The following is a 115,343-nucleotide window of genomic DNA, read 5'->3' on the forward strand; positions in this document are numbered from 1 at the left end:
ATGACGGCCTCTTTCAATGTTCCACCGCGATACTTGCCGAACAGATCGTTATTGCCTGCATCTGCCCACACTTCAACTTCCTGCCCATTCACAGACATCTCCTGGAGCTGCACGACTCGTTTACCAGGCAGACCTAGTGAAAAATCAAACTCAGAGTTAATGGTAGTTAATCCCTGGATCGGTGAGCCTTCATGGTCAACCAGACACAGCTCACCGCTGACATCCAGCAAGAGGACTGCATTCTGATGTCGTTCGCCTGCCCGTAGACGGCCCGCAAAGCGGAACCAGGCACAGTCCCATAAATCCCCCCATTGTTCTCCTTGCGTAAGAGTCACTTTTGTACCGGACATCCGTTCCTCGTATGATACGGGCTCTGGGGTAACCCATGCCGTCACTTCCAACTCGGCAATCGGCTCATATATGGCTTCCCGAAGTTTGTTTAACATCTGTTTTAACCGTTCAGGCCTTATCGGTTCGTATGGCATGCTAGTGTACTCCTCTCTGTTACATCAATCAGGTTATATAAAATCAGGAAGTCCAGCGGACAGAAACCTCTGCGTTGTTCTCATCACCATGTTCGTACTGAAGAAGAACGGTCTTTGAATCCGGGTCCCATTCCCACACAGCGGGTGCCGTCCGCTCTTGAACAACATACTGGGCAGATAAGGGTCTGGCCCTGCAGTACAGCCTTGCCGTTGCCTTCATATTGGCAGGACCTCTCGCAATGAATCGAAAACCTGCGGCAGACAGTGACAGACCTTCTATTCGGGAGGAAGCAGCAATAACAGATACTTCTCCATCTGTTGGACGGCCTGCTTCAATATCGTAAAGCAGGGCTTGCTCTCCCGGTTTTAGAGCCACTTGACTCAGAACGGAGAGCTGTGAATCAAACAAATCCACCATCAGACCTGAAATGTCCACCTGCTCTTCGCTGACCGACTCATCCAGAATCGATACGATTAGATAAGGACCTCGTCTAATTTTGAAATATGGCTTCGATTTCCACTCTAGTTCTGGTCCGTGGAGGGTCTCCATCGTTTCTTTGACGGATTGGCGCAACCGATCAGCCCCTGCCTTGGATAAAGTGAAGTCAGCCGGATGTTCATTCAGCCAGCAAACGATCCCTTTTCCAACCTTATTGATCCCTTCCCTCTTATCTTTCAGACCTAGCTGCTCAAACAAATGTGCTCGAGGAGAGTTATGCGCCGGATCTGACTGCCCTTCCTTGCGGTCAGGGTTCCACCATGCACGAATATTGTGATACGGATCACTGTCGTCGCCAACGTAGATTAACGCTCCGCCATCCTGCACCCACTGTGCAAGGGCATAGTGAATGTCCGGATATTCCGGTTTGATGAATTCATAGCTTAGTATGAGCACACGATAACTTGCCAAGTAACCCGGATACCGCCTTACATTATCCAGTTGAAGGGGTCTCACGGGAATCCCGTGTTTCAATAAAGGCAGTGTAAGTCCATAAAAAGGAGAGAAATCGAGCAGTTCGGTATCGCCATCCTCCTGAAATCCTTCAGGGTCTGTTCCATCGTATTTACCGGCGTGGAGGACATTGGGATCTGACTTCATTCGTTGATACATCGCCGAGTCTGCAATGAAAACGCCCACTTGTAATGGTTCCTCGGCTGTTTCAACCACATCCTGATCCATGTTACCAAGGGTGTGCATGACTTGAAGTAAAGTTGTGGTATAGTCTGACGGAATTTGTTCCTTGCCAGTGCCATCCTCGGATGGGTAAGTACCTTGAAAGATTCGTCGAGGCCAAGGTGAGACTTCATAATGGGCCACCCCGGGATGCAAGAGTGAGGCAACCACAGTCTTTAAATAGTTCTGTCGGTAATCGGCCCAGGAATAATTCGGGTTATCTTCGATCGGATCATGCAGGAACCACATCCGTCTGTCCGTACCACGAACCAGTTCTTGCATTACGCCATATTCAAGGTAAGCGGTTTCAAATGTACGTTCTTTACGCTTGCCTTCATACACATTAGGGGTTCGGGATGTCCCGGTCCAGATCTGTGCAATGTATCCATCGATGGAAGGCAGCTCTAAAAGCTGAGATTGTGGGCTGACAATTCGCCACTGTGTGTAATTAATCAGACTATGGGTCGGAACATAAAAGCGAAGAACACGACTATAACGTTTTAACGCGTAGTCCTTCATCTCGGCACATAATCGGTCCAGGACGCGTGTATATAAATACGCTTTTAATTTGGATGCTCGAAATTGTGCGTCTGGCGAAGCATGGGGCGGAATCCAGGGTTCTTTGTAATACAACTGCCATTCCCGTTTAAAAGCTTCCGAATATCCTCCGTTCACCCAGAATTCGGGCTCCTCCAGATGGATAGCCTCTACACCGGCGTCAACAGCGATACGTATTCGCTCCGCTATGTAATAGCCAAAGGAAATGGTAGGCACCATGTATGGAATGACCGGTTTGTCCCCGTGAAGAATCATGTCCCCCTGACGGTCCGTTTGAGCTTCATCCCAATGCGTTGCGCCATCGATCTCGCCATCAAGATAGTTGTTGTAGTTCCCCCACGCAACTCCTGTCATCAGATGAACGATATACCCTTTTTCTTTCCACTTCTGAATACGTTCCTGCATCGACTCGTCAATCCCATAAACCATTACAAAGTCAGTCTGCAAATCATAGTTGGCATGATAAGGAGCGGCTTCTTGAAATCCGGTACGCTCTTCCTTTCGATCTCGTGCCACATTCTTAGCCTCCCCTGCTCGTATTTCATTTGGGTTGCAATGTATGACTATCCATCATTTTCTAGACTATAATATATGATATGAATATATTCAATATGTTTTTTATATAAACATAAAAAAACCTTTCCCGTTTCTGACGGAAAAGGTTTTCTTTTTGTGAAATTCAGGCTTGAGGAACCGTTCCGGTGGTTTGACGTATGACCAGTTCGGGTTCAATCAGAATTTTGCTGTAGCTTTTCACTTCCCCATGACCGCGCAATACTTCAAGTAACTTAACAGCTGCCTGATACCCCATATTGCGCTCAAACTGCTTCACATGGGTAAATATGCTGAATTCCTCCACGATGGATGTTGGGTCATCGAAGCTTACAATCGATACATCTTCAGGCACCCTAAGCCCTGCTTGCTTGGCCATTTGATAGATTTGTACACCCAGTCTACCGTTAAGCGAAACATATGCCGTGACCATTCGGTTTTGGATATATCGGTACAAGGGGTGCGCCTCCGCATCCTTCAGTTCGCTTAGCGGTTGGAAATCCGTAATCATATGCGCAGGATTGATTAAAGCCCCTTTGCCTTTTAAAGCCTCAATATAACCTTCAATCCGCTCCTGAACCGTGACCGTCTGCAGGGGAGAATCCGAGCAAATGGCGATATCCCGGTGTCCAAGCTCCCACAGATGCTCCACGGCTAGTCGCGTGCCCCGCCTACCATCTGCCGCAATATAATGCGTCTCCACCCCTGGCAAATAGCGATCCATCAGTACAAAAGGAAAACCCGAGAGCTTCATACCGAGGATCTCCTCGTTGTAGTTCTCCTCATCTACAGGAAAGATTAACAGACCCTCTGCCCCAAGTGCCTTCATCTCCTTGATGACATCTTTCTCTTTATCCAGCTTGCCATGGGTAAACATGATCATGCTGCGATATCCTTCCTCGCGCAGTGCTTGCTCAATTCCCTCAACGAGTCTAATGGCAAAATAATCATGAATTGAGGGCATAATGATGCCAACCATTCCACTAGAAAGTATCCCTTCTCTGCCCTTCATCGTGGCAGCTTGCGTTGATGTCACAGAAGCACTATCGGCTTCTTCTGCAACAAAACTGCCTTTCCCCGGCACACGCGCAATTAATTTTTCATTTGCTAATCCGGTCAGCGCATTGGCAACCGTAATTTTACTGACCTGAAACTGATCCATCAGTTCCTTCTCTGTCGGTATGCGATCACCGGGTTTCATATTTTCTGATGTTATGACATGTCTGATATAGTCCTGGATTTGTTGATACAACGGAATTCGATCGTTTGTACTCATTTTGATCACATCACCAATTCATTCATAATATTTGAGATATATAATATATCCTTTCACATACAAGTGCAATAAACAAGCTGGGCTTATCTGCAGTTGTAAAGATCATTCTCCTGATATCACCCCATTTATTATGCCTGATTTCCAGGAATGATGGGAACTTTTGTCGAAACCCTTGTAAAATTATATATGAATATATTTAATATATATTGGATAGAGATGTGTTGATCGGCTTTCGGCCGCAAAAGGAGGATGGGTATTACGAAGGCACACGCTCTAATTTCTGACTATAACAAGGAGTGAATTCGCCATGGCTCGTAGATTCACGATTCTCTGTTTAGCCTTCCTATGCGCTTTTTCATTAACAGCCGGTGCAGCTTCCGCTTCGGAAACAGATGTACAAACAGCTAAACCTGATGGTTCCAAACACCGTGAACTTCCAAGCTTCAAAAAACCGAAACACCTGGATGCAGCCGACATCTATGATGCGCCAGGTGACATCAAATTGTTGATGGGAACTTTGCAGGGAATCGTTAACAGGGAACAACCCCGAATCTATCTCATCGAATCCCAGGAAGAAGGGAAATTGACCTGGCTTAAAGATATCAACGTGCCGTACACGCTCCATCCAGATTATTGGGAGGTATTCTCTGCTTATCGCAGCGAGGTCAAAGGCATGATCGTATATGATCCCAATGTACCGGATACGATTAACGTAGCAACCACGCTCGCAGGACTGAAGAATGCTGTTGTGGCAAGCCCCGAGCTGGCAGCCAAATTGTCCAAATCACCTTACAAATTAAAGATTATGGATGATCTGCGAGGTAAATTCAATAGTCGGATGGATGCTTATACCTGGCAATATGAGAATCTGTGGAAGAAAACGAGTCATCAGATGTTAGTTGGACTTGATCCAGATACAGCGATTCGCATCCCTTCCGGAATGCCAGAATCATTTGTGACGATTGCAGAGGAAAAGCAGCAGATCCGGGATGCAAGCAACCGTGATACGTATTCTCTGGACCTCTCCTCACTTCTGGGCAAAACTTCGGTATATTTGCGATTTGATGATGCCTTCACTCAGGATGGCTGGGGACCAGCTGTGCATGAGATTACCGTTAAGGCTGATGGAAAAGAGATTGCAAAATTCGTCGCAGGAACACCGGAAGAAGAATCATTTCTTTACGACAGACAGAATTCCAAGGTTAATGAAGGTCAAGGTGGCCACCGTTTCGCCGATAATGGCAACTATTTTGTATATGAATTCAGTCCTCCTGCGGGAACTCAGAACCTGACGGCTGAGGTGGATATGTGGAACCAGTACAAAGTATCAGCGGGTAATATCCGTCCACTCTCCGCTGAGCAGCGGGAACCCTATGCCTATTTAAGAGATTATGCAGTCGCGAATAAAGCGATGGTGTTCTGGTTGGATTCCAATGTGCCTGAGCAAAAGACACTTTTCGAGAAGATCATGTCTGACGTAAAACCGGGAACTCCCTACCTCGGCTGGTTCAGCAATGATGTTGAGGGTGAGTTCAGTTCTGTTGAAATTGCTTCACGTTATGGTGTCTATGTTCTCGCCGCCGACTGGTTCAGTAACCTGACCGTTTTCTCGGGAACACAGCCTCAGCTCACTCCGGTGAAAAAATCTCCGCGACCTGCGCTGGAGAACAAAATCTATGTAACGTATACCTTCACGGAAGGTGATAATTTTCAGTATAATCAGCATCGCATGCGTGTGATGTGGGATGATCCGGCCAGGGGAAAGGTTCCGATCAACTGGACTTCGAGCCCGCTTCTCTACGAGGCAGCCCCGGCGATCCTGAATTATTATGTGAACACCGCAACACCGAATGATCTGCTGATCGCAGGGCCATCCGGTGCAGGATACTTCTATCCGGGGGCATGGCCCGACTCAAGCTTCCGACAATTCTTGCAGCAGACCGAGAAGTATATGAAAAAGACAGGTATGACGATCCCTTATGTTTTGAATCGTGCAGACAGCGAGAATGTACCTCTCACGCCATTTAAAGCAAGCGCTTACGAGCAGGATTATAAGGCGCCTGGCTTATTCATTAGCTATGAAGACAAGTATGGTATTGAGATTGTTGGCGACAGTCTGCCGGTATCCACGATTCGTGGGATAAGTACCGTGCAGGACGGATTACAAGTGCTGAATGACGCAAAAGCAAATTGGGATGGCAAGTCCCCGTTGTTCGTTTCTCTTGGATTGCTTGCATGGAGCACGACCCCATCCGATGCCTTGGCAATCACGGAAAAGCTCGGATCGGAATTTAAGGTTGTCCGTGCTGATGACTATTTCTCCTTCATTCGAGAAAGTTACCACTTGCCCGCTAGCAAGTAATAACGATACTTACAGGAAATGTGCAGACGCATAAAAGCATCGTACCCCCGTGATGTCGGGTACGATGCTTTTTTTCATGACGGAGCCGGGTGCAATTACAGACATCATAAGTCAGCAGCATATAGTTTATCTCTCGGAAAGATTATATGCTGCTCCCGCTGATTTCTAACGATTGTTATCCCGTTGACGATCCTCAATTTCAAACAGCTACTTCTTCACTGGTTTAGCTGGTTTATCTGATTTATCTGGCTTATCCACTTTGCCTGCTTCCAGCTTTGCAGCTCCTTCCAGAAGAAATACCCCGCTGAGCTGAGCGGAAAGGTCGAGCGGATTCTGGGCGGGTTTGCCCCAAGCCTGACCGAATAAACCGTTATCCCGGCTGCCCTTCAGCAGGGCATCGGCGTTGCGATAAATCGCCTTTTTCAGGCTCTTGTTATGCCCGGTTTCATACAACTCAACCATATAGCGGATCAATATGCCTTTGAACAAAGCGCCATCTCCGTCGCCGTCCTCTTTAAATATGCCCGTCTTCTCATCTGTTAAGGCCTTCAAAGAACCGGCTGCCGTTTTCTCGGCATCTCTCAGATACGCCTTCTCCCCCGTTATCCGGTAGAGATCGACACCCGCTCCGATAAACGTGCCTTGATTGTATGTGAAGATCCATGCTTCATTTACATCCAGTGTACCATCCTCACGCAGCACCAACCCATCCGCTACCAGGCCTGTTTGCGAATGAACCAGATATTGTTTCTCCCAATCGTATATCTTCTTGGCCCATTCCAGATCCCCCGTATCGCCAAAACGTTCGTACAGTCTTGTAGCCAAGATGGCGGCAGGCCCGTTGGAGCACGCATTTCGGTTATCACGCTGATCCTTTTTCCAAGCCATACCGCCAAGCTCATCTTCCCACCAGGCGGTCTTGATGTCATCCCACAACTCCAGAACATATCCCTTCATTTCTTCACTTCCTGTTGCATCATACAGACGAAGCCCGGCAAGCGCGAGCCATTCCATATCATCGTAGAATTCATTATGAAGTGAGCCGTTGCGGGCAATGATACTGCGAACGAGTTCCTCTGCGCGCTCCGTGTATGCTTTGTCTCCTGTACGTTCGTAACCGTCCACCAACGCGTCGACTGCATGAGCCTTCCACCAGTAATTCAAGGCATGCTCACCTTCAGGCGTTGAAGGATAAGCATTATTCATCATTTTGGATGCATCGTTCCAGTAGTATTCATGCAGCTTCCCTTGCGCCCACTGCGCCTGATCCGCATAACGATTCTTACCGCCGCTTGTTGCCCCCATTGTAGTGACCAGAATAATACTGAGTACCAGCGTGAGGCTCACTATTTTCCTTTTGCTCATCAGATCCCTTCCCTTCTCCAATCGACTTATAACGAACGGTTCACTCGTAAAACAGGGACATTCATGTATGCTCCAGCTCAGATTGTCCCTCTCCCCTGACAGTGTGTTCCTTCACCTCCTTTCGAACCAAGCCAAGGCGGCTAATCATGCTTGATAGCCCGAGCTATTCCTTCACAGCACCCAGAACGATACCGTGGATTAAATAACGTTGGAGAAAAGGATAAATCAGCAGAATGGGAATCATGGAGACCAAAATTTTGGCAGAGTTCAGTGTGGTGTTAGAGATTTTATTAAACTGCTGCAGCTGTTCGACCGAAAGATTCTGCATCTGATCACGTGTGAGGCTGAGCCTCTGCAGATAGGTCTGAAGTGGTATTTTGGAGCTGTCGTTGATCAGAATAATGCCGTCAAAGAAATTGTTCCAATGCCCGACAATGACAAAGAGCGTAATGGTTGCCAGACTCGGCATGGAAATGGGAATGAAGATTTTGAGCAGGATTTTAAGCGGACTGGCTCCGTCAATAAATGCGGCCTCCTCCAGCTCCTTTGGAATCCCCTTGAAGAAGTTCATCAGGAGAATAACATTAAAGACAGGAACGGCCCCCGGGAGAACCAGCGCCCAGATGCTGTTGATCAACCCCAGATTGCTAATCACCATATACCAGGGCACGATTCCTCCGCTGAAAAGCATCGTAAACACTATAATCCACATATATGTGTTTCTCGATCTGAATTGTGTAACGCTGCGAGATAACGGGTACGCCATCAGAATGGTCAAAATCATGTTGATGGCTCCCCCAAGCACTACCCGCTCGACGGAGATGAGAAAAGCTTTCCAAAACTTCGTATCATTCAGAATCTGCCCATACGATGAGAAATTCAGCTCTACTGGAAAAAAGTAGACCCGGCCTGCATTAACAGCCGTGCTGCTGCTGACCGACACCATAATAGTATTAACGATCGGAGCCAGGGACATGAACGTAATCAGGATCAACGCAATCATAATCAACAGGCGGGATAGCCTGGAGCCGAGCGATTTGGATTGAATCATGCTAACCCTCCTAGAAAATTCTGTACCCCGCATACTTCGAAGCCAGCCTGTAGGAAATCACGATCAGAACAAAGCTGATCACTGATTTCATCAGTCCAATCGCTGTTGCAAATGAATATTGCATGTTGATCAGACCCATACGGTACACAAAAGTATCGATAATATCGCCTGTTTCGTATACCAGCGGATTATACAGGTTGAACACCTGATCAAAGCCCGCATTCAGCACATTGCCAAGGCTTAGCGTCCCCAGCAAAATAATCGTCGGGAACATACCCGGCAATGTGATGTTCAGCGTTTGCTTCCAGCGACTCGCGCCGTCCATTGCGGCGGATTCGTACAATGCAGGGTTGATCGCCGTTAATGCAGCCAGATAGACAATCGTCCCGTAGCCAAATTCCTTCCAGGTATCCGTTACAATCAGCAGCGGCCTGAACCAGTCATTGCTCGCCAGAAACATAATCCGCTCCAGGCCGAGAAATTCAAGTATGTTGTTTACCATGCCATCAAAGGAAAAGATCATGGTCAACATTGTGCCCAGAACCACCCATGACATAAAATGCGGCAAATAGACGACGGTTTGAATCGTGCTTTTGAATGCCTTCAGACGCACCTCATTAAGCAGCAGAGCGAATACGATGGGTACAATTAACCCCAGAACAATCTTCCCAACCGCGATAACCAACGTATTCACGAAGATCTGCTTCGCATCCGGCAGTTGAAACATATACGTGAAATTGGAAAGCCCTGCCCATTTGGACCCGAAAATACCTTTGGCGGGAATGAACTTTTGGAATGCCATCACAACCCCGAACATCGGTACTATAGAGAAAATGAACAGCATGATCATGCCCGGCAGCAGCATAAAATGATAGGTCATTTCGTCAAAGGTTTTACGTTTCTTTTTCCTCGGGTAACGCACTTTCCGCTCTGGATTAACGGCTGTCTCCATCTGTGCCATTGTCTGTTCCACCTCCATCATGTGACTAATTGGACAGGCATTATCGGCGAAAGGCCGTGCAGAAGTCCACCATCATGCTTGGCTTCCGCACCTAAGCTCACGCAATCGTCATCTGCTGCTCATATCGTTGACTTCTTCTGTAATCTCATCGCCACCCGTATGCTTCCAAGTGTCAACAAACGTATCAAATTCATCTACAGAAGCTTCACCCATAATGATCTTGAGCATGGTTTCCTCTTCGAGCTTCTGCAGATTCGCCCACTTCAGCTTCATCGTCTCGGTTGTTCCGTAGAAGCCTGCGGGGATCACTTCCAGATTCGGGTTGTTCGCCTCTCGCTGTCCCTCGATCCGGGAGAGGTATTCGCCGTAGGTGTTTGCATCGATCGCATTGCCTTTTTCTTTGAATTCTTGATAGGCCTTGAAAGAAACCACTCGATCTTCCTGAACAGCGGAAGCATCTCCTGCCTCATCCGCCTTGATCAAATCATCGTAATAACGCTTCAGCACATCGTCATAATCCACTTGCATCGGAATTTGGGTAGGATCATTGTTCCAGCGGCTTGCATCGGTCAGCAACTCGTCGGGATGCTCTTTCTTATAATTGATTGCGTCCTCCGTTAAGGAGTAGAGGAAATCCGTTGTTAAATTGATGGATTTCATAATCGCTTCAGGATGCGCAAAGTCCTTCTTCACAACGACGATACCCCCGCCCACGGGGTCCTGCCGGGTCGTCTTGAATTTTCCATTCTCATCCACCGGTGCAGATACGGCCACCCAGACTGCTTCAGGATCTTGCTTGATAGAATCCTTGTAGTTGGTGTAGCCGATCCACCATGGGTTAAACAGCATTCCGGCCTGTCCGTTGATGACGAGGGCTTCCTTCTCTTCATTGGAACGGACAGCAAACTGTTTATCGATCAAGCCCTCTTTATACATCGTGCTTAGCTCCGTCAGCGCTTGCTTCACTTCAGGCTGAACAGACCCATATTCAACCTGACCGTCCTTCTGTATCCAGTTCATAGGAAAGGCTCCATGCGCAGCGAAGATTGGTGTAAAATTCATGGCATTGGAATCCATCACCATGCCTACCGTCTTGCCTGTTCCCGAAACGTCCTTCTCCACAAACGTTCTGGCCAGATTCCATACATCCTCGACGGTTTCCGGCAGCTTCGCGCCGACTTTATCCACCCAGTCCTTCCGGACCCACAGCAATTGGTGCTGGTTTCCGATATTCGTCATGGGCAGACCCATGATTTTGCCGTCTACCTTCACCTGATTCAGCAGCAAATCTCCGTATGAACCATAAATATTTTTAACGCCTTCGGATGCTGTCTTCTCGTACACTTCCGTCATGTCGGCAATCAGATCGTTATCCACCAGCTGATTAAATATTTCGCGGCTGACCAGCATGACATCCGGCAGGTCACCTGTGGTCATCGAGAGTGACAGCTTCTGATCCATATCATCTGTTTCCCATGCCACCTTGGCCTTGACGTTCACCCGGTCTTCTACATAGCGTGTAGCCAGATTGTCCTCAATGGTATCGCCGGAAGGCAAGTTGTTCACATGATTGGTATTCCGGCCGATCGTAAATTCCACTGGCGTCTCGTATTTACCGTATGGTTCATAATCCTGATCTGAAACTTGGGGCTGTGCACTATCGTTATTGCCCCCGGTACATCCGCTGAATACAGCCATCATCATGCTGCCAATCAGCAGCGTAGCTATCGTTCTGCGCTTGCTCATCCTGTCATCCCCTTTATCTGATTTGCTCTTGATAACCAAATTGTATGCGTTTTCAAAAATGGCGTATATGCCACATTTTTCGGATATGTATCACTTTTTTTATGACCTCCTATTTAACTTTGAAGCTCGCATCAGAGATCCTAACAAGAACCAAACAAGCGGTTGCTCCAGCAACCGCTTCAGTATTCAAGCTATGTTTTTAGTATATGTTGACACACTCATGAGGCAGGAAGGACAATGGACACTTCCGTTCCGCTGCCCGGTTCACTATGAATCACAAGCCCGTAATCCCGCCCATAATACAGCTTAATCCGGTCATTCACGTTCCGGACACCACACCCGCCATTCTCCCCCGTTAGCAAAAGAGCCGCCTGCACTGGCATCATGCCTACACCGTTATCACGAACCATCAATTTGATGCTCTCCCCAATCCGACTAACCGCAATGTGAATGCAATAATCTCTCGCATCTGCCTCCACAAAACCGTGCTTGATGGCATTTTCCACAATCGGCTGCAAAATAAAATGAATCACCTCGGTATGTAATACCTCGTCATGGATATGGTAATCCACTTCAAATCGGCCATCGTTCATAATGAGCTGCAAATCAAGGTATGCCTTAATATGCTGGATCTCAGCTTCAATCGTAGCCATATGCCTCCCCTGATTTAGTGTTGTTCTATAGAAACGGGCTAATGCAGATACCATATAACTCGTCTCGATATCCGCTTTTTTCTCGGCCCTCCATCGTATAAATGAGAGCGTATTGTACAGAAAATGAGGGTTAATCTGGCTAATCAACTTGTTATACTCACTTTCCTTCTTGGCAATTTCGGCGTGATACACCTGGGAGATCAGGCTGTTGATCCTTTTCAGCATTTTACCGATACCGTTAGTCAGTTCACCGAATTCATCTCTGGATGAACTTCGGATAATTACATCCAGATTGTTCCGCTCCACCTTGTCCACCTTGTTCTTGATATGGATAATTCGTTGCGTAAAGTTATTGGAAATGACATAAATGAGCAGGAAAGTAATGATCAGACTGAGGATGATGACAAACAGCGTAATTTGAAAAATGCCCATTGCATTTGCGTACGCATTCGTATTCAGCAGATTATAGTGAATTGTCCAGCCATTATTGGCGAGCGATCGGCTTAAACTCAGATCACCAGGATCACCAACGTTCAAACCTGCGGCCCCAACAGCACGCTCGTGGTTTTTCTGGAAAATCACATGCTGCTTCGCATCCTCAATATGAACGGCTACATGCTCCGACAGATTGTCCAGGTCTGCAAATATGCTATCATGCTGAATGGAGATCACCATAAAATTGCTGTCTTTCGGATTGCTGATCAGTTCCTGAACGAGATAGAGCTTCTCTCCATCCACAATCCAGCGCCTGCCTCGAAATCCGTCATACCAAGCCTTGCTCTTGAGATCCCCAATAGGCAAAATATTGTTGCGAATTCCCAATAACTCCCCGGATGTATAAAAGGTAATGGCTTCAATATCATCGTCCATCAGCCGGATGTTCGAGATCAGTGGTTCCAGAATGTCCCGGAAATCGAGGTACATATGATAATAATTTTCTTCGTAGTCTTTCGTAAATATTTTCGATAAATCCCGGTTAAGCACCATGAACTCACTCAGCGTATTGTACCGATTAATCTTATAATCCATAATGTTAGCCACCTGCTCCAGACTTGCTTCTGCTTCGCTCCGCAGCTCCTTCATTTGGATACGGTAGGACTGAATGAAGGAGAGCAGTCCAAGCAGAAGAATCGGAATGAGTGCAATCACCAGATGGGACAGCAGCAGCTTGTTTCTGAACTTGATATCATTGAATTTGCTCTTGATCCATCCGATCATGTAGCACCCCGCACTCTCTGAACTGTAACGGACTGACGCCGAACCTATTTCTGAACAGCTTGGCAAAATAAGAATGATTGTCGATGCCAACAGCCCCTGCAATATCATTGATTTTCATATTCGAGTGAGCCAGCAGATGGCTTGCGCGCCGCAAGCGATAATCCGTTAAATATTTCGAGAAGTTTTCCCCGGTCTCTTTTTTAAACAAAATGCTTAAATACCCTGGAGATAGATACACATCGTGAGCGGCCTCTGACAATGAGATATCTCTCTGATGATTATCCTTCACATAATCCTTCACCTGTCGGATGACCTTCGATTCCATCGATTCCGGTTCAGGACCTCCGCCATAAGGACGGATCTGCGTGATATCCTCCATCACCTGTAGAAACTCTTCCTTGACCAGCGGCTTGAGCAAATAATTCACCACACCCAGCCGAATCGCACTACGGGCATATTCGAATTCATCGTAGCCACTGCAAATGACGATCTTTACATTCTGCTGGGTCTTACGGGCTTGTTTGCTAAGCTCCAGTCCGTCCATCAGAGGCATTCTGACATCGGTGATGAGGATATCAATCGCGTTTTGAACCAGAATCCGCTCTGCTGCTTTGCCATTCTCGGCCTCCAATACGTGAAAGGGAAACCCGTAGTGAGAGATCCAATCCTTAATGCCTTCTCTTTGAACGCACTCATCGTCAACAACAAGAACATTAAACATCATGACATCTCCTTTGCATGTGAAGTGAAGGAAACTTCAGGGTGGAATATCATATTATGCATTGCTATTTCCAGTCATATGGTAGTATAGCATAGATTTTAGAAAGGGCTTTCAAAATGGTTTTCCTCTTCTTTTTAAGATATAGAGATCAGTGATTTAAACGCCAATGACATAAACACGATCGTGTAAAAAACAAAAAGAGCCGCCATATGGCGACTTTTTCCGTGGTGTTTTGTTAACGTGTACCTGTACACTTACCCTTTCACCGCACCCAGCGCAACGCTGCCTATAATTTGCTTGGAGAATATCGCAAAGACAATAATAATAGGTAAAATCGAGATCGCAACACCCAAATACAACAGTCCATAGTCCATTCCGTAATATCCTTGCACCAGTGCAACGAGTACCGGAAGCGGATATTTATCCAGGGAGAAAAACAGGACGAGCGGCGTGAGAAAGTTATTCCATGAACCGATAAAGGTAAATATGCCAAGGGCCGAAATGGCCGGTCCCAGAATGGGCAAGACAATCTGATTAAATGTGCGAAACTCCCCTGCACTATCCACACGTGCCGATTCGATGATTTCGTCGGGAATGCTGCTCTCCATGAATTGTTTGATAAAAAATACATTAAATGCATTCGCTGCTGCAGGCAAAATGATCGCTGCATAGCTGTCCAGTAAGCCTAACGTACTGAACAGACGATACATCCCGATTAGAGCGAGCTGCCCTGGCACCATCATGGTTGCAAGCAAAAATAGAAATAGCCAGTTGCGACCTTTGAATTTGAACTTGGCGAAGCCATATGCCGTCAGGGAACCGATATACAAGGATAACACCGTAGACGTCCCGGCAATGAAAAAGCTGTTGGCAAACCCGCGCCAGATATTGATTTTGGAGGCCATGTTCATATAATTATCCACCAAGAAGGGTCCGGGCAGAAACGTAAATGTCGATGCAATCGTTGCATTGTTATGCGTGGAATAGATGAGCATGAGATAAAATGGAATGATACAGATCACGGCGAGGCCAATCAAACACAGATAAATCATAACTTTGCCCAGTGTCAGACGCCTTACAGTATCATATTGCTGCAGAGTGACTTTTTGTTGTTCAACGGGTTTGACGGTTTGCATTTCATTTCCCCCTCCCTATGCACGGCTCTTGCGCTTCGTCATCATGAAGGATACGACCGATAGCAGGATAATGATGATGAACAGACAGAATGCAATGGCCGCTCCATAACCAAAACGTGTACTTTGGAATGCCACATTATACAGATACATAATACTCGTCATGGCTGCACGATCCGGACCACCCGTTCCATTCGTCAATGTAAACGGCTGATCGAAAATCTGAATGCCTCCAATAATGGACGTGATCATCTGAAACAGTATGATTGGGCGAAGCATTGGGACGATGATATGAATGAAAATATGTTTCTTTTTCGCTCCATCCATTTGAGCGGCTTCCTGCAGAGCGGGATCAATACCCTGAAGTCCTGCCAGATAGATGACCATGGAGTAACCAAAGTATTGAAAGAACAGAATGGATGAAACGATCAGTCGCATAAACCAGGGATCATTTTTCCAGTTAATCGGATCGTCGATGAGTCCAACCTGGACGAGAAAATGATTCAAACCGCCGGATTGCCAATCAAAGATCAGACTCACGAGCAGACCCAATGATGCAGCAGTAACGATATTGGGAAAGAAATAAACCGCTCTGAAAATGTCTCTTCCCTTAAGCAACTTATCATTGAGAATAAAGGCGAGGACAAGCGAAACGGTTAGCTGTGGGACTACGGAGACACCCCAGATAAAAAGGGTATTAAATAACGTTTTGTAGAAAAGAGGATCTTGTAGAACCGCAACATAATTGCCTATTCCAACAAAGTCGGGCGTTGTGATCCCGTCAAAGTTGGTAAAGCTGATATAGAGCGAATAGAGGATTGGATAAAGCCCAAAAATGGCGAAAAGAATGAAAAACGGAGCAATGAAATAGTATCCGTAATGGTCTTTGCGGATTGACTTGGCAAACATGATTTGTACCCCCAGTCATCGGATGATTAAAAGGCATTCGCTTACTTCTAAGCTAATCCACTTCCAGCTCCGGAAATCTCAATTTGACATCACGTTTTATTCGTTTTACCGCCTCTTCTTGGGTCTGAATGTCGTTATTGAGATACAACTGGAGTACATTTTTGAAGATGTCATTGTTAATAATTGAATCATACTTGGTTCGCTCATATACAGGAACCTGCTTGGCCGCTTCCGAGAAAAACTCAAAATGCTTCTGCCCTCCCAAATACGCTGAAGATACAGATCCCGCAAGCTGATCATTCACGACCCTATTACTTGTGAAATAATCCTGTTCCTTTGCAAGCTCGGACAGAAAATCATGATCAAAGTTATAAAACTCAATAAACTTCCAAGCCAAATCCTTTTTGTCACTTTTACTGTACATGGCAATATAAGTTCCACCGGCACTAAAAACGGATGGCCCCGGTGCGAGACCCCACAACCCTTCGGTATCCGGAGCGTTCGCCTTAAACGTGTATTGCAATGCCCAGGTAGCTCCCGGATAGAACATCACCTGGCCTTTTTGCATGGAAGCCGCATATCCGGCACTCCCATCATCCAACTCTGCAAGCACATGCCGCTGACGCGCTTCGCGCACAAGGTCAAGCACTTTCATGTAAGTGGGATCGATAACTAACTTCCCATCCTTAACCCAAGGAATACCATCATACGAATTCGATATCGCGTTCCAGTTGGCAAGGGCATGAACTTTATTTCCACTTTGCTGAGCGACCCTCTCTCCAATCTCAAATATTTTCTCCCAAGTATCAATCTGCGGCGCTACCTTCTCCGGGTCGTCCGTACCCAAATATTCTTTGGCCAGATCTCTTCGATAATAAATGCCTCCAGGCGTTCCCTGATAACCGATCGCTCTAATATTTCCTTGGCTATCCTTCTCATTTGCTTGCACAAAAGCATACTGCTCCGGAATCAGCTCATTGGCGTTATACGGTGCTTCCGATAAATTCTCCAGATAAGGCACATCAATCAGCTCTCTGATATTTGCATTCTCGATCATAAACACATCCGGAGCTTTGGACGTCGTCTGAAGCGCCGACTTTAACTTGGTGATATAGAAATTGCCCGGAATATTAACAAAGTTCACCTTGATGTCCGGGTACTTCTCCTCGAATTTCTCAATGGCATAGCCCGCTTCATCCGTAAAACTCCATACTGTAATCTCCTCCTGCTTGGGTTGATTCGCTCCACCCGGCTGGCAACCGGATACCATCATCACTGCGCTTACGAGTGCAATCATGGAGATATATTTAAGCTTAAAGTTCTTCATAGGCCCCCTCCTTCAAAAAGGAAACGCTTACAATTTATTAGAGTATATGGATTTTGGAGAGGGCTTTCTCCATAAATATTGTGAATCATCCTTCATATGTTGTGATATTCGTACGATGCTTTTTCCGAAATTCGGACGGAGTACAATCATTATATTTTTTGAAAAGACGATTGTAAGAGTTCACATTGTTAAATCCATGACCAATGGCAATATCCAGAATGGATTCTTCACGAAACAATAACGCCCATTCCGATTTGATAATTCGAAAATGATTCAGATATTCCATCAGCGTGATTCCCTTGACCTCTTTAAACAGTTTACATACGTGAAACTTGCTGAATTTAATGTGCTCCGCGACCTGATCCAGCTTGACGGGTTCTGCATAGTGCGCTTCCAGGTATTCACAGACCGATTCGAGGAATTCGAATTTTTTGGAAGGAGTACAGTGCCGTCCTGAGTTGAATGGTTCTGTAATGGGTTCCTTTGTACGTAACATATGAACGATGAGATCATATAATCGGGCAACCATTAACCAGCGATACCCCACCTGTTGATCATTCTCTTCATTCGCTAATGCACCTATATATTTCTCCAGATTTTTCTCCGTGGAAAGCTTGGATGGGATGATCGTGGTTTTGTTGAAAAGCTCTCCCAGTTCCTGGGTTTCTCTTTCCGTTGTGAAGCTTCCTGTTAACAATTCCAGCCGAAACAATATAATGGTTAAATGATCTGTACCCGGCAAGAAGCAGTGAACGTCCCCCGGCTTAATAAGCAGTACGTCTCCATGTTCGAGGTCAAAGATATGGCTATTCACGCCCATTCTCGCGCTTTTCCCATTGACTACAACCAATTCAACCTCTTCATGCCAGTGTGCGGCAAAATTAAATTGCTCATCTGTATGAATTACGCGGATTGGAAAACCTTCGGTCATATGACCTGTTTCAAGAAAAGTAGGTACACCCATCAAATCACCCTTTCCTCATTTTCCAGCTCAACAATTCTCTAAGTATCCTTATTATGCATCAAATGAACCTGTCCCTTCTAATGGAGTAAAAAAACAGTTGATATTGCATTGCATCAAACAAAAAAAGAAAGTCGCCTGAAATGGCGACTTCTTAAAAAGGAGTTGATGCAGATATTGTCATTTCGCTTCGAAAGACATTTTTATTAGTCTTTCTTCTACTTGATTTCGAATATCCTGATCCAAAATTCCGACTCCAAAAATCTCTGAAAACCATAGCCCATCTGTGGCTAATTTGATAATAGCAGCATTCACGGGATCAATGCCATCATTTAAAATATCTTCTTGAAGAATGTTATGTTTTTTATTGTATGCTGCAAGTAATTCCGGCTTCGAGAATAACACGGCCAAAAGCGCTGTACACAAGGCTACCGTCGTTTTGGAGTCATGGAAGGTCGTTTCAATATAAGCCCTGCTCCATTTCCCGGCTTCATCTATGCTTTCGCTTGATTTTTGCTGTAGTTCCGAGAAAAACGTATCCCCAAATTCCTCGATCATGGCTGTAACGATTGCCTCTTTATTCGGAAAATGATGAAGCAATCCCCCCTTACTTACTCCCGCATGTTTAGCTACAGCTTCCAACGTTAATTTTTCCATGCCCAGATGTTCGACAATATATGATGCTGATGCCAAAAGCTCATGACGTCTTGAATTACTTCTCAAAAGATAACCTCCTTCATATACGTTTATTTATGACTGACTTGTGTTTGATGATTTGACGGGACTTTTGGATAAGTTTAAAAGCACTACTCCCCCAATGACCAAAATGAGTCCAATTCCCGACAGAATGTTAAAAGGATCGTTCCATAAAATGACGCCAAGCAGGGCGGTTAATGCTGTTCCTGCACCTGCCCATATGGCGTATGCGGTGCTCAAAGGAATGGTTTTCAAACACATCGTCAAAAAATAAAATGACAACGACATTCCAACAACAAGTCCGATTGAAGGAAGCAGATTCGTGAATCCTTCCGACAATTTTAGCATGGTTGTACCGAAAACTTCAGTTATAATGGCAATGCCAAGTGCAAAATAACCTTTCATTGTTCATCCTCCACTCTTACTCAGCTATGAGCCAATTTCATAATCACGACCCCAGCAATGATTAAAATTAAAGCTGAGATTTTTCTGATGTTCACGCTCTCTTTATAAAATACAATTCCAACGAGTGCCGTCAGAGCAGTTCCCACACCCGACCACGTTGCATAAGCGGTCCCTAGCGGTATGGTTTTTAAAGCTAGAGAAAGACAAAAGAACGCTGTGCCCATGCCCAAAATCAGCCCTATTATCGGAAGTTTCTTTTGGAACCCATTGGATAACTTCATCATGGAACTTCCAAAAACTTCAGATACGATCGCCAAACCCAATAAAAAATACGCACCCATGCAAGCATTCCTCCTAAGTATACGTAAAAAAATTCATCCTAGTTAACTATACCGTCTGGACGGTTTATTTGCAAAGTTTTTATAGTATCTTTATGCATGCTTGCCATTATCAATGTTCTCACGCAGCTTTGATATAGCTATAGGCTATAGCTAGATATAACTTAATGGAATTACTTTATAACCCCAGATATGTGATAACTTTTTGGTAACATATTGTAGAGGAGTTTTACTTAATGGTGAGAAGCAGTGTATTGGGATATCCACGAATTGGTGTCGATCGGGAATGGAAGAAAGCTTTGGAGGCATTCTGGTCAGGCAAGCTGGAAGAAACAGAGTTTCAAGCACGATTACAGGAAATCCGCTTAGATCACTTGCGCAAGCAACAAGAAAAAGGAATTGATCTTATTCCTGTCAATGATTTCAGTTATTACGATCACATTCTAGATACAGCCGTTATGTTCGGAATTGTACCAAAACGGTTTGCATATAATGGTGGCGCTGTACCTTTGTCTGTCTACTACGGAATTGCCCGGGGAACGAAAGATGCAGCAGCAAGTGAAATGACAAAATGGTTTAACACCAACTATCACTATATCGTGCCTGAACTGGACGGAGCCTCCCCTGCACTTACCGAGAATAAGCCCCTTATTGCTTATCGTGAAGCCAAAGAGAAGCTCGGTATTGAAGGTAAACCGGTTCTTGTCGGACCGTTAACTTTCCTGAAGCTGTCCAAAGGATACGATAAATCCGAAACGAATGCTTGGCTGGACCGCCTGCTTCCGCTCTATGTACAAGTGCTTCAGGAGCTTGCAAATGAAGGCGTTCAGTGGGTACAGATTGACGAGCCAATCCTTGTTACCCAAACAACTGATGCTGACCAGCAGTTGCTGAACAAAATTTATGAGACGTTTGCAGCCGCTGTACCAGGTCTGAACATTATGCTGCAAACCTACTTTGAATCCGTAGAGAACTATAACAACATTGTTGCCCTACCAGTTCAAGGTATCGGACTTGATTTTGTACACGGGGCGACGGGCAACATTCAATCCATTCAGGCGTCCGGTTTCCCAGCGGATAAAGTTTTGGGTGCTGGGGTTATTGACGGCCGCGGGATCTGGAAAGCCTCATTACCAGGAAAACTGAAGCTGTTGGATGAACTGGCTGAACTCGTAACACCTGAGCAATTAATCGTTCAATCCTCATGCAGCTTGCTTCATGTTCCGGTAACGACAGCACGTGAAACTAAACTCACATCCGAACTTAAGAATGCTCTCGCATTTGCAGATGAAAAGTTGGACGAGATTGTTCTTTTGACGAAAGCATTGTCTTCAAGAAGCACTGAAATTATCGCTGAGATTGAAAATTCAGATCGTACGATTCAGGCTCTCCAGCAATCCGAGGAACGCAATCGTGTTGCTGTTCAAGAGGCTGTTGCATCACTCAGCGTTCAACAGCCGGAACGCTCCCGTCCGTTTGCCGAACGTCATATCGAGCAGCAGGAGAAATGGAAATTACCACTTTTCCCGACAACAACCATTGGCAGCTTCCCACAATCCGCTGAAGTGCGTAAAGCACGTCAATTGTGGCGTAAGGGTGAGTTGAACAATGAGCAGTATGCTGCCTTTATCCGGGATCAAATTGATATCTGGATCAAAATTCAGGAAGAGATCGAGATCGATGTTCTCGTACATGGTGAGTTTGAGCGTACCGACATGGTAGAGTTCTTTGGCGAAAAACTTGCAGGTTTTGCCTTCACTCAATTCGGATGGGTACAATCATACGGTTCCCGTTGTGTCAAACCACCAATTATCTTTGGAGACGTTGCATTTACCGGGGAAATGACCGTAGAAGAAACCAAATATGCACAGTCCCAGACACAGCGTCCTGTAAAAGGAATGCTCACCGGACCAATTACCATCATGAACTGGTCGTTTGTACGTGAAGACATCCCGCGCGAGCATATCGCTTATCAATTGGCGTACGCACTGAGACAAGAAGTTGAAGCACTGGAGCAAGCAGGTATTGGCATGATCCAGGTCGACGAGCCTGCGGTTCGCGAAGGATTGCCACTGAAGGAATCGGAGCAAGCCGATTATCTGGCATGGGCGGTCAAAGCATTCCGCATTTCCACTTGCACGGTTCAAGATACAACTCAAATTCACACGCATATGTGCTATTGCGAATTCCATGACATGATTGATTCCATCGAAGCGATGGATGCCGATGTTATTTCGATCGAAACATCCCGCAGTCACGGGGAACTCATTCATAGTTTTGAGTTGAACACGTATAAACTGGGCATTGGACTTGGCGTATACGATATCCATAGCCCACGTGTTCCAAGTGTAGATGAAATGACGAGCATGATCGAACGCGCCTTGCGTGTATTGGACCCTAAACTGTTCTGGATTAATCCGGATTGCGGTCTCAAAACACGTGGCCTCGAAGAAACTGTTGCTTCCTTGCGCAACATGGTTGATGCAACCAAGATTGCCCGTGAAAAGCACGTGGCAACAACGGTTTAAGTGGAGTAAATTAAGAATTCAATAATTCGTTTGTAAAAGGCGGACATTCCTACGCTAAGGAATGTCCGCCTTTTAATATCACCTTTTCGCTGTCTGCTCAGCAAAATGATGATCTACTGCATATTTAAATGTTCGAATGCAATGTTCACCTACCATGAGCTGATCCTCTCTGATCCCATGTCTTTTTGCGTGTCTTTTTATCCATAAAAGTGTGTCATAACAATCATCCAAAGCTGCTGGATAAGGAGCGTCAATGGATAATTGATAATCAAGCGCAACGACTACACAATGACTTGCTTCCGTGCTCGATCGGGAAGGCTTCTGTTATTTTTGTGGATTTTCATTACTCATCCAGCTGTCGACATGCAGGGGGCCACTATAGTCCTCCCGGTCAGTAAATTCTTTCAACTGTTTCTCTGCATCTGCTTGATTGTCGAAGGCACCCATGACGACGGTGAATTTTCCATTTTGGGTTTGCACAACGCTGCTGCCATCTGCAGAATACTGTTCAGCCAGCATGGCCAGAGCTTCGCCCTGCTCCATGTCTTCACTCCGCACGAAGAAAAGTTCATGCGCTTGCGTTGACTTCCCGTTGGAAGAAAGCTTCAACTGAATATATCCAGGTTGCTGATACTCTGACACGGAATAATCCACACCATCCCTGAGTTCAACCACAAAGCCAATCGCGGAATCATCCAAAATGATATTTTGATAGACATCTTTTACATTCTTAAGTGCTTTGATATCCTTCTCCAGCTTGTCATAATCCAGATGACGTACACCATTGAAAGTGAAGATCAGACGATTCGGCCCTTCTTTGTGATCAACAGTGTACGATGGAGCCGAGCTGATCTGTTCTCCATCCATTTGAAAATGAATGTTCAGCGTATCCGATTCTTGGCTTGTGGTAACCGAGACACCATCTGTCTGCTCCCCACCGCTACCAACTTGCAAAATCTTGACGACGGAACCGATAACAGGCACATCGGATAATGCCTTAGCTACACCGGGTACGTTAGCTGTTATCATTACCGCAGCACAAGCAGCCACCAGGGAGGAACTACGCCAGATTACCATTTTTCTTCGTTTCTGGTTTCGTGCCCGCTGGCGAGCTTGCTGAATTACTCCGGAAAGGCCGGATGGAATCTCTATCTGTTCATATCTTTCTTTCCCTGTCATGTGAAATCAACCTCTTCCTTGGTTAAATGTTTTTTGAGTTTGTTCAAGATCTTATAAAACCTGGTCTTCACCGTGCTTTCCGGTAGGGACAGTATCTCTGCCATATCCTTGAATCTCTGATCTTGGAAAAATTTCAGAACGATAAATGCCTTGTCTTCGGGATGCAGGTGATCAAGTGCTTCGTATAGATCCCATTGCTCTTCAAGCCCCATGGAACTCTCCTGTGCCGCAAAAGGTATTGTACTGTCTTCCATGTACGTGTATTTCTTCTTCCGTCTGATGTGGTCAAGGGAACAGTTGATGACGATCCGGGTCATCCAGGTTTCAAAATAATCTGGACTGTTCACTTTTTCATAAGATAGAAAACCTTTATAAGATGCCTCGGATATAATTTCCAATGCTTCTTGTTCATTTTTTACATAAGAGAACGCGAAGCGATAAAGCTTTTCTTTACATGCCTCCAGACGTTCACTGAACTGCTGTTCAGTTAGTGCTGTACTCACCTTGCTCAGTTGGTCCACCCCCGTTGCGACTGTATAGTTTGATTATTGCCGCATTTTTAGTAAAGCTTACTTTGAATGTTGTTTCGCATGTTAGACAGCGGAAAGTCTAAAAAAGTTTTAAAACAATGATTTTTTTTATCTGGGAACAAAAACGTATATCGTCCCAAACCAAAAAAAGCCGCCCATAGGCGACTTCTTTACTTTTACTTTTGAACTTGTATGGCTAAGGCTCGCACCTCAACGATGTGGCACTCTCTCGCAAACAATTTTATTTGTTCATATTGTTACGGAGCTCTTACCTACGGTGTTCACTTTTTGAAAATGGCTTATGCCTGGACGCTGCATGATGTTAAATCCGTCGCAGCCATACTCTTCAAACCATTGTTGCATCAAATCAGCCAATTGCTCATAGGTCCTGTTGATCCTTCAAAAGGTTTCTGGGTGACATAAACATCCTCCTCCTATTAACCAAAATTAATACAACCAGGTAATTATTACTCTTCATAATATCATTCGCTATAACTCCAGCCTAGAAAAACAAAGGTTCCTGTTCGAACGTACAACAACTCTTATAATTGGAATTCTATGAAAATTTTGCTATACTATTTCGTGATAGATTACCGTTCAGATGAACTGCAATTCTACTATATTTAATGAGTTGGAGGAACGCATAACATGTTACATACACGAATAGGAAAGACAGCTGCTGCCACTATTCTTGCCCTATCCTTGCTTGGCACCACTCCAAACCTTCATGATGCCTATGCCGCACCCGCCATTTCAGTCATGCTGGATGACGTTCCGTTGAAATTCGATGCAGAACCTCGGATCGACAAAGGCGTTACCTATGTTCCGTTCCGAACAGTTGGCGAAGCCCTAGGAATCAGCATTACATGGAACAGCAAGACACAAACCATAAAAGCGAATGGAAATGTGAAAGGCCAGGCGACGGAGGTCCTGCTTCAAGTGGGAAGCACCACAGCAACCGTCAATGGAGAAAAAGTCAAGCTTGCAGCTCCACCGGTTCAGCGGGAAGGCCGTGTGCTCATTCCACTCAGTTCGTTCAGTAGTCAGTTCGGTGTTGATGTGAGCTGGAACCAGTCAACTCGTACCATTTCCCTGGTTTCACCTCAACGAGAAATGCATTTGAGAGCTTTCTATGCGCTGCAATCCTATAAGGAAATCGATTTGGTGTCATCCATGAACTCCATCGCTTTTGGTTGGAGTCGCATCGATCGTGAAGGTCAATTTACGCTTCAGGGTAAGGAGTATCAGCTCCCTGCTGCTGATGGCGACGTTACACCTCAATCCATCGTTGCTAATACAGCAAATCAGAGCATTAGATCGTATCTCATGGTGTATGCTTTGGATGGAAATGGAGAACTGACCAAGGTGCTGAGTGATAGCAGCATGCGTCAGAAGTCCATTGAGGGTATAACGGCTGCAATAGCTGAAAATGGTTTTGGCGGCGTTGTTCTTGATTTTGAAGGACTGGGTTTCAAGCTGGACGCTGTAGAGCAACAGAAGCTGCTTAACAATTACGTCAAGCAATTGAAGGAATCCTTGCCTAAAGACATCGCTCTATCCTTGGCTGTCCCCCCACTAAATAGTGCCTATAAAGGTTATGATTACAAAACGCTCGCTTCGTTGGCAGACGACATCATCATTATGGCATACCAATATAATCCTGTCGGTACCAAATCGCAGGTCCCTGAGCCGAACAGTCTTGTGGATAAGGCCATTCAGCTTGCGTTAGATGCTGGCGTCTCCAAGCAAAAGCTTTTGCTCGGGATAAGCTTAAATAGTGAAACCTCATCTTCCATAGATGATAAACTGGGTCTTGCCAAGCGTTATGATCTCAAAGGAGCTGCCTTCTGGCGCCTTGGATTATTCCGTACCTACAGCAATCAGATGGAAGACGCTGTAAATGCCTCCGTTATAAAAGAGTAAAGATTTAAATTTCTGGACTCACCAGACTTTCTACACACCAAAAAAAACGAACCGGAATCTCTGATAATTGACAAGAGATTTCGGTTCGTTTGTTATACAAGGATATAATCTATGCGTTCAATGAGGAATGCTCGTTTCCGTGGGTTGCACTTAGCACCAGATCTTTTTGATAGGCGAGTACCTGATCCCAGTCCCCGTGAAAAATCGGTATCCGATAGTACCCAACTCTTTCATAAAGGGCCGCCGCCTCAGGCTGTTTCGGGCCAGTCTGCAGCTTCAGATTGGTGTACCCGAATTCGAGCGCAAGACGCTCCGCTTCGGCCAGAATGGCCTGAGCCACACCTTTGCGACGGAAATCAGAACGTGTGTACATGCGCTTAACCTCCACGGAAGTATCATCAAGGGGTCTGATGGCTCCGCAGCCTACCGGATATCCATCCAAACGCGCGACAATAAAGGCCGCTCGAGGTGTCTCCACGTCAGATGGCTGAAATCCCGCCGTCCCATCGCCGCCATATAACAATCCCAGTTCTTCGCTTAGCTCCTTGATTAAAAGTTCCGAATCCTTGCTTCGTATATCTTCAGCGGCAGCAAGCACAATCGACGACATTGCGCAAAACCCCTCTCCCTCATTGGATTTATAGGCTTTTGTGATTTATATAAATTATCACGAACAGGTCCTGAGCGTCAATTCCCCTATCGATTGAATATTTCAATAAGCATATTAACGAATAGGTTCACAGCAAAAAAGCCGCCAGATTGGCGACTTCCCCGACACTTATATGGTTACAATTAGACGAATGCATTTTGCATTTCATTTCATTCCACGACTCAGCTTACCCTTCAACCACATCGGCTCGCAAATCCGTTGCAACCTCCATCATTTGCGGAACGACAGCTTCATTAACAATGGCAACATATAGATCTCCCATATACAGACGAAATGGAATCTGCAGGTTCTCATACGTCCACATGAAGAAATCCCCATCGATGGACATGACGCTCTCAGGTCCTTGGACGGTAAGGACAGGGGAGTAGGCAAAGTCGGGCTTGGATGAAAAATACTGTTTGCATTCTTCCAAGGAGATGGATTGCTCTAAGTTATTTTCTTGCATGGATCGAGTGATTCGAAAACGTTGATTCATAAAATATGCCTCCAATCAGAATTTGTTCAGAACTCGTCCCAAAATTTCGATTCCCTTCACAATCTGCTCATCGGAAGGTGTTGAGAAATTAAGTCTGATCGCATTACAAGGTTCGTTCTCATCAACGAGGAAAGCAGTACCCGGAACGACCGCCACGCCTTCTGCAGCAGCTGTTTTGGCATAATCCAGCATCGGGATATGAGCCGGCAGATCGCACCAAAGGAACAGCCCTCCATCCGGATGAGTAAAGGTAATGGACTCGCCCACATACTCCTGCAGTTTGTCAATCATCAAGGCAGACTTCCTGCGATAAATCGCACGGATGCTGCTGATATGCTCTGCATAGTTATACTCAGTCATGAACTTGTATGCCAGAATTTGCGGCAGCATGGCTGTATGTACATCCTCTCCCTGTTTGGCAACAACCATCTTCTGAACAACCTCGGAAGGAGCCAGAACATAACCAACACGCAGACCAGCAGACAGAATCTTGGAGAAAGAGCCTACGTAAATAACCAGACCTTCATCATCCATCGATTTAATCGTCGCTACATCTTCTCCTTGAAACCGAAGTTCTCCGTACGGGTTATCTTCCAGGATCATGACACCATATTTCTTGGCAAGATCATAGATCGCTCTGCGCTTCTCCAGGCTTGTGGTAATACCTGTGGGATTTTGAAAACTCGGAATCACATAGATCAGCTTTACATTCTGCTCGGTTTGCAGAGCATGCTCCAGCTTCCCGATATCCATACCGTCTGTCTCCATCGGAACACCAACAAGCTTTGCCCCTGAAGCCCGGAAAGAGTTCAATGAACCGATAAAGCTTGGGCTTTCACAGATAATCGTATCCCCTTCATTACAGAATACTTTACAAGCGAGTTCAATTCCCTGCTGTGCTCCAGATACGATGAACAGTTCATCCGACGCTTTGCCCGTGTCAAAGCCTGAACTCAGGTGTGTAGTCAATGTATCCCGCAGCGGGACATAACCTTCGGTAATTCCATATTGCAGTGCTGTTACCGGGTCCTGTTCCAAAATCGATTGGGTGAATGTCCGAATCGCCTCAATAGGGAAAGTTTCCGGAGCGGGATTACCCGCAGAGAAAGGAATTACATTTTGACCCGAAGAAGCCTTCAGGATCTCACGAATAATGGATGGCTGCAATGCAGCAATCCGGTTGGAAAATGAATAGTTCATCTTAGAATAATCCTCCCGAATTCAAATCTGAATGTTGTCTCAATAACTACAATTAGATTCTATTATACGAGTATTTGGCAGATTTCTAAACGGTCTCGTCAAAATTAACAGAGAACAACAAAAAGAGGCCGACGTACGCCTGACATACGCCGCCCCTTTTCTATGGAATTCACATTCCTTCCATGTATTATCGATGGATCAGATTAATCTCCGATAACCGTGTTGCCTTCACCAAATAAGTTGCCAATCCTGGGACCATCCGGGCTAAACCGGGATAGAATTTGTTCGCCTTGGCAAAGGCCAGCTTCTGGATTCTCCGCGCCCTCCGGAGCAGGCGTGTGAATTCGCGATTGGCTTCCTTCGAATATTCGTACTGCCACTGCTCGAAGCTGATCTTCCCTTGAAGATACTGGTCAGTCCATTCAGCACACAGCAGCGCGGAGCGAAGGGCAATGGACATTCCATCACCACACAGGGGAGGTATCATTAGCATGGCATCACCAATATGAGGATATTGGGACCAGGGTTCAGGAACATTGGATAGATGGAGTGGTGCAATCGAGACCTGCGTCCCTTGGACCGGACTTCCCTCGGCAAGCCTCACTGCCAATCTTTCGTTGGTCAAGGATGCCGCCTGCAAAATATCCTTCACAGACTTGCCGCTCCCCCGCACCGTATCGAGTGTCAGCAATGCAGCTACATTGGCAATCCCATCTTCAATTGGTGAAATGCCGACGTACCCTCCTTTGCAAAAATACAACTCTACCCGTGGCGGAATGGTGATTCCCCGAAAGTGCGATTTGACGCCAACATATGCTGTTTTATCCCGCAGCTCGACTGGCGAGGTCATCCCGCGTGGCTTCTTCGAACCATGGGCTCCGATAACGGTTCTTGCTCTATATTGAATCTGGTCATTTCCTTGTTTGACTTCAACTTCATAGCTATAATCGTCAAACCGCTGAATGTTGGTTATCGTTGCTCTCGTAACAATTTCAACACCTGCGGCTGCGGCCTGTTCGTGTAAAAGTCGATCCAGCTCATATCGGCTGATGCCATAGGCCAATCCCGGCAAAGGCGCTTCAATTTCCCCACCTTGAGGCATAATGATCTTGGCATGATCCATGGTACTCGGTTTTAACTCTTGTTCGCCAAGGTGAATACCCAGATAATTCAGCATCTCCGTTGTTTCAGGCGACATAAATTCACCGCAGGTTTTGTGACGTGGAAATTCCTGCCGATCCAGCAGCAGTGTCTGATGCCCTTGCCTGGCAAGCTGCAGCGCAAATGTACTACCGGCAATTCCCGCTCCGATGACTATGGCATCCATTGGTTTAGACACCTAAGAACACCCGCCTTTCATTGTCCATTATGATACCAGCCTATTGATCTAACGAGTTATGCTAACGTCCTATGATGGGGAATCACAACGGAATAGCGGAATAAAGGCTTCCATTCATAGGTCATGTTGTCATGATTCAACTGCTGTTTCAAATCCCGCCAATCCCTGCCCGTGAAGCCTTTTGCAACAGACAGTGGTCCATCATGACGAATATACCGATTGCGAGAGATCATTCGAGTGGTAATCCAGACGGCTGCATAGGATACGGGATGCCTATGGATATCGTTAATGACAACACCATATTTGGAGGCGCGCAGCATATGCGAGACCATATCAATCAGTTGCTTTCCCTCGAAATGATGGACAAATTGCGAGCCAGTCACGATATCTGCTGAGGCATCTGGCAATTCCCTGACATCGATACGCCGAACCTTGATTCTGGGTTCATTTCGGAAGAGATTTCTAGCTTCCTCACATGCCTCCTCTGTCAGGTCGACCAGAGTAATTTCAAGCTTAATTCCCTTTTGGTCTGCCCAATGCAATAACTTCTGGTTTACATCACCTGAACCTGCTCCCACATCAAGAAGGGTTAGCGTAGTTGGACTGCCAATCGCTCTCCATAACTTCTCCACCCCTGCACGGGTTGGACCGGGAGCAGCAAATATTTTGTTCAGCCGTCTCAAATGTTTGAGCGCTTCGCTTAATTCTTCTCCACCCATGGAAAAATCGTCCATCAACTCGTCTTCTCTTGCCCGTACCGATAGTGTTCTAAAGAAAGACATGATCCCGCTCCTTTACAGCTATACATTGGGAGTGATTTTCTCTAATTAACCATTATCCCCTCTAACCAATCCTTATACTCGTAAGAACGGCGATATGTTATTTTACTAAGCTATCCCAGATCTCAGACTCCTTAATTCCATGGCCCTGTAGAACAAATCCATTCGATGCTGCATCACCGGATGCAAACATGAAAAAAGTCGCCAATATAGGCGACCTCATGGGTTAGCGTTATTTCTTGATCAATTTTCCCTGATCCTCATTATCGTTGGCGTTTTCTTTAAAATAGATCTCGTTTAGAATGTTCACACGGACGGTAATCTTCTGCTCCAGCATCGGAAACCATTTGGTCTTCCATTCCTTTAACCTTTTCTCCGAAAGTTGGGGACGGAATATCATTCCTATGCCCAGTACATCCGATTTGTAGGATTGGATCTTTCTCACGGTTTTATTGAACTGTTCGCTCAGCTGCTCCTGCATTTCTTTTTCAATTACGCCATTGCCTTTCCCTTCAGGACTTTCCGTAATGTCTACATCGAGAACAACATTGGTCTGAATTGACGGGCCTTTCTCCGACCACCGGGTCTGATGTTTGATATGCGCATCCTGAATAAGAACACTTGTGTTCTGTGCCACTTCAATGGTTCCCCCTGTATATTTCCCTTTGAACAAATTAAACAAAAGCGTCTCTTCCTTACTCAGCGTTCCTACCATACGGTCCTCCCGCATGACGGCTGTGCCCCTAAAGGTAAACAAGGTTCGCTCGCCGTTTTTGAGCATTGGAATGGCCATATCTTCCGTATAAGAGTTTTGGTTTTGATAGGCTTCCCATATTCGGACGATCGATTGATTGGGTGTCCATCCGGCATCCTGGCTAAAAAAGTCGTAGGAAGAAATTTCAGGTGTTGGTGAGATCTGATGATACATCGTCTTCTCATAATCACCATCAATTACCCCTACCAACCCCTTAATCGATATATCGTTTGCTCTCACCGCAAAATTGATGATGTTCTCAATCCCCTGCTCTGCGACCTGTCTGTCGATTAACAGCAACCTCAAATGTACCAATTCAATGCTTTTTTCAGAATCGGTTCTCATCAGATCGATGGCTTTACTAATTGATTTTGCCTCTTTTTCAAGAATTTGGGTTTTACCTGATGCATCCGGTATTTGGAGAATGACCTTGTATTTTTCGGTAGCGCCTTTACCCACCCCCATGACAACAGGCAGATATTGTTTGTTAATATCCTTTGTATCCCAACATCCCGGAAGCAACAAGAGCATAGCTAGGGTTACAATTAATGTGCTTGCAATACGCATGTTCATGCACCCACCTTCTTTCGCCGCCATTGCGCCGCCAGGAATACAATGATCGGAAAACCGATCACACTGTAAACGCAAAAGTAAGAATTCAGATACAGATATGTATTCAATGCGTTCATATCCGGTATCCACAGACTAACCAGGTACAAGGAGACGCATGCCAGAGAGATAATCCATAATCTGTTGATCTTCGGTATGAATAACTGTTGCACTAGGGAGACCAGAATCCAGAGTAAAACCGAAACCTTCAATACGCCCAGTGCACTTGAGGCCACCACGTAAAAGCTGGGGAGCCAGTCAAATACAACCCACTCCAAATCAATGGTATCTGATGCCATAAGCATCGGATACTGCAAGTGCACTACCGTTTCCTGCCCGAATACAAGCAGTGGAACATATACAGATCCCAAGGCAAACACAAATATAATGCCGACAGCAGCAGCAGCTTTTCCAAAGCTAATGCGTTTCTTGGAGGGAATCATGCCCAGGAATAAAAACCCGGCTGAAATAACCGTGCATACATAGAAATCCGAATTGGAGAAAAATGAAAATTCGCTATCCCAAATCGGAAATATGTAGCTAATTCTGAAATTCTGGACGCTAATCATCATGGAGAAAAAAATGAATGGCATCAAAAGGATACACAAACCGATGCTCGCTCGGATGATTATATTAAGCCCTTTCCAAACAGCATAGAAACAAAGCAAGATGAACAGAGCCCCTGTCGCTGCTGGCGGTGTTCTTTGTAGAAGTACAGCTTTAATCTCACCTGACTGGAAATACATAAGCAAAAACAACTCGATATATAGAAAGATGAGCAAAGGCAGAACGATTAGCCTCGTTCCCCATTTGCCCAATGACTCATTACAGATGTCGACTACTGTTTTTCCTGGGAACTGGGACAACGCTTTTAAGTAGAGCCACAGAACCAGCAGCTCAGCCAGAAAAAGGATTGTTATGGGAATCCAGTGCCCTTTTGAAGTCGCAGAGATGATGCGTTCAGGGAAGATAGCAAAGATCGAAGCGAGATGAAGCAGAACAAACAGAGTCAAAATCTGAGCTTTATTCATCTGAAGCTTTTCCTTTCACACTTAAACTTAAGTAAGGAACGGAGCAAGTGCTCAACGAGGCAAAATACAAGATAATCCAAATCATTGCCGCCTCAAGACCCCATATCCCAAAAAAGGAACTGATGAGCATGACAATGTATTTATACATTCGTATCCCCGTCGTATTCATGTAACCTGCCAGCACAAAATTAGCAATCGCTGAGGCAACAAGGATAATAATCAATAGATTACTGACGAGTTTAGCCTGAACTATCGCTTGTCCTAACAGAATACCGCCAATCATCGTTATCGTAGGACCAATGTTCTTGGGAAGTCGAATCGTAGCCTCAATAATCATCTCCAGCAGCAGCATAACCAGGAGCATTTCGATCAACGAAGGATACGGAACCCCTTCTCTGCTCTTGGCTACCGTTATGGCGAGTTGTATTCGCAACAATTCCGGATTCACCGAATTGAGCACGATATATAGACCCGGAAGCGTGACAGCCAAAAGTGCGCCAATTGCCCGTACGGTTCGTAAAAACACTTGAAACAGATATGGATAGTTAACGTCCAGCGTTGTTGACCACAAATCCGTTATGATCACCGGGAAAGCAAAAGCAAACGAAAACTGGTCAATCAATATGACCACTTTTCCGTTCATCAAATTCTGTACCATCTCTCCTGGCAACTCCGAAGAGATATACGTTGGTGTTAATGAGAATTTCGGATGCCCCAATATACTCATCAGGTCCCTTACCGTAGTCAATTCCTTGTCCTTATTTTGATCCAGCTTATCCCGGATAGACGCAATGACCTTGGCTTGAGCAACACCCTCCAGGTATACCATGGCAATTTTCTTGGTAGACCGCGTTCCTGTTTCTCGTTGTTCAATAACCAAATCATCGGAGATCATCTTTTTCCGCAGCAATCCGATGTTTTTATTAATATCTTCTGTAAAAGCATCGTACGCAGATTGAAAGGGATTCTCACTCTCCGGTGCACTGACAGATCGCGAAATGTCAGTATGCTCCGGTTCTATGACAGCTGCCATTCCTTCTGTGCTGAACAGAACAAGCTTTCCATGCAAAATATGATCGGATATCTCATCCATTGACATGGAGGCCTCTTCTTCAAACGGACTGAACATATTTTGAAATGATCCGTTCTCTTCGCTACTCGCCGCCTGGTTAATTGCTGACAATGTGGTTGGAAAATCGACAAGGCTCTCCATGTAATATGCTCTGAATTCCTGATCGGCGATAACCACGTTCTTGCTTAAGAAATCCGAGCTCTTTTTGAAATGTTCAGAGAGCTGCTTTTCTATATCCTGAAGATCTTTTTCATGGAATCGCTGCAAATTTTACCACCTCTTTTGAAGTAGTATGTCGTTCAGAAAAAAGTTTATTCAGAATGGCATCTTGATTTATGCAGTAGTCAGAAAGGCTTTTGTACTGGAAACCAAAATTTAATATAATGTTATCATGCACCAACGGGTGGGAGGATAAGACATGAACAAAGAAGAACAGGTCTTAGTGGGTTTCAGGGACTTATATAACAAGATCGTTCGGCTTAATAAGGATAAGATGGAAGACAGTCTTAAGGGTTATAAGCCCTCTGAAGTGCATTGCATCGAATACATTGAAAAAAATGTAGATTCCAATGTGACTAAACTTGCGGAGTCCTTTTATATGACTCGCGGTGCCATAAGTAAATTAACGAAAAAGCTCATACAAAAAGGCCTTATCGAAAGCTACCAGAAGTCGGATAACAAGAAAGAAATCTACTTTAGGCTGACGGAGCAAGGGAAAGCCATTTATCAAATTCATGAGGATCTGCATAACGAGTTTCAAGAGCGAGATAAAACCGTATTTGAACAGGTAACCGAGGAACAATTCGACAGCATGCTTCACTTCGTGGACAAGTATAATCGGCATTTGGATGCAGAGATCAAGAAGAAACTGGGTGCAGATATCAAGTCGGAATAATCCGAATGATGAAAGTAAATTAAAAGCAGCCGTGCTCGATAAAGAGCAGGCTGTTTTTTTATCGTTATTATTTTGTTGACAAGGAAACAAAGTGATTGTACGCTATTAATGTTTCCAAGGAAATAAAACCGCCACTCTGGAGAGGAGAATTTAATGTTTAAATTTCGATCACGATCACACCATAAACAGAACATCGAACAGAAAACCGAACCAACCATAGATAAACATGCTTTATTATTCGGTCTTATTTCTGTGTTTCTTTGCGGAATAGGCTTCAGTATCATAGCGCCTGTCGTCCCGTTCTTAGTACAGCCTTATATAAGCAGTCCGGGAGAACAAGCTATTGTTGTTACGCTGTTGACCTCTGTGTATGCCTTCTGCGTGTTTTTTGCATCCCCCGTACTTGGCGCTCTGAGCGACAAATATGGCCGTCGTCCATTGCTCCTGATATGCCTTTTGGGTTCTGCAATTGGGTACTTGATTTTTGGCATAGGAGGTGCTCTATGGGTACTATTTGCGGGGCGCATCATCGAGGGAATAACAGGCGGGAGTATAGGCACGATCTACGCATATTTTGCAGACATCATTCCTCCAGAACAGAGAACCAAATACTTTGGGTGGGTGAGCGCAGTTGTAGGTGTAGGTACCGTCATTGGTCCGACTGTAGGCGGATTACTGGCGAAGATTGATTATGCTGCACCCATGTATTTTGGAACATTCATCACTTTAGTGAATGTTATATATGGATTCTTTTTTATGCCTGAGAGCCTTGACAAGAAAAATAGACTGAAAGTAATTACTTTTGCAAGACTTAATCCATTCATACAGCTTGCAAACCTGCTTTCCATGAAAAATTTAAACAGGTTACTTATCTCAGCATTCTTACTTTGGATACCCAACGGATCATTACAGGCCGTTTTTTCACAATTAACAATAGATACTTTCAGTTGGAAGCCAGCACTAATTGGACTTATGTTCTCGATAATGGGTGTTCAGGACATCATCTCACAAGGCCTCATCATGCCAAAACTTTTGAAAAAACTTGGTGATAAACAGATAGCCATTCTTGGAATGATCGCGGAGATTATAGGCTACGGTTTTATTGCGCTGTCTACTTTGTTCTCCTTCTATCCTCTTTTTATCGCTGGCATGTTTATATTTGGTTTTGGCGATTCGATCTTCGGGCCTTCATTCAACGGGATGCTCTCGAAGTCTGTTGATTCCAGTGAACAAGGAAGGGTTCAGGGAGGTAGCCAATCCATACAAGCTTTAGCAAGAATGATCGGTCCTATCATTGGAGGTCAAATCTATGTATCCCTTGGTCATGCCGCACCCGCTGTCATGGGTGTAATCCTTATCGCTGCAGCAATACCCGTGTTGTATAAAAGAACGCTGGTGAATATTTAAAATGCCTATTTTTATTAGACAAGTAACTTATTGATCTGGTGGTCAAGACACCATCTGGATAGATCAAAGGGTTTCAGAACTTAGGTACACTTTCTGAAACCCTGTTATCTACATTCCGGGACGTCAACTCATTGGTTAGTCTGCTTTTCCAATCTCCAGTACATAGATGGATGAAGGACGTAATAAGTAACCACGCTGCCAATCCTCGGTCAAAACACTACGCTCTGTGCAAATGATATGATCTGGTTGAAACACGGAGTTGATATGATTGTGCGATTCGCTGGTAATCTCATATAAGGTCGCCTCTTCGCATCCATCGTAAGCTTGCAAATCCAGCTCAACCCGTACCTCCTCCAAGCTTCGGTTCACAACAAACAGGGTGACCATGCTGCGATCATCATTCGTCCCGGCTACAATGTCCAGATCGGGAAGAGCGTCCAGCTCTATAGGTGTTTTTTTGTTTGAAGCTACAGAGAATGTTCCACATTCGGTCTTCACGGGTAGAAGATGATGAATATCCCGATTCGCGTAAAGCTTTAACACTTCATAGGTCGGAGTTCCATAAATCGTGAGCTGGCGTCCACTCCATCCAGCCTGCTTGCCCCGATATTGATCAGCATAGAAATCCCCGACGCGAATGCATCCCCCTAGCCAACCATTAACCAGATCGGAGAAACTTCCGATGTGCACGCTATCACTGCAACGAATCATTTCATTCAGATTAGCCGCATTCGCCACGGCAGCGCCAAGGGTGTGTTCGTCTGGCAGTCCTTTTCGCACAGTGTTAGGATAATACATCGTGTTATACTCGGTGATCGCCAGCTTCACATGTTGATGTTTGACATCGGAATGGATGACCTCCGTTGTCTGGTGGATATAGTGGCGGGTCCACTCGGGATAACTCGCCATTGCTTTGTACCGCTCCTCAGCCGGCGTATCCTGATTCATGCCAAAGGGACCGTAGCCATGATACAGATGTAACGTTAGATAATCGATATGCTCTCCTGCCAGAGCAAGCACGGTTTTATTCCAATCCTGCTCATAATGTCCACAGGCCAGCAACACAATGGAAGCATCCACTTCCTTCATCGCCTTTGCAAACTGAACGGTCCGCTCCGCAAATTGTTCCGCAGAGCATGCACCCACTTGCCATTGCCCCCAAACCTCGTTGCCAATCTCCCAGTACTTGACGTGATAAGGCTCCGGCGATCCATTCTTCGCCCGAAGAGCCCCCATCGGCGTATCCACACTACCATTACAATATTCGATCCATTGGGCGGCTTCTTCAGGTGTACCCGAGCCATCATTCACGCAAATCAGAGGTTCTACCTGCAGCTCGTGGCAAAAGCGGATAAATTCATCCGTTCCGAAATATTTGCTGGTCCATCCTCCCCATGCCTCATTGTACATGACGGGTCTCTCCAGAACAGGGCCGATGCCATGCTCCCAGTGATAAGCACTAATGTAGTTACCTGCGAGTCTCATCATGCCTGCGTTTAGTGCTCTCGTCATCTCTACCACTTCACGTTTCACCAGCGCAATATGATCGACAGGCAATAGAGACACATGATCCAGCCAGAGCATTCCAGTAGAGACGTGGTCAATCCATCTTGGATGCTCGGCCGGAATATACACCCGAATTTCTGCATCGGGGCAAGCGCGCACGATCGTCAGCCGTCCTTCATAATCCCGCCAGTTATGGCTGTCCAATTCGACTTTTAACTGACCAAGCACTTCTTCCGTTCGTCTATCGACTGCTTCGAGCATCAAATATTGTAGTTCGATGGAAGCCCGCGCAACAACATGGACGGTGTAATCCATCGGCCCTTTCAATGCAGACCTCTGTACAATCCCCGCGTACGCTTCATCATCACTTAAGATTCGAATACGCTGAGCGCGACCCGAATGTCTGAGAGCCGGGGGTTCCATCGCATATTGAGTATTTCTTCCGTTGGTGTAAGCCTGCCAGCTCCCCGATACAGAAATTCTTGATTCAGCTTCGCTTTCAAAGTCCATATCCCTCAATGGAAATGCAAGCATCGCCTCCATATGGTCCCGAATGTCTTCCACAAAATGTCCAAACAAATAAGGGTTGACCGTGTGTTCGCTTAAGCTATTACAATTGATACTGATCCTTGCGTTTGATTTCAACATAGCTCCTCCATCATTGTGATTGATATGGATTTAACCTTTAATCGATCCAATCATGACCCCTTTAACAAAATGCCGCTGCACAAAAGGATACATCAACAGCACAGGCAAACTGGAAACGATAATCACCGCATACTTGATGCTCTCCGCGAGCAGGATTTTGTCCTCCAGTCCAATGTTACCGTCTACGGCATCGGATTGGCTGATCAGCAGAATTTCGCGTAGTACCAGTTGAAGCGGATGCAGATTTTCGTTGCGAATATAGATGAGCGCGTTAAAAAATGAATTCCAGTGTCCTACAGCGTAGAACAGCACCATCACAGCAAGAATCGGCTTCGACAGGGGCAGAATAATGCTCAGAAGCAGCCGCCAATTGGAGCACCCGTCCATGTGGGCAGCTTCCTGCAGTTCCCAGGGGATACTCGACTGGAAATACGTTCTCATCACGATCAGATTGTATGTGGCGATCGCGCCGGGTACAATCAGAGCCCACATCGTATCCACCATGCCCAAATTTTTGATCAATAGATACGTTGGAATTAATCCACCACTGAAAAACATTGTTAGCGTGATAAAAACCATGATTATATTACGCCCGGGAAGATCAGGTCTCGAAAGGGGATATGCGGCCAACACGGTCATGATAATGTTAATCACGGTGCCCACAACCGTATAAATTATCGTATTGCGATACCCCATCCAAATCTTCTCGTTATGCAAAATGTTCGTGTAGGCGTCCAAAGTCAGTCCTTTGGGCAGCAACCACACTTCTCCATTCAATACTTTCGTGGGATCACTGAACGAAGCGCTGACGATAAAAATCAACGGATACAGCACAGCGATGATAATAATTGAAGCTATGATGTATATGATTACATCGAAAATTCGTTCATTGGAACTGGCTTGTAGTGTCGCCTGCTTGGACATGGGCCTTGCCCTCCTTTACCATAAACTCGTCTCAGACGTCTTGCGCGCAATCCGATTGACCAGTAAAAGCAACACCAGATTAATGATTGAATTAAAGAGTCCGATAGCAGCTGTATAGCTGTATTCTCCCTTTAAGATCCCTGTCGTATAGACAAACGTTGAAATGACATCACTCGATTCCAGATTAAGATTGTTTTGCATCAGCAAAATTTTCTCAAATCCCACGTTCATGAAGTGACCAATATCCAAAATGAGCAAAATGATAACAACTGGAGCAATACCGGGCAGCGATATATGCCAAATACGCCGCAGTCTTGACGCTCCATCCATCTTGGCAGCTTCATACAGATGCGGGTTCACACCGCTCAAAGCTGCAATATAGATAATGGATTGCCAGCCCATGTTCTGCCATATATTCGAGCTGATAAAAATGGTCTTGAACCAACCCGCTTCCTCTAGAAAACGGATCGGTGTACCTCCGAATGCCTCAATCAGCAGATTGACCGGACCCGTATGGGGCGAGAGAAACACATTCAATATGCCAACGATAACAACCACTGAAATAAAGTGGGGAATATACGTAATATTTTGCAGCCACTTGCTGAAGGTTTTATTGCGAATTTCATTAATAATCAGTGCCAGCAGGATCGGAATCGGAAAGGCAATCAATAAGGAGAACAGGTTAATGGACAGTGTATTCCATAGTAATCTCCAGAAATAATATGAATTGAAAAATCGTTCGAAGTGACCGAAGCCTTCCCAGCTGCTGCCGAGAATCCCTCTGGCCGGATTGAAATTTTTGAACGCAATTTGCAGTCCATACAACGGAGCATAGTGAAATACCACATACCAAGTGACTGGAAGAAGCAGCATAAGGTATAGATCCAATCTTTTGCCCATTTGCCTTAAGAGGCCTGAACTCTTTTTTGAATGACTTCGTGGCATCGTAATCGTTGTATCCGTTTTGGCGCTTTTCATGGGCATCTGCTCCTCATCCATGATGTTTCAGCATTACTTCTGCATCTTGTCATAAGCATCCTGATATATCTTCTCCAGCTCCTCGATTCTCATCTTTTTGAGCGTAGACTGGAATTGCTCCCATTTGTCAAAGCCAAGCGCACCTACGATAAATTTCGTACTTTGTTCTTCGTAATATTTGTCGATATCATTTCGCAAAATATTGACTTCCTGGGCGGTTTGCTCATCAAACATTGGAGCAGCATAGCGGACTTTTGGCATGAACGGATCAAGCTTTTGCTGAGCCTCCTGCACCTGCGGTGGATTAATAAAAGAGGCAACCTGTTCGCTGATGAGATGTGGCGCGCCTCCTCCGGCATAAGGCGTAATTTTGGCCTGATTACTGATTTCCTTTAAGAAGTCCTCTGTATAGTAGGGAATACCATCCTTTATCTCGTAATGCTCGCCTTCTCTTCCAAATCTCAACAGCGTAGAACCCTCATCACTGTAGAAATAATCAATCCAACGCATCGTGACTTCAGGATATGGATTGACGGATGTGATCGCAAAGGCTCCAAAATCTCTGGCAATGGGCAAAGCCTGGCTCTGCAATCGATCACCTTGCGGACCTTCCAGTGGGGCGATACCCGTATATTGGTCTATGATCGACAAAAAGTTATTGTTTGTCTGGTCAAAGAAAAAGCCTGTATTTCCCGATCCCTGCTTGGCCAGATACTGTGCTTCCGTGTGTGTGAATATTTCCTGATCCAGAAGCTTCTCCTTATACAGCTTGTTTAAATACATCAGCATTTCTTTATTCTGGTCACTGCCCATCCAGATGCTTACTTTGTCATTTTCAATATTAATGTTATATCCGAGCTGTGAATCCAAACCGAAGGATCCGCTCATCGCGCTCACAACAGCCAATCCCACACGGGCTGTCATCGGTAGTTCATCCTGTTTACCGTTTCCATTCGGATCGCCATCACGGAAGGCAAGCAGCACGTTGAACAGTTCTTCGGTCGTCTCCGGCACTTCCAGATTCAGCTTGTCAAGCCACATCTGATTGATCCATTTCTTATCCGTCCGGGCCGCACTCAGCGTAACAATCCCCGGAATCGTATAAATGTGACCTTCCGGTGTAGTGATGCCTGCGCGAATCTCGGGGTATTCCTCCATTAATTTCTTCAAATTCGGAGCGTACTCATCGATAAGTCCTTCCAACGGAATTAACTGGCCTGCAGAACCGTAACGAATGGCTTCTAGCGGGGAAAGACCTGAACGGAACAAGGCATCAGGCAGCTCATTCGATGCAAACAGCAGATTTTTTTTCTCTTGAAAACCATCTGTCGGCGCTTCAATGAACTCCACTTTCACGTTGCTCAATTTCTCGTAATCCTGGAAAACCGGCATCTCCTTAAAAGGGCCATTTACGGGTGCAATTCGGGTAAACATCTTGAGGTTTACCGGTTGGTCCACAATTGGAAACCCGGTCGTATGAACGTCGTTTTTCGATACCTCTGATGCAGATTCGTTAGCGGTTCCACCGGAACTGCATCCAGCCAGCATCAAACTGGAAACGATCATTGTCATAATCACATTTCTTCCCCAGCGTTTACGCATAAGTTGTGCCCCCCAATTCTTATCACCAAATGTAAATTGTAAGCGTTTGCTATTGGTGTGTGCTCATTATAATTCACTAGGCATGGAAGGCAATTACAATAATATGACCCTTTACTCCACATATTTTACAAGTTTTGAGTTTTGCTCTGATCAGCATCGTTCCCCGTAAGTATGTCAGGATCCTTTATATCGTTCTTTCTTTTTCCCGGATTGCTCAAATACGCTTGCGGTGTCAAACCCGTTATTTCTTTGAACACTTTGAAAAAATAGTTGTGCGTCGTAAAACCCACTTGCATGCTTATTTCCTTAATTGAATATTGACCGCTGTCCAGCAGCTTGCACCCTTCATCAATCCGAACACGATTCAGATATTCCGAAAATGTCCGCTGCGTCTCCTCCTTGAATATTCTGCTTAAGTAGGAGGCATTCAGCCCAATGACATTTGCAGCAAGCTCTAATGTGACATAACCTGGATACTTCTCCAGGATGATATGAATGGCCTGCGTGACATGCCGAGAATAGGACCCCACCACACGATGCTGATTCAGCAAATGAAACAGGCTGGAGAAGAAGGATTGCAGGCCTTGCTCCAGCTCTCTTATGTTTTTCATTCGACCAAGCTCGCTTCTTGAAGGCAGCTTAGCTACCGCTGGATCTGTGGAAGGCAAGCAGCTCTTCCATGCTTTATCACCCATTTGCATGAGCTCGCTGACCATCATCTGAACCGTATGTGAGTGGATAGGCAGGTGGTCTATCGAAGCAAAAATAGAGGAAATCAATTGGTGCACGCCTTCCTTATCAAACCTTTCTATGGATAACAGAAGCTGTTTGTGCTCCTCAATGGTCAGGGAAAGACGCTGGCGTTGATGGAATTCATCTGAACGCTTGTCCGATGGATGTTTGTCCGAACATGGGCTTTCTTCGTGGATGATAGGACTACTGAACGTTTTCGACGAAGATCCATCGAGTGTACTTTCGGCTGAGCAGTAGCTGGATGCCAACTGGGACAGACTGGTGCATACATGTCCCACAGCGGTAACACATTGCAGATTCAGGAACAGTTCCAATGCATGCTGAATCTTCCGCAGTTGTCCATCTACCTCACGCTGTATGACGTGCTCGCTTCGTTCCTTGAAAGAAAACACGATAACAAATCGCCCTTCCTCTACGTACACCGCTGTCCGTTCATGGATATCACCCAGGCTCTGCTGCATCATATCGACGACCTGATGAATCAGACCATTGGTCTGCACGTCACTATATGACTCTGTCAGCAGCAGGAACGGAACAAGCTGTAAAGCTGCTGCTGCATATCTGGACGCATGCGGATACAGATTGTATTTCCGGGGAAAATCCTCAAACCCATACGTTGCTTTCGTCTGTCTTTTGAGCAAATACAGCAAATAATCGCGCATAACTTCGGAATTCCCTTTCTCTGCTTCTGCCTTCTCAGCGACGTGTTTCTCACGCAACCGATCTGCCTGCTGCAATTCCGATACGGCTTTATTCAAAATGTGGAGCAGCGTTGAATCGTCCAACCGATGCTTGAGCAAATAATCGATGGAGCCATTGTTCAGGCAATCCCGCACGTAGTCATAATCATCATAACTGCTAAGCATAATGGTCTTTATCCACGGAAAACGTTCCTTGATGGTCCGATTGAGCTCTACACCATTCATTTCAGGCATATCTACATCAATAATCACAATATGCGGTGGCGACTGCTCAATCATCGTTAAAGCAATTAACCCATTATGCGCCTGACCGCATAATTCGAATCCATAGTTTGCCCAGTCCAATAACGTCCATAGATTATGGCGTACCAACGGTTCATCATCGACGAGTAGTACCTGAAACATGGCTTATGTCACCTCTCGTTTGGTATTTTCCATACGTTTCTCGAGTTTGGGCAGCCGAATCTCGGCTTTGGTGTAAAACCCCGGTTCACTGCACAAATGGACGCCATAGGAGTCGCCATACATGCGAACAATTCGTTCGTGTACATTACGTACACCCATTCCACTAAAACGTGATGTTTCGCCTTTTGTGCCCGTACCTTCCAGTGAATTCTTCTGTTGCTCCTCCGTGATCCCCTTGCCGTTGTCCACCACATCAATATGGAGATGGTTTGCATCCTCATACACCCGTATCAACACGAATCCATCCTGTTCGAGTGGTCCAATACCATGAATGATTGCGTTTTCAACCAAGGGCTGCAGCATCAACTTCAATACCCGGCAATCCAGTAATGCGTCATCCTCAATCTCGGTAATCAGTCGAATCGGCTTCATATATCTGTACTTCATGATGGAGACATAGTGCTCCACATATGCCAATTCCTCCCGTAGTGTAAGAAATTCGCTTGAATTTCCGAGGACACTCCGCATGAGCTCAATCAACGATCCCGACACCTCTTCAATGTTCGGCACTCCGTTCAATCTGGCCAAATACTTGATTGTATTGAGCGAGTTGTACAAAAAATGAGGATGGATTTGTGCTTGAAGCGCGGTCAATTCAGCTTCCCGCTTTTCTTTCTCGCTGAGGCGGATTCCTTCGAGCAGTCTTTTCAATTCTTCCATCATACTGATAAAGACAAGATACAGTTGCCCTGTCTCGTCTTCGCTTTTGATCTCTTTTTTGGGTAGCGTAAAATTGCCATCCTTCACAAACATCATCAGCGATTTTAGTTTTCGAATATTCAGGGTAATTCGGGAAGAGACTTGCAGTGAAACGATCAGCACAACGACAAATACGATCATGGACACCTCTGCCAGCAGTTTGCGCAGCCTTACAGATTCGGTCAGAAGAGAATCTATTGGAGTTAAAGCTATAGTGCTCCACCCAGTATAGTCGGATTGACGACAAAGAACGATGTATTCTTTTCCATCCATATATTTCCTGACCGCGTCACCATTCCTTCCGAATTGCTGATTAATGTCCTTAATTTCCTCGTATGAAGGAGCAAGAGATGCGGTAGCTCGGGTTTCATAGACGAAGCGATTTTCCTTGTCCAGTACATAGATCATGCTATCTGTAGTCGGCCTCACGTCATATGTTTTCTGGATAAATTCATAATTCACGTCAACCATGACAACCCCAATGGGGGCACGGTCATAACGAATCTCCCGACCAATAGTGACAGCATCTGATACCCCTGTCTGTTTGAAATATGCGTGCCTTGATCCATTTTGCAGCATATAGTCCATCACTGGCGTACCCAAAATCGTTCTGTCCAGCCAAGGCCCACCCGAGAAGAACACCTTCCCGTTCAGGCCCACAACGGCGATCCGTGAAATGTAAGCCTTATAATCAATCAGGGACGATAGAAATTCATCCATCCGCTTCTGCTCCTGAAACCACTCATAACTGATCTCCTCATTCGGACTAAGCAAAGTGTCAATGACCGTGTTTTTATTAGTCACCACGACGGTATTTAGACGATCAATCTCTTCCAGCATCATGTTCAATGATTCATCCGCCTGCCTTATGCTGTCCGAAACTGACGTGATGGCATTTTGCATGATCGTCTCACGCATGCTCATATAAACAATGACCGTAATCGAAACGATGGATACAAGCGTAACGGCAATAAAAGAGATAAAAATTTTCCCCTGAATGCTGCGTTTCGGTGAAATCCATCTTTGCATTGTAGAGAGCTTCATTGTCGGAGTCTCCTTTTTCAAGATCCAATCAAAAAAAGTAAGCGTTCTCCAAACTGGACAGCAGTATGTTCAGGATCAGCTTGAGGTTCTCCGCATCATGATTGGAGGAACTTTATAATAGATTTTGAAAGCTCTTGTAAATGAATATAAATTCGGGTAACCCAATGACAAAGCAATCTCCGTAATGGTTGCATCGGTATCTTTTAGAAGCTGTTTGGCCTTATCCATTCGTATTCGCTGCATGAATTTTAACGGAGGCAGACCAACCTGACTGGTGAACATGTTGGAGAAGTACGAACGATGCACCCCCGCAAAGTCGGCGACCTGCTGCACGGAAATGCCCTCTGTTGCATGCAATTCCATGTAATCCATGCATTCATGAATCCAACTCGCCAGTTCTGTAGGCTGTGTATAGTTGGTGTCGGGAACAAGACTAGCCAACAACCCGTATACCAACCCGTGCAACTCCAGTGATACTGCAGGCTTCCACCGTTCCACACATGCCAATGCATGAATCAGACGATCAGACGTTTCTTGGACCCGAGAAGTAATCATCTGTTTGCCGAACGGGCTTTCCGGAGTCAAGCCAGCCAGCTCCAATAATGGTTTGACTTTAGCCCCATCCAATGCCAGCCAGTTCATTCGCAGCGGAGATTCCGAGGGAAGCATGTGATAGTAATAGGTTCTGCCGGGAAACAGACAAAACAGATCATTCTTCTGCAGGTCCACTCGCTTGCCATCAAACTCAAACCTGACCATGCCTTCATGCACAAAATGAAGACTGTAACACTCAATACGCTTGGGACCAACCCGGTAATTGGATTTGGCTACACTTCGTCCTGCCCGGACTGGCCAAATGTGCTCCTCTTTATCCAAATAACCCGGCTTATAGTAGATGAATTCTGCATACTCGTACTCATATTCCTGCATTTTGGCGAGTCCCCTCCTTCTCTTTTTTGTTTGATAATAACAAAATGACAACAAAAATATAACACCGGGCTATTTTTATAACTCGTTTTTTTCAATATCATCATCCTAGGAGGCGATTTCATTTGTCGAGAACACCTAACATTTTGCTAATCACCAGCGACCAGCAGCACTGGAACACGATTGGAGCTTTTCAGTCTGAAATTTCCACACCCAATCTGGATCGACTCGCCCGGCAAGGAACAACGTTCGAGCGGGCATATTGCCCGAACCCTACCTGCACTCCTAGCCGTGCTTCCATCATTACGGGCATGTATCCCAGTCAGCACGGGGCCTGGACGTTGGGCACAAAATTGCTTGAAGACCGTCATACCGTCGGGGAAAGTTTCAGTGAAGCAGGCTACCGCACCGCACTGGTGGGCAAAGCACATTTTCAGCCTTTAAAATCCACAGAAGTCTACCCGTCGGTAGAAGCCTATCCCATCCTGCAGGATTTGGAGTACTGGAGACATTTCCATGGACCATTTTACGGTTTTGACCACGTTGAGCTGACCCGTAATCATACGAATGAAGCGCATATCGGTCAGCATTACGCACTGTGGCTAGAAGAACGGGGATGTACCAACTGGAGGGATTACTTCCTTCCCCCAACAGGAACGATGGATCCTTCCGTAACGTATACGTGGCCCATTCCTGAGAAATATCACTACAACACCTGGATCGCCGAGCGAACCAATTCCCTGTTGCAGCAATATACCGATGCCGATGATCCCTTCTTTATGTGGGCCAGCTTCTTCGACCCGCATCCGGAATATCTCGTACCGGAACCGTGGGATTCGATGTATGACCCGGATGATCTTACGATCCCCTCCATAACACCCGGGGAGCATGATCGTAATCCGCCCCATTTTCAATTGACCCAAGAAGAAAATCCGAATTTTGAAGATTGGGTTGAAACCGGCTTCGGCATTCACGGCTACCGTTCGCATCATTATTATGAATATGGCGACAAGTCCCGCTTAACAGAGTATGACAAGAAAAAATTGGTCGGCGTGTATTACGGGATGATCAGCATGATGGATAAATATATTGGCAAAATTCTCAATAAGCTGGATGAGTTGGGCATTGCAGATGAGACTATCGTCGTTTTCACAACCGATCACGGTCATTTCTTCGGGCAGCATGGTCTTCAGGCCAAGGGCGGATTCCATTACGAGGATCTCATCAAAATCCCTTTTATCGTAAGATATCCAGGTGAGGTGCCTGCTGCGAGAAAATCAAATGCCATACAATCGCTGGTCGATCTGGCTCCCACCTTTTTGTCCCTTTGCAACATTGCAATTCCTCACGCCATGACGGGATTGGATCAAAAGAACGTGTGGCTTGGCATTGAGGAAGCCGTTCGGAATCACGCTCTCTGTGAATTTCGACACGAACCCACGACGATTCATCAAAAAACATATATTGAAGAGCGTTACAAGATCACCGTTTATTACAATCAAACCTATGGTGAACTTTTCGATCTTGAAAAGGACCCCGATGAACGATTCAACCTATGGAATGAACCAGAATACACCCATCTCAAGACAGAGCTGCTGCTCAAATATATCTGGGCTGAGCTTGGCAAAGAGTCCATGCCGATGCCTCGAATTCATCATGCCTGATGGAAAGGATGAGGGTAGCATCAAAAACCTGAAAGAACAATGTATGATACTGGCACAGCTTTTTTGGATTTTCTTCCGCATCGGTCCTTCCACCTTTGGAGGCGGATATGCAATGCTGCCCATTATTGAACGTGAAGTGGTGAACAAGAAAAAATGGATGCAAGAGGACGAGATCGGTGAGCTTATATCGCTTGCCGGCTCGGCTCCTGGAGGTGTTGGCGTAAATGCCGCTGCGATGATCGGACATCGCCAGGCAGGCATCGCGGGAGCTGTTTCAGCCGTCATCGGCGTGACATGTCCCACGTTTTTGATTGTGATTCTGATTAGCGTGTTCGCCATTATATTTCGTAACCAACCCAAAGTTGACGCCGCTTTAAAAGGAATGAACGGTGGCATTATTGCCCTAATCAGTATGGCAGCTTATCGGACGGCCAGGTATTCCATCTTAGATACCACAACAACGATAGCTGCTATTGTGACCGTAGCTGTGCTGTTGTTTGCAGGTATCCATCCCCTCTATCTTATTGTGTCGGGATTGATAAGCGGTATGGCCGTAATTCGGATCAAAAAGCGGTTAGGGCTTCAAGTGAAAATGGAAAAAGAATCTGTAACAGGAAGCTACCCGGAACTGGAATATTACATTTAAGAAAGACGAATCGGAGCGATCGACATGTACTGGGACCTGTTCATGATGTTTATACGTGTAGGCCTCGTTTCGTTTGGTGGCGGTTATGCGGTTATCCCGATCATTCAGCACGAGGTCACGGAAAAAGGTTGGCTGACAAGTTCAGAATTCCAGCAAACCGTAGCGCTGGCCGGCATGGCGCCCGGCTCGATTGCAACCAATGCGGCAACGTTGATTGGCTATAAAACGGCAGGTTATATCGGAGCCGCGGTCTCTACGGCGGGTATGATTTTGCCTTCATTAGTTGTCATTGTGTTACTCTCTTCCCTATTTTATCGGGTGCATGACAATTCATGGGTCAAGTCATCTTTATACGGCTTGCGTCCAGTAACGACGGGACTCATCATTTATGCTGCCATTCATTTTGGTTATCCAGATGAAGATACAGGCATAAGCTGGGTATGGATTGCAACACTGCTCATTAGCGGAGTATGTTTGTTTCTCCTGTTCAAGTACAAGCTTCATCCCCTGCTGGTTCTTATTGTTGCCGGAGCCGCTGGCATTATTTTATTCTAAAGTCAGCATGGCGACCAAGGAAGATTCTCCGCCGACAAAGGTAGGTTGCTACCCTTTTTTTCAAACAGGTCACTCCCTTCAATGGTTTTAAAAGGAGCAGCGCGATCACAGCAATAGCTGTCCTGGCTGCTCCCCTTCATTTTATTTTACGATTGACGCAGGTATAATCTGCTCGTTTCCTCCCAGATCTCTCCGGGCTCCAGACTAAATAATCCAGCTTCTTCGGCCTGCATATCCAGATTAGGTGCATTCACAAGATTGATCTGGGGTTCAGGACAGAAAAAGCCTTCTTCCGCATTGTTGTTCCAGATCATCCATTGTTTATAGGAGGTTCCCACATCGTAGATCAGTGTCATTCCATGCTTCGTATCCTGAAGCTCCATCCGGTTTCTTCCGTTCTGCGGTACAGCAGTGTAATGGTTATCCATTTCTGCAAAGAACGGATATACCCCGGAGTCACGCATCAGCTCTTCCTCCTGAACCAGGGGCTGAAAACGTGTCGTTGGCAGCATACGTTGATCCAATTCCCATCTGTCTCCGATGGTCAGCTTGAGCTTGTAATCAGAAGCCGATCCTCCCGTATTAAACGGTGCGTTGATTGAGGTATGAAAAGCGATCAGGCATGGCATGCAGGAATCTCCGTGATTGCGAATCCTCACATGCTGCATAAGTCCATCACTGCTCAGCGAGTAGCGCAATGTAATCCTGAATTGAAAAGGAAAGGTCACATACACCGGATGAGTTTCATCAATGGTAATGGACACCGAGACATAGCTTTCCTTCTCGGTATGTCCATACTCATCCACAACCCAGGGCGTATTATAAAAAAATCCGTGCAAGTGATTTCCTGTTGCTTCCTCATTCACCGGGAGCTGAAGTGTCTGCCCGTTCCAGGCAAACCGCCCATCCTCATAGCGATTTGGCGGAAAAAGGACGGGGATCCCATGAATCATCGGTTTTGCTTTGAATGATTCCATTTCTTCGGATGACGGCTCATGAAGGAAGCGTAGCCCTCGCTCAAGATCACGAAACGCGACCAGATTACCTCCAATCTCCGGCAGCATCACAGCCTCACTGGAACCGAAACGAAGGTAAATGGCCTTTTCCCCTTGAAAATCGCCTTCCCAGGAATTACTTGTCTCCCTTGTGTTCAACATGCGTTCCCCTCCTTATTCGCCAGCAGACGATGGATAACGCCCTTCAATAATGGCTCTTATCTGTTCCATCGGCATCTTGGGCTGTCGATCATACGTCAACAGACCGTTAATCTCCTGTTCTACATCCGTCAGCTGTGTGTAACAAAATCCTTCGACAACTGGTGAATCCAATAACGGCTGTACTACGGCATGCAGCCGCTGGGCAAAATCCTCGTCATTTTCCGCTCCGGAGTAACCCCAGCCTTCCCATTCACTTTTCTTATACCCGATTCCACCGAATTCGGTAATTAATATAGGCTGTCCTTCATAACGGTAGCCACCCACGCTCAGATTCCGACTGCCCGGAAGGGCACTTACCGCGTTTTCACGAGTTCGATACCTTTCCTCCAGAACTTCCCTTCTCCATTCATAATCATGAATGTTATACAAGTCGGTCTGTACCATCTCCCAGCCGTCATTGGAAATGACAGGACGAGTGGAATCCAGCGATTTGGTCAAATAATACATCGACAAGGCGTGATACTGCTGCTCCTTGCTGGTCAGGATATGGGGAACGCCCCAGCTTTCATTAAGAGGAACCCAGACCACAACACAGGGATGGTTGTAATCCCTTTCCAGCGCCTCCTGCCATTCCCGTGTTACCTGGGCGATATATTGTTCCGAGAAATCGTACGCATTCGCCATCTCTCCCCATACCAGCAGCCCAAGCTGATCACACCAGTACAGGTATCTTGGATCTTCAATCTTCTGGTGTTTTCTGGCGCCGTTAAATCCCATTTCCTTCGTTAATTCCACATCACGCCGGATAGCCTCATCACTCGGCGGGGTCAGATTGCCATCCGGGAAATACCCTTGATCCAGAACAAGCTTCATATAATATGGACGGTTATTCAGAAACAGCTTGCCTTGTTCAATGGAAATCTTGCGCATGCCGAAGTAACTGTCGACCTCATCGACTGGCACACCATCCACCAACACAGTGAAATGAATGTCATACAGATTAGGATGCTCTGGTGACCACAGCCTGCCAAGGCCATGCTCGTTAAAGGTATGAAGCCCAATGGTACGGGTTTCTGTTTTGCCGCTAATTCGATATTCGTCCTCAGACAGCTGCTCTCCCTGATAAGCAATGTGTACACGCAGTCTGACATCTTGAGCATCCCAATCCCTTGGATCAGTTTCCCTTTGAAGATAAGCCGTGACTTCGATCTTATTGCGATCAATATCGGGAGTCAGGCGCACCTTCTGCAGATGAACGGGGGCAACAGCTTCAAGCCACACCGATTGCCATATTCCAGTCGTGCGGGTATAGAAAATTTGGGCAGATTGCTCCTGCCAGAACTGTTTCCCGCGCGGCAGCGTTACATCCCTGCTATAATCAATCGCTTGTACGGTCAGCACATTGTTTCCTTCCAGAAGAGCATCCGTAATATCGGCATGAAATGGCGTATGCCCGCCCTCATGCCGGACCACCAGTTTCCCGTTCACCCATACAGAGGCTTCATAGTCCACGGCTCCGAAGTGCAGCAGGAGCCGTTTACCGGGGAAGTTCTCTGGAATGTCAAAAGTCCGTTTGTACCAGACATTATCGTGAAAATCCGGATCTGCTATCCCGCTGAGCTGACTTTGAAAAGCAAACGGTACCTGGATTCGGCGGCTGAATGCTTGTTTGCCTTCATTCCAGTTTTCCGAACGTCCCTTGTTATGATCATCGAATTCAAATTCCCATTCCCCGTTCAAACTCATCCAGTCCTTCCGCACAAATTGCGGCCTTGGATAATCCTGTCGCAGCATGATGTTCAGCTCTCCTGTTCTAAGTTGATCTCTTGCATATAGTCCAGGCTTCATCCCAGATTGATTTTTCGAATCTCTTCCAGTGGTACCTTCGGTTTGCGGTCTTCCGTCAGCAGTCCGTTGATCTCTTGCTGCACATCCGTAAGCTGTGTGTAACAATAACCAGAGATATAGGGAATGGATTGAATTGCCCCGGTGATGGATCTGAAACGTTCGAGAAAAGCCTCTACCGAATCCACTTGGTTACCGTACCCCCAGCCTTTATCCGATTGAAAAGCGATTCCGCCGAATTCACTAATGATGATAGGTTGGCCTTTGTACGTATATCCTTCTGCAAAAGCAAATTTCCATCGGTTGGATGCGATCTGGTTCGTTACAATCAGATCCTTATCCTGATAACGCTCCAGAAAAGCGTCTCCCGTCTCCACATAATCATGGAGACTCAGAATGTCGGATACCGTATGCTCCCAGCCATCGTTGGTAACCACCGGACGATACGGATCAATCGCTTTTGTCAGATGATAGATGGTTTGAGTGAACTGCTGCTGCCTTACATCATGGGCAATGGTCTGTACACCCCAAGATTCATTGAAAGGAACCCAGGTAATTACGCATGGATGATTATATTGCTGAGGTACAATTTCCAGCCACTCTTTGGTGAAGCGGGTCACAGCCTCGTCATTGAATTCGAAGGTCGCCGCCATTTCTGACCAGACCAACATGCCCTTCACATCACACCAATATAAGAAGAGCGGGTCCTCCAGCTTCATATGTTTACGGATTCCGTTGTATCCCATTGCCGCAATGTAATCGATATCCTCAATCAGTGCTTCCTCAGAAGGAGGTGTTAGATGAGTCTCTGGCCAATAGCCCTGATCCAGAATCAGCCTTTGATAGAGTGGAGCGTTATTCAGCAGAATCTGCCCATTTTCAATCGATATCTTTCGCATGCCAAAATAGGACTGAACCCGGTCGCTTTCTTTCTCGTCCTCGTACAGAACAAACTCAATATCGTACAGGTTCGGTGATCCTGGTGACCACAACGACTGTTTCCACGGACCGCCAGCCTCATGTTTTACACTGGCTTCTATCGTCATCCAAGGTCTGTCTGGAGACAGGCTGATGGTTTGCACATGCTGCCCCTTAAGCTCAATGCGCGTCTCCAGACGCAAGTTGTTTCTGCCTTCAATTCCATGCAGCTGAAAGTCCAATCGAATCATATGTCGATCAATATCCGGTGTCATTTTGATCGCATCAATTCTTGCCTCATTCACATATTCCAGCCATACACTTTTCCAAATCCCGGTGCTCTGTACATAGAAGCATTCAAAATTTTGATCCACCCAGCGTTGTTTTCCGCGAGGCTGCACTGCACTCTGACTGTCCTCTATCTCAAGCACGATATTATTCTCTGAACCGTACGTAATGTATGGCGTGATGTCGAAGGAAAAGGCAGCATAACCTCCTTCATGCTCTCCAACAACTGTCCCGTTCACCCAGCATTTTGCCTTGTAGTCTACACCCTGAAAATGAAGAATCGTTCTTTTCCCTTGAGCCTCCTGCGGGATCAGCACATTTCTTCGATACCAGACCCGTGGATGAAATGTCTCGATCCCGATTCCGCTTGCTTTGGTTTCATAGGTGAAAGGAACAATGATTTGGGTCCCTTTCGGAAATTGTTCTTCATCATACCAATGCTCGCTTTCGCCTACTTTGCCATCATCGAAGGAAAAATCCCATTCCCCGTTCAGATCCAGCCACTCCTTGCGGACAAATTGTGGTCTTGGATAATGTTTGCTATAAGATTTGGTAGTCATATTGTTCTCCCCGATCTCCTCTATATTTGGCGCGTTGGCCTGAAAAAGTGTTAACCTTTAATACCAGACATGCTGATACCTTTGACAATCTGCTTCTCAAAGATGATAAATAATATAATGATAGGAACAGAAGCGACGGCATTGATAACCATTGGTTTAACATAATCCTCTGAATACTGCCCCATCAGCGTGGGAATTCCCATTGGCAGTGTAAACAGATTGTCATCCGTGATCGAAAGAAAAGGCCAGAGAAAATTGTTCCATGAACCAATAAACGTCAGGATCGCCATGGAAGCCATCGCTGGCCGGGTCAGCGGCAGTACAATGCTTGTGAAAATCCGCCAAAAGCCCCCACCGTCAATTTGCACGCTCTCCAACAGATCATTGGGAATACCGTCGAAGAAGCTTTTGAGTACAATGACTGCTACAGGCGAAGCCAACGCAGGAATGATTAATCCACTGTATGAATTCAGCAAATGAAGATCCTTGGCCACCTGATAGAGTGGAATAATGGTAGCCTCACCGGGAATCAACAGCCCGCCAAGAATGAAGAAGAAAATAAATGTACGGAAACGAAACGGTACTTTGGACAGGGCAAATCCGGCCATGGCGGCGAAAATAACAGTCAACACGGTCACAATCACCGCGACAAACAAACTGTTAACCACCCACTGTGACAGCTTTGTCGTCGTCAGAATCTCGTTATAGACGGCAAGCGAGTAAGGAGGTTTAAACCAGTCCAGCACTGTAATAATCTTCATGCCTTCTTCTTTAATGGAGACCATCAGCATCCACACAAGTGGGGCCGCAAACATAACCGCCATCAACGCAGAACCTGTGCGATACAGCCATTTCATCAGTTTTCCGCCCCTTTCCGGTTAGTCATCCAGTATTGCAGCGCAGACAGCACCAGCAGGATTACGAATAAAATGTAGGACATCGTTGCGGCATAACCCAGGTTGTTATTCTTGAATCCGGTCTGATAGATTAACTGAATAATCGGGCGTGTCTGATCCAGCGGTCCCCCGCCCGTAATGACATAAATTTGCATAAAGACTTTGTAGGAAGCGATGATCTGCAACATCGTTATGGTTTTGGTCAATGGATTTAGATATGGAAGAGTAATTCTCCAAAATATTTGATTATCACTTGCACCATCCAACCTCGCCGCTTCGTAAATCTCATCCGGAATTTCCTGCATGGCGGAAAGATACAAAATAAAGTTAAATCCGACTGTCCACCACAAGGTAATTACGGTAATAACGACCCAGGCGAGCCCGGTTTCCGTCAGCCAGAAAACCTCAGAATTTTGAGGCAATAATTGGACAAGATGCAGGACGGAATTGACCAATCCCGTATAAGGCTGAAATACGAATAAACCCAGATAAGCTGCGACAGCGACGGAGAGTACGCTTGGTATAAAGAAGATAATGCGGTAGAACTTCTGCAAAGACGATTTACGGTTGGCAATCATAGCCAGCAAAATCGCGAGTATAATCATGGTCGGTGTACTCAAGAAAACAAAAAAGGTAGAATGCCAAATCGCTTCCCAAACCTCTCTGTCCTGAAGAACTTTTCGGAAGTTATCCAGGCCAACAAAATCCATTTTCTTAATCAATGTCCATTTGTAGAAGGTCATCTCCACGCCTTTAATCATGGGCCAGATCGTAAATAAACCATAAACAATTAAGAATGGAAGCAGAAATACCAGTGCCTGCAAATCCGCTCTCATTTTTTTGATCTTCATATGCGTCTCCCCTTTGATTGGCACACAAGCCGGCGATTTCTTGTCTACAGATGATGACTACGCACGGCTTGCGTGACCCGTCTTACTTCTATTCGCTTAGAATTTTCTGAATGGCTGTCTCCATGTTGTTCATGGCATCCGCAGGGGTCATTTTGTTCATCCATACCTCATTCAAAAATTTAAAGGCAGCTTCATCACGGATTTGTGCATTCTTGGTGGAATGTTTGCTGAATTTAACTACACTTGCCACTTCGGAATAATCGCTGCGGTATGGCAGATCCTTGAATTCCTGTTTTTCCAGGACGGATGGCTTGGATGGAATATGTCCGGCTTTCGCCCAGACCTGACCATTGTCAGCAACCCAGTCGGCAAAGATCATCGCTGCTTTGCGTTTAGCCGAGTCCTCATCCTTAGTCAGCGGCAGAACAATCGTGTGAGAATCTCCCCACGTTGCTTCCTGATCGTAGAATTTCGGAATTGGCATGGCTCCAAACTCAAGTCCTTTGGTGGATTCCCAGGTTCCAGTCGTCCAGACCCCTGTCATGATAATGGCGGCTGTGCCACTTTGGAAATTTTTATAGAAGTCCGGATCATTTTTCTTGATATAACCTTCGGTATAGAGCTTCTGGATATAGTCTGCGGCTTTGATGCCTTTCTCCTTATCAATGGCTGCGGATTTCAGATCATCCGATACGACGTCGTTGCCACCCAACTGGGAGTACAGTGACCACCACAAGCGGTAAGGGTCATCATTATTATTGGACAATGCAAACGGGGTAGTTTTGGCAGGCAGCTTCTCTTTTAACGTTTGAAGGAAACTTACAAATCCGTCAGCAGATTGCTCCAGAATCGGTTTCCCGTCTTCCCCAAGCAAGCCTGCATCTTTTAAAAGTTTTTTGTTGTAGAACATGATAAAGGGATGTGTGTCAATGGGTACAGCATAATGTTGGCCTTCTACGGTAACCGCATCCAAGAGATTTTGGTTATACGTGCTCCAATCCACACCTGCATCCGTAGCCGGAGTATCCAGCTCTGTGACGACCCCCTGATTGATCAGGTCGGGCAGTCTGGAAGAATGGGAAATCCCGATATCCGGTCCATTACCGTTACCAACAGCAGTAACGAGCTTCGTATAGTACTCGCCCCAGGCCAATTTGGTATTCTTGACTTCAATGTCCGGGTGGGTTTTGTTGAATTCATCGACCAATGTCTGCATATTGGCGCCATCACCACCATCGAACAGTGTCCAGAAGGACAATGTCACTTTTCCATCACCGGAGCCACTATCCCCAGCGTCGTTACTGCCTCCGCTACATGCACTTAAAACGGTAGAGAATGAGAGTAATAATGTCAGTGCTAACCTGCCGATCTTCTTTTTCATGCGAGTATCCCCTTTACTCTAATTTGTAGATACAAACGATATAATTGTTTTGTTACATTATTACTGTATCTATAGGGGATTATATAAGGGTATTTCTCTTGTGTCAACGCTTTCAAACATATTTAATGTAATTATTAATTAAAAAAAGGCATTAGTTACATAATATCTGCAACCAAGGCCTTTCTCCCTTATAGCATTCTAATGAATAGCATAATGTACAGTCATTTTTATATTTTGGTCATAATCTCCAAATTGTCTCCCAAAGAGATTAACTCCTCCTTGATGAACAGCATCCGGTTTAATGCCAATCCGTACCCTTAACTTGTGGCTGTTCTGAAGGTTAAGCTGAGCCAGATCAACTGCTGAGATTTTCTCCATATCCAGTGTCGTTTTATTTTTGTCCACTCGCCATGTCTTTAATAACCCGTACTGTGTGGACCATTCAAACCACCAAGCCGGGTTGAGCTTTCCGCGCCGATCTCCAAAGTCACCAGGACATGTCCACATGCCAATTTCCACACCGTTAATCCATACGGAGATATCGGAAGGCCAGTTATGATCATAGTTTGGGGCTTCAGAACACATCTCCATGGACAGTTCCAGTGATTCGATTACCGCTTCTCCCGGAATTTCCAGCGGCATCAAATATTCCACATATCCTTTGCGAAACCACATAATCTGCGCGCCAACATGCTTTGGATGAAAAAAGCTGGCAGGTTCATCCTCTCGAATGATCATGCCCTCACCATTCGCCATGCCGCAGGTTGGTGATACTTCACAATCACTATAGTGACCAATAGGCATATCCACTTCGTATACCTGAATATCGCCTTTGGGAATTGCTTTCTCCAGATTAAGAGCAATATGAATATCATCGTAATTGCGGCTGCATACCTTCATGGCCCCGCGAGAGGCGGGCAGCAGTTCCGTATTAATCAGCCTCGCCGCTTCCAAAACCTTGATATTACTGGCTACTGTCGATACCGGAAGTTTGAGAGCTTCCGCGATTTCTACTATATTCAGGTTTTGGGAAATCAATAGTCTCAGGATATCCACTCGTGAGCGGGTCGATAAAGCATGCGTGACCATGACCAGCTCATCCGGATTATCAAAACTCAACTCAAGCATTCATTCACCACCTCTTATGTATTTATGGAACAACAAATGTAATCGAATAGTTTAATTCAGTCGATAATATTGTAACAAAACATTTATTTTGTATCAAATTGCTTTTTACTTCATCATTAATCTTCGTTTTCATACAATTTCTGTGTGTTTCCTATCGGAATGAAACCATAGCTCCAAACCAAAAAATCCGCCATGTTAGGCGGATTTTGGGGTGTACAGGTTCCTCTTGCCAATAAAAGCTCCAACACTTTGTGCTAAAATGCGACAGGCAAGGCTGCCAGGCTCTGTGAACTTAGCGCCAAATGCCACTCAATGTTTTCCCGAGGAATATTAAGTCGCAGATTAGGCATACGTCTTAACAATGTTGTAAAAGCGATATCTCCCTCCACACGAGCAAGTGGAGCCCCCAAGCAGGAATGAATGCCATGACCAAAAGCCAGATGACGATTAATATGACGTGTAACATCCAGATCCTCTGGCTGTTCAAACTGAAGCTCATCCCGATTGGCAGATTTCAACACGGGAATGACCATATCTCCCTTTTTAATCCGTTGTCCTGCCAGCTCGATATCCTGAGTTGCAAACCGCGGTCCAGCAATGGTTGCAGGTCCATTAAAACGCAGCAATTCCTCGACAGCAGACGGGGCCAGACTGAGATCAGCCTTGAGCTCCTCCAATTGTTCAGGATGATCCAATAACATCATTGCACCTGTTGCAATCAGATTGGATGTCGTCTCATGACCGGCAAAGATCAATAATGTAATCATGGACAGCAGTTCAGGTTCACTGAGTCGATCGCCCTCTTCTTCAATAGCAATCAATTGACTAATCAAGTCATCCGCAGGATGTTTGCGTTTCTCAGCTACCAGCTGTGCGGTATAGTCCCCGAAGGCTCGAAGATGCTCCTCTACTCCCGGATCACGCACTCCCAAACCCAAACCGTGTGCAATCGCGGAGGACCAGTTCTGGATCTGAGGGCGATCTGATTTAGGCACACCCAGCATATCGGATATCACATGGATCGGTAACGGATAGGCGTAGTCCTTGACCAAATCCATCTCACCCTGGGCTTGAACCTGATCCAGTAATTCATCAGCAATCTGCTGTACACGCGGGCGAAGACTTTCCATATATTTGGGCGTAAAGGCTTTGGAGACCAGTCGACGTAATCGCCGATGATCAGGCTCATCCACGGAGAGCATCGATTTTCCGGTGAAGAACGTCGGAGGGGCATCTGGATCTATATTGCCTACATAGGCTTTCAGGGCATTCTCATTACCGTCGATGGATTGCGGGTCTACTGTGAAGTGTGCATGATCTTTAAGTACCTGTGAAGCTTCTTCCATTCGTGTAACCAACCACTGTCCCCGATCTGTGCCACCCATTGGCAGAGACACTGGAATAACAGGACCTGTTTCACGCAACTGCTTGATAAGGGAAAACGGGTTTTCACCACTATCCCCACTAAACAGACTTAGCGCTGCTTGTTGTGAAGCATTAAGATCTAACTCACTCATTATAACCACCCTTTCGCTTCGACAATTTTATTAGGTTAAACTATTGCATATTGGAGGGACTTCCTGGCGATGACCAACCTTCACAAAAATCACGGGTACGTTATGTCTGCGAGAGCTGCTTCTACTGCTTTCTGAAACGGGAACAGTGCGTTCTCGTGCTTCGCATACTACGATACAATGATGTTCTGCATATCCATAACCAGAAGCAGAAGTGCAGCTTTGTTATGATCACTCTCCATGAGTTGCACATCCCTCTCGTTTTGATTAAGATTAAGGGGAGAACTCTCCGCTTAACCTCTTCTTGATATTAAACGGAGAGTTCTCCCCTTGTCAAATTTTGGAGGTTGAAGGATAGGAAGTGACAGACAGTGGATAAAACCAACACAACCTCTCGTTCGGAACGACGGGATGCAGCCGAGAACCGCCAACGTATTCTGAACGTGGCTTTCAGATTATTTGAGCTGCACGGCGTCGAGCGGGTCAGCATGAATCAGATCGCTTCCGAAGCGCAGATTGGAGCGGGCACTTTATACCGCAGATACCGCAATAAGAGTGAGTTATGTATGGACTTGATCAAAGATAACGCAGCGTTGTTCTTCGAGGATGTAGAGACATACCTTCAGGAGAACGCATTGCATCCCCCATTTGAGCGGTTGCGTGGTCTGCTGACGTTATTTATCCAGTTCAGAGAGAAAAATGCGGAGCTGCTCTCGGGCATCGAGAATGCGGTATATCAGGGATCAGACTCCAGAACCTCAAGTCCCCTATATGACCAATTGCACCAGCAGCTATTCGAGTTATTCGAAGAAATAGCAACAGAGACCGACGAATCACAGGCCATCAGCTTGTTCAAAACAGACATGCTCCTGACCGCCATGAGCAATGATTCCTATCTGTTTCAAAAAAACGTGCGCGGCAACTCTCCCGACCGCATTGTGGAGCAGCTCTGTTTAACGTTTCTTTAACGTATATGGGTATATGAAAATACCAAAAAGCCTAATTCATCGTCGGCAATCTGCCGCTTGAACTAGGCTTTTTTTAGCTTGAGATCTGATTTTATAATGCTTTCATATACCATGCATCACAAGCAAAATGTTCCGTTGCATTTAACGGTGCCTCTAACGGAATAAAACCGTTCTTGATATAGAACTTGTTAGCCGCGACCATGTTGCTAAGCGTTTCAAGATAACATTGTTCATAGTAGTCTTTGGCAAAATCAAGGGAAATCCGAAGCAAATCATATGAAATCCCGGTTCCTCGTGCTTCTTTCAATGCATACATCTTCTGCAATTCACAAATATGAGGAAATCCTTCCACGGGTCCGATCCCGCAACCAGCTACAATGGTTGAGTTATCCTCAACCACCCAATATTTTGAGCCTTTCCGTTGATAAAGGTGATAAAAATCGCCCAAATTTGGATCAGCCCACGCCGTTCCTGTCTTATTGGCCTCAAATTCAATCAGACAACTTCGAATCAGAGACTCTACTTCTTGATTATCTTTTTCCTCTATTTCTCTAATGAACATGCAGTAAGCCTCCACATCATGAAATAACCGACGCTCTTAACGATATAAATTATACTACGATTAAGAACGAAATGCCTTATTCACTTGATGTGATGACCATCTCTTTTCATGTGGCCTACTTACGAGATGGTTTCCATAAGACTCTTAGACAGGGTTTTGACAACCATGTCGTACGAATGGTCAATCATGACATAAATATCTTGCTCCGACAAGGAACCATCAAGAATAATGGTATTCCAATGCTTTTTGTTCATATGATACCCCGGTTGAACGGATTCATGCTGCTCTCTCAGGTTTTCTGCAATAATCGGATCACATTTTAGGTTCAAGCGAACGTTATCCGCCTTGCCCTCAAAAATGAGTGCAAACATTTTCCCTCCAATTTTGATCACAACCGTATCGGCTCCGAAGGGATAATCCTTGATGGCACCTTTTTTCTTCAAACAGTAATCAATGATCTTATTCTTCAATTCAGTACCTCTCCTTTGCGCGGAAGACAAACTTTCCCTGCCCAATTCAATGATACCGAATGTACGTTTGCATGTAAACCAGCATGTTGAATGTACCTATCACATGATAAATCATGTGATAGGCTATACATCATTCAAATTAAGTATTAGATACCCTGGCTGTCTTCACTTTCTGGACCTCGTACATATTCACGGTAGTGCTAATTAAATATTCTGGTTTCTCCTGTCCTCTTTTCTCGCGGTGACCCTTAATATGCACATCACTCTTCTCCCAATTCTTCCATGCATCTTCCGATTCCCAACGAATCAGCACCATTACTTCTTCATGTTCTTTACTCTTTTTGTTAACCATCACACTGAAATCAATCAGTCCCGGCATTTCCTCTACAGGGCTAGGGGCACTAAAACGTTCCACCAGTTTATGACTGTGACCTTTTTCAACTACCATAACGCGAGTTTGAATGAACATAAATTACGCCTCCTGATTGCCTCAAGTCACTGCAGCATACAAGACTTGTGACTTTTTTTAACTTTCACTCTATTATTCTATTCTTATTGAAAATGATTATCAATATCGCATCCGTTTTTGTATACAAAAAAAACCTCCTCCACGAAATGGAGAAGGCATTTTGCTCGTTATTTTAAAGAGCTTTATTCACTTTGCTGCTCTTTGGTTTACTGTGACTTGTACTATTGTGGTTTGGTTTACCGCTATTTGGCTTACTACTGTTTGGTTTACTGTGATTGGCTTTGCCACTCTTTTTAAACCACTCGGACTTTGGCTTGCGAGCAGGATTCGCTTTTGCCTTCACAGGTTTATCAGCTGCTGATTTATGGCCTGCAGACTTCGATGTTTGATTCGATTTTACAAAAGCAGGGACACTTGTCATCGGATAAGGATGATTTTTCACTTCAGGAATGGTTTTCTTGATTACCTTCTCGATATCCTTGAGGAACGGAAGTTCCTCCTTCTCACAAAAGGAAATAGCCATTCCGCTATGTCCAGCTCGGCCCGTACGACCAATGCGGTGGACATACGTTTCTGGAATATTAGGCAGGTTGAAGTTGATTACATGTGAAAGCTCTTCAACATCAATACCCCTTGCCGCTATATCTGTCGCTACCAGCACCCGCGTAACTCCGCTTTTGAAATTATTCAGAGCTCTTTGACGCTCATTCTGCGATTTGTTGCCATGAATGGCCTGGGCCGTAATATTCACTTTGGACAAATCACGAGTTACACGGTCTGCTCCGCGCTTCGTACGGGTGAACACCAGTGCCGAAACGATGGACTTATCCTGTAGGATATGATTCAACAGATTCTGTTTTTTTCCATTTTCCAATAAATACACAGACTGTTCAATTCGATCCACTGTGGAGGATACGGGTGTAATTTCTACTTTTACCGGATCCACCAGCAGCGTTTTTACCATTTTTGTAATTTCCGGAGGCATGGTAGCTGAGAAGAACAGCGTCTGTTTCTTACTCGGCATCTTCGCGATGATTCGCTTCACATCGTGAATGAAGCCCATATCCAACATGCGGTCTGCTTCATCAAGAACCAGTATTTGCAAATGTTTCAGATCAATACGCTTTTGATTGACCAGGTCAATCAATCTTCCGGGCGTTGCAATAATAATATCTGCACCTTGATTGAGTGCACGTTCCTGAACTTTTTGCGAAACACCACCTACGATAGCGGCACAACGAATATCGGTGTAACGGCTATAAGCCTTAATGTTATCCGAGATCTGAATCGCCAGTTCTCTTGTCGGTGTTAGAATCAATGAACGAATATGACGTGCGGCTTTGGGGCCGTTCGACTTTTCGCTTAATAATTGAATGATGGGTACAGAAAATGCTGCCGTCTTCCCTGTCCCTGTTTGCGCACAGCCAAGCAAATCTCTGCCTGCCAATACGGCTGGAATTGCCTGTTCTTGTATAGGTGTCGGGGCAGTATAATTTGCTTTGCTCAAGCCTTCCAAAATTGCGGGTATAATATTCAAGTCTTTAAATGTCATTAGGTCTCCTTAATTTACGCAACAAATATTCATTTGACGTATCTCTCATTTCAAAACGTAACACATAAGGATAACATTAAAAAACGCATCTGTATATTATCTTTTTAAAATATTCTAACAAATCTTTTTGATCACTAAGATTAACCCACTCCATCTTCACATCATTACCATTTTCTTTAGCTTCTAATAGCTTATGTTTTCATCCGTTGGATCAAGCTTATTGCTATGAGATTTATCACTATTATATAAATAATATACATATTATAATTCCAAATGACTTAAATATTTCAAACTTTTTCCATTACATAATATGGTATATTATACCTGTTCACTGGTACATATACAGGGAATAGTAAATAGAAAGGAGTTTTATATAAAGTTACAGTTATATTTAATAAAATCTCACTTTCACTTATGTTAGAAGAAATTCCTTTTTGACCACAACTAGAGATTATTAATACTCAAAAAGTAAAGTATTCTAATCCTAATTAAAAAGGAGAATTTCAAATGTTGAAAAAATTCATTGCAGCTTCCCTATTGGCCACAACGTTACTTCCAGCTTCCGGAGCTTTTGCAGCTCAAGATACCGATATCATTCCATCATCTACACCAGCAGTTGTTCAGCAGTTACCTAATTCAGATGTTAGCATAATGGCTTTGTCATCCTACTATAAAGTAAATGATTATTCTAATTTCCGGAAAACTCCGTCACCTACTGGTGTGAATATTGGCTCACATGTTTATGGCGATATGGTCTACGGTGGGACTGAAAGCGTTCTTGTAGATGGGATGACTTATCTATATGTCTACAGTTATAAATATCAGGCATGGGGATGGATACAGAATTACTATCTTGATAAAATTGTACAACCTTAAACTAAACTTTTAAATCTCAGAAAAGCGTTAAGTTCAGGAGTGAAATCTGAACTCAACGCTTTTCTTTTTTTCGTTCATCCATCCATTAACTCACCAATTTCAACCCTACCGCTGATCCGAGCACCATGGCAATAAACAGAATCCTTAACGCATTTCGGGGTTCTCCATAAAATATCATACCAAGAATGGCTCCCCCGGAAGCGCCGATTCCAGTCCATACGGCATATGCCGTCCCCATTGGAAGAGTCTTCATCGCCAGGGACAGGAACAGGAAGCTTAATCCAAAACCTGCAATCAAGAGCACCATAGAAATCAGGTTACGATCTTTGTGCAGTTTATTAATCATCAGAACCCCAATCATTTCAAAGACACCAGCTAAAACTAGAAATACCCAGTTCATGATTCATGGACCTCCTTTGTTTTTCCTTTGCTAAGCATTTTAAGACCGATTACACCCAGTAAAAGAACCCCGATGAGCACCATTTTCCCAGTTTGAACCGCTGCACCAAACAAAACAATCTCTGCCAGTACAGTCCCTGCCGTACCCAGGCCAACAAACACCGCATACACCGTTCCTACATCAAGTGAGCGGGAAGCCGCAATCATCAAGGTGAAGCTGACAATAATGGCGATCAGTGTAACCCCCCATTCCAGAAAACCACTGGCATGTTTCAATCCAATGACCCAACCGACTTCAAATAAAGCTGCAATAACGACGGACAACCAGGTTTTGTTCATCTCTGTCACACTCCTTTTCAAATATTGCTACGTGTATTATTAGTTACATGAAGCCAAAATAAAAAAGCCCGGGAAATAAACTGCATGAAGCAGTTCATCTCCCAGGCTTTTGTCCCTCCGTGACACAACCAACGGGCTGTGAGTTTTCTCTCGGACCAGACCGACACAACTGCCGCGGAACCCTAGAAAACATTTGAATATTCTAATGTGACTCCAATTATACACATTTCTTTTCGATTGGCAACCCTTGATCGTTTCTAGGGCTAGAAGGAACTTACATGCCGAATATTTTGTGTGGTACGTAGTATTCCTCCAGGCTTGCAATTTCCTGCGCATCCAGCTTCACGGTCAACGCTGCTACAGCATCCTCCAAATGATGTTCCTTCGTTGCACCCACAATTGGTGCGGTGACACCTTCTTTTTGCAATACCCATGCCAGCGCAACGGTTGCTCTGGAAACACCCCGTTTGTTTGCAATATCAGCGACAGTCTCCACTATTTTACGATCGGCATCAACCATTCCCGCAGCAAGTCGATCTCCTGCTTCGTCGTTCGATGAACGGGCTGTTTGTTCATTCCAATCCCGTGTAAGTCTTCCTTTAGCAAGGGGACTCCAGGGAATGACGCCGATTCCTTCTTCTGCGCAAAGAGGTAACATCTCTCTTTCCTCTTCTCTATACAACAAATTAAGTAAATTTTGCATGGAGACAAATGGGGTCCAGCCATTGCGTTCGGCAGTATACTGAGCCTTCATAAACTGCCAGGCGTACATCGAAGAAGCTCCAATGTATCGGACTTTACCCGCCTTAACCACATCATGAAGGGCCTCCATGGTTTCTTCAATTGGAGTACTACTGTCCCAACGATGGATCTGATACAGATCCACATAATCAGTCCCTAGTCGCTTTAAACTATTATCAATCTCATTCATAATAGCTTTTCTTGATAAACCTGCGCCGTTCGGCCCCGGCTTCATGCGGAAGTAAACCTTTGTTGCAATAACAACCTCATCACGACGAGCAAAATCCCTCAACGCACGACCCACGATTTCTTCGCTTGTACCATCCGAATAGACGTTGGCTGTATCAAAGAAGTTAATACCCAAGTCTAGCGCTTTTTGGATAAAAGGACGACTTTCTTCCTCGTTCAACGACCATGGAGCGATTCCGCGTTCAGGGACTCCATAGCTCATGCAACCAAGACATAATCTTGAAACGTCCAGTCCGGTACGACCCAGTTTTACATATTCCATAATCAAACACTCCTTTAATTGGATTTGGATGAATCTAACGTTAATTTTATCCAATATCTGAGGTACATTTCTTTGAAAATCGGATTTTCTTCCCATTTGATCTGGGACTCCAATCTCTCGATTACGATTTGCTTCACTTCGTTCGATAACCGTTTACTCAATCTTTCCACCCAGCTTTCTGGCATACTAAAATGCATCAGAGACCCGTTCTTCTCTCCAGCTCCTCTGTATATCTCGAACCCATCAGGGTAATTTTTGAAGCTGCATCATTAATGCTCTGTACATCTTCGGGTGTGAGCTCAATGTCCGCCGCACCCATATTTTCTTTGAGACGACTCGACTTGCGCGTTCCAGGAATCGGTACGATCCATGGTTTTTGGGCCAGCAGCCAAGCAAGTGCGATTTGTGCAGGGGTGGCTTGGATTTTCTCCGCCTTCTCTTTCAACAGATCGACCAGCACCTGATTGGCCTCCAACGCCTCTGGTGTGAAGCGTGGCAAAATATTACGCAAATCACCCTGATCAAACGTTGTTTTCGCGTTAAAACTTCCCGTGAGATATCCTTTACCCAAAGGACTAAAAGGAACAAAACCAATACCGAGCTCCTCAAGCGCTGGAATCAGTTCTTCTTCTGGACGTCTCCACCATAAGGAATATTCACTCTGGACAGCTGCTACCGGCTGAACGGCATGTGCACGTCGAATCGTGTTCACGCCGGCTTCCGATAGCCCCCAATGCTTCACTTTCCCTTCTCGAATCAGATCCTGCACGGCTCCGGCAACCTCTTCAATCGGCACATCCGGATCAACACGGTGCTGATAAAACAAATCAATCGCTTCGATCTTTAGCCGCTTAAGAGACTCTTCGGCAACTTTCCTGATCTGCTCAGGACGGCTATTCATCCCGCTCTGTTTGCCACCCTGAATGTCAAATCCGAACTTCGTCGCTATGACAACCTGATCGCGTACAGGAGAAAGCGCTTCGCCGACGAGTTCTTCATTGATATATGGACCATAGACTTCGGCGGTATCAAAGAAAGTTACACCGCGTTCAACAGCTTCCCGTATGACCGCGATCATCTCCGTTTTGTCCGAAGCTGGACCATACCCGTAGCTCATTCCCATACAACCAAGCCCAATTGCCGAAACTTCCAAGCCGCTATTTCCCAATGTTCGTTTTTGCATCCTACAAACTTCCTTTCTTCGTTTGATTTCATAATCTGCAACCTAATATTATTATGCCGAACTAGCAGAACGAAACGGTATATCATTTGTCTTAATTGATTGCCTGATCCTCTCACACCCACTTTTGTCTAAGGTCGTTAAGTCTTATAATGAAGCAAGAACAACTCTCAAGGAGGATTTGTATGTCCGATAACGGAGGTCAGCAACAACAGGAGCTCACCGAACTGATCAAGCGTCATTCCATTCATAATAGCTCCAAGGAAACGGAAATCCCTTCCCTGTATGTCTATCAGCATTCCAGCATTAGCGAACCTGCTTACCGGGTTTATAAGCCTTCATTTTGTGTAATCGTTCAAGGCTTGAAAGAAATCTTGCTGGCACAGGAAAGATTCGAATACGGACCCTCCAATTATCTGATTGCTTCCATGAACCTGCCGGTGATTGGTCAGATTATAAAAGCTTCCTCTGCTATGCCTTACCTGAGTCTCAAGCTTGAGTTTACACAGCATCAGATTCTTGAAGTGTTGAACGATTGTGATATTAAGGTCAAGTCCAAAGAAAACGCCAGACGCGCTCTGTTCGTTGGACAGATGGAGCCCTCCATTCAAGATGCTGTACTGCGGTTGGTTCGGCTGTTGGATACACCAGGAGAAATCCCGTTCCTTGCCCCACTCTATACGCGAGAAATTCTGTACCGGCTTCTGCAGGGACCCTATGGAGCCGAACTGGCCCAGATTGCGGTGGAGGGCAGCAGCAGCTACCGGATTCGGGAAGCCATCGAGCATATTGTTCAGCATTGGGAGCAATCGTTTCGGATTGAAGATCTTGCGGAGACAGCCAACATGAGTGTGTCCTCGTTTCACCGGCATTTTAAAGAAATCACCGCCATGAGCCCACTTCAGTTTCAGAAGCAACTTAGGCTCCAGGAGGCCCGTCGGCTGCTCATGGCTGAATCGGCTGATGCCGCTGATGTAGCATTTCGGGTTGGTTACGAGAGTGCGTCGCAATTCAGTCGGGAATACTCCCGCATGTTCGGAGCACCGCCGCGAGCGGACATCAGACGTTTGAAGGAAAAATACGATCAGGCCATGAGTGAATAAGCACATTGGCTCAAAAGTTGAGAAGCCATAGAAATGGATAGCCACAAGGCTATCCATTTTTCAATTGACAGAGAATACCGAATTCTATCTACCTTGTATTGACAGCTTGTGAGACATGGAACTATAATCCATACTAAACCAAGTTACATACCATGCTTTATAAAGGAGAGGTATCGGATGGCTAATGTTCAGACTTTCAAAGCTACCGCACATCTACAAGACGGGGTAAAAGTAATCACCAAAGTGAGACAATTTGAACTGGTCATCGATGAGCCAACAAGCCTCGGTGGTACTGACACGGGAATGAATCCTGTAGAAGCTTTACTTGCCTCCCTTGGCGCATGTCAATCCATTGTGGCCCGGGTTTATGCCTCCAAATTCGATGTCGTACTTGATGATTTCAGAGTGGAGGTTGAAGGTGATCTGGATCTTGACGGATTTTTCAACCGAACTGATGTACGCCCCGGTTATTCCGATATTCGATACACGTTCTATATTAAAACCAGTTCATCTGACGAAAAGATTGAACCGTTTGTACAATTTCTGGAAAGCAAATGTCCTGTAGGTGATACAATCTCCAATTCGGTGAATACCAAGCTCAATCGCGTTATTATAGACAATGGTATATCGTTATAACAAAACGAATTAACCAGACTCCAAGATACAAAAAGGCTGCTCCCCAACAAGTTGTACTTGCTGGAGGGCAGCCTTTCTGAAATATTGAATTTATTTTGTCAATTGAATAGCTCTTTGGATAAGTGTAGCGGCTTCGGCACGAGTCGTATTTCCTTGCGGTTTCAATGTTCCGTCTGGATAACCGTTAACGAGACCATTGGCAATGGCTGCGGCAAGTGCTGAACGTGCCCAACCGGATATTTCAGCAACATCAGAGAAGTGGATATTGCTCTCTGTATCCGCAATTTGCGCTGCACGAACGATCATCGTCGCAATTTGCTCGCGGGTCACCAATTCATCTGGAACAAAGGTATTATCACTATATCCATTAACAATACCCAGACCTGCAGCAGTGGAAATCGCGTCTTGCGCCCAATGGCTGGTGGTATCCGCAAACTCTTTATCAGAAGAGCCTTGTAAATTTAAAGCTTTAATAACAATAGTAACAAATTCGGCTCTAGTCATTTTTTTATCCGGTCTGAAGCTGTTGTCCGGATAACCTTGGATCACACCGAGTTCAACCAGATCCATAATACTGCCGGAAGCCCAATGTCCTTCGAGATCCGTGAAGTTTTTGGTTCCTTCCGGAGTTGGTGTTACCGTCTTATCGGATACCAGAACAGCAAACTTGGTAAAATGATTAATGGTTCCAGATACCGTTTCATTCGTTTGATCCACTTGCAGATGTTCAAGTGCAATCCACTTTTGAGTTTGCTCGTTGAACCAATACAATCCCACAACCGAGTTCTCAAAGTTCACCTTGTTCTTGTCGAATGGCAAGGTAACGGTCACCGGCTTGGTGAAGTCCCCGCTCTTGCTCGCCGTAATCTCATAAACATCCCCAAGCAGTTTCAATGTGGAATCCGAGAACAGATTCGAGGTTTGGTTTACTTTATTAACAGAAATTACGACGCTGCTATCCATCGCTCCGGCTGGCACATTGATTTTAACCCCGCTCAGGCTCAACGATCCACCATTCACAGTAACAGTTCCACTATTGCCAGAAGTACCTGCTTGATTATCATTTGTTCCTCCAGTTGGCGTCGAAGGCGTTGAAGGTGTCGATGGAACCGTAGTGGATTCTCCGGCTTTGACGACAGTTACACTGTAGGTCTTGCTTGATCCATTACGTGCTTTTACCGTAATTGGAATTACATTTTTCCCAACAGACAGCCCAAACGATTGGCTTATACCGTTCACATAAGGGTCACCTTTGGCAGACAAAGTCGCCTGGCTATCGGTAGCCTTCGCCGTAATACGGATGGAGTCTACGGCTTGTTCAACATTCACACTGTACGCCGTAATTGCAGGATCAAATGCTGGACTCAAGGAGCCTTGATCAACGGATAATTCTTCCAGTGTAGAAACGTCAATCAGCTTCCCGGTTCGCATATCCTCCTTCACAAGTGCAAAATCCGCTGCGACCTGATGCGAGTAATCCTCAGCCGCATTAACAATAAAATTCTGCAAATCATCCCAGATCGGTACAATATTCGTTACAAAACGTTCCTCAAACTTGTAGTTCAACTCATCGGATACCTTGTCCAGGCGCGAGCTTGCATACGCGTAAGCTTTGGCCGCATCGACCAAATACTGCTCCAGCTCTTCCTTGTTCTTGAACGGCTTATCTGTATAATCACCTTTAAAAGGTGAGACTTCCCTAATCAGGTACGAGCGATTCATTGCTTCGAGCACACCCAGATAAGAATCGGAATCGACTGCCGTTTTAAGATATGCATCTTTCGAAAGATTGGCGTCCCGAGTCTGCTCTTTCACGTCGAGCAGAATATCGTCCGTGTTGACCTCACTTGCTCCTTCGATTAGCACATTGTAGCGTTCAACCCCAATGCTACCAATACCCTGATGAATACGGCGCACAATATCCTTTATCTTAAAATAGGCATTGAATTCATCGTCAGTCAGGTTTGGGAAATTGCTTCTGACTTGCAATTTGTATGCTTCCCAAGCGGCTTGCAGGGAAGCTTTCTCCGCCTCCGTCGCGGCCTCAAACTTGTCCGAATTGCCAGCGATGTTTAATTTTCCATCAAGCGCCCGCTTGCCCAGCAATTTTTGCAATGCTTCCTCGTAAGACACTTTGGAGACTTTGTCCATAACCTCTTTCGTATATGGCGTTACATTGCTTTTGGTCAGCTTGGTGTCTTTCGGGCTGATTTTGCTATTAATATCAACCAAAGTATCCTTATAGGTCTTAAGAAAAACGCGAGATACTTCCCGGAAATCGGCATCCTGCAGATTGGCAATCGCGGCGCTGTCTTTTTCGTATTTGACTACATAAATACTTGTAACAAAACGAATCAGATCGTCATAAAAGCTGCCGATTCCGGAAGAATCCACATCGTTCAGACTGAACACCATTTGATTGGTACTGTCGTTAAAGGTCCCCACATTCTGAATATGGGCGTCGCCTTGCGTGTAAGTAAGGATGTCCTTCTGATTCCAGCCTGAAATTACTGAATCTGGAGAAGGAATAAGACCCGCAGCAAGATCATCCTTGAATAAGGAATGTGTACCGCGCAGGAAGGTGTATTCGTTCGCTCCCATGGCATCACTTCCATATTTATATTCTTTGGTGGCAGGGTCATTAAAGCCTGTATTGTCCGCTATGATGCTTTCTTCAACTTTCATTTTTCGAGTCTCATCCGCAAGAACCGGTTGACTGTATCGAAGCAGAGATACGTTAATCGCTTCCGAAGCCAGCCAGTCCCTATCTTGCACAGCGTCAGCCATTAACGTCACACGAACCACAGCCGTGTCCATGACAGCGGAAGCGGATGTACCCGAAATGGTAATCGTGATGGTATTGTCACTACTTCGGCCTTCAGCCTGGATGCTCCAGTCACCTTCGGGAAGCCCTGTCAAACTGTAAGCTTCCGGGTCCAGAACCCCATCCACGGGAACGCCGGCGCTAAGATTGAGTTGGATCGTGGTGTTCAGGCCCTTTGCACTTTCCATACGAATGTTGGACGATGAGGCGTCCAGTGCTGCTACAATCTTATTGGATGGCGTGAATTGAGCTATTGTTACGGTATTGCTTCCTTGATACACCGTTAAGGATGAGGCTGGTTTGTGAACTTGATCCCAAGCCCCAGGATGAATCTCAAATGTCAGAAGGCTATCTGAAACCACATTCCCGTTACCATCTCCAGTGATGGTGACTTCGATCTGATCTCTACTCGCACTGGCTTCAGCAGAGAATCCTACCGGGAGGCCAAGCACACTGAAATCATCGGATGTCCAGAGCCCCTGCTTAACCAAGCCTCCAAATGCATTCAACGTAACCTTGTTATGTACAGGATCTACGCTCGAAGCTGATTGCATCTCTATCGTTTGATTAGTTTCCAGAATGACATAGGCGGAAGTTGTGCTTGAATTGCGAGCCTTTGCACCTTTGACCTTCTCAAAGTCATTTCCGTTATTCTGTGTGTCCCAGTTGTTTCCGCGATTCGGAAACGCAGCTGCATTAGTGCTATTCTCCGGATTCAGTGGATCGAACACATATCGTTGCATCGTGTTTTGTTTGCCAGCTTGTGGAGCCGGACTTCCCCAATAAGCATCCGCATTATATCCAACAAAATCAACCACATGTTCCTGTAATGCGTCAGCCATCGGATCATTGGCCGTCAACAGTTGTGTCGTATTCAATAAAACCAGCTTTCCGTTGTTGTTATCTAGTTTGAATGAAGCTTCAGTGGCATCTGGCTGTGGAAGCTGCTCCCCGACATTACCATTGCTGCCAAGCGCAATCAGATAATAACCATATGCCGGAATCTGGGCAGTCGTTGTACCTAGCTGGGCTAACTTCCAGTTATTGTTTTTGGTATCAGCAAATTGTAAGGACCAGCCGTTCAGCGAAACAGGTTCTGCTGTCGGATTATATAGTTCTACAAAGTCGTTGCCGTACACGTCGAGCACGTCGTCTTTCTTGCCTCCATAAAATTGGCTGATGACCACGTTTTTCGCCAAATTACTGGTGTTAAGGTTTTCTGATGCTGCGTATCCAACTCCTGCAAATGTCCAGAATGATTGGATAACCATTACTGCCACAAGGATCATCGCTACCCAGCGTTGATTGATGTCTTTCAAGTTGTCTAACCCCTCCCCCATATAAAAGCTCAGGCAAGTATATCAACCCAATGTAAGAGGACAGTTAAACCAAAAAATCATAATATCAAAATTGTAAAACCCTTAAATATGTAAAATTAACAACGAATGTATAGGATGGATGACATTAATAAAAGCAAATGAAAAGAGCCGCGACTGCTCGCGGCTCCTAGCTTGCTGGTTGTGGGAATCTGAATCCCTGCTACCCCTTAAGAAACATTTCCATACCATTTATACGTCATAGCAGACTTGCCTGGAATAGTGACAACAAAGCTTTGGCTGCCCCATTGGATCTTCACATTTTTCGACGAACTGGAAGAGTTGTAGGCGACAACCACTTTGGAACCGTCCGGATTGCGGAAAGCTACATTTTTAACTTCAGATCCGGTGTTGCTATCAATGCGGTATGCATTTGGTACAACAAATTTACTAAAGTGACCCAGCAAATAATATTGTTTGTGATATGTGACATTATTTTCGGGAGCGTCATTACGGTTGTCCGAGTTGCGGATCGTAATCATGCCTTTATTCGTATTGTTCGGTGAAAGCAAAGCTGGACCGTCTTTCTGATCCAGGGCAGCATTCCAGAGAATAATCGATTTGGACCAGTTTCTCGTAATATTAATGAACTCATTCATCATATTATCGAAGCCTGATGAGGTTCCATTCTGCGGATCATTCCAGTTACCAAAACCACCCTCTGTGAACCAAACGTCCTTGTCTGGATGATTGTTATGAATGGAGGTCATTGTCGAGCCGTCACCGCTATCATAGTGGTGGAATGCGCTGCCTGATACGTAGCTTCCCTTGCCTGCGTTCTTCAGATTTGTAATGACCTGATTCGGGAAGTTCCAATCCAGAAAGTTATGGTCAAATGCAATAATTTTGGTGTTGATTCCGGCATTGCGGAGTGTTGGTCCAAGGTAATCACCGATAAAGCCAGTCTGATCCTGTACATCCATCCCCATGGAAGGATAGTGGGATGGCTCGTACATTGGCTCGTTTTGCAACGTTACAGCGTAGATGGGTACGCCTTCAGCCTGGTAGGCTTCGATGTATTTTTTAAAATAATTCGCATATGTGCCGTAGTGCTCCGCTTTCAGTTTGCCACCGTTCAGATTGTTGGAATATTTCATCCAGGCAGGCGCACTCCATGGGGAACCCATCACTTTAATACTGGGATTCTTAGCAATTGCCGCTTTGACCATGGGCAGGATGTAAGCCTTGTCCCGGTCAATTGTGAATTGGTTGAGTGAAGTATCATTTGGCGTATCCGCATAGGTGTAGGCTGCCCAGGCAAAATCGGAGCTGCCAATCGGCTGTCTCAATAAACTGAGCCCGATTCCTGTGTTGCCAAAAAACTTCTCCATCACTTCCGCTCGCTTGCTGTTATCCAGCTTGTAGTTCATGAGCCATGCGGAAGCATCCGTTAATGATACGCCAAATCCATCCATTTGCTGATACGTTTTGTTTTCGTTTACGGTTATGGTAACATCCGCATTGCCTGAGCTGCTGCTGAAGTTTTTGGATGCAATCTTGGTGAGCCTGGCATCCGTTCTTAGCCCTACAGCCGGTTCGGAATTGGGGTCTGAAGTTGAAATCCATACCTCCACCTGTTCACCCGCTGCATGCGCAGTCTTAGGCACATACGAACCCGTAGTTACCAGAAAAGTGGACAGTAACACTAACACGCTCTTTTTCCATATCTTCATACACATATCTCCTTTGAATGATTTAATTTGAGCTCCTAAATATTGAATTCTGCAAAATGAAATCGATTTCATTTTTCAAAGCAAGTCGTCCATTTTTCAGTTGTTGCATGTTCGTAGTACTCACACCTCCTTTTTGAAGAGTATCGGAGAAAGCAATAGATCAAATTCTTGTAAGCGTTAACAAAGATATTTATACACTTTATTGGAAGAAATTTCAACAGTAAAATTCATTTTTTTATTTTAAGTTGTAAAAAACAAGAGTCGTCTGGATTTACGCTCATTTTCGTCGCCTCCTCATTTCCCCCTGTTTGTCATCATATAATATAAAAATGACGTACTTTGGAGGTATCCGTGAATGGGGCATGTACTGAGCGAAGTTGATGAGGAAATTAGGCGGATGACGACTTCCTTGCTTCAACAGCAGCAACAAGACGGTTCCTGGCATTTTTGTTTTGAGAACGGTACGGTAATTGATGCTTATGTCATCATTCTCTTTCGGATATTGGATGTTCAGAATGAAGCACTGATCCGGCAGTTACATGATCGTATCCTTAACGAACAGCAACCGAATGGATGCTGGAGACTATACCCCGATGAAGAGGAAGGAAATTTATCTGCATCGGTTGAAGCCTACTACGCCCTGCTATACTCCGGATACAGCCAGAGTACGGACGAGCCAATCCAAAGGGCCAAACGTTATATTCAGTCCAAAGGAGGTATCGGGAAAGTGACGAGCATTTTGACCAAAGCAATACTCGCCGCTACCGGACAAATGAAATGGCCTTTATCCATCTCGATGATCCCCCTGGAGATATTAATGTTCCCTACCTATTTCCCCATCAACTATTTCGAATTTTCCGGTTATTCTAGAGTCCACCTCACCCCAATGCTCATTATGGCAGACCTGCGCTTCTCCCTCACCATACCAGATGCTCCCGATCTGTCTGATCTGACCGACTTGCGAATTGTTGCAGATGAATCAACTTCCCGAGAATATCAGGAAATGCAGGACGATATTCAAACCGCGAGAAGCAGACTCTTAGGCAATCCTCGTCACATTCACGACACTGCAAGAACCAAGGCGGAACAGTTTATGATAGAGCGGATTGAGTCTGATGGCACTTTATACAGTTATGCCAGCAGTACCATTCTGATGGTTTTTGCCTTTTTGGCCCTAAAATACGATAAGCAGCATCCCCTGATTACAAAAGCCGTAACCGGACTCGCTGCCATGCAGTGCCGTTCTTCTGAAGGTAAAACGACGATTCAAAACTCCCCATCCACTGTATGGGATACGGCTCTGATTACCTACGCATTACAGGAGGCTTCCATTACCGATGACCATAAGGCTATTCAACGTGCGGCCTCCTATTTGTTCTCCCGTCAGCAAGATAAAACAGCCGACTGGAGCATTCATAATCCGAATACAGTCCCTGGAGGATGGGGATTTTCGGAGTCGAATACGCTCAATCCAGATGTGGATGATACAACAGCAGCTTTACGGGCAATCCGAAGCATGTCCACCACGCTTCCAACTTTTCAGGAATCCTGGAATCGCGGGCTTAATTGGGTTCTGTCCATGCAAAATAAAGACGGCGGCTGGCCGGCATTCGAAAAAAATACAAACAAGGAAGTGCTCACCTGGCTCGCCATCGACGGTGCCAAATCTGCGGCTACAGACCCATCGGAGGCTGATCTAACAGGACGTACTCTGGAGTATCTCGGAAACTTTGCCGGGCTTGATACCAGGCATGAATGGATCAACCGTGGAACGAAATGGCTCATTCGAAACCAGGAGAAGGATGGCTCATGGTACGGAAGATGGGGTGTATGTTATATCTACGGTACCTGGGCCGCATTAACCGGTCTTACGGCTGTTGGGCTACCTGCAAGCCATGATACAGTGCAAAAAGGAACCCAATGGCTCTTAAGCATCCAGAATTCCGACGGTGGATGGGGAGAATCCTGCCATAGTGACCGACTTCTACGCTATATACCCTTAGGGGAAAGCACTCCCTCCCAAACTGCCTGGGCGCTTGACGCCCTTATCGCTGTTCAACCCAAACCCACACCAGAAGTGAACCAAGGCATCCTAAGGCTTATTGCATCCATACGCGAAAACGATTGGAGAACCTCTTATCCAACTGGTGCCGGTCTCCCCGGCAACTTCTATTCCCACTATCACAGCTATACATATATTTGGCCTCTACTTACGCTAAGTCACTATAGAAAAAAATATGGGACATCTTAAATCTTCCTTTTGCAGTTACTGTCTTGCCGGATTTCAGAACCGGGTCCATGTTCACCCTTTCCTCCTCTACTTAACCTAAACAAACAGGGAACTCTTAGAGCTCCCTGTTTTTGTTGAAAAAATTTATTGAATAATCAAATTAAACCCACTTTGAATCTGATTTACATTAGGATTGGCAATGTTGCTGGTTGTCAGATTATTGAATGTGGCAGAGCCATTTCCTGTATAGGTGTAAATGGCTGCACCTTTGTGCGGAGTTGTGAATCTGGATGTCTCAATTCCGTCCAGACCGGTACCATTAATATTGATGTTGTTAAACACAATGTTCTGGAAACCGCCTCCGTATCCGAATTGAACGGCACTGCGCTGCGTATTGAGAATATCGATGTTGGTAAACGTAACGTTCTTGATGGAATCGTTGGAAGCTTCAAGATCAATGGCTCCACGTTCCCCATTGTACAGATCTTTGCTTGTGCCGCTGTTAATGATCGTTGTATCAGAGAACACAATACCTGTGTTATTTTGGAAATGGTATCCAGGGAAAACCGTGTTCATCCGAATCGCCGAACCGCCAACCGTGTCAACAATCAGGTTGTTGGTTGCCTTATGTCCGCTTCCACCGAAAAATGCAATGCCTGCTGCGCGCCAGTTATTCTCAATCGTGTTGAACGAGAAGGTATTGTTCACGCCTGCAGGCGCACCGTTCACGTTGCTGGTCCATACGGCCAGACCATCATCACCATTGTTGCGAACACTGCTGTTGCGAACAGTTGAATTGCTCGTGCCTTGGGCAAAGTTGACGCCGTCCGCAAGGTTATTCCGAATACGGCTGTTCTCGATCACCAGGCCATCGGCAATGATTGCAGGTGTATGGGCGTAATCCCCTACCCAGAAACCGCATTCAAAGTGTTCGACCCATACATTGCTGAACTTTGAATCTTTGCCGAAATTGTCCATAAAACCTTTGTAGACTGCATTTTCGTTATAGCGTGAACGCAGCATGGAATTCATATAAATATTGCTGAAATCCAGCTTGCCCTGAACACGGAACGAAATCCCGCCAGAGGCTGCATTGGGGTTGGTAAACTGGATGTTGGTATGCCAGATCCCTGCACCCACAATGGTGAGGTTATTAATCATATTCGTCGGTGTGCCAATCTTCCACATATTGCTGAGATGGAAGGTGCCCTCCGGGATATATAACGTCTTGCCTGTGGAAACCGCGGATTGGACTGCTGCTTCGAATGCAGCAAGATCGTCTTTTCCATCGTTAGCAATCGCACCAAAATCACTTACAGAGACGGAGTTAGCCGGGCGCGGAATCACAGCCTGAACGGGTTCGATTTCGAGAAAATCCACACCGTACTCCAAGCTATCTCCATTGTTTTTCTGAATACGAATGGTGTCTCCAGCTTTTAGAGGCGTATCCATTTTCCAGTGCACTTCATCAAAACGGAACAACGGACGTCCCGCACTTGGCGTATCTCCCGGATGATCGCTGGAGAAGTACTGCCAGTTGTAATAAGAGGTCAGGGGAACCGTTTTGGCCTTGGAACCGTTAACATAGACGTCAAGGGCACCGTTAAGCCCCATGCCATCTGTGGAATCCGGCATCGTGAAGCGCATGGTTACACCTGCGCCTCCCTCCCCTTGTCTAACTGTCCATTGTGCATAAGAACCGTTGGAAGGAAGAGCGATATATTTCTGCCCAGATGCTTCCGAAGCCGTCAATGCCTGATCAAAAGTCGGTGCGGACTTCAGTGCGGCACTGCCGCCACGCGTAGCATCTTCCGTATCATAACGGGTATAAGGCATGCTTGCACCACGGGCAGAATATACGTTCAAACTTGTTGTAACTACGTTATTCGTTTGTTTTACCGGAGCTTCATTAGTATCCACTGCTACGGTAGTTGTCACATTGTAATTACCGGTGGCAGCAGTCCACGTTCCAGCATTGACATTGACTGAAGCTCCCGGTGCCAATGTGCCGTTATAGGAACCGTTATACGTCTGAAGCGTTGCTCCGGCAGCATTCTTGAGAACAACCGTAACTCCGTGCACACCGCCTGCGGAGGCCATGTTGCCTTGATTTTTCAGATTAACCGTAAACGTTACTGCACTGTTTGCTGTAGGGTTGCTGGGACTCCAAGAGACCGTGCCTATAAGATCAGAACTTGTGATTGGCGCAACCACCAAAGCTGAGGAGTGCGTGTAATTGTTGTTTCCTTCATTCTCTTCGATGATCTGGTTATTCTCATCCACCTTGGCGCTGAGCGTATATGATGCAGCTCCTTTATTACCTGCATTAAGCGAGACCGTTGTTGAAGCCCCTGCTTGCAGAGCAGTTACCGGTGATGAACCAGCCAGTTCGTTGTTTAAATAGAAGTTGACGCTAGAAGCTGGAGAAGCGGCAGAGCCAATGTTTTTGACGATGGCATTAAGGGTAATGGGACTGTTCTCCACTGGAGAAGACGGAGACCAGGACATGCCTGTAATCGTCAGATCAGGATTCGGTGCAGGTGTGCCAAACACTTGAAATTCAGCAATTTGCCCAGCCGGAGCGCCTGAGTTCGCCGTAATGTTCAGTTGCAGACGTTTAACCGTTGCTGATACGGGAATCGTCACAGTGTTGCCGGAAGCTGGGTTGAATGTATATGATTGTGAGGATACCAGATTGCTGAACGTTGTTGTGTCCTGATTATGTCCGAGCACTTGAATGGTCTGTGTACGCGTGCTCCAGACGGAATCCGGGTTCAGCTTCAGCACGATGGATGTAATCTTATGATTGGAACCAAGATCCAGCGTGAGTGAACTTGGATTGCTGCCTCCCTCCCAGTACGTATTGATATTGTTATCGTTTGCATTCGCAGCTACGAAGTTTAAGGTGCTGGACAATGCAGTAATCGACTTACCAATGGCAATGTTGCTTCCCTCTGTAGGGAGTGGAGGCTCCACAGGATCGGGGCCAGGTACAGTTGGTCCCTCACTGCTCGGGCCGTAGATTTCAAATGTGGACAGTTGAGCTGCCGGCCACTCGGAATTACCCGTTACGCTTAAGCGAACGTACCTTGTCTCGACAGCAGGAAAATCGACGGTAACCGAGTTCTCCCCAACGGATGGATTAAATACATAATCCGCGGAACCCTTGATGTCCGTAAAGGTTGAACCGTTCGTGCTGCCTTGCACGGTTATGGTTTGGGTTCTCTTTTCCCATGCTGTCGGAATCTTCAATACGATTTGGTCAATGTTGGTGTTGCTTCCTAGATCCACTTGAATCCATTGGGGGAAAGCGCTGTTGGTACTTTCCCAATAGGTTGCTTGGTTGTTGTCAATCACATTGGTCGGGCTGTATGTTTGGTTGTATCCGCTCGCAGTAACATTTTTGCCCTGTGCCAAGTCTGGTCCTCCGGCTGCTGATACAGAAGCTGGGGATCCGACAGTCAGAAATAAATTCGAGACTAGTAGTGTCAATACGAGTGACCATGCAATATACTTGTTGCGCATTAAATTCCTCCTCAGGTTATTAGCAAAATTGTTATTCAATAAACGAACGGTTGAATTCCAGCCTATTTCTCTGCGCCGATCATCACCCCCTTATTAAAATACTCATCCTGCTATCTTACTTGGATCTTCCATCGCTGGATTAGCTTCAGTATAAACCGCTTCCCATTCTCCTTATCGGACCCCTAGATACGCTATTCGGACTTCTAATGTTCCTTTTCGGATGTTTACGTACAACCCTGAATACTTGCGGACATAAAGTACATCGTTATCCAGACTTTCCTGTGTGTATTTCGGACTTTTCAACCATAAAAGGAAAATATTTATATTTCAGGCATGATATTCGCATGATGTTCGTCATTTCATTGGTCGTGTTCTTCTGGATCTGATGATCAGCATCTGTCGAACAACAAAAAGCACACATTGATCCACTAAGAGTCAATGCGTGCTTTTTGTTGTGTTTGGTTAAGTCATTCGGCTTGCCGAAAAGAGTGTACGTGGTGGCCTGCCTGAGTTTAAACAAACGACCTAGTTCAGACCAAAACCACAAACCAGCACGAAGCCGATTACGGATAAAACAATAGAGCCAAGCAGCCCTGCCAAGAAAGGCTTTTTGCCCAGACGGCGGAAGGTTGCAATATCCACACCTAACCCCAATCCAGCCATAGCCATCGCAAGCAGCATATAGGAAAGAACCAGGAGCCCCTCGATCACCTCTTGCGGAATAATATCCAGCGTATTTAATCCACTCATCGCCAGAAAACCGAAAATGAACCAGGGTACGGGCAATTCACGCCAACGGATTCCTTTAGCTGATTTTTGCTCTCCCCCACGCGCCTGTCGTCCACTCCACAAACCGATGATCAGCGTAATCGGCACCAGCATGGCGACCCGGGTTAGCTTCACGATAACTGCCATATCCAGTGCTGCTTGCCCTCCTGGTGCAGCCCCCGCGATGACATGGGCCACTTCATGCAGTGTAGCGCCTGTGAATACGCCATATCCATTCGCACTTAAACCCAATACCGGGTACAGTAATGTATAGGCCAGAGTGAAAATGGTGCCCAATATAGCCACCGTAGCTGCACCTACTGCGGTTTCTTCATCTTTAGCCTTGATCTGTGGCGCAATCGCGACCACGGCTGCGGCACCGCAGATGGCTGTTCCACATGCAGTCAGCAGCCCTATTCGTTTATCGATCTTTAACCACTTGCTCAGTCCGTAGACGACAAAGATCGTAATCGTAACATTGATTGCCGCTAGCGCAACCACTTTGTAGCCTGCATGGACAATATCCAGCAGGTTCAGCTTCAGCCCCAGCAGAATGATGCCGAATCGTAGCAATCGTTTTCCCGAGAAGGAGATCCCGGATTGAGCGGTCTGCGGTACGCCTCGTATGGCCCGGTACAGGATGCCAAGCAGAATGGCAATAACCAATTGACCCATGATATTCAGAAACGGCAGATAACCCAGCAGCTTGGCAATGAACGAGAGTAGTAAGGTCAGTCCAATCCCCTGCAAAAATCCCCGGTCCCTAACCACTTTTATATTTTTGACGAATCTCAACTGTGTCTGTAAGATCATAGCTCTGCACTTCCTTATTGGATAAAGTATATCCTCACTATAGAAGCAGAATGATAAGAAGTGAAATATGAATCTGCGATCTTAATCATTAAAAAAACTTATGATTGGTTGCCTATTTTATGCTAAAATGAGTTCAATAGGCTTATTTCCATGAAAATTTACTATTCAAATGAGGAATTATAATGATTACTGATGCATTAAAGGTCTTCGTTACCGTTGCGGAGCAAAGCCATTTCTCGAAGGCCGCAGAACTGTTGAACCTGTCCCAGCCGGGGGTGAGCCTGCATATCAAAAATCTGGAGAATGAGTTGGGAGCCAAGCTGCTACATCGTTCGCCAAAGCAGGTGTCTCTCACTGAAGCGGGGGCAATCCTCTACAGACATGCCAAGGTCATTCAGGCTCGCTACGATGAAGCGAGGCAGGAGATTCAGATGCTGCGGGATGAGGTGACCGGAAGTATTCAGATCGGTGCCAGCTTCACCATAGGTGAATATATTTTGCCTAAGAAGCTGGCAGAATTCGCAGCTCAATATCCGCAGGTCAACCTTCAGGTTACTATTGGCAATACCCAGGAGATTCTGTTTGCGGTCAGGGGAAATCAGCTGGATATTGGATTTGTGGAGGGTGAAGCGCAAGCCTCGTCAGATCTTGACGTTATCCCTTATATGAAGGATGAAATGATTGTTGTAGCTCCTTCCGGCCATCCCCTCTCCGGTTCCGTCGTGGTAGAGCAGCACATGCTTCAGGATCAGGTCTGGGTCCTTCGTGAGTTGGGTTCGGGAACACGCGCTTTCAGCGATCATTTTATGGAACAGACAGCGATCCGTCCCAAGCGGTCCTATGTCTTCACCAGCAGTCAGGGTGTGAAGGAAGCTGTTGCTGCCGGGCTCGGAATTGCGATGGTATCCAGATGGATCGTTCATAAGGAGCTGGCAACCGGGGAAGTCGAAGAGCTGCGAATCAGACAGCTGCATCTGGAACGCAGCTTCTCCATCATTCGCAACAAGGAGCATTCCCAATCCATGGCACTGGATGTCTTCTTACAGAAGCTTCTTTTCGTCAAAAAATAAGGATTGAAGGCTATTCGCCTTCAATCCTTATTTTTGCGTTTACCCGAGCAGATACATCCTGGCTTCATACGGACGAAGTGCGTTTTCTGAAACAACGTCCGAATAGTTACTAATTAATAATGTTTTATCCCCTGCAAATTCGCTTGGAATCTGGAATGGAACAATTTTGCCATAGAAATTGCACAGTACCAGCAGTTGTGTTCCACCGAGTGTTCGGGTGTAAGCGAAGAGGTTCGTGTCTTCCGGAAACAACAGTTCATAATCCCCATAGATGATCACTTCATGCTCTTTTCGCAGCTGAATCAGTGTTTTATAGTACCGGTAAATGGAATTCGGATCATTAATAGATTCTTCCGCATTAATCTCAGTATAATTCGGATTTACCAAAATCCATGGTTTGCCTTCCGTAAAACCTGCATTTTCGGAAGCATCCCACTGCATCGGCGTACGTGCGTTATCACGGCCTTTGGCATAAATGGATTCCATTACGTCTTCCTTCGAATATCCATTCCCAATCCGTTCCTTATACAGATTCAGCAGCTCAATATCACGGTATTCTTCAATGTCGTAACGTACATTCGTCATGCCTAATTCTTCACCCTGGTACACATATGGCGTACCCTGCATGCCATGAAGAAGAGTGGCCAGCATTTTGGCAGACTCCACACGATATTCCCCGTCATCTCCCCAACGGGACACGATCCGCGGAAGGTCATGGTTGTTCCAGAATAGGCTGTTCCAGGCTTCGCCTTTCAACTCGGTCTGCCATTTGGACAACACCTTCTTTAATTGAAGCAGATCCAGCGGCTGGAGGTCCCACTTGCCTTTCCCCGCCTGCTCATCCAGACTAATATGTTCAAATTGGAAGACCATGGATAGTTCACTGCCGTCCGGGTTGCTATAAAGTTTGGCGCTCTCGGGCGTTGCTCCCCATGTTTCTCCGACAGTTAGCAGATCACCCTTTTGGAAGGTTTCTTTACTGAGTTCACGCATGTATTGGCGCAGATTTGGCCCATTGCCTGTAATTTTGAGGTCAGGCTCCTTGCCTATCAGATCAATGACATCCAGACGGAAACCGCCTACACCTTTATCCATCCACCATTGAATCATATCGTATATCTCCTGCCGGACCTTGGGGTTTTCCCAGTTCAGATCCGGTTGCTTAACAGAGAATAGATGCAGATAATACTGCCCCAGCTCAGGGACCCATTCCCAGGCCGATCCACCGAACGTTGAACCTAAATCATTGGGTGGTGTTCCTTCCACACCATCTCTCCACACATAATAATCGTGGTACGGATTATCCTTGCTTTTACGGGCTTCCTTGAACCAGGGGTGTTCATCTGATGAGTGGTTAAGCACCAGATCCATAATAATTCGGATGTCACGCTTGCCTGCTTCCTGAATCAGCAATTCCATATCCTCAAGCGAACCAAACATCGGATCAATATCCTGGTAATCCGAAATGTCATAACCGTTGTCATCTTGCGGAGACTTGCACACCGGTGACAGCCAGATCGCACCGATGCCCAGATCCTTCAAATAATCGAGCCGGGATAAAATGCCTTTCAAATCCCCGATTCCATCACCATTACTGTCCTGAAAGCTGCGGGGATAAATTTGATATACGACAATTTCTTTCCACCATTTTTTAGTTCCCATAACGCACCACCTTTCTCTTGAACAGATCCAGATCTGCTCATCCGAATTCCGCTCCATTCACTATTATTCTTTTACCGATCCCACAACAATTCCGGTCACAAAGTATTTTTGCAGCAGCGGATAAATTAGCAGCAGCGGAATGACAGCCACTACGATTTTGGCTGCATTCAGATTTTTGTTCGAAATCTCAGTCAGATTACTGAGCTGAGCGGAGTTCGTGCCAGCTTGAAGAAGTTCGGCGATATTTACATTAAGCGACTGAATATAGGTCATCAGCGGATAATTGCTGACTTTGGTCATATAGATCAGTCCACTGAAGAAGTCATTCCACGTGCCTACGATACTGAACAGGGATACCGTCGCCAGTGCCGGAATAGACACGGGAACATACACTTTGAACAGAACCTGCAATGCGTTCGCCCCGTCAATGAAAGCCGCTTCTTCGAGCGCTTTCGGCACTGCGGCGAAAAAGTTCATCACAAGGATGACACTGAATATTGGAACAGCACCTGGCAGAACAAGCGACCAAATTGTATTGAGCATATCCAGGTTTTTGATCAGCAGATAGCTGGGAATCATCCCACCACTGAACAGCATGGCAAAAATCATGACATTCATATAAATATTTCTGCCCTTAAATTCCCTTTTCGACTTGGATAGCGGATAAGCCATCAAAACAATAAGAATCATGTTGAGCACAAGAGATAGAACCACACGTAGAACGGAAATGCCAAAGGAGCGCCAGAACTGCGCATCATCAATAATTTTCGAATAAGCTGCTGTTGTAAAATTGACGGGTAACAGACCTACGCTGTTGGCCGAGACAGCCTCGCTGCTGCTGAATGAAATCGCAACGATATTCCATAATGGAAGGAGGCATATCAAGGCCAGTAATATTACGATGGCGTAGATGACAAACCGGCCCATTCGGTCTTTCAGGCTTGCGGAATAAGACACAAGTTTCGCCTCCTTAGAATATTTTTCTGTCGGTGTATTTTTTGGCCAATTGGTTGGCAGACAATAGTAGAACAATACCAATCACTGACTTGAACAGTCCAACAGCTGTACCAAAACTATACTGTCTGCCAACGAGACCAATCCGGTATACATAGGTATCCAGAATATCGCCCGACTCATAGACAACCGGGTTGTACAGATTGTAGATTTGGTCGAAGCCTGCACTCAAAATATTGGTCAGACTCATGACCCCCATGAGCAGGATAATAGGCAGCATACCCGGCAACGTAATATGCCATACTTTTCTCCACCAGCTTGCTCCATCAATCCCTGACGCTTCGTACAAACCCGGATCAATCGAGGTAATGGCAGCCAAATAAACGATGGAACTGTAACCGAATTCCTTCCATACGTCTGTTCCAATAATCAACGGCTGGAACCAGGTGTTGCTCCCGAGAAAATTAATATTATCCAATCCGAAAAAGGCCAAAATCTGATTCACACTTCCATCCAGGCTGAACATGTTAACAACCACGGAGGCCAGAACGACCCAGGATAAAAAGTGAGGCAGATATACAATCGTCTGCACAGATTTTTTAACAAATTTAAAGCGGATCTCGTTTAATAAAATGGAAAAAATGATGGCCATCAGTGTGCCAAGCAGAATCTTGGCGATGGCAATCACCAACGTATTGCTAATCACTTGGCCGATGTCCGGCAGTTTGAACATATAAATAAAATGCTTGAGCCCAACAAATTCGGAGCCAAACATGCCTTTGGCTGGTACATAGTCCTGAAACGCCGTAATGACACCAACCATGGGAATGTAGCTGAATACCAGCAAAAATAAAATGCCCGGCAGCATCATCATATGATACATGGCACCTGTGCCCAATCGGTTTCTTGCTTTAACATTTTCCTGTTTCATGGATGAACCCCTTTCCTGAAGAAAGGCTGCTTATCGCAGCCTGTCAGCAGTGTTAGCCTTATTATTTTTGAGTTTTGGTTTCAGCTTCAATCTCCTGAATCACCTGATCGCCGCCTTGTTTCTTCCAGTTGCTAACGAACGTTTCGAAGTAATCCAGCGGTTCCGCACCCGTTATGATTTTGATGAAAGATTCCTGTTCCATTTTGGTCAGGTTAGCCCACGTCTGTTTCATGCTTGGTGTAGTTCCGGAGAACGCTGGTGTCATCCAGTTGAATTTGCCTTCCTGCGTCAGCTTGTCGATCAGCCCCACTCCGTTCATACGGGAGTGATATTTCGACCAAGCCGTTATATCGTCTGTATCCTGGTCTTTCAAGTATGTTTGGATACTGCCAATATTGTTCTTCGATTCCGTTGTCCGGACCTGATCCAGACCAATCTCGCCTTTAATTCCGCGAACAACATCGGAGTAATCATCCAGCAGCGATGTAGCCGAGTTGACTTCAATGTTAAACGGTCTGGTGGAACCGTCTACGCCGCTCTCCAAATATTTGGCTGCCTCTGGCATGGAGGTTGCCACGTCTTTGTCATTAGCCAGTTTATCGTAGAACAGGTTAATAATTTTAATGGCCAGCTCAGGGTGCTCATACCCTTTTCTCACAACGATAAATTGACCGGATGGATTGGCGTGTGCTACGTTTACTTTTCCGTCTTCATCTTCCAGCGTGTAAGCCGTGAATTTCGCGTGTTTATCCATCTGTTTGACACTGCTCAGTCCCCAGTCTGGAATGTGCCACGGTCCAAAAGCAATCCCGCTCTGGCCGTTGGTGTAAAGTGCAGTGATATCGTCAAATGTACGGGTTCCAAATTGCGGGTCAATGATGCCTCTCTTGAACCAGTCGGCCATAACGCCCAGCATCTGTTTGGTTTCCGCTGTAGTCGAACCATAAACGATGCTGCCGTCCTCGCCATTCATCCAATATTGAGGAAACGCGCCTTTGGTAGAAGCGACGCCCAGCATGGTATAGGCAGATCCGTTATAGTCTGTCGTATTCAGAGTGTTCACAAAAGGGATGCCTACCGGTTTCCCGGTTTGCCCAGGATCTTTTTTCAGGAACTCTTCTGCTGTTTTCTCTACATCTTCCAGCTTGATGGCACCGTCTCCGTCAGCATCGAGTTTGATTCCCAGCACATCCAGCCAATCCTGCCGAACCCAGACCATGGTTGGCGCGGAATCCAGCGAAGTCGCCGGAAGACCCATCAGACGTCCATCAATCGTGGCATTGTCCAGTGCACGGCCATCATAGGAGTCGTAAATCTGCTTGATATTATCCGTAGCATATTGTTTGTACACTTCCGTCATATCTTCAATCAAATCATTATCAACCAGTTCTTTGAGCTCATCCTTGGAATCCACACGCATCATGTCAGGCAGTTCCCCGGAAGCGATTGCAAGAGAAACTTGACGGCTGTAATCTTCACCGTTGGCCTCAAATTGGTCCTTAATTTGTGCGTTAAACGATTCTTTGACCAGACGGGTATACGCATTATTCTCGTATGTATCTCCTGCCGGCAATTTCGGGTTCGCCGTCGTAACACGTCCCATCGTTACCGTCACTTCGTCTTTATAGGCACTGAACGGGTCTCCAGGTGTCACCTCATATTGGCCCGCATCCTCAGCGGTCGGCGGATTGGTGGCCCCCCCACATGCTGCAAGGATGGATACCATTAAGGCGGACATGGACAGCACAGCCAGTCTTTTCGTCAACTGTTTGCTTTTTATTGACCACTTATTTCTCATCAAATTCAACTCCCCTTCGTTCTGTTTTTTTCTCTATCATGTTGTTTGCGCTTTCATTATAAAACTTGGAGAAGCCTAATCGAGATAGGGATTAAACGCTTGTTTGGATAGAGAAATGTGTACAATTTTTGCTGGGTTCAACGAGCAGCATTGAGGTTGTGAGCATTTATCTTACCAATCGACTTACATTCGTCTACCCTCTCTTCATCAGGCACGTGAAATAAAAAAACCAGCAAGCTCCTTGAACAGGAGAATGCCAGCTATGGATGGGAATTCAGAATCAGTCCTGTAGAAGTTATCGAATCGTCTAATGCTTAGCTACTTCAAGTGTGCACTGTGGGAAGCCAGCACTTCAGCAGTCACTTGGTCGCCGCCCTGTTCCTTCCACTCCTCTACAAATTGATCGAATGAATCCATCGGCGCAGCACCTAAAATAATTTTCAAAAATGTATCATGTTCCAGCTTGGACAGTTTGCCCCACAACCTCTCCACTGCTGGTGTACGCTTGTAAGTAAGACTTCGTACTTTATGGATGTTCGGATCAAAGAAGTTTCTTCCGCCGACGAGAAGAGAGTAACCTCGCATAAAGTTCTCATTGTGCTGGTCCCAATACGAAATGCCAAGTTGGTCATAAGGCTTTAGCTTGGTTTGTTTTATCGTCGAAACTGTATTTTCCAGCAGTTTATATTCGGACTTGTCCTTGAAATCGGCTGGTGTTTTGGTGCCTGCCAGAATATCCTGCACAGCTTTGGATTCATATCGGGCTTCATCTGCCGGAGCAAAGAAATTGCGACTTAGCATAAAACTCGTACCATACTTGAACTCATCACGAAGGTACAGATTGTTTATTTTAATGATCGCCTCCGGATGAGCGTATCCCTTTCGAACCACAAGGAAAGAGCTTGAAGGATTATCGACCTTCACATGATAGGCTCCGTTTGCATCCAGCGGGAGCGCGTAGGCCTGCCAGTTAGCCTTTGGATCATTCAGCCAAGCGCTTGGAAGCGGCCAGTATCCTGCAAAGAAACCTTGAAAGAACATGCCCGCCTGTCCGTTAATGACGGTTTCCTCTGGCTCTTTGCGGATGCCCAGATCTGGATCAAGGAGACCTTTGGCATACATATCACGAAGCCTGACCAAGGCGTTCCTTGTCTCTGGCAGCAGCGAGCCGTACACAGGTTTTCCATCTTTTTCGAGCCAATATCCGGGGAAAGCCCCATAAGCCGAGAAGATCGGCGTTAGATCAAAAGCAAATGCGCTGTTGTTAAAATCCTGAAATAGACCCGTGCTTGAAGCAAGCCCGATCGTATCCCGTTTCCCGTTTCCATCCGGGTCCTGCTCCACAAAAGCTTTTGCGATCGCTTCCAGTTCATCCACCGTTTTTGGTGGTTTCAATCCAAGACGATCCAGCCAGTCCTGCCTGATCCAGAGCATGCTGAAATCTTCCGCCGTGACAGACGGTACAGCCATCATTTTCCCTTCAAAGGTCACTTGTTCCCGAGCCAATCCATTCGTGCTGTCGATAATTTTCTTCATCTCGGGTGAAGCGCTGCTTGCATATGCCTCGGTCAGATCTTCAATTTCTCCTGCTTTGACCATCTCATTCAACTGAACCTGATTAACGATCATTGCATCTGGCAAATCATTGCTGGCGATAGCCAAATCAATTTTCTGACCGAAATTCTCCTTGGATACCTGCCACATGACTTCAACATCCATGTTAAGGTTTTGCTTAATCACCGTTTTCCACATATTCTTCTCTAATGTCTCTCCTTCAGAGAGATCCGTTCCTGTCGGATCGACCACATATCCCAACCGGATGGAGACCGGATGTTCATATTTGCTGAATGGCTCGGTGGCGGCAGTGTCAGATATGGTTGGCGCTTGTCCCATTGACGATTCCAGAGATTCCCGATAGTACGAAATGCTAAAAAATACTATACCTGCAATCAAGCTGACGACAACAAGACACGCAGCCATCTTCTTGATCATCTCTTTCCCTTCTTTCATCCGGATTCTCAGTTGGGTATGCGGAACCTACGCTATTTGTCCCCTCTGCCCAGCTGTCGAAATTCACTAGGCAGCAAGCCAGTCAGTTCGCGAAAAATTCGGCTGAAATATTTTTCATCCGTATAACCCACCCGCTCTGCAATCCAGAAAATCGTGTTGTTTGTGTTCAATAAATACTCTTTTGACTTCTCCATTCGTATATATCGGGAATAATCGTTAAAGGTTTTGCCCATGATGTCCTTGAAGCATTGGCTGAAATAGCTTCGGCTAATGTTGAGCTGCTGGGACAGCCCTGAAGCTGTAAAAGCCTGATCCAAATCATTCTGCATGATCATCACGGCTTTTTTTACCCCATCTATCATTTCCTGAGAATACGAAGTCTGTTCATCCGCCTTTCGAATACTCTCAGAGGTCTGCTTGATCCACTGTTCCACTTCGTACCAGGATTGAAAAGAATGGATCATGGAGATTCTCCCGAGCGTAGTCTGGGCAAAAAGATGGTTCCACTCCATGACCAGAGAGTACAGTAATCCCATCAGCTGACCTTTTTGCAGCCTTAATGATTTAAATTCTTCAACAAGCTGGTTGTAATAATGGTCGTTATGAGTCCATGGAGACAGAAACCAACTTCGTTTAATCCGATCCATGTCCTCATCCTGTGGTTCTATTGGAAAGGAGTCTTCTTCATCTAGCGAAACGGCAACCACCGGATCTTGAGGGTCATACGCATAAAATAAGGACGTTTCTGTATAGTTCATAATCCAGTTTTGGATTTGCGACCATGTCCGTTCTTGCACATCAGACAATACCAGCAGGGCTGCTTGCGGAATTTGGTCCAAGTATCCCTTCAATCTGTCGAATAGTTGATCCTCGCCATCCAGGGGTGTCGCCCACATCCAACTGTTCCGTTCCACTTCAAATCGAATCTCGTCTACATTGGATTCAAGTTCAATCGGCCAGCTCTGTCCGGACTTCCGGTCCAGTGAAACAAGTGCATACACATTACGGTAATGAACGTTGGTTTCACCGAGTAGCGGCAGCTTTCGTCTTGTATTAGCCAACTCACCAATTCGGGTATGTATCCGATTCAGGACGTGTTCAAATTGCTCCTTCTCAAGCTGAACCTTGGCTATATAGTCGATCGCTCCCAGCCTGAGTGCTTCCTGGATGTAATCAAAATCCTGATGTAGGGTAAGCACGACAATATGAAGTTCCGGGTAGTGCTGCCTTGCGGCTCGCATTAGCTCAATGCCTGACATTACCGGCATCGCAAGATCCGTTAACATCAGATCTACCGTGTTGGATTCCAGAAACTCCAGCGCCTTGGCCCCATTACTTGCTTCTCCAACAACCTCCATGCCGAACTCGTTCCATGGCATCGCGGAGCTTATTCCTTTTCGTACCAATTTATCGTCATCCACAATCAATACCTTAATCATGCCGAGATATCTTCTCCTTTGATAGGAAGTATAAGCAATATACTTGTCCCAGTTCCCAACTCACTCTCGATCACCAGTTGAGCTTGATCCCCGTACTGTGCTTTTAACATGCGGTGAACATAATTGAGCCCGATGCCCATGCCTACTTTTTTATGCTCAGGTGTACGATTATTCAGAAGCCTTTCAATCGCTTCCTCCGTCATACCTGCTCCATTATCCTGAATCATAATGTTCAACGTTTCTTTGCGAGTCACTTCAATCTGAATAAAACCTTCGTCACTCAGTCCATGGTAAAGTGAATTTTCAACCAACGGCTGTAGAATAAAACGAGGTACTGGAATTTGAAGCACTTGCTCATCAGCCGAAATACGCACATCAAATTCAAAGTCATATCGGATTTGCTGCAAGATCAAGTACTGTCTAAGCGCGTCAATTTCCTCTTCCATCGTGGAAACCTGACCTAATTTGCCTAAATTATAATACAACAGCTTATTCAGCGACTGCACCAGCTTGTCAATCTCCCCTTGTCCATTCATAACGGCCAGCCAGTGTACCGTATCCAGTGTATTCATCAAAAAATGAGGATTAATCTGATACAGCAGCTTTTCCACTTCAAGATCTGCACGAATTTTCTCCTTCAGCTGTACCTCTTTGAAAAGGTCACCGATTTGATGCTGCATATTGGAGAATTCGCCCAACAGAAAATCGAATTCGGGAATTTGCGTTCGGGTCTGACTACCTGCCGTTTGTGGATTTTGAGACATTCCATTGATTTCCGAATGGAACAGACCGAGGGGTTTATAGACCATCTTCCACAGCAGCCAAGCCAGAAATACGGTAAAGCCCAGGAAAAATAAAGCGACCAGGAATATTTGAAGCAACCACTGGTTTTTCTCCTGTTGATACTTGGCCTGTGAGATCACCGACACAACACTCCAGTTCTGAGTGGAATCCTGCCTGAACCAATGGTGACCGCGAGCTATTCCGTCCGATGCCGCATCTTTGGATAAGCTGGAGAAATTCTCCCCGACTTTCATCGCTTCCGGAATCTCACTATACACAATGTTTCCCTCTCCATCGAGAATCAGATGGGATAAATCCCCTTTGTACTGATTGTAACCCAATATATCCTGCGCAAGGTGAAATCCGGATTCAACGTAAATATAAACATCGTCCCTCTGGGGCAATTTCACCTTCCGCATAGCGGATAGAACGAGCTGATCATCAAACCGGTTCATACTGACATGAGGACCATAGTAGGTAATCCCGTATGCTTTGGATAGCACAGGCAAAGATTCTGGTGAAAAGCGATCCTTTATGGGAAAGTTGCCGAACTGTGTCGTGCCATCCTCCTGAAAATAATACAACGTCAAACCGATATTCGGATTGGTAAACGTCACGACATTTAATTCGCTCTTTAATTCATCCCGCGTTTCAATCAATTCAAATATATTGGAGGACGGTTTCAACACCTCATCCAGCTTTTTTCCTAATGTACCGCTATAGGACAATTGCTGAGTAACATGATTCAGGTTGGTGATCGAATTCTCCAGTGAGGAAGTCACCTGCTGTAAATTGCTCCGAATGCCATCATCGATTTTGTTCACAAAAATGGAATCAATGGTGTAGTAGGAAATTGCAAATATACTAATGAAGGGGATAAACGCACTGAGAAAAAACAGCAAAAAGATTCTTTTTTTGAGTGTCATTCCAACCTATTCTCCTTAACTTCATCCATTCTATGTTGAATGCATAACTCCATAATTATAGATTGATAATTCAATAAGTCAAACGCTTTCAAATTGTATTTTGTATGAACACAAGTCCTGATTAAGCCTTCGAAGGTAATACAATCATGACAAAAAGACCCTGCCGGCGTGATGCCAGCAGGGTTGTTCAGAAGATGAAAGAATTAAACAAGGAATGCTTTAGAGATGATGACCAACAAGATGAACAGAACAAGGATTGCGCCGGTGGATGTGAAACCACCGTATCCACCCAGACCTCCAACATTTCCATATCCTACTTCACTCATGTAATCTCCTCCTCTTTTGTGTTATGTCATAAGGTATTCAACTCTTTGTGTATTGACAAGGCTATTTACGTCATCATCAAAAAAAGGCTCGATCCGCCCCTTGTCACATGCTTCAGCATGAAGACTACGAAATGATGCGACCGTTTGAGATTTTATAGTGCTCCAGCACTGCAACAAAAAGTCAACATATCCAAAAAAACACGCTGTTTGGCGAAAAAATGACAATAGTCTCCTTAACGAATTACTTTGTACACTTAACTGAATTTCAAATATCCTCGATACTTAGGTTACACAAAAACAGACGAGGTGTTTCCTATGAATCCATTATCTTTAACCATCTCTTTATTAATTGTCGTACTTATTTTGTGGGGCGTTATCCAAGGCAGCAAGAAGCCATTGCACGAATCAGGTCGAAAACTATTGATTCCGATTCTTTATATCTCTACATCTTTGTTTGAGTTGTTCGATCCTACGTTGGTGCTTACATCTGGCAGAATGATCACTGCCATGGCTATTGGTGCGATTCTGTCAAGAGGTTGGGACAAAACCGCTTAATCGTATTATTAGCCTGAGCTGGTTGACTAGCCCTATCAAGCATGTTAACCTAGGCCGAGTATTAACCATGATTGTCAAACCCTCCTACTCCTATAATGATGAAAGGTAATTTAACCCATGATGATATATAGTCGTCTCGCCATCATGATGCCCCCCTTTCCCTAGCTAGGCTCATATTCTTGTTGTCATAACAGAGTATAAGCTTGTAGGAGGGCTAATATATAATGAAGAAATATGCAGTACCATCTTTGCTTTTAATGATTGTTCTTGTCGCATTTCCACAAATCAGTGAGACCATCTACACTCCATCGCTGCCAGATATCGCAGCAGCACTTGGTGTAACAAATAGTTCCGTACAATTCACGTTAAGCATCTATTTTATAGGATTTGCCTTGGGTGTTTTTTGCTGGGGCTGGCTGTCCGACTTGATCGGTCGCAGACCTGCAATGCTGGCGGGTCTCATCATATATGGGATCGGAAGCTTGATGTGCTTTTATTCGGAATCGATTCAATGGCTCCTCGTCAGCCGTCTCGTTCAGGCTTTCGGTGCCGCAACTGGATCGATTATCACCCAAACCATACTTCGAGAAAGTGTATCGGGAGATCGAAGACATGTTATGTTTGCCCAAATATCTGCTGTCATTGCCTTTACGCCGGCAGTTGGACCGCTTATTGGCGGTTGGATTGACCAGGCCCTTGGCTTCAGATGGGTATTCTTTGCGTTAGTATTGTTGAGCGTTTTGTTGTTTATATATGCTTTTCTTAAACTGCCAGAGACAACGAACGTCTCTTTACGATCCAAGGTGGCTATACTTCCGGTTGTAAAAAAGATGCTCGCTATGCCGCGTGTACTGGTGTTTGGGGTATTGATTGGTGGTATTAACGGAGTTTTATTCAGTTATTATGCCGAAGCTCCCTTCATCTTTATTGAACACTTTGATCTGTCGCCAGGCGTTTATGGTTTTCTGGGCATTATTGTGGCCTTGGCATCGGTTGTCGGGGCAATGATCTCCAAAAGATTATTAACCGTTTACGCACCGGAAAAGATTATTCGTTTGGGTTGTCTGATCATGACCAGCGGGGCTCTGCTCCTAACCCTTGGAAGCAGTATGTCTATGCTGCCCACCCTTTTGCAGATCATCTGCATGTTAACGGCTATGTTTGTTCTGTTGATTGGTGCAGGTATTGCTTTGCCTAATTGTCTAAGTCTTGCCCTTGTTCATTTTCATGATGTAATTGGCACAGCGGGTGCCATATTCAGTTTGGGCTACTACTTGCTGGTAAGCCTTACGACCTGGGGAATGGGTGCTCTCCACAACGGTTCATTGCTGATAATGCCTTTATATTTCCTGGTCATTAGCGGCGTAATGTGGTGGCTTGGCAAAAGATTTATTGTAGAAGAGTAATCCATTAGAATAATTCATTAGGATCATAAATAATACGAAGAAATGTCATGGGGCACATTTCAAAACATAGAAGCAGTCCAGTACTTTTATCGTATCTGGGCTGCTTTTTTGTCAAACAAAAGAAGTCGCCATCAGCATGGCGACTTCTTCATTGGCGGTTTACTCCGCCAAGGTACTTTCCTTTAGATATTAATGATTACACACAAGCTTTTAATTTGTTTAGGCTCTGGGAAATATCACGAATCAATGAATCCACATTTTCCCGCTGAGTTGCCCAACTGGTGCAAAAACGAACGACGCTGTGTGTATCGTCCACCTTTTCCCAGAATGTGAACGAGTAACGGTTCCGTAAGTCCTGAAGCAGGTAATCTGGCAGAATCGGAAATTGCTGATTCGTTGGTGAATCATATAGAAAAGCGATACCTTGCTCCACAAGCGAATCATGAATGAGCATAGCCATGTCCACAGCATGCTGGGATATTTCAAGATACAGGCCGTCTTCAAACAGCGTTTCAAACTGAATACCCAGCAATCTGCCTTTGGCGAGCAGACCACCTTTTTGTTTGATCATATAACGAAAATCTGGCTTCAGCTTGTCATTCAGGATGACTACCGCTTCCCCCATCAATGCTCCGATCTTGGTTCCACCAATATAGAATACATCACATAAGCGGGCGAGATCAGCGAGAGTCATATCACAATTTCGGGAAGCAAGAGCATACCCTAGGCGCGCCCCATCAATAAAGAACGGGAGACCACACTGGCGGCTTACGTCAAATAATGCTTGCAGCTCTGCCTTGCTGTACATCGTACCATTCTCGGTAGGCTGAGATATGTAAACCATTCCGGGCTGGACACAATGTTCCGGAGATCCATCATTGACATGGGCATCATAGACCGCTTTGACCTGATCCGGGGTAATTTTCCCGTCATCGCTTGGCACCGTGATCACTTTGTGACCTGTGGCTTCAATCGCTCCCGTCTCATGGACCGCAATGTGGCCCGAAGTCGCTGCAATCACACCTTGGTATGGACGTAAAGTAGAGGCAATCACCGTTGTATTCGTCTGTGTACCACCAACCAAAAAATGCACATCCGCCTGTTCATTTTCACAAGCCTGTCGAATAAGACTTCTCGCCCGATCGCAATGGGGATCTGTACCGTAACCGCTCGTTTGTTCCATGTTCGTTGAAATCAGTCTTTGCAAAATACGCTCATGCGCGCCTTCGTTATAATCACATTCAAATCGTATCATCGTCTTGTCTCTCCTGCTCTCTTGTTCAACTTATCCTGAATATTCATCATTGAAGCGTACACTTCTCTGATCTCTTCCTCATCCAAACCATGCATTAACTTTACAATCTGCTGATCCGAACGCTCATTCAATTCACTGTAAAGCTCCTGGCCTTTCTCAGTCAGACGAATCAAACTCACCCGGCTGTCAGCGGCTGAATCCACTTTCATCAACAGCCCTTCTTTGGTCAGTTTGCTCACAATTCGGCTCATGTAGCTGCGATCAATCGTCAGCGTATCCACCAGATTGTTCGCAATGCTCTCCCCTTGAATGCCAATCTCAATAATGACCCTTGCTTCGGCGAAGGAGTACCCTGTTCCCAGGATATGCTTATCAAGTACACCGAGTATATTGGTATAAAAACGGTTAAAACGCCGCATTTCCGTCAACATATCTGCATTTATTTGCTGAGAGTCGATGTGAAACCCTCCTTTTTAGTGGACATTGTCAACATTATAATAATCAGTTTAGTGGACGTTGTCAACAATATAAATCGTAATGAGCAAGTTAATGCACTTGAACGAGAAGCTTAGCAAAATACGTCTTTGCAACACACGGATCAACTGGATAAATGCTCATAATAAAAAACCGCGCAATATGCGCGGTTTTGGCGTTACAACATTATGAATGACTGTATTGCACCTGATGAAGTCGGCTGTATATGCCTCCGGCAGCGACCAGTTCCTCATGGTTACCCTGCTCTGCAATGCCATCAGCGTTCACAACGATTATCCGATCTGCATTCTTGATCGTGGTCAGTCGGTGTGCAATAACAAGCGTTGTTCTACCCACAGATAGTTCTGCCAAGGACTTCTGAATCAGCGCTTCGGTCTCGGTATCCAGAGCGGACGTCGCTTCGTCCAAGATGAGAATCGGTGGATTTTTCAGGAACATCCGAGCAATAGACAAGCGCTGTTTCTGACCTCCGGAAAGTTTGACACCACGTTCACCAATGATTGTATCGATTCCTTCTGGCAAACTAAGAAGCAGCTCTTCCAAGGAAGCACGACGGGCCGCATCCCAGATCTGCTCGTCCGTTGCCGTTAAATCGCCATAAGCGATATTTTCTTTAATTGTGCCTGAGAAGAGAAAAACATCCTGTTGAACAATACCGATATGTCTGCGCAATGATTCCAGCTGCACCTCGCGAATATCCATCCCGTCAACGGTGATCCGGCCTTCCTCTACTTCATAGAATCGTGGAAGCAGACTGCAGATCGTCGTTTTGCCTGCACCGGAAGGACCAACAAAAGCAACGGTTTCCCCTGGATTGATGGACAGACTGATATTATTCAAAATACGACGATTCTCCTCATAACCGAACGAGACATTTTCGAAGCGAATATCTCCACTCACGCTTTTTAGCTCAACGGCATTTTTCGCATCCGCGATTTCCGGCTCGGTATCAATGATTTCCAGATAACGCTTGAATCCGGCGATGCCCTTCGGGTAACTCTCAATTACAGCATTTATTTTCTCGATCGGACGGAAGAAGATGTTGGATAACAGCAGGAACGCCATGAAATCACCCATATCAATTCTGCCATCGATAAAGAACCAGGCACCGCTGATCATAACGAACACGGTAACTAAACGCATCATCATGTAGCTGACCGATATACTCTTCGCCATTGTTTTATAAGCAAGCAGCTTTGTTTTGCGGAAGTTCTCGTTATCTACGGAAAAAAGTTTTTTCTCATGCTCTTCGTTAGCAAACGATTGAACGACACGAATTCCGCCTACGTTGTCTTCAATACGGGAATTGAAATTCCCCACATCACCGAAGAGACGCCGATAGGTCTTCGTCATGCGCCCACCAAACACGATAATTACCCAAGCCATGATTGGGATAATGATAAAGGTGATTAGTGCAAGCTCCAAGTTAATGTTCGCCATGAGCCAGAAAGATCCGATTAATGTCATCACTGCGATGAACACATCCTCCGGCCCATGGTGAGCCACCTCGCCAATATCGTTAAGGTCATTGGTCAGATGACCGATCAGATGTCCCGTCTTGCGATTATCGAAGAACCGGAAGGAAAGCTTCTGCAAATGAGCGAACATCTTCGAACGCATATTGGTCTCAATATTAATACCAAGCATATGTCCCCAGTAGGTCACGACATAATTCAGGACGGTATTCAGCGCGTAGATCGATAACAGTACAACACAAGCGAGAATAATGAGCGGCCAATCTTGGCCTGGCAGCAGATCATTAATGAACTTGCTTACAGCAAGTGGAAATGCCAGCTCCAGTAAACCGGCGATGACTGCACAACCAAAATCAATTAGAAACAGTTTTTTGTAAGGACGATAATACGAGAAAAAACGACGAACCATTCTTATTCACTCTCCAGATCCTGATTAGGGCTATCTTCTTCATTTTGCAATTCAAATAGTTGGATGTACTCATCAATAACCTGATCTATGGCTTTCAGCTCACCACTAATCATTTGATGAATATTCCGGAACTCCTCCTGACCAAGCTGTCTGGCCAACGTAGCTCTGCGATTCTGCATTTGTTCCAAAAAGACTAGAATTCTCCCACGACGAAACGTTTGTGCCCCATTCCCCCGTTTTCCGTGATGTTCTCCATGCCCTCTTCCACGTCTGGAACGTTCACCCTGTTGCTCATCTTCCCCGCGGCCGCGTCTGGAACGCTCTCCATGACGCTCCGTTTTTTCATTTTCATTGATATGTCTTTCTCTCATTTGTGAAGCACCTCCACTTTTTAGTTGTATACAAATGTATACAACTCTCTTATGTATACGATTGTATACGTGCATAATCATTCTGTCAACCCGTATTTTTCCAGTTCATTCCGGGTCAATTCATTTTCAGTTCACCGTCCTAGAGTACACTAACTTACGTACCACCACAGAGATTCCAAAATTACAGATTAGACAGGAGAAGATGAGATTGACACTAAAAAAACGAACTTCATTCGCCGCCGTAAGCCTGGTGTTAACGATGTTGGTCCCAATGTCTGCTTTCGCCGCACCGGCAACCATGAGCAGCAGTAATCTTACGTATGAGACAACGAAAAAAGCAGTGATGGAGAAAGCCAAGATTCTTACCGAAACTTACGGTACAACAAGTGTGCAGTACGCACTCATGGACGAGGGAAAGATCGTGATCTCCGGACAAGCAGGCAAAAACGACCCGGAGGACCATATCCCCCTTTCTTCTAATACGATGTATGGCATCGGTTCAACCAGTAAAGTAATACTTACAGCCGCAGTGATGAAGCTGGTTGACGAAGGCAAGATTAATCTGGATCTGCCGGTTGTACACTATATCCCGGAGTTCAAAATGAAGGACAAACGTTACACCCAAATCACACCACGCATGCTGCTGAACCATTCATCCGGGATTCTTGGAACCTCAAGCAGTAGTGCAATACTGTATGGAGACAATGACACCTATGCACATGATACGTTATTGGAGCAATTGGCAGAGCAAAATCTGAAGGCTGATCCAGGAGCCTATTCGGTATATAGTAATGATGGCTTTACCTTAGCCGAAATTCTGGTCGAGAAGGTCAGCGGTATGAGCTTTAGCCATTTCATCCATCAGTATTTCACCGAGCCCTTGGGCATGAACCACACCAAAACGCCCCAGGATCTGGTTGACCCTGACCAAATGGCAGTAACCTATTCTCAGTTGCACAAGGAAGAACTTCCATTAGAGAATACAAACATGATTGGCTCTGGAGGTATTTACTCTACCGCTGAAGACTTGGTCACATTTTCACAAATCTTTACGGGAGAGGTCAAAGGCATTCTTTCTAGTAAGTCGGCAAAAGCCATGACGCAAGAAGAATACAAAAGTGGCATGTGGCCAGAGGACAGCGATTCCTCTATTTCGTACGGGTTAGGGTGGGATAGTGTGAACTTGTTCCCCTTTAGCGAATACGGCATCAAGGCAGTTACCAAAGGCGGGAATACCATTGCGTATCATTCCTCATTAATTGTTCTTCCGGAATACAACATGGCAGCCGCTGTTACCTCCTCAGGAGGTTCAAGCACAACCGACCAATTGATTGCGAGCGAATTGTTGCTCAGCGCACTTAAGGAAAAAGATATTATTAAAGAACGGAAAGCGGAAAAATCGTTTGGCGTACCTGTAAAAGCATCCATGCCGAAGAAACTAACGCAGTATGCAGGCATTTATGGCGGCGGCAGCTCGTTGCTGAAAGTGGAAGTGAATGATGAAGGGCAATTAACAACGTCCCTGCTATTGTCGCCGAACAGTACGGAACAAAAGTATACGTATACTGCAGATGGTTCTTTTGTTAACGAGCAAGGAACAGAAAAGTTGAAATTTGCCCAAGAGAATAACGGGAATACATACCTGTGGTCTCGCTCGTATCAGTCTGTGCCTGGGCTTGGACAGATCGCCTCCTCGGAGTATAAGGCAGAAAAGCTTGAACCCAATACATTACCCGAAGAAGTAACATCCGCTTGGAAGCAGCGCGAAGGCAACATTTATTATCTGGTGAATGAGAAATACACCTCAACGGTATATGACAGTGCAACGCCGATCATCCCCATTCATCTGTTTAATGAGGTACCTGGTTATGTGTATACCAATAAAATTATTGATGCAAACCTGGCCGTGAACCAACTGCAAATTCCAGGCTTGGCTGGACGGGATACGATGGAGTATGAGTTCTTCAAGAAAAACGGCGTGGAATACGTGGCAGCAGGAGGAAAGGTCTACGTCAGTCAAGAACTTGTGAGACCTCTCTATTCGGGAAAACAATCAAAGACAACGATTCAAACGAATGGTTATGCGACATGGTATTCGGTCCCGGCAGCAGCCGCAGGTAAAGTGATGACGGTGAAGATGCCTTCGAAAGGTGCTTTCACTGTATATGACCAGGCGGGTATCAGTACGAATCATACCGTGGTCAGTGGTGAGAATGAAGTTGCATTGCCTGTGAATGGTACGATTGTATTTGCCGGTGAAGCTGGTTCAAGGTTCGAAATTTCGTTAACAGATAAATAATAATGAATATGTAAAATACGCCCGTTCCCCGGTGTGCTACTGGGGGAAGGGCGTTTCGTTCTTTCTGAATTAATTCTGAAAGGTACCAAGTTTATTTTACTTCATTCATAAACTTCCTGAAGTTTTCGGCTATTTCTTTGGATCGGGTATGGTGTAAGTAATGCCCTCCTTCAAATGTCATCACTTTACCATGTACAGAATTTTTGACTTGCTCTTCATGCAAAGGTATCCATCCTTCCGTTTCGGTATCATTCGCTTGTAAAAAGAAAATGACAGGCAGATCTTTGGGGAAGGTCAAGTTTTCAGCAGCTTTGAAATTGGGACCGAAATTTTCGCCTTCATTCAAGTTGTTCGGATTAAACGTATTTTTGAGTGAAAGTATTCTAATTTGTTCTCTGGTTTCATCATCAACATCGGGTGCAATCAGTTGATCAGGGGCCAGTTTCATTAACAATCGGTAGAATCCTGATTTTTTAAGCAGTTTGTACGTTTCGGTTGGGAATGGATCATCGTTCCCCCCCTGCGTTGGGACACTGCTCTCAATGCCGACAAAGGAAGTTACTTCGTTTGGATATTTGTTCACATAATCCAGGCCGTATATCCCTGAAATGGAGTGAGCCATGAGCGTGTAACGATGAATACCAAGTTGCTGTAACGCTTCATGAATTTCACTAACCATATTTTCCGTAGTACGCTCTTTTTCAGTAATGTCACTTAATCCATAACCGAAAGGTTCAATGACAACGACTTTGTAAAATGGAGATAGCTCATCAATTAGCGGTTTGAAATCAAGGGCTGGGGCGGGTGTTCCATATCCAGGAAGCAATACCACCGTTTCTTTGCCTTTTCCTTGAATCAACACATTCATGTTTTTCCCGTCAACAACTACAAACTGGCCATAGGGTTTTATTTTCCCTTCCTCTGATTTGTTGCTAAATACATTAACGATAAAAACAGTGGCAATAAATAATGCAAAAGCGATAACTATGGCTCCGAATATTTTGAGCAAAATGATTAATATTTTTTTCATCATGATGGTTCTCTCCTGTTGAGTTTGTTGGTCATACAGCCGTTCGAAACTCCATTCATTTTACTTTTTTAATGAAATTTCAAATTGGGAGCCAGCCTCACCTGCAAATACAATACGTCCGTTTTCTGGTAACACAACTTCATTCTTACCGCTGACCACGGTGTGATTAATACAAATACCCGTCTGGTCATATACGGCAAAGCCAGCATTTGCAGGCAGCTTCACTGTCATGACTTTTCCATTCACAGTGGCTGGTACCGAAAACCATTTGGCATATCCATCTGCTTGAATGGTTGTTGTGGATTGTTTACCCGAATAGATGGGTTTCACCATTTCCTCACTGGCGTATACATAACCTGAAAATGTAAGATACTCTCCTCCGTTCTTTTTAGAGAAATGAACGTCCATCGTATCACGTCCAGCAGTACCTGGAATTTGCAAGAGATTGGCCGCTGCGTTCGCTCCAGTAATCTTGTTATTGGACATATACCCTGGATTCTCTTTATTCAACTGAATAGGCAGGATCGATGTAGCATTAAGATAGAGCATTGATGTGTATTTCTCATTCACCAGATAATATTTTTTACCATCACGCTTTTTCCATGAGGCATTAACCTCTTTGGATAACACATTGGCTTCCAGCTTCTCCGCATTATATTCTGAGAAAGCCAGCTGTCCGAGTCCTGGAACGGAGATATAAGAACGAGACCACAGGTAGGTATTCCCGTTTTTCTCCGTAACAAATTTCAATTTTTCTGAACCATCTTCATTAACAAAAGTACCATCTGCTGTATAGGTGTATTCTTGAGCCGGATTATTCGGAGCTGTCAGTGTGGATACACTCATTTGTCCTGCCTTATTTATGTTGATCCTCATAACCGAATTATTGCCGCCATACATTCCTGCATACTTGGATATTCCTTTAGGCATACTTGCCTTCACAGGTACACCAAAGGATTTTTCTGGTTTCCGTTCTTTAATAATGCCCTTTTCTTCAAGTGCGCTTAGCAATAAATCACTCGCGATGAATTGATTGGTTATGCTTGCTCCACCTGAAGAGATAACGGCTGCAGCCATGTTGTATTCCGGAAGTACCACGAATGAAGAATGATAAGATAACGTATCTCCACCTTTCATAACAGCCTTAATGCCGTACTCGTTGAATGGGAACAAGTTCACACTATCCCACCCTAACCCGTAAGACATAAGCGTATCGCTATCCTCTGGCCACATGCCTCTTTTGTACTCTTCTTGCGCCATGGCTTCTACAGACTTACTGGATAGAATGCCTTCGACCTGTCCTGTGAGGATTTGTGAAAATTTCACAAGATCTTCAGCAGTGGAATAAAGACCTCCCGTAGCAATAATATTATAATTCTCTTTTGGAAGTTGTCCCTTGTAAAAAGGAGAATAGATTCCCGCCATTTCTGCCGGATTAACCACATCCTGTGGTGTTTTGGTGTGTTTCATATCCAAAGGTTCCGTAAAATTTTGGTGTATAAAAGCCGTATAACCGATGCCGCTAACTCTTTCGACCAGAATCTCGGCTAACGTAAAGCCGTCGTTGCTGTAGACGGAGTATGCGCCGGGATTTGCCTTCAGGTTTTGACTCGCCAATTGGTCGAGAAACGTATCATGTGAATACGTGTCATTATCTCCGTATAATGTGGCATTGCTGGTTGAGGTGCCCAGAAGAGCGGAGGAATGATTCAGCAGCATACGGGGTGTAATCTGTTTGTATCGGTTATCTTTCATTTTAAAGTCAGAGATATAGTTCACAACGGGCACATCCAAATCAATCTTACCTTCGTCAACCAGCTTCATAACAGCGGCTGTCAGCACCATTTTACTGGTTGAACCAATGCCATAGATCGTGTTTGAAGTAAGAGGTACCTTGTCGTTGATATCGTTCTTGCCCGTTTGACCGGACACGACAATCTCTCCACCATCAATGAGCGCATATTGCAGACTCGTTGTACCATACGTCTCCGTCAGTAACTTGGCTTTTTCGATCACCGTTTTCTTCGTGGTCTCATACGTAAGGTTAATGCTGTTATTCATGGCAGCCGGTGCGGCCATTGCAGACATTGGGGCAAGTATCGTCAGCATGAGAGTCACAGCAGCTATAGTATTTCTCTTTCTTGCTGTCCTCACACTCATCTTCAGTTTTGTTACCTCTCTTGGTTTCATTCTTGCATCTACTCCTGTCTTCATCATTGTGTTAAGCCACCTTAACATGGGCGCTAAAGACAATATAACAAACCAAGATGTCCCCCTAATGACTACAGCATGAACGGAGAATGAACAGGCAAAAAAGTTTGCATCATCATACGCAAGGAGGTTTATACAGCGTGTCATAGCCTAGAGAAGGCATGAAATCCAATCACTCTGTGGGTGTTGTGATTGGCAAGGTGACTATGAAGGTCGTTCCTCGTCCATATTCGCTCTCCACCCGGATGTCCCCTTGATGAAGCGAGACGATCTGCTTTACAATAGCTAGTCCCATACCGCTTCCTTCATATTTCTGACTGTGGGAACGATCAGCTTTAAAGAAGCGGTCAAATATACGGTTTTGGTCTTCCGGGAGAATACCAATACCCGAATCCGATATGCGGATCGTCACGTTCTTGATATTCTGTTTGATCCTGATACTAATTCGGGCACCATCTTCGGAAAATTTGATGGCATTGCCGAAGATATTGATCCACACCTGATTTAACTGGTCATGATCGGCCGTGATTTTGGTGGGCTGCAAATCAAGATCGAACTGAATGTTACGGGCCGACCATTGGGGTTGAATAGCGACGATTACTCGTCTGATCTGTTCATCCAGACTGAGCGTGGCAAGTCGCATTTGCAATGACTGAGATTCAAGCAAACTCAGCTTTAGCAGACTATCACTTATTTTGGACATCCGTGCAGTCTCAGTGATGATAATGTCGAGATAAGAGCTTCGATCGTCATCCGGGATGTCTACCTGCTTGAGCGCTATAGCAAAACCGGAAATGGAAGTGAGGGGAGACTGAACTTCATGGGACACGTTTGCTACGAATTCCCTGCGCATCTGCTCAAGCTGCTGTAGATCGTGCATCATTTCTTCGAAGCTGCGAGCCAAAGTACCTATCTCACCCTTTTGTTTAATATTAAGCTTGACGTTGAAATCTCCAGCAGCTATAAGCCGGGTCGCTTCTGTCAATTTTTTGATCGGTCTTACCAGAAAAATAGCCGCAATTAGTATCAATAGGCTTCCTGCTAACAAGGAACAAATCAAAAAGGTTACAACAAACTTGATAAGAAATGAGGTGGAAGAGGAAGTGAGGGGCTCTACAAACATTGCTATGCTTCCCATTTCAGTTTTTATCGGCAATCCCAAGAAGATCGTATCGATTCCATTAACTTGGACCCTTTCCCCATCCAGCACTTTCTTCACTTGTTCTGTAGTCACTAGGAAAGGATGTTGTCCTTTAAGTTCTCCATAGGATTGAAACTGACCCGTTGCTTTATAGATTCGAATGTGGTAAGAGTTGAGTTGTTTCATTTCACTTATAAACATTTCTGCTTCGCGTAGAGGCAATGTCTCGTAGATGCGGACGATATCCTGGCCAAAGTCAAGCAAGGAGCCTTGTAAGTTTTCGTTTAATTTATCTTGAAATATCCAGGTTGTAGCAAGAAAAGAAAGGATTGTGCCCCCGATCACGGAGACCAGAAAGGTCAGGACTACACGTGTATAGAGGGAGCCGGTCACTCCTGCACCTCTAGCCGGTAGCCAAGTCCCCGCACCGTTTCGATACGAAAATCGGAGATATCGGCAAAACGTTCGCGTAGACGTTTAATATGCACGTCTATCGTTCGATCATCGCCAGTATAATTAATTCCCCAAACTTGATCGATTAATTGCTCCCGCGTATAGACTTGTCCCGGTAATCCAGCAAGTTTATACAATAATTCGAACTCTTTAAGCGGCAAGGTGAACGACTCTGTACCCCTCAGGATCTTATAAGTCTGCCGGTTCAGAATAACGTTTCCTAATTGGATGGTCTGCGTTAAACCTATACGGTATCGTTTCAACAGTGCCTTGACGCGAGCCATCAACTCAAGCGGATCGAATGGCTTCGTCATATAGTCATCTGTCCCGAGCTGAAATGCTTGTACTTTCTCCCAGGTCTCGTTTCTTGCCGTCAACATTAGTAACGGAAGATCCGGATTGGCTCTTCGAAGTTCCTCGCATAATGCCCAACCGTCCATGACTGGCATCATAATATCAAGAATAACCAAATCGACTGGCGTGGAGGTATAGATAGCCATGGCTTCCTTTCCGTCTACGGCGTTGATGGTTGTAAATCCGTCGTTGCGCAAAAATAAACAGACGAGTTTGCGAATGTTCGCATCGTCGTCAGCAACTAATATCGTAGGCATCGTTTCCACTCTCCTAAAAAAGAATAATTCTTCAGTTGAGCAAGAGCGAAGAATTCTAAATCATGCTACCTCATTGGTTGAAATCACTCTGTTCTACTATAAATACATCTTCTTCTTTGCATAATTCCATAAACAAGTCCCGCTGCTCCCATATATATCCTGAGTCGGCGTTGCAAGCTGCATCGCCTTCTCTCTTTGTATAATGCCCCTTTTCCGTTCTCTTTTCTATCACTATATGAACCTCAAAGATAAACTCCTTATAACACACGTACTTCTTTCTAACAGAAGTGACAAACTAATTATAGTTAAATTGAACAAAAGCAGCCGATTACTTTGATCGGCTGCCTTCTTAGTTTCGTTAAATTAACGTATCATGTTAGCTCAATCATATTAACTCTGAGATAAACATTGGTGCAAAGTGCATCCTTAGTGATATCCTCTTTGCTTGAAGCGTAATAAATACCCCCCTATACCTTCCTTTCATAAAACTAACTACGGCACAACATCTATTTTAAACTCCCCTATTTCCATGGTTTTGCAATCCTCAGGAAGCAATCACATGTGAGAATTTATGATATAGCGTTAACCTGCCCCTTAGCTTAACCGTAAGACAGTCGACTATTTAGCCGGCTGTCTACTTAAAGGGGATAATACCATTCTGCAACTTTTTTCTGTTCATGTTCTTGCTACCTTCAGCATGCTACCTTACTAGAATTCATCTATTTCAATGAAATTTCAAATGTGGAATCCACGTTACCTGCAAATACAATGCGGCCGTTTTCTGGTAAAATAACCTCATTCTTACCGCTAACCACGGTGTGATTAATACATACACCCTTTTGATCATATACGGCGAAAGCGCCATTTTCAGGCATTTTTACCGTCATGACTTTTCCTTTCACCATTGCGGGTACAGAATACCATTTGGCATAACCGTCTGCTTGAATCGTAGTTACAGATTGTTTGCCCGAATAGAGTGGTTGTACAATTTCCTCACTGGCGTATACGCTACCTAAGGCTGTAATGTACTCTACACCGTTCTTTTGAGAGAAATAAATTTCCTTTGTATCACGTCCAGCCATGCCAGGGATTTGCAGCTCTGTAACTGCTTCATTTGCTCCAATAATCTTATTATTGGACATGTACCCTGGCGTCTCTTTATTCGAGTTGATCGGAATGATTGGTGATGAATGGAGATACACCGTTGATGTATATTTCTCATTCACCACGTAATATCTTTTACCTTCACGTTTTTCCCATGAGGCGGTAATATCCTGGGATAACTCATTGGCTTCCAGCTTCTCCGCTTTATATTCTGAGAAAGCCAACTGACCAAGTCCTGGCAAGGATATATAAGATCGAGACCACAGATACGTACTTCCGTTCTTCTCCGTAACAAATTTCAACTTTTCTGTGCCTTCATCGTTAACAAAAGTACCGTCCGCTGTATATGTGTATGTTTGAGCCGGATTACTCGGAGCAGTGAGTGTGGATACAGTCATTTGTCCAGCATGATTCATTTCGATCTTCTTAACCGAATTATTGCCACCATATATACCGGCATACGCGGATATTTCTTTGGGTATATCAGCCTTCACGGGCAAGCCAAAAGATTTTTCCGGCTTTCGTTCTGTAATAATGCCCTTTTCCTCAAGTGCGCTGAGCAATAATTCACTCGCAATGAACTGATCTTTGGCACTTGTCCCTCCAGATGAAGTAACGGCTGCAGCCAGATTGTATTCCGGCAATACGATTAATGAGGAGTGATACGATATCGTATCTCCACCTTTCGTTACTGCTTTGATGCCATATTCACTGAATGGGTACAAATTCACACTATCCCACCCTAGCCCGTAAGATATAGACGTATCGCTATCCTCCGGCCACATGCCTCTTTTGTATTCTTCTTGCGCCATAGCTTCTATCGACTTACTGGAAAGAATGCCTTCCACGTCGCCCGTGAAGATTTGTGAAAATTTCACAAGATCTTCAGCGGTGGAATAAATGCCTCCAGTAGCGATGATATTATAATTCTCTTGGGGAAGCTGACCGTCAACCAAAGGAGAATAGATTCCAGCCATATCTGTTGGGTCAACGATATCCTGTGGTGTTTTGGTATGCTTCATGTCCAGAGGCTTCGTAAAATAGTGGTGTATAAAAGCCGTAAAGCTCAAGCCGCTAACACGTTCAACCATAATCTCGGCTAACGTAAAGCCGTCGTTACTATACACCGAGTATGCGCCGGGATCTGCCTTCAGGTTTTGGTTCGCCAATTGCTCCAGAAAGTTATCATGTGAATACGTATCATTATCTCCGTACAATGTGGCATTGCTGCCAGTACTGCCCAGCAGACCGGAAGAATGATTTAACAGCATGCGCGGTGTGATTTGTGTGTAGCGATGATCTTTCATTTTAAAGTCAGGGATATAGTTCACAACAGGCTTATCCAAATCAACCTTGCCTTCGTCAACCAGCTTCATCACAGCCGCTGTAAGCACCATTTTGCTAGTTGATCCTATGCCATAGATGGTATTTGAAGTAAGCGGGATCTTGTCCTTTAGATCGTTCTTGCCCGTTTGACCGGACACCACAATCTCTCCACCATCGATTAATGCATATTGCACACTGGTCGTACCGTACGTCTCGGTAAGGATCTTGGCTTTCTCCGCTACTGTTTTCTTGGTTGGTTCATACAAAAGATTGCTCCTGTTATCGGCAGCTGGTGTGGCCATTACTGACATCGGAGCTAACATCGTTAACACCAGGGTTAACGCAGCGATTGAAGTTCTTTTTCCCTTTTGTCGTCCCATTCACATCATCTCCTGATTTTAATGTTTTGGTTGATTAAAGTTCTTTTGGATCTATAAATTTCACCTCTGGATACAAGTCGCTCGGCCCCTGAATCAGATCTCCACCCGTTCCTTTCAATTGCTTATTAAAGAAATCGAGTACATATTGATTTACGATGTTTGCTCCTCTTTTACCATTGATGTCTCCTGTAATGCCCGACAGCTTAATCAACTCCGAATAGAATTGAAGATCCGTGAAATTGAAGTGCTGGGTTCCTTCTACATAAATCACATTTCCCCCGTGTTCAATAACATTTTTCATAATGTGCAGCTCATCTGAGAGAAATTTATTGACTTCATTATCCGAATTTCTATCATTTTCAAAATTGACTAACCAGTCTTTAAAACCTCCCGATCTGATGAACATAAACGGCTTGTTTATATCATCTCTGTTTTCCACTTCATTTAGTGACCCGTCCATATTGACCCCGGCCTTGATTCTATGATCTAAATACGTTGCATTAAATGCCGTTGCACCCCCAAAAGAATGCCCCATCGCGCCTATGTTATTTAAATCAATTTTCCCTTTGAATTGACTTTCAATTGCACCTGAATTCAGCTTTTCGATTTGATTGATTACAAACTCCACGTCTTTTGTCCATATATCCCCGATTTTTGTACGATCATCTATGGTTGTCATCTTTGTTGTATAGCCCGTTACACGGCCATCCGGAAAAAGGGTAGCGAAGGTGCTGTACGTATGATCGATTGTTACTACGATAAACCCATGACTGGCCAGACTCTCCGCCTGTGATGCTTGTAGAATTCTACTGGTTCCCATACCATGAGATAGCAGTACCACGGGATAAGGACTTGTGGAAGGTAATATTTCTACATTTTCATAAGAGTTGGTTTGACTATACTTCAAGTAGTCGAGCAAAAATTCGGGCAGTTTTAAAGAAGCAGAGAAGCTCTGAATATACTTTTTGAACATTTCTTTATTATTTGGAAACAGCGTGTCACGCTTGTTGTTATTCATGTTCTCAGTAGGATACCAGACTTGAACCATTAGTTCCCTCTTGTCGCTTTGATCTTCAGTTAAGACTTCGTCTCTGTTCTGGTCCGTAAAATGAAAGGTTTGAGTACCCACTTTCTCTGGACCATCCGGCTTCGGCAAATTAAAGACAGGTAAGTATACAGACAAGGCAGTAGAAGCAACCAGCAGAATGACAATTAGGGAAGATAAACTATATTTCAACAGCTTTCCTATTTTTAGATTGATCATCTTTTCGGAATGTCTGAGTAAAACAATAAGTATGAATAGAGCCGTCATGATATATACCACAAGCAACTGCCATCTATATCCCTCAACCAACAATTGAACTACGAGTATAACGCTACTTCCGATCCCCAAACCCAATCCTGTTTTCTTTGCACTTCTTTTAATAAACAATAGATCTACGAGTAAAGCGAAACAGGATAAAACTAAAAGTATTTCAAATAATCTCATTTTGAATGCCTCTCTCTTTCATCACGGACATCGTCCGAATTAGATATATTATGGAGAAGCCGCCCCGCAGGACGGTTTCTCATATTCGTTCATGCACACCTGTTAAGTTAAAGAATGTACATCTACACCATATTTACTTCGCTTCGTTCATAAAAGCTCTAACGTCTTCAGCAATTTTTTTGAATTGAGTATGGTGTAAATAATGTGAACCATCCATTGTGATAACTTTCCCATGTACGGAATCCTTTATCTGCCCTTCATGCAGCGGTATCCATCCTTCTACACCTTCATTATTCGCTTGTACAAAGAGAAGAAGTGGAAGATCTTTAGGGAAAGTTAAACCTTGAGCACCTTTAAAATTGGAATAAATATGATCCATCTCGTTTAATGACGTGGGATTATACATGTTTTTATTCGAGATCATTTTCATTTGCTCAACCGTCTGACCATCAAATGCAAGTCCCTCATAGGGGTCTGCACTCACTTTCATCATTAATCTTAAGAGACCTGTATTTCTGAGAAGAGCAAACGTTTTTAATGGGAACTTCGCATCTGTAATACTTGGTTGGGTGGAGACACTACTGTCAATACCGACAAAAGCAGTCACCTCATCCGGATATTTGTTCACATAATCAATACCGTAAATGCCTGCAATAGAGTGACCCATGAGCATGTACTGATGAATATCAAGTTGTTGCAGAGCTTCATGAACTTCACTTACGATATTCTCTGTGGTCCTTTCCTTTTCAGTTTCATCACTTAATCCATAACCGAATGGCTCAACCGCCACAACTTTGTAATATGGAGTTAATTCATCAATAAGCAACTTGAAATCAAGCGCTGGTGTTGCTGTTCCAAAACCGGGCAGAAGCACAATCGTTTCCTTGCCTTCACCTTGAATGAGCACATTCATATTTTTCCCGTCTACAGATACATGCTGACCGTAGGGCTCTATCTTTTTCGCCTCCGAATGACTACTAATCACATTCGTGATATAAACAATACCTAGAAACAAAACAATGGCGATTACGATTGCTCCTAGTATTTTAAGTATCATGTTTCGTACTTTCTTGGCCTTCGATCCATTCTTCGCTTTCTTTTCTTCTGGTTGTGTCACTCTCATCTTCTCCTGTCTTGAACTGTTGGTTAGGCTTGCTTCATTGCCATTAATGAAATCTTAACTAATGAAAATGTACTCTCCGTGACGTCAATATGAACTGAATATGAACAAGCAAATAAATTAATAATTACGGTGACGTCATTGGCGGATAAATTTCCGTGAACACATTATTGGATTTCCTTCATAAATTCCCGAAATGGAATGACCCATAAGGATATAACGCTCGATATGGAGACTCTGTAAAGCTTCATGAATTTCACTTACGATATTTGCCGTACTGCGTTCCTTTTCGGTCTGATCGCTCAATCCGTAACCAAAAGGCTCAACCACGACCACTTTATAATATGGAGTCAGCTCTGAGATAAGCGGCTTAAAATCTAGTGCTGGTACGGCTGTTTCATAACTGGGTAGAATCACGACGGTCACCATGACGACAATATGAACGGAGTATGAACTAACAAAAAAAGGCCACGTTTCACATACAAGGAAGCTTGTATGTGAAACGTGGCCTGAAAATTCGGTTAAAACATAATCCAGTGTAATATTCTGTTCTATACATTCATCTCTCCTGTATGTCTAAATATCGGTGGGTGGCGTGATTGGCAATGAAACGATAAAGGTCGTTCCCTGACCCACTTCGCTCTCCACCTCAATATCACCTTGATGAAGCGATACAATCTGTTTAACAATGGCAAGCCCCATACCACTACCGCCATACTTGCGACTATGAGAACGATCCGACTTGAAAAATCGTTCAAAAATACGCTTCTGGTCTTCGAGAGGAATTCCGATGCCCGTATCGGAGATTCGTACGGATACATTTTTGGCATCCTGCTTGATATCGACGTCAATTACGCCGCCATCCTTGGAAAATTTGATACCGTTGCTGAGAATGTTCGTCCATACCTGGTTCAACTGGTCGTGATCAGCCGTAACTTTAACGGTCTGTAAATCCAGTTCAAAATGAATATTGCGTGAAGACCATTGTGGCTGGAGAGTTACAATGACCCGCCTGATCTGTTCATCCAGGCTCAGTGTGCTAAGTCGCGGTTGCTGTGACTGCGATTCGAGCACACTGAGCTTGAGCAGATTATCACTCATTTTAGACATCCGCTTGGCCTCGGCGATTATAATATCAAGATAACGACTTCGTTCATGATCTGCGAGATTGACTTGTTTCAGTGCTTGAGCATAACCGGATATCGAAGTAAGCGGAGATTGAACCTCGTGTGACACATTCGTTACAAATTCCCTGCGCATCTGCTCCAACTGCTGCAGATCATGCATCATTTCTTCGAAGCTTCGTGCCAGCGTCCCCAGTTCTCCGGTTTGCTTGATATTCAGCTTAACATTGAAATCTCCAGCAG

The 115,343-nt window shown here is 45.2% G+C and carries 90 protein-coding genes, 2 pseudogenes and 1 riboswitch (2 of these 93 only partly in view); of the genes and pseudogenes, 17 read left to right on the top strand and 75 right to left on the bottom strand.

Translation table 11 applies throughout. From position 1 onward, the window contains the following. The 3 genes from Q0V21_RS09805 to Q0V21_RS09815 all read right to left on the bottom strand — a co-directional run. Positions 1-485, bottom strand: partial view of an alpha-mannosidase gene (locus Q0V21_RS09805; protein WP_301878672.1) — the 5' end (the start) only. 2,599 nt of this gene lie to the left of the window's left edge; only the first 485 of its 3,084 coding nucleotides appear in the window; it begins with the start codon at positions 483-485; the stop codon falls past the left edge of the window. A 43-nt stretch (positions 486-528) separates the two neighbouring features. Beyond that, positions 529-2,733, bottom strand: coding sequence for a hypothetical protein (locus Q0V21_RS09810; protein WP_301878673.1), 2,205 nt, complete (start codon positions 2,731-2,733; stop codon positions 529-531). A gap of 163 nt (positions 2,734-2,896) precedes the next feature. Then, positions 2,897-4,045: a GntR family transcriptional regulator gene (locus Q0V21_RS09815; protein WP_079344496.1), complete on the bottom strand. Its 1,149-nt coding sequence runs from the start codon at positions 4,043-4,045 to the stop codon at positions 2,897-2,899. 307 nt (positions 4,046-4,352) lie between these two features. Between Q0V21_RS09815 and Q0V21_RS09820 the strand changes: the two genes are divergently transcribed. Next, positions 4,353-6,407, top strand: coding sequence for a GxGYxYP domain-containing protein (locus Q0V21_RS09820; protein ID WP_301878675.1), 2,055 nt, complete (start codon positions 4,353-4,355; stop codon positions 6,405-6,407). A gap of 207 nt (positions 6,408-6,614) precedes the next feature. Here the strand turns inward: Q0V21_RS09820 and Q0V21_RS09825 are convergent, their stop codons facing one another. The 13 genes from Q0V21_RS09825 to Q0V21_RS09885 all read right to left on the bottom strand — a co-directional run bounded on the left by Q0V21_RS09825 (position 6,615) and on the right by Q0V21_RS09885 (position 19,894). Then, on the bottom strand, positions 6,615-7,772 hold the full coding sequence (locus Q0V21_RS09825; RefSeq protein ID WP_301878676.1) for a glycoside hydrolase family 76 protein: 1,158 nt from the start codon (positions 7,770-7,772) through the stop codon (positions 6,615-6,617). 163 nt (positions 7,773-7,935) lie between these two features. Then, entirely contained in the window at positions 7,936-8,823 is an 888-nt protein-coding gene (locus Q0V21_RS09830; RefSeq protein ID WP_079344493.1) for a carbohydrate ABC transporter permease, read from the bottom strand. Between the two features lie 10 nt (positions 8,824-8,833). Then, positions 8,834-9,784 carry an ABC transporter permease gene (locus tag Q0V21_RS09835; protein WP_443145811.1) on the bottom strand — a complete coding sequence of 317 codons (951 nt, stop codon included), beginning with the start codon at positions 9,782-9,784 and terminating at the stop codon, positions 8,834-8,836. 108 nt (positions 9,785-9,892) lie between these two features. Beyond that, positions 9,893-11,530, bottom strand: coding sequence for an extracellular solute-binding protein (locus tag Q0V21_RS09840; protein ID WP_301878678.1), 1,638 nt, complete (start codon positions 11,528-11,530; stop codon positions 9,893-9,895). 218 nt (positions 11,531-11,748) lie between these two features. Further along, positions 11,749-13,401 carry a sensor histidine kinase gene (locus Q0V21_RS09845; protein WP_301878679.1) on the bottom strand — a complete coding sequence of 551 codons (1,653 nt, stop codon included), beginning with the start codon at positions 13,399-13,401 and terminating at the stop codon, positions 11,749-11,751. Then, a complete protein-coding gene (locus tag Q0V21_RS09850) occupies positions 13,370-14,125 on the bottom strand; it encodes a response regulator transcription factor (RefSeq protein ID WP_301878680.1) in 756 nt (251 codons plus the stop codon). Before Q0V21_RS09850 ends, Q0V21_RS09845 begins: the two co-directional genes overlap by 32 nt. Positions 14,126-14,376: 251 nt before the next feature. Beyond that, positions 14,377-15,258 carry a carbohydrate ABC transporter permease gene (locus Q0V21_RS09855; protein ID WP_024631746.1) on the bottom strand — a complete coding sequence of 294 codons (882 nt, stop codon included), beginning with the start codon at positions 15,256-15,258 and terminating at the stop codon, positions 14,377-14,379. A gap of 15 nt (positions 15,259-15,273) precedes the next feature. Next, a complete protein-coding gene (locus Q0V21_RS09860; RefSeq protein WP_024631747.1) occupies positions 15,274-16,164 on the bottom strand; it encodes a carbohydrate ABC transporter permease in 891 nt (296 codons plus the stop codon). A 52-nt stretch (positions 16,165-16,216) separates the two neighbouring features. Beyond that, positions 16,217-17,491 carry an ABC transporter substrate-binding protein gene (locus Q0V21_RS09865; RefSeq protein WP_301878682.1) on the bottom strand — a complete coding sequence of 425 codons (1,275 nt, stop codon included), beginning with the start codon at positions 17,489-17,491 and terminating at the stop codon, positions 16,217-16,219. Positions 17,492-17,576: 85 nt separating this feature from the next. Continuing rightward, complete coding sequence (locus tag Q0V21_RS09870; RefSeq protein ID WP_301878683.1) at positions 17,577-18,455, bottom strand: AraC family transcriptional regulator; 879 nt, start codon at positions 18,453-18,455, stop codon at positions 17,577-17,579. Between the two features lie 177 nt (positions 18,456-18,632). Beyond that, positions 18,633-19,175: a TetR/AcrR family transcriptional regulator gene (locus Q0V21_RS09875; protein ID WP_301878684.1), complete on the bottom strand. Its 543-nt coding sequence runs from the start codon at positions 19,173-19,175 to the stop codon at positions 18,633-18,635. A 27-nt stretch (positions 19,176-19,202) separates the two neighbouring features. Next, a complete protein-coding gene (locus tag Q0V21_RS09880; RefSeq protein WP_301878686.1) occupies positions 19,203-19,553 on the bottom strand; it encodes a DMT family transporter in 351 nt (116 codons plus the stop codon). A gap of 20 nt (positions 19,554-19,573) precedes the next feature. Next, entirely contained in the window at positions 19,574-19,894 is a 321-nt protein-coding gene (locus Q0V21_RS09885; RefSeq protein ID WP_301878687.1) for a DMT family transporter, read from the bottom strand. Between the two features lie 233 nt (positions 19,895-20,127). Here Q0V21_RS09885 and metE point away from each other — a divergent pair, with 233 nt between their 5' ends. After that, entirely contained in the window at positions 20,128-22,419 is a 2,292-nt protein-coding gene (metE, locus tag Q0V21_RS09890) for a 5-methyltetrahydropteroyltriglutamate--homocysteine S-methyltransferase (RefSeq protein ID WP_301878690.1), read from the top strand. A gap of 78 nt (positions 22,420-22,497) precedes the next feature. Here the strand turns inward: metE and Q0V21_RS09895 are convergent. From Q0V21_RS09895 to Q0V21_RS09905, 3 genes and pseudogenes are all read right to left on the bottom strand, one after another. Then, positions 22,498-22,719 (bottom strand): annotated as a pseudogene (locus Q0V21_RS09895) (alpha/beta hydrolase); the annotation flags it as partial. 24 nt (positions 22,720-22,743) lie between these two features. Then, positions 22,744-23,598, bottom strand: a complete 855-nt coding sequence (locus Q0V21_RS09900; RefSeq protein ID WP_301878692.1) for a hypothetical protein — start codon at positions 23,596-23,598, stop codon at positions 22,744-22,746. Then, on the bottom strand, positions 23,595-24,101 hold the full coding sequence (locus tag Q0V21_RS09905) for a sigma-70 family RNA polymerase sigma factor (RefSeq protein ID WP_328285965.1): 507 nt from the start codon (positions 24,099-24,101) through the stop codon (positions 23,595-23,597). The genes Q0V21_RS09900 and Q0V21_RS09905 overlap by 4 nt, the downstream gene beginning before the upstream one ends. Positions 24,102-24,776: 675 nt before the next feature. Between Q0V21_RS09905 and Q0V21_RS09910 the strand changes: the two genes are divergently transcribed. Beyond that, positions 24,777-26,051: a stalk domain-containing protein gene (locus Q0V21_RS09910; protein ID WP_301878694.1), complete on the top strand. Its 1,275-nt coding sequence runs from the start codon at positions 24,777-24,779 to the stop codon at positions 26,049-26,051. 109 nt (positions 26,052-26,160) lie between these two features. On the opposite strand, the gene Q0V21_RS09915 is transcribed toward Q0V21_RS09910, so the two are convergent. The 8 genes from Q0V21_RS09915 to Q0V21_RS09950 form a co-directional block, all read right to left on the bottom strand. After that, positions 26,161-26,661 (bottom strand): GNAT family N-acetyltransferase, encoded by a 501-nt coding sequence (locus Q0V21_RS09915; protein WP_301878695.1) that lies wholly within the window; start codon positions 26,659-26,661, stop codon positions 26,161-26,163. A gap of 226 nt (positions 26,662-26,887) precedes the next feature. Further along, positions 26,888-27,196, bottom strand: a complete 309-nt coding sequence (locus Q0V21_RS09920; RefSeq protein ID WP_301878697.1) for a hypothetical protein — start codon at positions 27,194-27,196, stop codon at positions 26,888-26,890. A gap of 15 nt (positions 27,197-27,211) precedes the next feature. After that, complete coding sequence (locus Q0V21_RS09925; RefSeq protein ID WP_301878699.1) at positions 27,212-28,396, bottom strand: aminotransferase-like domain-containing protein; 1,185 nt, start codon at positions 28,394-28,396, stop codon at positions 27,212-27,214. Between the two features lie 187 nt (positions 28,397-28,583). Next, complete coding sequence (locus Q0V21_RS09930; RefSeq protein WP_079344470.1) at positions 28,584-29,735, bottom strand: NAD(P)/FAD-dependent oxidoreductase; 1,152 nt, start codon at positions 29,733-29,735, stop codon at positions 28,584-28,586. A 56-nt stretch (positions 29,736-29,791) separates the two neighbouring features. Then, positions 29,792-30,517, bottom strand: a complete 726-nt coding sequence (locus Q0V21_RS09935; RefSeq protein ID WP_301878701.1) for a methyltransferase domain-containing protein — start codon at positions 30,515-30,517, stop codon at positions 29,792-29,794. Positions 30,518-30,746: 229 nt separating this feature from the next. Next, a complete protein-coding gene (locus tag Q0V21_RS09940; protein WP_301878702.1) occupies positions 30,747-31,841 on the bottom strand; it encodes a Ger(x)C family spore germination protein in 1,095 nt (364 codons plus the stop codon). Next, positions 31,838-32,908, bottom strand: coding sequence for a GerAB/ArcD/ProY family transporter (locus Q0V21_RS09945; RefSeq protein WP_301878703.1), 1,071 nt, complete (start codon positions 32,906-32,908; stop codon positions 31,838-31,840). The genes Q0V21_RS09940 and Q0V21_RS09945 overlap by 4 nt, the downstream gene beginning before the upstream one ends. Continuing rightward, positions 32,901-34,247 (bottom strand): spore germination protein, encoded by a 1,347-nt coding sequence (locus tag Q0V21_RS09950; protein ID WP_301878705.1) that lies wholly within the window; start codon positions 34,245-34,247, stop codon positions 32,901-32,903. Before Q0V21_RS09950 ends, Q0V21_RS09945 begins: the two co-directional genes overlap by 8 nt. Positions 34,248-34,398: 151 nt before the next feature. Here Q0V21_RS09950 and Q0V21_RS09955 point away from each other — a divergent pair, with 151 nt between their 5' ends. Next, on the top strand, positions 34,399-34,875 hold the full coding sequence (locus Q0V21_RS09955) for a MarR family winged helix-turn-helix transcriptional regulator (RefSeq protein ID WP_301878707.1): 477 nt from the start codon (positions 34,399-34,401) through the stop codon (positions 34,873-34,875). Between the two features lie 153 nt (positions 34,876-35,028). After that, positions 35,029-36,282: an MFS transporter gene (locus Q0V21_RS09960; RefSeq protein WP_301878708.1), complete on the top strand. Its 1,254-nt coding sequence runs from the start codon at positions 35,029-35,031 to the stop codon at positions 36,280-36,282. A 135-nt stretch (positions 36,283-36,417) separates the two neighbouring features. Here Q0V21_RS09960 and Q0V21_RS09965 read toward each other — a convergent pair whose 3' ends face one another. From Q0V21_RS09965 to Q0V21_RS09995, 7 genes are all read right to left on the bottom strand, one after another. Then, positions 36,418-38,433: an alpha-L-arabinofuranosidase C-terminal domain-containing protein gene (locus Q0V21_RS09965; RefSeq protein WP_079344785.1), complete on the bottom strand. Its 2,016-nt coding sequence runs from the start codon at positions 38,431-38,433 to the stop codon at positions 36,418-36,420. 33 nt (positions 38,434-38,466) lie between these two features. Continuing rightward, positions 38,467-39,360, bottom strand: a complete 894-nt coding sequence (locus Q0V21_RS09970) for a carbohydrate ABC transporter permease (protein ID WP_024631781.1) — start codon at positions 39,358-39,360, stop codon at positions 38,467-38,469. A 15-nt stretch (positions 39,361-39,375) separates the two neighbouring features. Continuing rightward, a complete protein-coding gene (locus Q0V21_RS09975; RefSeq protein WP_024631782.1) occupies positions 39,376-40,338 on the bottom strand; it encodes an ABC transporter permease in 963 nt (320 codons plus the stop codon). Positions 40,339-40,371: 33 nt separating this feature from the next. Next, positions 40,372-41,940, bottom strand: coding sequence for an extracellular solute-binding protein (locus Q0V21_RS09980; protein WP_079344463.1), 1,569 nt, complete (start codon positions 41,938-41,940; stop codon positions 40,372-40,374). Positions 41,941-42,065: 125 nt separating this feature from the next. Next, positions 42,066-43,799, bottom strand: a complete 1,734-nt coding sequence (locus Q0V21_RS09985; protein ID WP_079344462.1) for a response regulator — start codon at positions 43,797-43,799, stop codon at positions 42,066-42,068. A gap of 3 nt (positions 43,800-43,802) precedes the next feature. Then, positions 43,803-45,602 carry a sensor histidine kinase gene (locus tag Q0V21_RS09990; protein ID WP_079344461.1) on the bottom strand — a complete coding sequence of 600 codons (1,800 nt, stop codon included), beginning with the start codon at positions 45,600-45,602 and terminating at the stop codon, positions 43,803-43,805. A 75-nt stretch (positions 45,603-45,677) separates the two neighbouring features. Further along, positions 45,678-46,532, bottom strand: coding sequence for an AraC family transcriptional regulator (locus Q0V21_RS09995; protein WP_079344460.1), 855 nt, complete (start codon positions 46,530-46,532; stop codon positions 45,678-45,680). Positions 46,533-46,654: 122 nt separating this feature from the next. On the opposite strand from Q0V21_RS09995, the gene Q0V21_RS10000 reads away from it, so the two are divergent. The 3 genes from Q0V21_RS10000 to Q0V21_RS10010 are packed head-to-tail and all read left to right on the top strand — an operon-like array spanning position 46,655 to position 49,394. After that, the gene (locus Q0V21_RS10000) at positions 46,655-48,193 is read left to right on the top strand and encodes a sulfatase family protein (RefSeq protein ID WP_301878709.1); all 1,539 of its coding nucleotides are present in this window, start codon (positions 46,655-46,657) and stop codon (positions 48,191-48,193) included. Between the two features lie 43 nt (positions 48,194-48,236). Continuing rightward, complete coding sequence (locus tag Q0V21_RS10005; protein ID WP_301878710.1) at positions 48,237-48,839, top strand: chromate transporter; 603 nt, start codon at positions 48,237-48,239, stop codon at positions 48,837-48,839. 24 nt (positions 48,840-48,863) lie between these two features. After that, positions 48,864-49,394: a chromate transporter gene (locus tag Q0V21_RS10010; protein ID WP_301878711.1), complete on the top strand. Its 531-nt coding sequence runs from the start codon at positions 48,864-48,866 to the stop codon at positions 49,392-49,394. A 146-nt stretch (positions 49,395-49,540) separates the two neighbouring features. On the opposite strand, the gene Q0V21_RS10015 is transcribed toward Q0V21_RS10010, so the two are convergent. From Q0V21_RS10015 to Q0V21_RS10050, 8 genes are all read right to left on the bottom strand, one after another. Then, positions 49,541-50,551 carry an aldose 1-epimerase gene (locus tag Q0V21_RS10015; RefSeq protein WP_301878712.1) on the bottom strand — a complete coding sequence of 337 codons (1,011 nt, stop codon included), beginning with the start codon at positions 50,549-50,551 and terminating at the stop codon, positions 49,541-49,543. 12 nt (positions 50,552-50,563) lie between these two features. Then, the gene (locus tag Q0V21_RS10020; RefSeq protein WP_301878713.1) at positions 50,564-52,345 is read right to left on the bottom strand and encodes a glycoside hydrolase family 2 protein; all 1,782 of its coding nucleotides are present in this window, start codon (positions 52,343-52,345) and stop codon (positions 50,564-50,566) included. 50 nt (positions 52,346-52,395) lie between these two features. Then, positions 52,396-54,162 (bottom strand): glycoside hydrolase family 2 protein, encoded by a 1,767-nt coding sequence (locus Q0V21_RS10025; RefSeq protein ID WP_301878715.1) that lies wholly within the window; start codon positions 54,160-54,162, stop codon positions 52,396-52,398. 50 nt (positions 54,163-54,212) lie between these two features. Beyond that, on the bottom strand, positions 54,213-55,019 hold the full coding sequence (locus Q0V21_RS10030) for a carbohydrate ABC transporter permease (RefSeq protein ID WP_301878716.1): 807 nt from the start codon (positions 55,017-55,019) through the stop codon (positions 54,213-54,215). Continuing rightward, a complete protein-coding gene (locus Q0V21_RS10035) occupies positions 55,019-55,909 on the bottom strand; it encodes a carbohydrate ABC transporter permease (protein ID WP_301878717.1) in 891 nt (296 codons plus the stop codon). Before Q0V21_RS10035 ends, Q0V21_RS10030 begins: the two co-directional genes overlap by 1 nt. An 88-nt stretch (positions 55,910-55,997) precedes the next feature. Further along, on the bottom strand, positions 55,998-57,290 hold the full coding sequence (locus Q0V21_RS10040) for an ABC transporter substrate-binding protein (protein ID WP_079344451.1): 1,293 nt from the start codon (positions 57,288-57,290) through the stop codon (positions 55,998-56,000). A 198-nt stretch (positions 57,291-57,488) separates the two neighbouring features. Beyond that, on the bottom strand, positions 57,489-58,418 hold the full coding sequence (locus Q0V21_RS10045; protein ID WP_079344450.1) for an ArsR/SmtB family transcription factor: 930 nt from the start codon (positions 58,416-58,418) through the stop codon (positions 57,489-57,491). Positions 58,419-58,672: 254 nt separating this feature from the next. Beyond that, positions 58,673-59,935 (bottom strand): cytochrome P450 family protein, encoded by a 1,263-nt coding sequence (locus Q0V21_RS10050; protein WP_301878718.1) that lies wholly within the window; start codon positions 59,933-59,935, stop codon positions 58,673-58,675. Between the two features lie 368 nt (positions 59,936-60,303). Between Q0V21_RS10050 and Q0V21_RS10055 the strand changes: the two genes are divergently transcribed. Beyond that, positions 60,304-60,900: a TetR/AcrR family transcriptional regulator gene (locus Q0V21_RS10055; protein ID WP_301878719.1), complete on the top strand. Its 597-nt coding sequence runs from the start codon at positions 60,304-60,306 to the stop codon at positions 60,898-60,900. Between the two features lie 91 nt (positions 60,901-60,991). Here the strand turns inward: Q0V21_RS10055 and Q0V21_RS10060 are convergent, their stop codons facing one another. The 4 genes from Q0V21_RS10060 to Q0V21_RS10075 all read right to left on the bottom strand — a co-directional run bounded on the left by Q0V21_RS10060 (position 60,992) and on the right by Q0V21_RS10075 (position 63,953). Further along, complete coding sequence (locus Q0V21_RS10060) at positions 60,992-61,462, bottom strand: GNAT family N-acetyltransferase (RefSeq protein ID WP_301878721.1); 471 nt, start codon at positions 61,460-61,462, stop codon at positions 60,992-60,994. Positions 61,463-61,581: 119 nt separating this feature from the next. Beyond that, a complete protein-coding gene (locus Q0V21_RS10065; RefSeq protein WP_094936533.1) occupies positions 61,582-61,932 on the bottom strand; it encodes an MmcQ/YjbR family DNA-binding protein in 351 nt (116 codons plus the stop codon). 139 nt (positions 61,933-62,071) lie between these two features. Then, complete coding sequence (locus tag Q0V21_RS10070; protein ID WP_024631801.1) at positions 62,072-62,401, bottom strand: antibiotic biosynthesis monooxygenase; 330 nt, start codon at positions 62,399-62,401, stop codon at positions 62,072-62,074. Between the two features lie 172 nt (positions 62,402-62,573). Next, complete coding sequence (locus Q0V21_RS10075; protein WP_301878722.1) at positions 62,574-63,953, bottom strand: DEAD/DEAH box helicase; 1,380 nt, start codon at positions 63,951-63,953, stop codon at positions 62,574-62,576. A 507-nt stretch (positions 63,954-64,460) separates the two neighbouring features. On the opposite strand from Q0V21_RS10075, the gene Q0V21_RS10080 reads away from it, so the two are divergent. After that, a complete protein-coding gene (locus Q0V21_RS10080; protein WP_079344444.1) occupies positions 64,461-64,829 on the top strand; it encodes a porin family protein in 369 nt (122 codons plus the stop codon). Positions 64,830-64,914: 85 nt separating this feature from the next. Here the strand turns inward: Q0V21_RS10080 and Q0V21_RS10085 are convergent, their stop codons facing one another. From Q0V21_RS10085 to Q0V21_RS10100, 4 genes are all read right to left on the bottom strand, one after another. Continuing rightward, complete coding sequence (locus Q0V21_RS10085; RefSeq protein WP_079344443.1) at positions 64,915-65,229, bottom strand: DMT family transporter; 315 nt, start codon at positions 65,227-65,229, stop codon at positions 64,915-64,917. Beyond that, a complete protein-coding gene (locus tag Q0V21_RS10090) occupies positions 65,226-65,567 on the bottom strand; it encodes a DMT family transporter (protein ID WP_079344442.1) in 342 nt (113 codons plus the stop codon). The genes Q0V21_RS10085 and Q0V21_RS10090 overlap by 4 nt, the downstream gene beginning before the upstream one ends. Before the next feature lie 96 nt (positions 65,568-65,663). Next, positions 65,664-65,764, bottom strand: a riboswitch (guanidine-I (ykkC/yxkD leader). Positions 65,765-65,841: 77 nt separating this feature from the next. Next, positions 65,842-66,819, bottom strand: a complete 978-nt coding sequence (locus tag Q0V21_RS10095; protein WP_079344441.1) for an aldo/keto reductase — start codon at positions 66,817-66,819, stop codon at positions 65,842-65,844. 196 nt (positions 66,820-67,015) lie between these two features. Beyond that, the gene (locus Q0V21_RS10100; RefSeq protein WP_301878723.1) at positions 67,016-68,002 is read right to left on the bottom strand and encodes an aldo/keto reductase; all 987 of its coding nucleotides are present in this window, start codon (positions 68,000-68,002) and stop codon (positions 67,016-67,018) included. Positions 68,003-68,184: 182 nt separating this feature from the next. Between Q0V21_RS10100 and Q0V21_RS10105 the strand changes: the two genes are divergently transcribed. Together Q0V21_RS10105 and Q0V21_RS10110 are read left to right on the top strand one after the other, a co-directional pair. Then, positions 68,185-69,102: an AraC family transcriptional regulator gene (locus tag Q0V21_RS10105; protein ID WP_301878724.1), complete on the top strand. Its 918-nt coding sequence runs from the start codon at positions 68,185-68,187 to the stop codon at positions 69,100-69,102. Between the two features lie 177 nt (positions 69,103-69,279). Then, on the top strand, positions 69,280-69,738 hold the full coding sequence (locus tag Q0V21_RS10110; protein WP_079344437.1) for an OsmC family protein: 459 nt from the start codon (positions 69,280-69,282) through the stop codon (positions 69,736-69,738). Positions 69,739-69,828: 90 nt separating this feature from the next. On the opposite strand, the gene Q0V21_RS10115 is transcribed toward Q0V21_RS10110, so the two are convergent. Then, the gene (locus Q0V21_RS10115; RefSeq protein WP_301878725.1) at positions 69,829-73,881 is read right to left on the bottom strand and encodes an S-layer homology domain-containing protein; all 4,053 of its coding nucleotides are present in this window, start codon (positions 73,879-73,881) and stop codon (positions 69,829-69,831) included. Between the two features lie 227 nt (positions 73,882-74,108). Next, positions 74,109-75,611, bottom strand: a complete 1,503-nt coding sequence (locus tag Q0V21_RS10120; protein ID WP_301878726.1) for a glycoside hydrolase family 30 protein — start codon at positions 75,609-75,611, stop codon at positions 74,109-74,111. Between the two features lie 355 nt (positions 75,612-75,966). Between Q0V21_RS10120 and shc the strand changes: the two genes are divergently transcribed. After that, on the top strand, positions 75,967-77,862 hold the full coding sequence (gene shc, locus Q0V21_RS10125) for a squalene--hopene cyclase (RefSeq protein ID WP_301878727.1): 1,896 nt from the start codon (positions 75,967-75,969) through the stop codon (positions 77,860-77,862). A 123-nt stretch (positions 77,863-77,985) separates the two neighbouring features. Here shc and Q0V21_RS10130 read toward each other — a convergent pair whose 3' ends face one another. Then, positions 77,986-81,366, bottom strand: coding sequence for a galactose-binding domain-containing protein (locus tag Q0V21_RS10130; RefSeq protein ID WP_301878729.1), 3,381 nt, complete (start codon positions 81,364-81,366; stop codon positions 77,986-77,988). A gap of 525 nt (positions 81,367-81,891) precedes the next feature. After that, a complete protein-coding gene (locus Q0V21_RS10135) occupies positions 81,892-82,947 on the bottom strand; it encodes a YeiH family protein (protein WP_079344432.1) in 1,056 nt (351 codons plus the stop codon). A gap of 182 nt (positions 82,948-83,129) precedes the next feature. Between Q0V21_RS10135 and Q0V21_RS10140 the strand changes: the two genes are divergently transcribed. Further along, the gene (locus Q0V21_RS10140; RefSeq protein WP_079344431.1) at positions 83,130-84,017 is read left to right on the top strand and encodes a LysR family transcriptional regulator; all 888 of its coding nucleotides are present in this window, start codon (positions 83,130-83,132) and stop codon (positions 84,015-84,017) included. A 39-nt stretch (positions 84,018-84,056) separates the two neighbouring features. Here Q0V21_RS10140 and Q0V21_RS10145 read toward each other — a convergent pair whose 3' ends face one another. From Q0V21_RS10145 to Q0V21_RS10180, 8 genes are all read right to left on the bottom strand, one after another. Beyond that, positions 84,057-85,679 carry a glycoside hydrolase family 13 protein gene (locus tag Q0V21_RS10145; RefSeq protein WP_079344430.1) on the bottom strand — a complete coding sequence of 541 codons (1,623 nt, stop codon included), beginning with the start codon at positions 85,677-85,679 and terminating at the stop codon, positions 84,057-84,059. A gap of 63 nt (positions 85,680-85,742) precedes the next feature. Next, on the bottom strand, positions 85,743-86,636 hold the full coding sequence (locus Q0V21_RS10150; protein ID WP_079344428.1) for a carbohydrate ABC transporter permease: 894 nt from the start codon (positions 86,634-86,636) through the stop codon (positions 85,743-85,745). A 13-nt stretch (positions 86,637-86,649) separates the two neighbouring features. Then, positions 86,650-87,564, bottom strand: coding sequence for an ABC transporter permease (locus Q0V21_RS10155; protein WP_079344427.1), 915 nt, complete (start codon positions 87,562-87,564; stop codon positions 86,650-86,652). 61 nt (positions 87,565-87,625) lie between these two features. Further along, a complete protein-coding gene (locus Q0V21_RS10160; RefSeq protein WP_301878731.1) occupies positions 87,626-89,362 on the bottom strand; it encodes a type 2 periplasmic-binding domain-containing protein in 1,737 nt (578 codons plus the stop codon). A gap of 318 nt (positions 89,363-89,680) precedes the next feature. Then, positions 89,681-91,354 (bottom strand): extracellular solute-binding protein, encoded by a 1,674-nt coding sequence (locus Q0V21_RS10165; RefSeq protein WP_301878732.1) that lies wholly within the window; start codon positions 91,352-91,354, stop codon positions 89,681-89,683. Positions 91,355-91,404: 50 nt separating this feature from the next. Next, positions 91,405-92,811 (bottom strand): response regulator transcription factor, encoded by a 1,407-nt coding sequence (locus tag Q0V21_RS10170; RefSeq protein ID WP_301878733.1) that lies wholly within the window; start codon positions 92,809-92,811, stop codon positions 91,405-91,407. Further along, positions 92,808-94,520: a sensor histidine kinase gene (locus tag Q0V21_RS10175; RefSeq protein ID WP_079344424.1), complete on the bottom strand. Its 1,713-nt coding sequence runs from the start codon at positions 94,518-94,520 to the stop codon at positions 92,808-92,810. The genes Q0V21_RS10170 and Q0V21_RS10175 overlap by 4 nt, the downstream gene beginning before the upstream one ends. A gap of 203 nt (positions 94,521-94,723) precedes the next feature. After that, positions 94,724-94,846 (bottom strand): sporulation protein YjcZ, encoded by a 123-nt coding sequence (locus Q0V21_RS10180; RefSeq protein ID WP_143805268.1) that lies wholly within the window; start codon positions 94,844-94,846, stop codon positions 94,724-94,726. 315 nt (positions 94,847-95,161) lie between these two features. Between Q0V21_RS10180 and Q0V21_RS10185 the strand changes: the two genes are divergently transcribed. Then, on the top strand, positions 95,162-95,401 hold the full coding sequence (locus tag Q0V21_RS10185) for a CcdC protein domain-containing protein (protein ID WP_301878734.1): 240 nt from the start codon (positions 95,162-95,164) through the stop codon (positions 95,399-95,401). Positions 95,402-95,625: 224 nt separating this feature from the next. Further along, positions 95,626-96,807: a multidrug effflux MFS transporter gene (locus Q0V21_RS10190; RefSeq protein ID WP_301878735.1), complete on the top strand. Its 1,182-nt coding sequence runs from the start codon at positions 95,626-95,628 to the stop codon at positions 96,805-96,807. A gap of 196 nt (positions 96,808-97,003) precedes the next feature. On the opposite strand, the gene Q0V21_RS10195 is transcribed toward Q0V21_RS10190, so the two are convergent. The 4 genes from Q0V21_RS10195 to Q0V21_RS10210 all read right to left on the bottom strand — a co-directional run bounded on the left by Q0V21_RS10195 (position 97,004) and on the right by Q0V21_RS10210 (position 100,812). Further along, the gene (locus Q0V21_RS10195) at positions 97,004-98,062 is read right to left on the bottom strand and encodes a threonine aldolase family protein (protein WP_301249593.1); all 1,059 of its coding nucleotides are present in this window, start codon (positions 98,060-98,062) and stop codon (positions 97,004-97,006) included. Continuing rightward, positions 98,059-98,493, bottom strand: coding sequence for a MarR family winged helix-turn-helix transcriptional regulator (locus tag Q0V21_RS10200; RefSeq protein ID WP_301878736.1), 435 nt, complete (start codon positions 98,491-98,493; stop codon positions 98,059-98,061). Before Q0V21_RS10200 ends, Q0V21_RS10195 begins: the two co-directional genes overlap by 4 nt. Positions 98,494-98,722: 229 nt before the next feature. Next, positions 98,723-100,441, bottom strand: a complete 1,719-nt coding sequence (locus Q0V21_RS10205) for an ABC transporter ATP-binding protein (RefSeq protein WP_301878737.1) — start codon at positions 100,439-100,441, stop codon at positions 98,723-98,725. A 2-nt stretch (positions 100,442-100,443) separates the two neighbouring features. Then, positions 100,444-100,812, bottom strand: a complete 369-nt coding sequence (locus Q0V21_RS10210) for a hypothetical protein (RefSeq protein WP_285077095.1) — start codon at positions 100,810-100,812, stop codon at positions 100,444-100,446. A gap of 202 nt (positions 100,813-101,014) precedes the next feature. Here Q0V21_RS10210 and Q0V21_RS10215 point away from each other — a divergent pair, with 202 nt between their 5' ends. Further along, positions 101,015-103,111, top strand: coding sequence for a serine hydrolase domain-containing protein (locus Q0V21_RS10215; protein ID WP_301878738.1), 2,097 nt, complete (start codon positions 101,015-101,017; stop codon positions 103,109-103,111). 91 nt (positions 103,112-103,202) lie between these two features. Here Q0V21_RS10215 and Q0V21_RS10220 read toward each other — a convergent pair whose 3' ends face one another. From Q0V21_RS10220 to Q0V21_RS10260, 9 genes and pseudogenes are all read right to left on the bottom strand, one after another. Next, a complete protein-coding gene (locus Q0V21_RS10220) occupies positions 103,203-104,144 on the bottom strand; it encodes an alpha/beta hydrolase (RefSeq protein ID WP_079344418.1) in 942 nt (313 codons plus the stop codon). 57 nt (positions 104,145-104,201) lie between these two features. Further along, positions 104,202-106,331: a serine hydrolase domain-containing protein gene (locus Q0V21_RS10225; RefSeq protein WP_301879535.1), complete on the bottom strand. Its 2,130-nt coding sequence runs from the start codon at positions 106,329-106,331 to the stop codon at positions 104,202-104,204. 193 nt (positions 106,332-106,524) lie between these two features. Next, positions 106,525-107,886 (bottom strand): sensor histidine kinase, encoded by a 1,362-nt coding sequence (locus tag Q0V21_RS10230; protein WP_301878740.1) that lies wholly within the window; start codon positions 107,884-107,886, stop codon positions 106,525-106,527. After that, positions 107,883-108,557, bottom strand: coding sequence for a response regulator transcription factor (locus Q0V21_RS10235; protein ID WP_079344415.1), 675 nt, complete (start codon positions 108,555-108,557; stop codon positions 107,883-107,885). Before Q0V21_RS10235 ends, Q0V21_RS10230 begins: the two co-directional genes overlap by 4 nt. A 719-nt stretch (positions 108,558-109,276) precedes the next feature. Then, positions 109,277-111,367, bottom strand: coding sequence for a serine hydrolase domain-containing protein (locus Q0V21_RS10240; RefSeq protein ID WP_301878742.1), 2,091 nt, complete (start codon positions 111,365-111,367; stop codon positions 109,277-109,279). 34 nt (positions 111,368-111,401) lie between these two features. Beyond that, positions 111,402-112,856 carry an alpha/beta hydrolase family protein gene (locus Q0V21_RS10245; RefSeq protein ID WP_301878743.1) on the bottom strand — a complete coding sequence of 485 codons (1,455 nt, stop codon included), beginning with the start codon at positions 112,854-112,856 and terminating at the stop codon, positions 111,402-111,404. A gap of 133 nt (positions 112,857-112,989) precedes the next feature. Then, positions 112,990-113,973 carry an alpha/beta hydrolase gene (locus tag Q0V21_RS10250; protein ID WP_301878744.1) on the bottom strand — a complete coding sequence of 328 codons (984 nt, stop codon included), beginning with the start codon at positions 113,971-113,973 and terminating at the stop codon, positions 112,990-112,992. Between the two features lie 186 nt (positions 113,974-114,159). Then, positions 114,160-114,405, bottom strand: a pseudogene (locus Q0V21_RS10255) (alpha/beta fold hydrolase); the annotation flags it as partial. Between the two features lie 147 nt (positions 114,406-114,552). Further along, positions 114,553-115,343, bottom strand: partial view of a HAMP domain-containing sensor histidine kinase gene (locus Q0V21_RS10260; protein ID WP_301878745.1) — the 3' portion only. The gene runs 580 nt beyond the window's last position; 791 of the gene's 1,371 nt are visible here — the last part of the coding sequence; its start codon lies off the right edge, out of view; its stop codon occupies positions 114,553-114,555.

This window comes from Paenibacillus sp. 11B (assembly GCF_030487755.1).
Taxonomy (GTDB): domain Bacteria; phylum Bacillota; class Bacilli; order Paenibacillales; family Paenibacillaceae; genus Paenibacillus; species Paenibacillus vandeheii.

What these genes read in the sequence shown, in the direction of transcription:
- Q0V21_RS09815 (WP_079344496.1), bottom strand. Translation starts at nt 4,045, where the DNA reads ATGAGTACAAACGATCGAATTCCGTTGTATCAACAAATCCAGGACTAT.
- Q0V21_RS09820 (WP_301878675.1), top strand. Translation starts at nt 4,353, where the DNA reads ATGGCTCGTAGATTCACGATTCTCTGTTTAGCCTTCCTATGCGCTTTT.
- Q0V21_RS09825 (WP_301878676.1), bottom strand. Translation starts at nt 7,772, where the DNA reads ATGAGCAAAAGGAAAATAGTGAGCCTCACGCTGGTACTCAGTATTATT.
- Q0V21_RS09830 (WP_079344493.1), bottom strand. Translation starts at nt 8,823, where the DNA reads ATGATTCAATCCAAATCGCTCGGCTCCAGGCTATCCCGCCTGTTGATT.
- Q0V21_RS09835 (WP_443145811.1), bottom strand. Translation starts at nt 9,784, where the DNA reads ATGGCACAGATGGAGACAGCCGTTAATCCAGAGCGGAAAGTGCGTTAC.
- Q0V21_RS09840 (WP_301878678.1), bottom strand. Translation starts at nt 11,530, where the DNA reads ATGAGCAAGCGCAGAACGATAGCTACGCTGCTGATTGGCAGCATGATG.
- Q0V21_RS09845 (WP_301878679.1), bottom strand. Translation starts at nt 13,401, where the DNA reads ATGATCGGATGGATCAAGAGCAAATTCAATGATATCAAGTTCAGAAAC.
- Q0V21_RS09850 (WP_301878680.1), bottom strand. Translation starts at nt 14,125, where the DNA reads ATGATGTTTAATGTTCTTGTTGTTGACGATGAGTGCGTTCAAAGAGAA.
- Q0V21_RS09855 (WP_024631746.1), bottom strand. Translation starts at nt 15,258, where the DNA reads ATGCAAACCGTCAAACCCGTTGAACAACAAAAAGTCACTCTGCAGCAA.
- Q0V21_RS09860 (WP_024631747.1), bottom strand. Translation starts at nt 16,164, where the DNA reads ATGTTTGCCAAGTCAATCCGCAAAGACCATTACGGATACTATTTCATT.
- Q0V21_RS09865 (WP_301878682.1), bottom strand. Translation starts at nt 17,491, where the DNA reads ATGAAGAACTTTAAGCTTAAATATATCTCCATGATTGCACTCGTAAGC.
- Q0V21_RS09870 (WP_301878683.1), bottom strand. Translation starts at nt 18,455, where the DNA reads ATGGGTGTACCTACTTTTCTTGAAACAGGTCATATGACCGAAGGTTTT.
- Q0V21_RS09880 (WP_301878686.1), bottom strand. Translation starts at nt 19,553, where the DNA reads ATGAAAGGTTATTTTGCACTTGGCATTGCCATTATAACTGAAGTTTTC.
- Q0V21_RS09885 (WP_301878687.1), bottom strand. Translation starts at nt 19,894, where the DNA reads ATGGGTGCGTATTTTTTATTGGGTTTGGCGATCGTATCTGAAGTTTTT.
- metE (WP_301878690.1), top strand. Translation starts at nt 20,128, where the DNA reads ATGGTGAGAAGCAGTGTATTGGGATATCCACGAATTGGTGTCGATCGG.
- Q0V21_RS09900 (WP_301878692.1), bottom strand. Translation starts at nt 23,598, where the DNA reads ATGACAGGGAAAGAAAGATATGAACAGATAGAGATTCCATCCGGCCTT.
- Q0V21_RS09910 (WP_301878694.1), top strand. Translation starts at nt 24,777, where the DNA reads ATGTTACATACACGAATAGGAAAGACAGCTGCTGCCACTATTCTTGCC.
- Q0V21_RS09915 (WP_301878695.1), bottom strand. Translation starts at nt 26,661, where the DNA reads ATGTCGTCGATTGTGCTTGCTGCCGCTGAAGATATACGAAGCAAGGAT.
- Q0V21_RS09920 (WP_301878697.1), bottom strand. Translation starts at nt 27,196, where the DNA reads ATGAATCAACGTTTTCGAATCACTCGATCCATGCAAGAAAATAACTTA.
- Q0V21_RS09925 (WP_301878699.1), bottom strand. Translation starts at nt 28,396, where the DNA reads ATGAACTATTCATTTTCCAACCGGATTGCTGCATTGCAGCCATCCATT.
- Q0V21_RS09935 (WP_301878701.1), bottom strand. Translation starts at nt 30,517, where the DNA reads ATGTCTTTCTTTAGAACACTATCGGTACGGGCAAGAGAAGACGAGTTG.
- Q0V21_RS09940 (WP_301878702.1), bottom strand. Translation starts at nt 31,841, where the DNA reads ATGAACATGCGTATTGCAAGCACATTAATTGTAACCCTAGCTATGCTC.
- Q0V21_RS09945 (WP_301878703.1), bottom strand. Translation starts at nt 32,908, where the DNA reads ATGAATAAAGCTCAGATTTTGACTCTGTTTGTTCTGCTTCATCTCGCT.
- Q0V21_RS09955 (WP_301878707.1), top strand. Translation starts at nt 34,399, where the DNA reads ATGAACAAAGAAGAACAGGTCTTAGTGGGTTTCAGGGACTTATATAAC.
- Q0V21_RS09960 (WP_301878708.1), top strand. Translation starts at nt 35,029, where the DNA reads ATGTTTAAATTTCGATCACGATCACACCATAAACAGAACATCGAACAG.
- Q0V21_RS09970 (WP_024631781.1), bottom strand. Translation starts at nt 39,360, where the DNA reads ATGTCCAAGCAGGCGACACTACAAGCCAGTTCCAATGAACGAATTTTC.
- Q0V21_RS09975 (WP_024631782.1), bottom strand. Translation starts at nt 40,338, where the DNA reads ATGAAAAGCGCCAAAACGGATACAACGATTACGATGCCACGAAGTCAT.
- Q0V21_RS09980 (WP_079344463.1), bottom strand. Translation starts at nt 41,940, where the DNA reads ATGCGTAAACGCTGGGGAAGAAATGTGATTATGACAATGATCGTTTCC.
- Q0V21_RS09985 (WP_079344462.1), bottom strand. Translation starts at nt 43,799, where the DNA reads ATGTTTCAGGTACTACTCGTCGATGATGAACCGTTGGTACGCCATAAT.
- Q0V21_RS09990 (WP_079344461.1), bottom strand. Translation starts at nt 45,602, where the DNA reads ATGAAGCTCTCTACAATGCAAAGATGGATTTCACCGAAACGCAGCATT.
- Q0V21_RS09995 (WP_079344460.1), bottom strand. Translation starts at nt 46,532, where the DNA reads ATGCAGGAATATGAGTACGAGTATGCAGAATTCATCTACTATAAGCCG.
- Q0V21_RS10005 (WP_301878710.1), top strand. Translation starts at nt 48,237, where the DNA reads ATGATACTGGCACAGCTTTTTTGGATTTTCTTCCGCATCGGTCCTTCC.
- Q0V21_RS10010 (WP_301878711.1), top strand. Translation starts at nt 48,864, where the DNA reads ATGTACTGGGACCTGTTCATGATGTTTATACGTGTAGGCCTCGTTTCG.
- Q0V21_RS10015 (WP_301878712.1), bottom strand. Translation starts at nt 50,551, where the DNA reads ATGTTGAACACAAGGGAGACAAGTAATTCCTGGGAAGGCGATTTTCAA.
- Q0V21_RS10020 (WP_301878713.1), bottom strand. Translation starts at nt 52,345, where the DNA reads ATGCTGCGACAGGATTATCCAAGGCCGCAATTTGTGCGGAAGGACTGG.
- Q0V21_RS10025 (WP_301878715.1), bottom strand. Translation starts at nt 54,162, where the DNA reads ATGACTACCAAATCTTATAGCAAACATTATCCAAGACCACAATTTGTC.
- Q0V21_RS10030 (WP_301878716.1), bottom strand. Translation starts at nt 55,019, where the DNA reads ATGAAATGGCTGTATCGCACAGGTTCTGCGTTGATGGCGGTTATGTTT.
- Q0V21_RS10035 (WP_301878717.1), bottom strand. Translation starts at nt 55,909, where the DNA reads ATGAAGATCAAAAAAATGAGAGCGGATTTGCAGGCACTGGTATTTCTG.
- Q0V21_RS10040 (WP_079344451.1), bottom strand. Translation starts at nt 57,290, where the DNA reads ATGAAAAAGAAGATCGGCAGGTTAGCACTGACATTATTACTCTCATTC.
- Q0V21_RS10045 (WP_079344450.1), bottom strand. Translation starts at nt 58,418, where the DNA reads ATGCTTGAGTTGAGTTTTGATAATCCGGATGAGCTGGTCATGGTCACG.
- Q0V21_RS10050 (WP_301878718.1), bottom strand. Translation starts at nt 59,935, where the DNA reads ATGAGTGAGTTAGATCTTAATGCTTCACAACAAGCAGCGCTAAGTCTG.
- Q0V21_RS10060 (WP_301878721.1), bottom strand. Translation starts at nt 61,462, where the DNA reads ATGTTCATTAGAGAAATAGAGGAAAAAGATAATCAAGAAGTAGAGTCT.
- Q0V21_RS10070 (WP_024631801.1), bottom strand. Translation starts at nt 62,401, where the DNA reads ATGTTCATTCAAACTCGCGTTATGGTAGTTGAAAAAGGTCACAGTCAT.
- Q0V21_RS10075 (WP_301878722.1), bottom strand. Translation starts at nt 63,953, where the DNA reads ATGACATTTAAAGACTTGAATATTATACCCGCAATTTTGGAAGGCTTG.
- Q0V21_RS10080 (WP_079344444.1), top strand. Translation starts at nt 64,461, where the DNA reads ATGTTGAAAAAATTCATTGCAGCTTCCCTATTGGCCACAACGTTACTT.
- Q0V21_RS10085 (WP_079344443.1), bottom strand. Translation starts at nt 65,229, where the DNA reads ATGAACTGGGTATTTCTAGTTTTAGCTGGTGTCTTTGAAATGATTGGG.
- Q0V21_RS10090 (WP_079344442.1), bottom strand. Translation starts at nt 65,567, where the DNA reads ATGAACAAAACCTGGTTGTCCGTCGTTATTGCAGCTTTATTTGAAGTC.
- Q0V21_RS10095 (WP_079344441.1), bottom strand. Translation starts at nt 66,819, where the DNA reads ATGGAATATGTAAAACTGGGTCGTACCGGACTGGACGTTTCAAGATTA.
- Q0V21_RS10100 (WP_301878723.1), bottom strand. Translation starts at nt 68,002, where the DNA reads ATGCAAAAACGAACATTGGGAAATAGCGGCTTGGAAGTTTCGGCAATT.
- Q0V21_RS10105 (WP_301878724.1), top strand. Translation starts at nt 68,185, where the DNA reads ATGTCCGATAACGGAGGTCAGCAACAACAGGAGCTCACCGAACTGATC.
- Q0V21_RS10110 (WP_079344437.1), top strand. Translation starts at nt 69,280, where the DNA reads ATGGCTAATGTTCAGACTTTCAAAGCTACCGCACATCTACAAGACGGG.
- Q0V21_RS10120 (WP_301878726.1), bottom strand. Translation starts at nt 75,611, where the DNA reads ATGAAGATATGGAAAAAGAGCGTGTTAGTGTTACTGTCCACTTTTCTG.
- shc (WP_301878727.1), top strand. Translation starts at nt 75,967, where the DNA reads ATGGGGCATGTACTGAGCGAAGTTGATGAGGAAATTAGGCGGATGACG.
- Q0V21_RS10130 (WP_301878729.1), bottom strand. Translation starts at nt 81,366, where the DNA reads ATGCGCAACAAGTATATTGCATGGTCACTCGTATTGACACTACTAGTC.
- Q0V21_RS10135 (WP_079344432.1), bottom strand. Translation starts at nt 82,947, where the DNA reads ATGATCTTACAGACACAGTTGAGATTCGTCAAAAATATAAAAGTGGTT.
- Q0V21_RS10140 (WP_079344431.1), top strand. Translation starts at nt 83,130, where the DNA reads ATGATTACTGATGCATTAAAGGTCTTCGTTACCGTTGCGGAGCAAAGC.
- Q0V21_RS10145 (WP_079344430.1), bottom strand. Translation starts at nt 85,679, where the DNA reads ATGGGAACTAAAAAATGGTGGAAAGAAATTGTCGTATATCAAATTTAT.
- Q0V21_RS10155 (WP_079344427.1), bottom strand. Translation starts at nt 87,564, where the DNA reads ATGAAACAGGAAAATGTTAAAGCAAGAAACCGATTGGGCACAGGTGCC.
- Q0V21_RS10160 (WP_301878731.1), bottom strand. Translation starts at nt 89,362, where the DNA reads ATGAGAAATAAGTGGTCAATAAAAAGCAAACAGTTGACGAAAAGACTG.
- Q0V21_RS10165 (WP_301878732.1), bottom strand. Translation starts at nt 91,354, where the DNA reads ATGATCAAGAAGATGGCTGCGTGTCTTGTTGTCGTCAGCTTGATTGCA.
- Q0V21_RS10170 (WP_301878733.1), bottom strand. Translation starts at nt 92,811, where the DNA reads ATGATTAAGGTATTGATTGTGGATGACGATAAATTGGTACGAAAAGGA.
- Q0V21_RS10175 (WP_079344424.1), bottom strand. Translation starts at nt 94,520, where the DNA reads ATGACACTCAAAAAAAGAATCTTTTTGCTGTTTTTTCTCAGTGCGTTT.
- Q0V21_RS10180 (WP_143805268.1), bottom strand. Translation starts at nt 94,846, where the DNA reads ATGAGTGAAGTAGGATATGGAAATGTTGGAGGTCTGGGTGGATACGGT.
- Q0V21_RS10185 (WP_301878734.1), top strand. Translation starts at nt 95,162, where the DNA reads ATGAATCCATTATCTTTAACCATCTCTTTATTAATTGTCGTACTTATT.
- Q0V21_RS10190 (WP_301878735.1), top strand. Translation starts at nt 95,626, where the DNA reads ATGAAGAAATATGCAGTACCATCTTTGCTTTTAATGATTGTTCTTGTC.
- Q0V21_RS10195 (WP_301249593.1), bottom strand. Translation starts at nt 98,062, where the DNA reads ATGATACGATTTGAATGTGATTATAACGAAGGCGCGCATGAGCGTATT.
- Q0V21_RS10200 (WP_301878736.1), bottom strand. Translation starts at nt 98,493, where the DNA reads ATGTTGACGGAAATGCGGCGTTTTAACCGTTTTTATACCAATATACTC.
- Q0V21_RS10205 (WP_301878737.1), bottom strand. Translation starts at nt 100,441, where the DNA reads ATGGTTCGTCGTTTTTTCTCGTATTATCGTCCTTACAAAAAACTGTTT.
- Q0V21_RS10210 (WP_285077095.1), bottom strand. Translation starts at nt 100,812, where the DNA reads ATGAGAGAAAGACATATCAATGAAAATGAAAAAACGGAGCGTCATGGA.
- Q0V21_RS10215 (WP_301878738.1), top strand. Translation starts at nt 101,015, where the DNA reads ATGAGATTGACACTAAAAAAACGAACTTCATTCGCCGCCGTAAGCCTG.
- Q0V21_RS10220 (WP_079344418.1), bottom strand. Translation starts at nt 104,144, where the DNA reads ATGATGAAAAAAATATTAATCATTTTGCTCAAAATATTCGGAGCCATA.
- Q0V21_RS10225 (WP_301879535.1), bottom strand. Translation starts at nt 106,331, where the DNA reads ATGAAACCAAGAGAGGTAACAAAACTGAAGATGAGTGTGAGGACAGCA.
- Q0V21_RS10235 (WP_079344415.1), bottom strand. Translation starts at nt 108,557, where the DNA reads ATGCCTACGATATTAGTTGCTGACGACGATGCGAACATTCGCAAACTC.
- Q0V21_RS10240 (WP_301878742.1), bottom strand. Translation starts at nt 111,367, where the DNA reads ATGGGACGACAAAAGGGAAAAAGAACTTCAATCGCTGCGTTAACCCTG.
- Q0V21_RS10245 (WP_301878743.1), bottom strand. Translation starts at nt 112,856, where the DNA reads ATGAGATTATTTGAAATACTTTTAGTTTTATCCTGTTTCGCTTTACTC.